The sequence below is a fragment of the uncultured Halopseudomonas sp. genome (assembly GCF_963977355.1).
Lineage (GTDB): Bacteria > Pseudomonadota > Gammaproteobacteria > Pseudomonadales > Pseudomonadaceae > Halopseudomonas.
The window spans coordinates 56,306-171,648 of sequence record NZ_CAXBOV010000002.1 but is presented as its reverse complement, the minus strand read 5'-3'; the positions used below and the strand labels follow the sequence as shown (position 1 = coordinate 171,648).

The following is a 115,343-nucleotide window of genomic DNA, read 5'->3' as shown; positions in this document are numbered from 1 at the left end:
GTACCTTTACCGTCACCCTGCCTATCACCCTGCATCAGCAGGAAGCCAGCTACGATTATCCCAGACGCTGCCGCATAGTGATCTGGAGCCGCGAAGGTCGCCTGCAAGGCCAAGTGCTTCTGGAGTTACTGCGTCACTGGAAGATCGACTGCTCCTTGCGAAAGTATTCAGACCAGACACAACCAGGCGAGCAGACCGGTGATGCGGACCTTTGGCTCCTGGATGATCCGGACCTGGCACGCTCTCTGGTCAATCAGCAGCCGAGCCTGCCCCGGCTCCTGGTCTGCCCCTATTCGGAGCAGATCAGCGTCGAGGCAAGTCAGGCGCTGGGGATCTGCGAACAGGTCGCCAGCCCTCCATCACGCGTGCGACTGGCGCGCGCGATTGATCGCTGCATGGGTATTACCAATCAGGAGCAGGAGACTCAATCCAGCCAGTCCCGGCCTACCGGACAGCGCATCCTGCTGGTGGAAGACAACAGCGTTAACCAGCTGGTAGCCCGCGGAATGCTCACCCGCCTGGGCTACGAGGTAGAGATCGCGGAACAGGGCGAAGCCGCCCTGGCCCGTCTGGAGCGAGAGGAATTCGATCTGGTATTGATGGACTGCAACATGCCGGTGATGGACGGCTATGAAACCAGCCGACGCATGCGCGCCGACCCGCGTTGGCAGTCCATCCCTATTATCGCCCTGACCGCCAATGCACTGCATGAGGACCGGCAACGCTGTGAGGAAGCCGGCATGAACGACTATCTGGCCAAACCGTTCAAGCGCGAAGATCTGCAAGCGCTGATGATCAAATGGTTGGAGCCTCCCGCGGTAGACTGATCTCTCAAGACAACCGCGGAACAGGCATCTCACTCAACCAAGCAGAGACTCGATATCCTTGGCCATGTCCGCAGGCGAAGTCGATGGCGCATAGCGGCCAATGATCTTGCCCTGACCATCAACCAGAAACTTGGTGAAGTTCCACTTGATGCCTTTGCTACCCAGCAGACCGGGTGCATCCGACTTGAGTTTCTTGAACAGCGGATGGGCATCGCTGCCATTGACCTCGACCTTGGCAAACATGGGGAAGCTGACGCCGTAGTGTGTCTCGCAGAATGCCGCAATCTGCTCTTCATCACCCGGCTCCTGCCCACCAAACTGATTACACGGAAACCCCGCAACCTGCAGACCCTTTTCATGGTAACTCTGCCATAGCGCCTCCAGCCCCTTGTATTGGGGCGTAAAGCCACATTTGCTGGCCGTATTGACCACCAGATAGGCCTTTGCATTCAGCTCGCCAAGGGTTATCTCTCGGTTATCGATAGTGGTAACGGGGATCTGCAGCACATTCTCGGATTGGTCAGGGCTCGATGTATCGGTCATGGTTGGCTCTCCTGTCAGAATTCTGGATGGCGTGCTCAGGTGCGGGGCTCGAGCCTGAGAGCAACGGAATTGATGCAGTAACGCAGGCCGGTAGGCGGTGGGCCGTCAGGAAACACATGTCCCAGGTGAGAATCGCAACGACTGCAGAGCACCTCGGTACGGTGCATGCCGTGACTGAAATCCTCCACCTCTGTTACCACTTCTTCACTCACGGGAGCGTAGTAGCTGGGCCATCCGCAGCCAGCGTCAAACTGGGTTTCGGTATCGAACAGCTCCGCATCACAGGCGATGCAGTGATAACGCCCCGGCGTAGTATTGGCATAATACGCGCCGGTAAACGGCCGTTCAGTACCCTTGAGCCTGCATACCTGATATTGCTCAGCGTCGAGTTGCTCGCGCCATGCCTGTTCGCTCTTGGTGATCTTGTTCATGTCTACTCCTCTGGAGGTCAATAACGGACTTTCCCAGTCAGGGCCGCACAACGTATGATGAGGGTTTTACGCCCATTCGCACAGCCCCAGGAAAGCACCATGCAGGTTAGCAAATCGCACAAGTTGGCCAATGTCTGTTACGACATCCGCGGGCCCGTTCTGCGCCACGCCAAGCGCCTTGAAGAAGAAGGCCACCGGATTCTCAAACTGAACATCGGCAATCCTGCACCGTTCGGCTTCGAGGCGCCGGAGGAAATCCTCCAGGACGTTATCCTCAACCTGTCTACTGCACAGGGTTACAGCGATTCCAAGGGCCTGTTTTCCGCGCGCAAGGCGGTGATGCATTACACCCAGACCAAGAATATCCCCAACGTGAACATTGAGGATATCTACCTGGGCAATGGTGTTTCAGAGCTTATCGTGATGGCGATGCAAGCGCTGCTCAATAATGGTGACGAAGTATTGATTCCGGCACCCGATTATCCGCTCTGGACCGCCGCGGTAAGCCTCTCGGGCGGCAAGGCAGTTCACTACCTGTGCGATGAGCAGGCGGACTGGTATCCGGACATAGATGACATTCGCAGCAAGATCACGCCCAATACCCGCGCGATCGTCGTCATTAACCCGAACAACCCGACCGGCGCGGTGTATTCCCGAGACATGCTCGAACAGCTGGCCCAGGTGGCGCGTGAAAACGATCTGATCATGTTCGCCGATGAGATCTACGACAAGATTCTCTATGACGGTGTTGAGCACGACTCCATAGCCGCGGTTGCTCCGGACCTGTTCTGTTTAACCTTCAATGGTCTTTCCAAGTCTTATCGTATCGCAGGGTTCCGCTCCGGCTGGCTGATTATCAGCGGTCCCAAGCACAAGGCCCAGAGCTACATCGAGGGTCTGGATATTCTGGCTTCCATGCGGTTGTGCGCCAACGTCCCGGCACAGCATGCGATCCAAACGGCACTGGGCGGCTACCAGAGCATCAACGATCTGATCCTGCCCGGCGGACGACTGCTGGAGCAGCGCGACATTGCCTGGGAACTACTCAACGAGATTCCTGGCGTCAGCTGCACCAAGCCTCAGGGCGCGCTTTATCTGTTCCCGAAACTGGATCCCAAGGTTTATCCGATCCACAACGATGAGAAGATGGTGCTGGATCTGCTCTTGCAGGAAAAGATCCTCGTCGTTCAAGGTACCGCCTTCAACTGGCCCTGGCCGGATCACTTCCGCATCGTCTCACTGCCCCGCAAGGACGATCTGGAAATGGCTATCGGGCGGATCGGCAAGTTCCTCAAGCATTATCGGCAGTAAAACGCCGCGAAGAGTGGAGACCCCTATGGCAGACCTGCATATCGATGACTTTTATCACGACGTCGCCGGCATTCTATTGGGGCTCTACAACAGTTTTCCTCGGCTAACTACACTGTTCGTCGCAGACCTGATTGGCGAGCATGAACCGGACGCCTTTGGCGTTCCGGCGCCACGCCATCTCGCCTGCTTCAGTGCGATGCTCTGGTTGGCAGACGAAGGCTTTCTACGATACTCCGACGTCATTCGTCAGGAAGCAATCGACCAGTGCTGTCTAACAGAGCGGGCCTTTGTATTGCTGAGCAGCCCGGCCGAGGAGATGCTTGACTCCAGCCTGCCAGCCAGCATAGCCCGTCAACGGGCAACATTGGCGCAGCAGCTACGCGATGCACGGGCAAGCGGCTCATCGATTCGTGTGGCAGAGGCCGCCCATCTTTGCTTCCTTCGATCGCCCGCAAAGGGCCCCATCAGAAATCCCGTCTAGCGCGGGAATCAGTGCTTTTTGTAGTAACACGATTTGCAACAGACGCCCTATTGAAAGCCGCCAGAAAACACCCATTATTATCGCTCTATTTTCTGGGTTATTGCCGTCGTGGGAAGACGAAGGCGAAAACCCGTTTGACCCTTTGAGGAGACTCCAGTTCATGATGCGCATTGTTCTTTTCCTGGCCACCAACATGGCTATTTTGCTGGTAGCCAGCGTTACGCTCAGCTTGCTGGGCATTGGCACAACGAACGCTGCCGGTGGCATCAATCTGACCGGGATGCTCATTTTTTGCGCCCTGTTCGGCTTTGGCGGCGCCTTTGTATCCCTGTTTCTATCCAAATGGATGGCCAAGCGCGGCACAGGCGCCCGTGTCATCGAAACGCCGCAGAATCGCCAGGAGCAGTGGCTGGTCGATACCGTCGCCGCGCTGGCCAAGCAGGCCAATATCGGCATGCCCGAAGTAGCTATTTTTCCGTCCCGTGCGCCAAACGCCTTTGCTACTGGCTGGAATCGCAACTCCTCTCTTGTAGCGGTTTCTGAGGGCATGCTGCAGCGTTTCAGCCCCAACGAAGTGAAGGCCGTGATGGCCCACGAAATCGGTCACGTGGCTAACGGAGACATGGTCACGCTGACGCTGATTCAGGGCGTGGTGAACACCTTCGTGATGTTCTTCGCACGCATCATCGGCAGCTTTGTGGATCGAGTCATCTTCAAGAACGAGAGCGGTCCCGGATTCGGCTATATCATTGCGACGATTTTTGCCGAGATCATCCTGGGCATTCTGGCCAGCACCATTGTGATGTGGTTTTCGCGTCAAAGGGAGTTCCGTGCCGACGCAGCAGCTGCCCAGTTGGCCGGCGCAGGAAACATGATCGCGGCGCTTGAGCACCTGCGTTCCGAGCAAGGCGTAGAGGTCGAGTTACCCGGAGAAATGACTGCATTTGGCATCAACGGTGGCCTGCGCAAGGGTCTGGCAGCTCTCTTCATGACTCACCCGCCGCTGGAAGAGCGTATCGCAGCGCTGAAAACCGCAGGCTTTCGCTAAAACAAGCGGCGGATTTCAAGCTCGAAAAGAGGTAGTAAAGCCCGCAGAGTTGATCAAGCTCTGCGGGCTTTTTTCTTTTGCAGCGTCAAGCATCGAGCCCTATTCAGCCCTCCAACTAGCCGGATAGAGCATCTCCTCCCGATACCCACTGAGTACTCGCCTCAGCCCAGTGAGCTCCTGATCCAGATCCGCGTCGCCGCTGTCGAGCAGAAAGGGTCTGCCGGCCAGGGTTTTGAGTTTTGTCTTGGTTGCGACAACCAGCAGGTTGTCCGTGCCTACGGCCCGAACAACGCGAGGTGATATTTGCTGATTTCCGCGCCCGAGAATATGCCCCTGACCGCCAATGGCAGTAACCAGGATGCGCCATTCGCCACCCTCTTCCAGCAACTTCCAGAGCTGTTTTTCGGTTGCATCCAAGGCAAGTAGTTGGCCGTCACGCAGCACATCCACACCGAGCAGAGTACCTTCCAGGCCCATTGCCTCCAGAAGGCCCAGACTGGTTGAGCCCGGACCCATGATCCAGCCGATCTGCGGGTCTTCTTCCTGAAGCCAGCCGGCGATATCGTCAAGTACCAGCGTTTCGGTCTCTCGGCCGCTCTGCTTTACCTGCTGAACAAATCGCCCTTCCTCTGGAATCGCCAGTTCACCGAAGTGCCGGGTGCGAACCTTACCCTGGCGAAAGGCATCCTCGTCAATATCGCGTACTTCCGCCTCACCCAGACGAACCAGCTCACCCCGGACTAACAAGGAAACAAGCTCACCCGCCGCGCGCGGATTGACCGCATAGACACCCGAATGAATCTTCACCCCCGCCGGTATGCCCAGCACCAGTTGACCAGCCTTGATGCTGCTGCAAATATCCCGAGCGGTCCCGTCGCCACCGGCGAACAACAATAAATCCACACCCTGACTGACCAGTTCGGCAGCTAGCCTACAGGTGTCCTGGGCGCAGGTACGCTGGGCATCCAGTTCTCCGACAACCTGATGCGTAAAGCCCAGCTCCGCTGCCAGGTCCGCACCCATAGGGCCGGGAGCAACAAGCAGCTCGATACGCTCGGCATAGGGCAGAACCACTTCGAGGGCCTTGCGTACACGCTCATTGGCCAGGGGCTTGACCCCCATCGCCAGCGCCTGTTCAGCCACGTCGTCGGAACCCTTGAGAGCAGCCTGGCCACCAAGCCCCGCCAGGGGATTGATGATCAAGCCAATACGAAAGCGCTGTCCGGTGATACCTGTCATGGAGTGTTGAACCCCGCTGCACGCAGGAGTGACTCTGTCGCCTCATGCCTCGTACCCACCAGATCTATAAGCGCCGCCTCCCGGCGCAAAGGGTAGCCCTTGCGCAGGGCATCAAATCCGGCGCGACGCTGGGCCGGACTCTCTGAGCTTTCAAGCATCTGGCGCATTCGAGCATCGTCGTCCCGCACGTCATAGACCCAGCGCAAAGCCCGTGCAAGTAACCAGTCGGCAGGCGTCTCCGGGGAGAACTGAATACTTGCCTTCCCCGCAGAGGGCGCGAGCGCCTGTAATGAGATACTGGCTGTGCGACCCAGGTAGTTACACAAAGCCTGGTAGATTTGTTCGGTACCGCGCAGCTTGCCGTCAAGGCTGTAGCCTGCAACATGCGGGGTTACCAGGGCGCACAGGCGCGCCAGGACTGGGTCCGCATCCGGCTCGTGCTCCCAGACATCCAGTGCCACCTGAAGATCCGGCCTCTCTGCCAACACGGTAGCCAAAGCCTGGTTGTCGATCACCGGGCCGCGGCTGCTGTTGATCAGCCAGGCACCCGCACGCAGTCCCTGCAAGCGGGACTGATCCAAGAGATGGAAAGTGGGATGTTCGCCCTCGCGGATAAGGGGCACATGGCAAGTGATCACATCAGCCTCGGCGATCAGCTCATCAAGCGTGTTCAGTCCCGTTTCACCCTGATCCGCTAGTGGTGGGTCACAGCGCAGACAGCGCACACCCAAAGCTTCCAGCGTACGCACCAGGCGGCCGCCAACCTGTCCAAGACCAACTACCCCTACTGTCCTGTTTTGCCAGTGTTCGCCACTGCGTTCTGCCAGGGTCAGCAGGCAACTGAGCACATACTCCACCACACCCCTTGCATTGCAACCAGGGGCACTGGCCACGGTGACGCCGGCCCGCTGCAGCCCGTGGAGATCAAGATGATCAGTACCGATCGTACAGGTACCAACAAAGCGCACCGGCGTTTCAGACAATAGCTGTGCTGTCACCTGTGTAACCGAGCGCACCAGCAATACGTCAGCGTCAGCCAACACAGCACGATCTATGTTTCTTCCAGGCATCCGGCTGATGGTGCCGAAAGTACCGAAAAAGGCATCAAGCAGAGGGATATTTTCGTCGGCGACAATTCGCATGCGTGCAGTCCATGATTTCGGGAGCAATATCAGGTGTTCTGGCAACGGCCAAAGATAACATGCAGCAGACCTGGGGCCGAGGGCTGAGCCTCAGCCATCTTCCCGCGGTGCGGGGGCATCATGCGCAAAGCTGCTGGCGAGAACGTAATCGGAGCTGCCGGCTTTGGCTCGATAAAGCGCCTTGTCGGCAATATTAAGCAGTTGTTCGGGGGCCAACGTGTTGCTCACGTCTGCGACGGCAACACCCAGACTGACTCCAACGGTTATGACCTGATTGCCAATCTCGACAGGCTGGGTCAGCACACTGACTACCTTTTCTGCCATTTGCCGAATATGGTTCTCAGTTGCGCCGGGCAGCAAGATGACAAACTCGTCGCCGCCCTGGCGCGCCACCGTATCGGTGCTGCGCAGGGTCGCCAGCAGCCGCTGGGCTACCGTTTTCAGGACCTGGTCGCCCACGGCATGGCCATGAGTATCGTTCAACGCTTTGAACTTGTTCAGATCAAGCATGAATAAGGCATAGGGCGTACCCATTCGAAGCCGCTCAGCCTCGGCGCGCTGCATGGCCAGGCCAAGCAGTCGTCGGTTTGCCAGACCGGTGAGACTATCCAGGTGAGCCATTCTGTTGAGTGGTCCGACCATGTTGCGAGTAACGTAATAAACAGCAAGCGCTGAAAGCAGAAGACCGATCACGAGCATGATCAGAATCACAGTCTCCATCTTTTTGTAGGAAACCAGCGCCTCCTCCAGCGATAGCCCAAGCACCATGACTAGCTCCGGTGCATCCTCGGCATCCAGTGGAATACTGAGCATCTGGAATCGGCCGGTTTGCGTCTCAAGTTGCCAGCCGCCAATAGCCTGTGCTTCCAGCTCAAGTTCTCTGAATACCGCATCGTTTAGAGTGCTCGAAAGACCACCCCACATGCCGTCTCTGGTGCGCGATAACACACTGACTTCAATTCCATTGAGCTCGCCGAGATCACTCAGCAATGTTTCATCCAGCAAGAAACCCATCGTTAACCAACCAGCCAGATCGGGCGACATTATTGGCGTACTGACCAACTGGTATATCTGGTCGTGGCCGACTGCAAGACGGGCGATCTGCGCCCCTTGACTGGCCCCAAGAAGCGCAGCGGCATCGACCTCTGTTGGAACAGGCCCGCCACCTGGTGCCAGAAGGGTGATCGGCTGATGGGCAAGGTCGCTGAGAATCATCAGGGAGGCATTCATCCGCTTGCCGTGATTGTCGAGCATCGAGCGTATGGTCGGCAGATCGCCGGAGGCAAGGGCCTCACGCAAACCGAAATCGCGGGCAATAACACTGGCTGCCTGATCCAGGCGATCGTGGCGCAAGGTGAGCAGACGATTGATCACCTGAGCGCCGATGCGCAGCTCATCGTCTAGCGTGGTAGCGGCAATGGTTCGATTGGATTGAACCACTACCCAGTAGCCACCAACCTGGATAAACATCAATAGCAGGATCAGGCAGGTGATGATCCTCCATTCATAGGAGCGGTAGTTCATTACTTCTCCTGAAAAAAGGAACCCGGCCTGGGAGATAGAAGAAACATTCTAGACAGTAGTGACGATCAACAACAGTTATTGTTGCTTCGCCCAGGCACCCCTCTACGCTCAAACCGCTTCCAGCTGGGGTCGGCGCAATGTCTGCCCGGGGCGATAATGTGCGAGCAGAGCGTTAACAAAGCGAGACGGGCGCTCTGCCAGCCCGCTGGCGAGGTATGCCAGCGCCTGCTGATGCACCTGACTCTGGAAGGGTATGGGGTCAGTTGGCTCACCACCCAGATTATCCAGACTGACGCTGAACCGGTGTCCCACAGCTTCGCAGAAAAGCTGCTCAAGGGCCTGGGGCTTGACCTCCACCTGCTCGAAGGCCCGCTGCTGTTCGGTGTTACGGCCATCGGGCGCGTACCAGTATCCAAAATCCGCGAGCAAACGGCGCTCAGCGCCGGCAACGCACCAGTGAGCAACCTCGTGCAACGCGCTACGGAAATAATCACGGGTAAAAAAGATCCGGTGCTGCGGATGCATGGCATCGGCTGGCACGTATTCAGGCTCTGCTGCACCACCCACCAGAATGGTGTTGTAGTCACTGGCAAAACAGGCTTCGAAGAGGCGGATCAGATCCTGGCAATCGTGTGTCATGGTCGGCTGGACAATGGTCGGCAAGTTGTTAGGATGGGGCGCTTTTCTTCGGACTAACCGGCTATGACCTCCAGCGAATCCGGCACCTACAGGCGCCGCAGTGTAACAGAATTGCGCTCCCTGATCTGGCTGGCGTTGCCGATCATCGCCGCCCAGATGTCGCATACACTGCTCGGTTTTGTCGACGCCGCGATGGCCGGACGAGTCAGCGCCGTCGATCTCGCAGCCGTGGCCCTGGGTAACGCGTTCTGGGTGCCCACCTTCCTGTTTCTCACCGGCGTGCTGATGATTGTTACTTCCAAGGTGGCGGCCGCCAACGGTAGTGGCCGTCTGAGTGACGCTGGCAGCCTGGTGCGTCAGGGCGCGTGGCTCGGCCTGACTATCGGCTGTCTTAGCGCCGTGTTTCTGAGCTCGGTTGAACCCATCATGCATTGGATGGAGGTCGAGCCCCAGCTGATCCCGATCACCGTCGACTATCTCATCGCTGTAGCTATCGGCTTCCCCGCTGTGGCGCTGTTCCAGGCCCTGCGCGGGTTAACCGACGGCATGTCACAAACCAAGCCCACCATGCTGATCGGCTTTCTGGGACTGGCACTGAACGTACCGGCCAACTATGTTCTGGTTTACGGGAAGCTGGGATTGCCGGCAATGGGCGCAGTGGGTTGCGGCGTCGCAACCGCCCTGGTGATGTGGTTCATGCTGGGCTGTATGGTGGTCTATCTCAAGCGCTCGGAGCTGTATCGCGTGACCGGCCTGTTCAGTCATTTCGAATGGCCCAGCTGGTCTGTGCAGCGCCACCTGCTGGGCCTGGGACTACCGATTGGCATGGCCCTGTTTGCCGAAACCAGCATGTTCTGTGTCATCGCCCTGCTGATCGGCGGTCTGGGAGCCATCGTTGTTGCCGGACACCAGATTGCCATGAATTTCTCATCCCTGACCTTCATGGTGCCCTTCAGTCTGGGGCTCGCAATAACCGTTCGGGTAGGCCACAACCTGGGCCTGAACGGCGCCCGGGCAGGTCTTTTTGCAGCCAAGATGGGGCTCGGGGTCGCCCTGTTTTTCGCGATCATTGCCGCCTCGATCATGCTTGGTCTGGCGCAATGGATACCCTTGATGTACACCGACAACCCCCAGGTTATCGCGTTGGCCACGCAGCTATTTTTCTACGCAGCGCTTTATCAGTTTTCTGATGCGATTCAGGTCGCGTGCGCAGGCGCCCTGCGTGGCTACCAGGACACGCGCCTGCCGATGGTGCTGACCATGACTGCCTATTGGGCGATCGGTCTACCGAGTAGTTACATACTGGGCCTGACCGACATGGTCGGCCCCGCCCGCGGCCCAGTCGGCTTTTGGCAGGGTCTGATTATCGGCCTCACGGCGGCCGCCATCTTTCTCTCACTACGCCTTTATTGGGTCAGCGCTGCGCGCAAGCGCCACCAACCCTGGGGCAGTGCCGGAAAACTTCGGTAACGGGTCGCTGCAATTGCGCCCGGCGCGGCGTGCCATACTCGCATCATCCCAATTCGAGGAACCTCGATGCGTAAGTTGCTGATACTCATTGGCATAAGCCTTCTGCTTGCCGGTTGCGAGCGCTCTCCGCCTGCCGCACGGCAAATGGACAATTATCTGGAGCGCCTGGGCCGTGTGCTGGATCAGGATCATCAGGAATACAACGTCGAGGAATTGAGCAAATATCGCTTGCCCGAGCGCCGCGAGAGGCTGATCGACATCGAGCCCATGCGTATCAGCCTGATCAAACTGCTGGTCGACACGCGGCGTTGCAAGCCGCTCCAGCAGAGAGTCAGTGAACGCAACAGCATTCTCGGCAAAGTCATGCCCTGGTCCCACCGTTTGGCATTCGAAGGTGAATTGATCCGCGCCATCGAGGACTGTGCGGTCATCCTTTCAGATGATCCCGACCGCGAGGATCTGATCGCTGAACTGGAACAGTTGGCGGCGGACAAGCGCGCCCAGTTACCGGCGGTGTTCTGGAATGCCTTGAATGCCAGCGAAGAGTTCGAGTATTACCTGAGGTTTGCCGCGGAGCCCTTGCCTGTTCAGGAGCAGGCCCTGGAGGATCGCCGCGGCGCCCTGGCACTTTCAGAACTGGCTGACACCGGTCTGGGTCTGCCCGATCAGCTCCCGCCCCCGCTGCCCGAACTGGAAGCTCACTTTCAGTCACTCCATCAGAGCGAGCGCAGCAGCCAACTGATCCATAGCCTGAGTCGAATGACCCACACATTGGAGCAAGCGACCAACATGCTCAGCAGCTCCGCAGCCCGCCAGCTATGCCCAATGGGCCAACCAACCTCGCGCTCGCGCATCCTGCTTAACGTATTCGTTTTATTCTACGCTGGAGAGATTCAGCCCTACATGGCGCAAATACAGCGCCTTGGCCAACCCTGGCAACAAAACATCTCGCAGTTGAAAGCAGTGCCGGCTATCCCCCCTGCCACCGCCAACTATCTGGGATCACTGGCCGGTGAGGATAATGCCTTGTGGCTGAGGTATCAGCGTCAGCTCACAGCTCACAGTGAAGCCTGGCAAGAGGTATTGGGCGCCTGCCAGATGCGGCCGGGCCAATCCGGATGGCAATCAACCGCTGAGGGCTGAGGTCTGCTTGCGAATCAGATACCGGAAAATACCTTCCGCCTCATCTGTTTCGACCAGTTCGTGACCAAGAAAGCTGCAGAACCTGGGAATATCACGCTGAGTTGAGGGATCCGTAGCAAGCACCTCAAGGAGATCACCAGCATTGATGTCGCGCACCGCGTTATGTAGCAACATGACCGGTTCGGGACACATCAGTCCGCGGGTATCGAGTTGTCTGGGGGAAATTACGTCGTTCATGATCAGCCTGCCGGATAAAAAACCATTATCCGCAAAAGCGCGGCCCCTTGCCAGCGACGCCGGGAGCGTCGAAACTATAGAGCCAAACATATGACAGAAGCGCCAACCAAGGTGCCATTGACACTCGTATCAAGGAATATTTGATGATCAAAGTACTGATCGAACGCGTAATTGCCGAAGGTCTCGAACAGCCTTACGAAGAAGCCGCCCGCAAAGTTATTCAACAGGCGATCCAGTCTCCCGGCTTTATTTCCGGCGAGTCATTCCGCGATCTGGAACGCCCGAACCATCGCATCGTCATGGTCACCTGGCAAAATCGCCACTCCTGGGAGCGTTGGGAAAACTCCCAGGCACGCTTCGACAGCATCAGCGCCTTCGCGCCCATGCTGGAGAAGGAAGAACGGGTAACCTTGCTGGAGCCTCTGTAATAGCTCAGCCTAAAGTCTGAATCTTGAAACTGCCCGCGTGCAAAACCCGCACGTGACAGGTGACTTCTTCACGATCGCTGTAGAGTTGCTTGCAGGCGATTGACGCCTTGATACCGGCAGCGTCCAGGTCGGCTTGCACATGCTCCATGCACTGCATGACTTCCTGGTAACGCTGCTTCATCGGCAGCTTGAAGTTGATGATCGCTTCCCGACACCAGCCGCGCCCGATCCAGCGACCCAACAGGGCACTGGAGCGTGCCGGCTTGTCAACGATATCGCAGACCATCCAATGCACTGTTTTCTTTGGCTTGAATAGATAGCCGTCAGCCTGCACATGCTCGACCTGACCACTGTCCATCAGACTGGGGGCCATGGGCCCGTTGTCCACTGCAATCACGTTCATGTGCCGGTTGACCAGTTGCCACGTCCAGCCACCGGGCGCAGCGCCCAGATCAACGGCGGTCATGCCCGGCGCCATGCGGCTATCCCATTCGTCACGCGGAACAAAATGATGCCAGGCTTCCTCAAGCTTGAGGGTAGACCGGCTAGGCGCATCGCGGGGTACTTTCAGGCGCGGAATACCCATCGGCCATGGCGCCGCATTGTTAGCCCAGGACCAGCCCACAAAGACTCGCTGGCCGCTTTCAAAGCACAGGTGCAGGCGCGGCGCATCAGTTTTGGCCGGGCGCACAAAACGGGTCTTGGTCAGCGCGGTTTCCAGTGGCCGTGACAGCTTCTTGGTCAGCGCTGCCATTGCCTTGCCGTCGTTGGTGTCGGCTGTTTCCAGCCAGACACAGGAAGCAATGGGCCCTTTCGAGCAGGCCGTAATAATAGGTGAAATACGATCTTCCACCGGTACATCCAGCCACTCGCCCAGGGCCCACTGGCGAGCAAAAATCAGCTCGCGGAAACGCAGTTTGGTCATCAGCCGTTCGGCGTCTCCTTCCTGAGGACAGACGAAGCGCACCAGCGCGGAGTTGTCCTTGGTAACCGCATAGCCAGCTATGCCCTTGGCACCCGATAGCTCCTGCATCTCAGCAGCCGTTTCGCCCTCGAATCCGGGACGGCAGTGCAACAACAACTCGCGCATGTAAGGCTCCAGCAAAATGACCGGCCGCCACTTTACAGGCTTCCCGGCAGCCTACGCCAGCTGCTTGGCCACTGTTTGCGACCGGGGGTCAGCCAAAGTTACCGGATCGCTCTCCCGCAACTGACGGGCCGCCTCAACCATCGCTTGCAGCGCAGCCTGTGTTTCAGGCCAGCCACGGGTCTTGAGTCCGCAATCGGGATTCACCCACAAGCGCTCAGCCGGTATGACCCGCGCCGCCTTGCGCAGTAGCCTTACCACTTCAGCCACTTCAGGAATCCGCGGCGAATGGATGTCATATACACCCGGCCCGATTGCATTGGGATAGGCATACCCGGAGAAAGCCTCAAGCAGCTCCATGTCCGAACGCGACGTCTCGATGGTGATCACATCTGCGTCCATGTCAGCAATGGAATCGAGAATGCCGTTGAACTCGCTGTAGCACATGTGGGTATGAATCTGGGTCGTATCCGCCACCCCGCTGGCGCTGAGTCGAAAGACCTCCGCAGCCCAGTTCAGATACCGTGGCTGGTCAGCAGCTCGCAGCGGCAAACCTTCACGAAACGCAGGCTCGTCGATCTGGATGATCGCGATACCCGCCCGCTCCAGGTCCACTACCTCGTCACGAATCGCCAATGCCAATTGCCGGGCGCTCAGTTCACGGCTGACATCCTCGCGGGGAAACGACCACATCAACATGGTCACCGGACCGGTCAACATACCCTTGACCGATTTGTCCGTCAGACTCTGGGCATAGCTGGCCCACTGCACAGTCATCGGCGCAGGCCGACTTATATCGCCATAGATAATCGGTGGCTTTACGCATCGTGAACCGTAGCTCTGCACCCATCCAAAGCGGGAAAAGGCATATCCGCTAAGTTGCTCGCCAAAATACTCGACCATGTCATTACGCTCTGCCTCGCCATGCACGAGCACATCCAGACCCAACGATTCCTGCTCGCGAATGACGCTGGCTATTTCTGCGCGCATATCGGCGGTGTATTGCTCTGCGTTGATACAGCCCTGCTTGAACGCCTGGCGGCTGACGCGAATATCGCTTGTCTGTGGAAAAGATCCAATAGTTGTCGTCGGCCAGGCCGGCAACGCCAACCGTTGCTGCTGCACGGCAGCCCGACCCTCGTATGGCGTGGCACGCTGGCTATGTTGGGCACCCACACGGCTGAGTCTCTCTCCTACTGAGGGGTTATGAATGCGCCGCGATGTTTGCCGCCCTCGCTGCACGGCCGCAGATTCCGCCAGGGCGTGACGAACATCCTCGGCGTCCGGAATATTCAGGGCCCGAGCCAGAAGCGCAAGCTCTGTTACCTTTTGCGAGGCAAACGCCATCCAGCTGAACAACTCATCATCCAGACTGTCCTCCCGCTGCAGATCAACAGGGCTATGCAGCAATGAACAACTTGGTGCAACCCAGAGTAGCTCCCCCCAACGCTCCTGCGCCTGGCGCAAAAGAGCTAGCGCGCCCTCCAGATCACAGCGCCAGATGTTGCGTCCGTTAACAACGCCCAAGGACAGCACCTTGTAGGTGGGTAACCGGTCGAGTAAATAGGGCAATTGTTCAGGCGCACGCACCAGGTCCACATGCAAGCCATCAACCGGCAAGCTGCAGGCCAGCCCCAGGTTATCTTCCAGACCGCCGAAGTAGGTAGTCAGCAACTTTTTCAGCGGGGCATATTGCAAGCGGTTATAGACGCTCTCGAATGCAGCTTTCCAATCCGCCGGCAGATCCAGCACCAGCGCTGGCTCATCTATCTGTACCCACTCGACACCTTGATCTGCCAGGCGGTTGAAAATTTCTACATACACTGGCAGCAGCGCCTCGAGCAGTTCCAGCTTGTCGAATGCCTCGCCCTTGGTCTTGCCCAGCCACAAATAACTGAGCGGTCCTAGTACCACCGGCTTGACCCGATGACCCAGCGCAATGGCTTCGTCGACCTCATCGAACAACTGAGTCCACTGCAGGCTGAAGGTCTGGCCGCAGATAAATTCCGGAACCAGGTAATGATAATTGGTATCAAACCACTTGGTCATCTCGCAGGCAAAGGTCTGCTTACCGCTGCCGCTAACGCCGCGGGCCATGCGAAACAGAGTATCCAGATCCGGTGGGGCATCAGTGGCAAAACGTTCCGGCACAGCACCCACCATCAGGCTGTGAGTAAGTACCTGGTCGTACCAGGCAAAGTCACCCGCCGGTAACAGTGCCAATCCCGCCTCACTCTGCAACTGCCAGTGCCGCGCCCTTAGTTCACGGCCGGTTTGAAGCAGTTCTTCCTGCTGTATCTGTCCAGACCAGAATGCCTCCAGGGCCTTTTTAAGTTCACGGTCTCGTCCGATACGAGGGAATCCCAGATTGTGTGCCAGTGCCATAACGCTCTCCATCATGTTCGATTCGTGGATGCTATGGTCTGCCTCGGCAGGAATTGAATCAAACTCATCCTGTTAATGCTAAACTTCGATTTCGCTCATGTTTGAGAATCAGCTTATGCTTGAAATACGCCACTTGCGCACACTGGCCACCTTGCGTGAAGCCGAAAGTCTGGTTGAGGCGGCAGAGCGCCTGCATCTGACCCAGTCCGCTCTCTCGCACCAGATAAAGGATCTGGAGGAGCGTCTGGGCCTACCCCTGTTTACGCGCAAGAGCAAACCGGTCCGCTTTACCAGCGCCGGGCTGCGGCTGCTCCGCCTGGCGGACAACGTACTGCCACAATTGCGCCAGGCCGAGCGCGACCTGCAACGCCTTGCCGGGGGCCAGGCCGGACGCCTGCATATGGCCATCGAATGTCATAGCTGCTTTCAATGGCTGATGCCTACCATCGATCAGTTCCGCAATGCCTGGCCGGAGGTAGAGGTGGATTTTGCCTCAGGTTTCTTTTTTGCCCCGCTGCCTGCACTGGCCCGAGGCGAACTGGACCTGGTCGTCACCTCCGACCCGCAGGATATTCCCGGTATAAGCTACGTACCGCTGTTTGCCTATGAGGCCATGCTGGCAATCAGCAACCAGCACCCGCTGATCAACCGCAACCACGTAGAAGCCGCGGACCTGAGTAATGAAACGCTGATCTGTTATCCGGTAGATCGTGATCGGCTGGACATATTCACCCAGTTCCTCGACCCCGCCGGGGTCGAGCCCGCGGCTATCCGTAACGCTGAACTCACCGTGATGATGATGCAGCTGGTCGCCTCGGGTCGGGGGGTCTGCTGTCTGCCCAACTGGGCAATGGCCGAATATCTGCAGCGGGGCTACGTTAGTGCCAGACCCCTGGGACAGGAAGGTTTGTTCGGCACCCTGTATGCCGCAGTGCGGGAAGACATGCTGGAAATGTCCTACCTGCAGGACTTTCTCCTGACTGCCAAGGACATCTCATTCGCCACACTGGAAGGCGTGAGTGCCAAGATAAGCAAAAGATCATGAGCGACATGTTCATTATGTCCAACGAAGAATCAATACTCGGCGGGTAGACGCCCGCGTAGCGAGTCGCTCCATCCCCTGAAAAGCTCTAGCCAGACGGTCGCCAAACCAAAACGGGGCCCTCGGGCCCCGTTTTTTATGACTCAATTCTAAAAAATGATTCATTCACCCGATTGGGCGAGTTTCAATCTCGTTACCGAGGCATACATTCGTCTGCGTCAGGGCACTGTTGTGGACACACAGTCTTTGGGCTCTGTAGGCAATACCAACAACAATAATATCCCACAGGTAACTCCATGAACGCATCCGCTGCTTTCAAACTAACCGGTCTGGCCCTCGGCCTAGTACTTTCTGCAACCGCCCTCGCCAGCAACCCATCACCTAGCCCTACGCCCACTCCGACGCCTGATCCAGGCACAGGTAGCGCATTCCCATCCGTATCCGATTTCAGTCGCTCCGGTTCCTTCTCGACCACCAGCGGCAACGCCGGCCCGAACTGCACTATCTACCGCCCGCGCACACTCGGTGAGCAAGGTCGTCGTCACCCGATCATTCTCTGGGGTAACGGCACCGGCGCCTCACCAAGCACCTATAGCGCACTGCTGACCCATTGGGCCAGTCAAGGTTTTGTCGTCGCTGCCGCACGCACCTCCAATGCCGGGTCCGGCGACGAGATGATCGACTGCCTCGATTACCTTGTGCAGGAAAACGGCCGCAGCAGCGGCACTTACGCCGGCAAACTGAACGTTAACCGTGTCGGTTCCGCGGGTCACTCCCAGGGTGGTGGTGGTTCCATCATGGCCGGTCGCGACGGCCGTATAACTGCAACCGCCCCGTTCCAGCCCTATACCATCGGTCTGGGTCACCGCAGCAGCTCGCAAAGCCAGCAAAATGGTCCGATGTTCCTGATGACCGGAAGCAGCGACACCATTGCCGTGCCCCGTAGCAACGCCCTGCCGGTCTTCAACAATGCCAACGTACCGGTTTTCTGGGGTGAGTTACGCGGTGCCAGCCACTTTGAGCCTGTGGGTAACGCGGGTGGATTCCGTGGGCCTTCAACCGCCTGGTTCCGCTTCCACCTGATGGGCGACAACAACGCCCAGAGCACGTTCTACGGCAGCAACTGCCGTCTGTGTGGTGACCGTAACTGGGAAGTCCGTCGCAAGGGCATTAACTGATAGCACAGTAACAGCAGCTGTTCAGAGGCCATTCCCCCCGGGGACTGGCCTTTTTTTTACCTGCCAACATTGATCTGAAAAACGGCCCAATGGGTAACAATATTTTTGTCTGTCTCAATTTTCACCCGAATAGGCGAGTGTTGAACAGGATTGCCGCGACTATATTCAAAGTCGCTGAGAGCCTGACATTAGGTAATAAGCCAAAGGCTCAGTGACCTTAACAAAAACAAACGGAAGAGAGATCACTATGAAAATGGCAACATTTAAAATGTCCAGCATTGCCGCTGCCCTATTGATGTCTACCAGCGTCATGGCCTACACCCCAACTCCGACGCCAACTCCACCACCCTCCGGCGGCGGTGGCGATTTCCCATCAGTTTCCGATTTCAGCCGCTCCGGCCCCTTTGCCACTACCAGCGGCAACGAAGGCCCGAGTTGCACAGTTTATCGTCCACGCACCCTGGGCGCTGAAGGACGTCGTCACCCGATCATCATCTGGGGTAATGGCACCGGCGCTTCACCTGGCACCTATGGCAGCCTGCTTAACCACTGGGCCAGTCATGGTTTCGTCGTCGCTGCGGCTCGCACCTCCAACGCCGGCTCCGGTGATCAGATGATCGACTGCCTCGATTATCTTGTGCAGCAAAATGGCCGTAGCTCAGGCACATACGCGGGCAAGCTCAACGTGAATAAAGTCGGTAGCACTGGCCACTCACAGGGCGGCGGCGGCTCCATTATGGCCGGTCGTGACGGTCGTGTGACCGTGACTGCTCCCTTCCAGCCTTACACCATTGGTCTGGGCCACCGCTCCAGCTCCCAGCGTCAGCAAAACGGACCCATGTTCCTGATGACCGGCGGTCGTGACTCTATCGCTTCACCAGGTCTGAACGCCGCACCGGTATTCCGTAATGCTAACGTTCCGGTATTCTGGGGTGAGCTCAACAGCGCCAGCCACTTCGAGCCTATCGGTAACGCTGGAGACTATCGCGGCCCTTCCACTGCATGGTTCCGCTTCCACCTGATGAACGATGGCAATGCCGAGAGCACCTTCTACGGCAGCCGTTGCGGCCTGTGTACTGACCGCGGCTGGGATGTGGAGCGCAAGGGCATCAATTGATCGGCCATTGCTGATCACAATGCACCTGGCACCATAAGCGCCAGCAAGCAGAAGCCGGTTACCCGAGGGTAACCGGCTTTTTTGCATCTGCGGTATGCTTTGGCATCGTTCATTCAAGGAAAACAACAATGTCAGAGAACCGACCTGTCGCTTTGATTACCGGTGCTGGGAGCGGCATTGGCCGCGCTACCGCCCTTGCCCTGCTTGATGCAGGTTACGCCGTGGTACTGGCTGGCCGACGCGAAGAACAGCTGAATGAGACTATCAAGGCTGCTGGTCCAATGGGCGACAATGCCCTTGCAGTAGTAACTGATGTTCGCAAACCGGAATCCGTTGAAGCGCTTTTTGCTTCTACCCGCGAGCGCTTTGGAAGGCTGGATGTGCTATTCAACAATGCCGGTACCGGCGCACCGCCAGTACCACTGGAAGACGTCAGTTTCGCCCACTGGCAGGCGACTATCGAGACCAACCTGACCGGCGCCTTTCTCTGTACCCAGCAAGCCTTCAAGATCATGAAGAGCCAACAACCGATGGGCGGTCGCATCATCAATAACGGCTCCATTTCCGCCCACGCTCCACGGCCCAATTCTGCACCCTATACCTCGACGAAACACGCCATGACCGGGCTGACTAAATCCACCTCGCTGGATGGCCGTCGTTACAACATTGCTTGCGGCCAGATTGACATCGGCAATGCGGCGACCGAGATGGCTGCGCCCATGCAGCGCGGCGTGCCACAGGCCAATGGTGAGATCGCTATTGAAGCGGTAATGGACGTGGAGCAGGTAGCACAGGCAGTGGTACAGATGGCCAGCTTGCCCTTGGAGAGCAATATCCAGTTCATGACCATCATGGCAACAAAGATGCCCTTTATCGGTCGAGGTTGAAGGTTGCCAGAAAAAGGCGAAAAAGTTGGTCATCCCGTTGATGGAGTAGTTATCAATTCATGGCTTGAATCAATTTATGGATCAGACCTGATTACATCTGAATAGGATAAAGAACCCGTTGCAAAGATGAAAATGTTGATGATTCATCATCGGGACACTTCTAATCTTGGTATCGTTATTGCTACTATGCATCTAGCCATACAATTTGCGGATTAGAAACCATGAGCAACCAACCGACACCTCTCTCGCTGGCATTGTCGCAGCGCAAGTCCGATGAACGCGCCACACCCATGACAGCCTTTCGCATGGCCCGCCGCTGGTGGTTGGAGGGTCGCCGACTGAACCTGTCGCTGCTCGCTGAGGAGCTGGGAGTGGGCCGCGCCACGCTGATGCGCTGGGTAGGCAACAAGGACCTGCTTATGGGGGAGATACTCTGGTCTGAATACAAACGCCTTTACGATGAGGCTATAGAGCAGGCTGAGGCAGATCCGAAACTCAAGGGTATTGATTTTCTGGCGCAGATCTATACCGATATCAACGTGGCGCTGATCAATGCCAAACCAATGCACGATTTCATGCGGGCCGAGCCGCAATGGGGTCTACAATTGCTGACTTCCAACGTATCGGGCCTGCAGAGCAGGTTGATCGAGACATGGCGCAAGCTGTTCGAGGATCAGATCCAGGCCGGATTGATCAACCCCGAAATGGACGCAGACAGCCTGGCCTACTTCATCATTCGCATCGGCGAGGGCGCTATATACTGCGACCTGATCTGCGGGCGAACTCCTGATCCTGAGCCAGCCAAAACTGCCTTTCGTCTATTGGTCAACGGCCACACCCGCTAGCCTCGCCGCAGTGGCCACTCCAGAATGAAGTCCGCCCCATTGAGGGCGGCAGACTCGCCGGCACGTGCCGTTCCGCCATGCCAGTACATCACCCGACGTACAATCGACAACCCCAGGCCATAGCCACCAGAAGCCCGGGTACGACTGTCGTCCAGACGCATAAAGGGCGTAAAGATCTTCTCGCGTGATTGCTCATCAATACCCGGACCGTCGTCTTCGACGCTGACCACACAGCGCCCGTAGACCACACGGCATGATACCCGCACGCGGCTACTGGCATGACGCATGGCATTGGTAATCAGATTACTGATTGCCCGGGTCAGGTAACGCTGCTCGGCCTCAACTGCGATCGCCCGCCCGTAACTGTTGTCTTCAACTTCGATAACCACTTCCTGATTCAGTGGCGCCAGCTCCTGCACCACTCGGTCAATCAGCGCAGGTACATCAAGCAGCACCATGCCGAGCGCTGGAGCGCCCTGCTCCAGGCGTGCGTAGGTCAGAATCTCATCAACCAACAGGTCAAGCTCACTAAGATCGGCATCCATCCCTTGCACATAATGGACAATGTCCTTGTCGTCCTTGGAGGTTTCTACCATCTCCAGACCAAACCGCAGCCGCGCTATAGGCGTGCGCAACTCATGGGACACCGCGCCAATCATCTCCTGCTGGATCTTCATAAGGCGTTGCAGATGGCTTGCCATATCGTTGAAGGCCCTGGCAACCCGGCCCACCGAGTCCTGACCCACGGCGTTCACCCGGGCGTCCAGGTTGCCATGGCTAAGCAGCATCGCTGCAGCTTCCAGAGTAATCAGACGCCGCTCCAGTTGCCGCACCAGCAAGTAGATCAACAAACCGCTTAGCGTCAGCACCAGCATGCCGGTTATGAGCAGCAGCTCCCTGGGGTAATCTTCCATCTGAAACAGCGGACCAAGGCGCAACACCCAATCGGTATCGGTCACCTTCATGTACAGCAACACCGAGTCGCCATCGGGACCCAATGTCATGACCGTATCAAATTCCTCGAGACGGCGACGCTGGTCGGCATCCAGATCAGCCTCGCGCATGCGGGTGAGCATTAGCGTATAGCCGAAGTCCTTGTCCCTGCGCAGGCGTTGCAGTCGCTCGGGCATATCCGATTCGGGATGACGTACCAATTCGTCAACCAGCAGAAACAGCGTCGCCCTGCCAAGTTGCTCGGTGATGCGCTGAATTTCGGTGGTCAATACCGTGTGTTCATCCACACGGCTGAACACTTTGACCTGGCTCTGCGCCGAGGGTTTGACCAGCACCCGACCACGACCCAGGTGCGCAAGCTGACGGGAGTCCAGCCCAAGCTGATCAATGGAACGTAACTGCAGCGGCACACCAATCAAGCGCGTCCAGGCCGCCAATGCCCGTAGCCGCTCGGTACCCTCCATCTGCGCCAGGTTGTCGGCCATCAGGCGAAAGGTGCCGGTAGCTATATCTTCCCGGTAGGTTTCCGCGCGGAACTCGTTCACCTGACGGATTCCCAACAATGCCAGTAGCGACACCACGATCAGAATCAGCAGCATGCCGCCGTATATGCGCAGGAAAATGGAGTTCACAGGGCGCCCAGGTCAGGGTTGTACGGCAACAAACAGATAGCCCTTGCTACGCACCGTCTTGATGATGCGCGGCAGCTCGGGATCATCGCCGATCTTGGGTCGAATGCGCGAGATGCGCACATCAATGGAACGATCCTGTCCGTCGTATTCAATGCCACGCAGGGCGTTGAAAATTTCCTCGCGACTGAGTGTACGCCCAGCATTACTGGCCAGTAACCACAACAGATCAAGCTCTGCCCCGGTCAAGTCGATCAGCTCATTACGCAGCCAGGCCTCACGCCGGGCGTTGTCGATTACCAGCGGGCCAAAGGTCAGACGGCTGACCGGCGCGTCGCTGGCGGGCTCGGCGTCGTGACTGCGGCGCAGCAAGGCTCTGATACGAGCAAGCAATACCTGGGGCCTGACCGGTTTGTTGACGTAATCGTCAGCCCCCAGCTCCAACCCACGAATATGATCTTCATCGTCACTGCGCGCTGTGAGCATCAACACCGGTCGTGCGTAACCGGCCCCCCGCAAGCGCTTGCAGATCGACAGGCCATCCTCACCCGGCAACATCAGGTCGAGTACTACCAGGTCAGGATTACCAGCCAGAATATGTTCCACCGCACCAGCACCATCGGTCAGCAGATCGACTTCCAGGCCCTGCGAGCGCAAAAATGCCTGAATCAGTTCAGCCAGCTTGAGATCGTCTTCGACTATGAGGATGCGTTCGTTATCAGTTGCCATGCGCCTGCCAACCCACCTGTCTACCTGCGGAAAGCAGCGATTGTAACAATCCCCCGGCAAAACACCTATCCGGCATCAGAGCGCGACGTCGGTCACAAACAGGAAACACTACATATAGTAGCGACACACGTTTTTTTTGAGTGAATCGGAGGTTAAATACTGCCTGAATACCCCGAATTTACTGGAAAAATGGGCAATACCCGGCAAACTGCCATGCCTTATATACACAAAAACAGGCTTGCACCCGCATAAATTACACACTATCTTGTGATCCAATAATTCAAACCCACTACATATGGGATCAGAGCTTTGTTCGCAGACGAAGTACAGCGAACAAGGTTCTGATCCTGAACAGCAGAACACTACATATTGTGTTATCGGCTTCGCCAAGGAGATCATCAATGCAGCCCACCATGCCGCCCGTCACCCCCAACACCGATTCGCACCAGGGCAGCACTTCCCACGGCGACCAGGATTCAGAATTACAGATGACCGCTCCCGGCCAGATGCGCGTCATAAAGCGCAACGGCAAGCTGGTCAGCTACACCGATGACAAGATCAAGGTCGCCATCACCAAAGCCTTTCTTGCAGTAGAGGGCGGACAAGCAGCCGCCTCAAGTCGTATCCATCAGACAGTGAATCAACTGGCTGAAACCATCACCGCCACCTTCAAGCGCCGGATGCCCTCCGGCGGCACCCTGCATATCGAAGAGATCCAGGACCAGGTAGAGCTGGCATTGATGCGCTCCGGTGAGCAGAAAGTCGCCCGCGCCTACGTGCTCTACCGTGAGGAGCATTCACGCCAGCGCCAGGCTCGTCAGCCGGTTGAGGCGCATCCGACCCTTAACATTACCCTTCCCGACGGCAGCCGCCAGCCCCTGGACCTGGGTCGATTGCACACCATCATCGACGAAGCCTGCGAAGGTTTGGCCGAAGTGGATGCCAAGCTGATCGAGCGCGAAACCCTGAAGAACCTGTACGACGGCGTCACCCAACAGGATGTGAATACTGCCCTGGTCATGACTGCGCGCACACTGGTCGAGCGCGAGCCGAACTACAGCCACGTCACTGCCCGCCTGCTGCTCGACAACCTGCGCACCGAGGCTCTGAGCTTTCTGGATGTGGCCGAAAGTGCCACCCACGGCGATATGGCCGAGATGTATGCCCGTGCCCTACCCGCCTATATCGATTTTGGCGTCGAGCATGAACTGCTCGACCCGCGCCTGAAGGAATTCGATCTGGAAGCACTTGGCCAAGCGCTGGATCACAGCCGCGACAAGCAGTTTTCCTATCTGGGTCTGCAGACCCTGTACGACCGTTACTTCATCCACAGTGATGGCGTGCGTTTCGAGCTACCGCAAATATTCTTTATGCGTGTTGCCATGGGCCTGGCCATCGAAGAAGCCGACCGCAACGCCCGCGCAGTGGAGTTCTACAAGCTGCTATCCAGCTTCGACTACATGGCTTCCACACCCACGCTATTCAACGCCGGCACCCTGCGTCCGCAATTGTCGAGCTGTTACCTGACCACCGTGCCTGACGAACTCTCCGGCATCTATCACGCCATTCACGACAACGCCATGCTGAGCAAATTTGCTGGCGGCCTGGGCAACGACTGGACCCCCGTGCGCGCTCTCGGCGCTTACATCAAGGGCACCAACGGCAAGAGCCAGGGCGTTGTGCCCTTTCTCAAGGTGGTCAACGACACGGCCGTGGCCGTCAACCAGGGTGGCAAGCGCAAGGGCGCGGTCTGCGCCTACCTAGAAACCTGGCATCTGGACATCGAGGAATTCCTCGAACTGCGCAAGAACACCGGTGACGACCGTCGCCGCACCCACGACATGAACACCGCGAACTGGATTCCCGACCTGTTCATGAAGCGTGTATTCGACGACGGCATGTGGACCCTGTTTTCCCCGTCCGACACGCCCGACCTGCACGACCTGACAGGCAAGGCCTTCGAGGAGCGTTACGAGTACTACGAGGCGCTGATCGAGTACGGCAAGCTCAAGCTGCACAAAACCATCAAGGCACGCGACCTGTGGCGCAAGATGCTCAGCATGCTGTTCGAAACAGGCCACCCATGGCTCACCTTCAAGGATGCATGCAATCTGCGGAGCCCGCAGCAGCATGCCGGCGTGGTCCACAGCTCCAACCTGTGCACCGAGATCACCCTGAACACCTCGGCCGACGAGATCGCCGTGTGCAACCTGGGCTCGATCAACCTGCCGCAGCACATCGTCGACGGCAAGCTGGATACCGCCAAGCTCGCCGCCACGGTAAAGACAGCCGTGCGCATGCTGGATAACGTCATCGATATCAATTACTACTCGGTGCCGCAGGCGCGCAATTCAAACCTCAAGCATCGCCCCGTGGGCCTGGGCATCATGGGCTTTCAGGATGCGCTTTACCTGCAGCACATCGCCTACGGTTCGGACGCGGCCGTCGAGTTCGCCGACAACTCCATGGAGGCGGTCAGCTACTACGCCATCCAGGCTTCCTGCGACCTGGCCGAGGAGCGCGGCAGCTACTCCAGCTTCCAGGGCTCCCTGTGGAGCCAGGGCATCCTTCCGTTGGACTCCCTGGACATTCTGACCGAGCAGCGCGGCGCCAAATACATTGAAGTCGACCGCAGCCAGACGCTGGACTGGGAGCCCTTGCGTCAGCGCGCCAAGCAAGGCATCCGCAACTCCAACATCATGGCCATCGCCCCGACCGCAACCATCGCAAACATTACCGGCGTTTCCCAGTCGATCGAGCCCACGTACCAGAACCTTTACGTCAAATCGAACCTCTCCGGCGAATTCACCGTGATCAACCCCTACCTAGTGCGCGACCTCAAGGCACGTAAGCTCTGGGATCCGGTCATGGTCAACGATCTGAAGTTCTATGACGGCTCAGTCCAGCAGATCGAACGCGTCCCAGCGGACCTGAAAGCCCTGTACGCCACCGCATTTGAAGTGGAAACCAAGTGGATCGTAGAAGCCGCCAGCCGCCGCCAGAAATGGATCGACCAGGCCCAATCGCTCAACCTCTATATTGCCGGTGCCTCGGGTAAAGCCTTGGATGTGACTTACCGCATGGCCTGGTATCGCGGCCTGAAAACCACCTACTATCTGCGCGCCCTCGCCGCCACCAGCACCGAGAAGTCGACAGTGGAAACCGGCAAGCTCAATGCGGTATCCAGTGGCGCTCCCGCTGGTTTGAGTGCCGCCGGCCCGGCCCCGGTTCCCAAGGCCTGCTCGATAGATGAGCCGGACTGTGAGGCGTGCCAGTGACTCCTGTTCCCGTCATTCCCGCGAACGCGGGAATCCATTTTGACCTTAGGGGTTTGGCACTGCGCACAGCGTATACAGCCCCACCCGAATGGATCCCCGCGTTCGCGAGGATGACGGAGCAATTAGCCAGCGTGGATGACGAATCGAGAAGCACGCATTACCCGAATCGTCATTCCCGAGAAGGCGGGAATCCAAGCGGACTAACGGCCCAACACCGGAACAAGACAACCGACACCGCAGCTACGATCCAGCGCCAAGCGCAAATCGAGCCGCAAACAAAGACAATTTGAAGCTTGAAGCCCGCCGCTTGAAGCTAAGACCAAAGGGAGCCAACCATGCTCAGCTGGGATGAACTAGACACACCAGAAACCACCAACACTCCGCCGCTGGGAGCGTCGTCCACCTCGACAGATGCGCCAGATTCGTACCTGGACCAACAAGCGGTCACCGCAGTCGACAATGCCCGCCACGTTGCCAGTGACGACTCCGCCGCCATCGCCCGAGCCAAGGCCGCACTCGACGCCCTCGACGTGCAGGAAGGTCTGGACGAGCTCGAAGGCTCCGCTGCCCGGGTCAGCGTCGACACCAAGCGCATGATCAACTGCCGCGCCGATCTCAATCAGCTCGTCCCATTCAAGTACGAGTGGGCCTGGCAGAAGTACCTGGACGGCTGCTCCAACCACTGGATGCCGCAAGAGGTCAACATGACCGCCGACATCGCCCTGTGGAAAAACCCCGAGGGCCTGACCGACGACGAGCGTCGCATCGTCAAACGCAACCTGGGCTTCTTCTCCACCGCCGATTCCCTGGTGGCCAACAATCTGGTGCTGGCCGTCTACCGCCTGATCACCAACCCCGAGTGCCGCCAGTACATTCTTCGCCAGGCCTTTGAAGAGGCGATCCACACCCACGCCTACCAGTACTGCATCGAGTCGCTGGGCATGGATGAAGGCGAGATCTTCAACATGTACCACGAGATACCCTCGGTCGCGAAAAAAGCCGCCTGGGGGCTCAAGTACACCAAGTCGATTTCCGATCCGACCTTTAATACCGGCACGGTCGAAACCGACAAGGAGTTGCTGCGCAACCTGATCGCCTACTACTGCGTTCTGGAAGGCGTTTTCTTTTATTGCGGGTTCACCCAGATCCTGTCCATGGGCCGTCGCAACAAGATGACTGGCGTGGCTGAACAGTTCCAGTACATCCTGCGCGACGAGTCCATGCACCTGAATTTCGGCATCGATGTGATCAACCAGATCAAGATCGAGAATCCGCATCTGTGGGATGCCAGTATGAAGGACGAAGCCACGCAGATGATCCTGCAAGGCACCCAGCTGGAAATCGAATACGCGCGCGACACCATGCCCCGCGGCGTGCTGGGTATGAACGCGGGAATGATGGAGGATTACCTCAAATTCATCGCCAACCGCCGCCTGACCCAGATCGGTCTAAAGGAAGAGTACCCGGGCACGGTCAACCCCTTCCCCTGGATGAGCGAAATAATGGATTTGAAGAAGGAGAAGAACTTCTTCGAAACGCGGGTTATCGAGTATCAGACCGGCGGAGCATTGAGCTGGGATTGACCATCTTCGCACTTGGCTGATGACACCCAAGATGACATAGCACCGGGCCATTCGGGCCGGTGCTATGAAACGCTTTCCGTAGGTTCCGAGTTGCTTTCTATTCACCGCGCTAGAGCTTCGCAAAACACTTTTACGAGCTTCAGAACTTAAACTGCCTGCCGATAACGGACCAATACACCCTATCAACGCTGAGGTATCCATGTTTGGATCACGTGTTCGCGATGCACTTGAACAAAGCCAACAACAACTGGCCATTCAAAACCAGATCGTGAATGCGATCAGCCATACCATGGCAATGATCGAGTTCTCCCCAACCGGGAAGATCCTCACAGCAAACCCGCTGTTTCTTCAGGTAGTCGGCTACAACTCGGAAGAAGTCCTGGGCAACCAACACAGCCTGTTTTGCACACCAGAGCTGGCGCGCAGCAACGAGTATCAGCGTTTCTGGCAACGACTTGCCCAGGGTGAGAGCTTCAGCGACAGATTCATGCGTCTGGCCAAGGGCGGTCGCCCGATATGGCTTGAGGCAAGCTATATCCCAGTTACGGACCAGCACGGTAAAGTCAGCAAGGTCATAAAAATCGCTACCGACATTACCCATGCAATGAAGGCCGAGCAGGAGCACAAAAGCCTGCTTAACGCCATCAATCGATCAATGGCGGTGATCGAGTTCACCCTGGATGGACACATTGTCGAAGCCAACGACAACTTCCTCAATACCATGGGCTATCGGCTCGACGACGTAAAAGGCAAACACCACCGAATCTTCTGTGATGCTGAAACCTTTGCCAGTACCGATTACCAGTTGGCCTGGCAGCGCCTGAACAAGGGCGAATACCTGTCCGACCGCTTCAAGCGCGTCACCCGTGACGGCCAGACAGTCTGGCTGCGGGCTACCTACAACCCCCTCTATGACAACAGCGGCAAGCTCTACGGCGTGGTGAAATTCGCCAGTGACATCACAAGCCAGGTTGAAAGTCGGCATGCCGAATCTGCTGCAGCCAAGCTGGCCTTCGACATCGCTGCGGAAACAGATGAAAGCGCTCGCCAGGGTACCGACACAGTTCAGGCCACGGTTGAGGTCGTGCGATCCATAGCATCAGAGCTGGAACAGGTATCAGGTCATATCAATGCCCTGGGCAACCAATCCGAGCGAATCAACAGCATCGTCCAGGTCATTCGTGGCATCGCCGAGCAAACCAACCTCTTGGCCCTCAACGCGGCTATCGAAGCTGCACGGGCCGGTGAACAGGGTCGCGGATTCGCTGTGGTGGCCGATGAAGTCCGAAATCTGGCAGCCCGCACCAGCCAGGCCACCCTAGAAATCAACGACGTGGTTCTGAAAAACATGGAGCTGGCTCAACACGCGGTGAGCGGCATGAGTGAAAGCAAAGCCAAATCTGAACAAGGGGTGCAATTGGCCAACAAGGCTGGCGAAGTCATGCTGAAGATTCGTGACGAGGCGCAGCGTGTGGTCGGTGCCATTGGCCAGTTTTCCGACGCCATTCAGGACTGACAGAAACTACTCACAAACTCGACAACCGGCGCGAACATCTCGCGCCGTGTCAGCTATTTCCTTACACAGGCAAATAGCACATTGCCCGATGCCCCGTCCCACGGAGAAATCGTCTCATAATCGTGCTCAAGCACATGCACTTCAAAGTACGGCTCCAAGAACGCAGTCAGCTCAGTAACAGTTACCGCCACCATTGCATGCTGATCGCGCCAGATCTGGCTCACGTTCGCAGCGGTTCTTTCAATTCGCAGTTTTAGCGACTGCTGCTCCCCTTCCCCCGAATAGTGCCAACCGGAACTGAAGTTCAGCTGACCGTCGGTGTCGCTGACCGTGTGCGACATATAGGAGTCATTGTCGATCCTGTCTTTGTCGACTGCGTTGAAGCAGAACAGGCCGCCGCTGACCAGGGCGCCGTGCACACTGGCGATGCACGCCTTGAGCCGCTCAATGCATGCGCTGTAATGGATGGAATACAGAAAACAGGTAATCAGATCCACCGGCTGCTCGACCGTAAAGCTGCACATATCCTGCAGAGAGAACTGTGCTTGCGGACAGCGAATCAGCGCCTGATCCAGCATGGGCTGATTGATGTCCAGGCCGCTACTCTGATAGCCCGCATCAAGCAGATGCCGTACATGTGGTCCGGTACCACAGGCCAGATCGAGGTGACTTTTACCACCATTGCCCAAAAGCTGCTGCAGCCTATGAGTACAGTGGCTTTGCGCCCGGTAATCGATATCTGCGCACATCAAATCGTAGTAAGCCGACAGGTCGGTATAGATGGCGTTGCTGGGCATGATGGCCTGATGCGAAAGTTGCGGTGGCGCATGATATATCGACGCGGCAAAATGCGCCCGACAATCCGAATGCAATTCGCCTTCGGATGGACCACGCCAGCACGTGCCGGGTGGTCTTCCCGTCAGCTAGCGCTCTAACCCTTTGTACCAGCCGCACTCGCGCGCCGGGCATGCAACTTTTTGTAGCTTTCGATAAGCCGCAGGTGACGATCCAGCCCGTCAAGCTGGGTATTGGTGGGCGTGAGCCCGAAAAAGCGCAGGCTGCCGTTGGTGGAACCAAGCGCGGCATCCATGCGCGCATCACCGAACATGCGACGGAAGTTGCGCTCAAAGTCGGCAAGCTCCAGCTCGTCATCCAGCAGCACCTCCAGCACCACGTTGACCGCCTGATAGAACAGACCGCGCTCGACCGTGTTGTCATTGAACTGCAGGAAGGTTTCGATCAGCTCCTTGGCCTCATCAAACTGCTCGAGAGCGAGGTAAATAAGCGCCTTCAACTCCAGAATCGTCAGTTGGCCCCAGACGGTATTGTCATCAAACTCGATGCCGATCAGCGTCTTGATGTCGGTGTAATCATCCAGCTCACTTTCTTCCAGCCGCTCGACCAGATCCTGCAGCTGGTCTTCATCCAGGCTGTGCAGGTTGAGAATGTCTTCGCGAAAGTACAACGCCTTGTTGGTGTTGTCCCAGATCAGATCGTCGACCGGGTATACCTCGGAATATCCCGGCACAAGGATGCGGCAAGCAGTGGCGCCCAGGTCGTCATAGACCGCCATGTACACTTCCTTGCCCAGCTCCTCGAGGATTCCAAACAGCGTGTCGGCTTCCTGGGCGGTGGAGTCTGCGCCCTCTCCAGAGAAGTCCCACTCGACAAACTCATAGTCAGACCGGGAGCTGAAAAAGCGCCAGGAGACCACACCACTGGAATCGATAAAGTGCTCGACAAAATTGTTCGGCTCGGTCACGGCCTGGCTCTCGAAGGTCGGCTGCGGCAGGTCGTTCAATCCTTCAAAACTGCGCCCCTGCAGCAGCTCGGTGAGGCTGCGCTCCAGGGCTACTTCAAGGCTCGGGTGCGCGCCAAAGGAGGCAAACACCCCTCCGGTGCGTGGGTTCATCAGGGTGACGCACATCACCGGGAATTCGCCACCCAGCGAGGCGTCCTTCACCAATATCGGGAAACCCTGCTCTTCCAGGCCCTGAATACCCGCCAGAATCGCGGGGTACTTGGCTATGACCTCCTGCGGCACATCGGGCAAGGCGATTTCGCCCTCGAGGATCTCGCGCTTGACCGCGCGTTCGAATATTTCCGACAGGCACTGCACCTGCGCCTCAACCAGAGTGTTACCCGCGCTCATGCCGTTACTGAGAAACAGGTTCTCGATCAGGTTGGAGGGGAAGTACACCGCTTCACCGTCGGACTGGCGCACATAGGGCAGCGCGCAGATACCGCGTGCAACATTGCCCGAGTTGGTGTCGATCAGGTGTGAGGCGCGCAGCTCGCCCTCCGGGTTATAGATCTCCAGACAGTAGTCATCAAGTAGCCCCTTGGGCAGCGCGTCCTTTGCGCCCGGCTTGAACCAGCGTTCGTTCGGATAATGAACAAACGCTGCGTTAGCAATGTCTTCACCCCAGAACTGATCGTTATAAAAGAAGTTGCAGTTCAGCCGCTCGATAAACTCGCCCAGCGCCGAGGCCAGCGCGGCTTCCTTGGTCGCGCCCTTGCCGTTGGTAAAACACAGCGGCGACTGGGCATCACGGATATGCAGCGACCAGACATTGGGCACGATATTGCGCCAGGAGGCGATCTCGATCTTCATGCCCAGGTCCGCGAGGATGCCCGACATATTGGCGATGGTCTGCTCCAGCGGCAGATCCTTGCCAAGAATACGCGTGCCCTCACCCTCTGTGCCTATGGGCATCAGCAGTGACTGGGCATCGGCGTCCAGATTTTCCACTTCCTCGATCACGAACTCAGGGCCGGTCTGCACCACCTTCTTGACCGTACAACGGTCGATGGAGCGCAGGATTCCCTGGCGGTCCTTGTCGGAAATATCCGCTGGCAGCTCGACCTGAATCTTGAATATCTGGTTGTAGCGGTTTTCCGGATCTACGATATTGTTCTGCGACAGGCGAATGTTGTCGGTGGGAATATTGCGAGTATTGCAGTACAGCTTTACAAAATAGGCTGCGCACAATGCAGAGGACGCCAGAAAGTAATCAAACGGCCCCGGCGCGGAGCCATCACCCTTGTAGCGGATAGGCTGGTCGGACACCACCGTGAAGTCATCGAACTTGGCTTCAAGCCGGAGGTTGTCGAGAAAGTTGACCTTGATTTCCATGGGGGCACCAGAATAACGAGCGGGACGAATTGGACGCCATTATCCGGCTTTTGAGCGGGAAGTCATGTGATCACCGCAACGGCCTTGCCTCACCAGCCATTGAAATCCGCTAGAACCACCCACCTGATCCTACGTAGCAAACGGCAACACCTGTCCATCTCCCGCCTGCATCAGACCCTGTATGCTCCAACGAAATAGCACTTGAGGGCATTGATCATGGAAAAAATGATAACCGCCAGAGCCACCGCGGCTCTGCAGAACCTGTTTATCGGTGACGCCCTGGCCATGCCGGCACACTGGTTCTATCGCGTCAGTGATATCGACAGCGCCTTTCCCGAGGGCGTCCGAACCTTTCATCCGGCGCCAGAATTCCATCCCTCCTCGATCATGTCCCTACACTCGACCAACGGTGGTGGACGCAAGACATCCAGCGGGCAGAGTCGACCCGAAGTGGTAGGCAATGTAATCCTCAAGGGTAAAGCCCAGTACTGGAACCGGCCCAACATGCATTATCACCAGGGCATGCAGGCCGGTGACAACACGCTCAATGCCCACTGCGTACTGGCGTTGATGGACGTCATGAACCGATCCAGCGGCCGCTATGATCGCGACGGCTTTCTGCAGGCGTATATCCACCTGATGACCGCGGACGAGCCCGCCCATCCGGATACCTACGCCGAATCCTACCATCGCGGCTTTTTCGCCAATCTCCAGGCCGGAAAACCACCGGAGAAATGCGCCGCCGTTACCCATGACACCCCTTCTGTCGGCGGACTGGTAACCATCGCACCGCTAGCGATCGGAGAGCGCCTGCGCGGCACCACACTGGAAGATACCCGGCGGCTATGCCGGGAGCACCTGGCACTGACGCACCCGGACCCTTCGCTGGCCGAGGTGTGTGACGCCTATGTCAATCTGATCGATGGGCTGCTATTTCGCGACAGTGATACCTCCGTGCAGGAGCTGCTCCTGAATGCAACGCGCGGCTTGCCACGGCGAGAACTCAGCAAGCTGGTCGATAGCCAACGCCCTGAACGCGAGATCGTCGGCAGAACCCTGTCGCCGGCCTGCTATATCAGCGATTCATGGCCTGCTGTACTGTTCTTTGCGTGTAAACACCAAAAGGACTCACTGCGAGCCCTGCAGGCCAACGCGGAAGTCGGCGGAGACAACGTCCACAGGGGTTCTGTACTGGGGGTGTTGCTGGGGCTTATCCACGGAGAGTCCGTAGCAGGCCTGTTCGACCAACTGACCGAACATACTCGAATCAAAGACGCCATCGAGCATCTTGTGGAGGGAACTTAATCATCGTCCCAGCGGATGGTAGAGCTCATCGAAAAATTGGTTTCATTCATTTCATCCACAATCTTGCTTAGACGTCGACGGCGCAGAAATGAAATCCCGTGTTGGGTTTGCCAGGATGTAGGAACCAGAGTTGCGCTGTTCTCATCGCTTTTGATTTTAAACTTGCGTCTTGCATTGACCGGTCGGGGTTCCGGTCCGTACAGGGCGATCAATTCGATGGTCAGACTCTCCAGTTCAATGTCCGCATCCGGAAGACTCCCTCGCATGGGGATGCCCGCCTCCCCCGTCAGCCGCTTGACCACCTCCTTGAAGGTGCCAATATGCATGAACTCCCCGGAAAGGAGCGGACCCTGGCGGGTGTTCTCGCGCAGATCCGGGGGTACTACCGAGACCATTTGCCGGTTGCCATTCTCGTCCTCGCGCTCCTCTGTAGGATCCTGCTCAAAATCCGTCACATCCATGATCACAGTCCCGCGCGAAGTTTTCAGCGTGGCGATGATGTACTCCACATATATAGCCTCCTGACTCATGTTGCTGATGATGCACAGTGCATCCAGGTTCTTCTTCCTGCCCCGATTAATAAGCATTCTCGGCGTACGCTGCCGACGAAAGCCAAAGTACAGAAGCTGGGCGTATATCACCCAGATGATCACGGTAAGGGCGCTAACGCCGGCATTAAAAAGGACCTGGTTGGCCAATATCCAATCAATCATGGGGCTGACGGGATCTCCTATGTAACAGATAAAACCAATTGCTTGCTCTCGTGCGCGTTGGACAACAAAGTTGCCAATTTGATGCAAAAAATGACCAAACTCTCGCCCCTGGACCGGTACTGCTCCACTGCCCACCAGCGTTGCTGGGAGCAGCGGCCCCTCTGCGAGGCGAAATCCGCAAATATCCCGCACAAAAACAGCCGGGCGAAAACCGGATACACTCCAGATAGTCCTAAAAACAAGAAGAGAATCCGATGACCATATCCCTCGCCGACCCATTAAGCCTTCCCTGCGGTGCCACCATTCCCAATCGCCTGTCCAAGGCCGCCATGACCGAAGGTCTGGCAACACCCGATGGTGTACCTACCCCAGAACTCGAGCGCCTCTACGGCCTGTGGAGCGATGGCGGTGCGGGCATGCTTTTGTCAGGTAACATCCAGATCGACCGCGATCACCTGGAGCGCCCAGGCAATGTTGTGATAGATCGCGAGCCCGACGCCGCCATGCAGGCAGCGCTGAGTAGCTGGGCAAAAGCCGCCACACGCAACGGCAACCACTTCTGGGCGCAGATCAGCCATGCCGGGCGGCAGACCATGAAGATGATCAACCCGCATCCCAAGGCGCCATCGCCGGTCAAACTGGGCCTGCCCGGTGGTCAGTTCGGCGAGCCAGTCGCGCTGGAAAAAGATGAGATCAGCGAGATCGTGCGCCGTTTCGCCCAGTGCGCCGTAGCAGTCAAAAACGCAGGTTTCACCGGGGTACAGATACACGCCGCACACGGGTACCTGCTGTCGCAGTTTCTCAGTCCGCGCAGTAACCAGCGCAGCGATGAATACGGCGGCTCACTGGAGAACCGCGCGCGCGTTCTAATGGATACTGTTGAAGCCGTACGCACCGCTGTTGGCCCGCAGTTCCCGGTATCAGTAAAGCTCAACAGTGCCGACTTCCAGAAAGGCGGCTTTGACTTCGACGACAGCCTCCAGGTAGTGGCGTGGCTGGAAAAGGCCGGGGTCGATCTGATCGAGATTTCCGGCGGCACCTATGAACAACCCAAGCTGCTCGGGGTCGAAGGTATTGAAGCGGCGGAGCCGCAGGCCGTGGCTCAGTCCACCCAGCAGCGCGAAGCCTATTTCGTGGATTTTGCGCTGGCCATGCGTGCCAAGGTGTCGGTACCACTGATGGTCACCGGTGGTTTCCGCAGGAAAGAGGTCATGCAGCAGGCTCTGGAAAGCGGCGGTGCCGATCTGATCGGCCTGGGTCGCCCCATGTGCGTCATGACCGACGCCCCCGCGCAGTTGCTCGCCGGTCTCGAAGAGCTGCCCCGTTATGAAAACCAGCTGGCCCTGTTCCCCAGCTGGCTGGCGTTTCTCGGCAAGCTCAAGGCTCTGAGAGCCATGGCCACCTTTGCGGTGCAATACTGGTACTACGCCCAGATCGACCGGCTGGGCCGCAGTGGCCAGGCCGAGCCTGATCTGTCCGTATTTCAGGCCAGCAAAGACATCGCCGCCTTGCAGAAAGTGTTGGTCAAGGGGCGCAAACGATAATCAGACCATCCATTTAAGGAGTCCCAGCGTGCAGACAATCACATTAGGCGGAGTAAGCGTACCGCGCATTGGCCAGGGCACCTGGCATATGGGCGAAGATGCAGCGCAGAGGCAAGCCGAGGTCAGGGCCCTGCGTGAAGGTCTGGATATGGGCATGACGCTGATTGATACCGCAGAGATGTATGCCGAAGGCGGTGCCGAGGAGATCGTCGCTGAAGCCATTCGTGGCCGCCGCGATGAGGTGTATCTGGTCAGCAAGGTTTATCCGCACAATGCCAGCACTACCGGCGTGCAGGCCGCATGCGAACGCAGCCTGCGCCGACTGGGGACAGACACGATTGATCTGTACCTGTTGCACTGGCGTGGGGAATATCCGCTGAGCGAGACAGTCGCCGCGTTCGAGCAATTGCGCGAGCAGGGCAAGATTCGCCGCTGGGGCGTGTCGAATTTTGACGAGGCCGATCTGGAAGAGCTGGCCAACCCCGATTGCGCAACCAATCAGGTGCTCTACAACCCCGAAGCAAGGGGTATCGAATACGATCTGATTGATTGGCAGGCGCAGCAGAATATGCCGCTCATGGCTTACTGCCCGATTGGCCAGGGTGGAGCACTGCTGCGCGATGCGACCTTGCAGCGTATTGCCGACAAGCACACGGCCACCACTGCCCAGGTAGCACTGGCATGGGTCATGCGCTATCCCGGCGTGATCGCCATTCCCAAGGCGGTGAACCTCGACCATCTCAGGCAGAATGCCGGCGCTGACACTCTCAGACTCGACGCCGATGATCTAGCCAGAATAGATGCTGCCTATCCGCCGCCTTCGCGCAAACAACCGTTGGAGATGATCTGATCAGGAGGGCTCCGCCGTGAACCATCGCATCACACGCAGACAAAGTCTCAAACTGATTGGCGCCACACTGGCCGCCATGGCGCTGCCATCAGCCTCAATTCTGGCCAGCGCGCCAGGACTGCGGCAAAAGACCTTCGCCGGTACTGATAAAAAGCTGCCGGTCATCGGCATGGGTACCTGGCGCAGCTTCAATATTGGCAACGATCCACAGCTGCTCGATGCCCGCACAGAGGTGGTGAAGGCTTTTTTCGAAGCCGGCGGTGGGCTGGTCGACTCCTCGCCCATGTACGGCTCGGCGCCTGATGTAATGGGCTATGCATTAGAGCAACTGGGCACCCCCGACAGCCTGTTCTCTGCGGAGAAGGTCTGGAGCCCGGCAGGAGGATCAGCCCGCGAGCAGGTGGCCGAGCTGCAAGACCGCTGGAGTGTCGGGCACTTTGATCTAGTGCAGGTACACAACCTTACCGACTGGCGCGCGCACCTGACAGACCTGCAGGCGATGAAAGCCGAGGGCAAGATCGGGTATGTGGGCATTACCACTTCCCACGGGCGGCGCCACCGTGATGTCGAGCAGATCATGACCTCGGAGGACATCGACTTTATTCAGCTCACCTACAATATTACCCACCGCGAAGCGGAAGAGCGGCTCCTGCCCCTGGCAGAGGAACGGAGCATTGGCGTGATCGCCAACCGACCCTACGATGGCGGGAGCCTGATCAAGGGTCTCAAGCGGCGTAACCAGCCCTTGCCCGATTGGGCAAAAGCGGAATGCGGCTGCGACACCTGGGCTGATTTTCTGCTGAAGTTTATTGTCAGCCACCCGGCTATTACCTGCGCCATCCCCGCGACCACGCAGATCGCGCACATGCACGAAAACATGCGCGCCGGCCACGCTCCCATGCCCTCACCCGATGCCCGACAACGGATGGTGAGCTATATAGCGTCGCTATGAACGACTGGACAAGCTACCAGCTGCAGGACTTCATTCCCTTCACCGCGGATGTCTACTTTCGACTACTCGAGCGCATGGGCGAGACCTTTTGGCCCCTGCACTTGCTGACACTGGCCATGGGAGCAGCTGCGCTGGTGTTGGCATTGCGTAACCGCACGCGGCTTGCGTGCCTGCTACCCGCACCCGTATTGGTCTTCGTGGCCATCGCTTTCTTTTTCCAGCGCTATGCCAATCTCAACTGGGCGGGGAGCTATGTCGGCTACGCCTTTATTGCCCAGGCCGTGTTGCTGGCATTGATTGCCCTCACCGGGCTCGGCCTGGATAAAGCAGCGCGTCGCACCAGCCCACCGATCATGATTGGCGTGGCGGTCAGCCTCTTCGGCCTGATCATTCTGCCGCTCTTGGCCCCCTTGACCGGGGGTTCCTGGTACCAGGCAGAAGTGTTCGGCATCCATGCCGACCCCACCGCCATTGCCACCCTGGGACTGGTGATCGTTCTGCTTCGCGGCCTGGCTCTTTGGGCCGCCGCCATCATCCCGATGCTCTGGGTATCGATCTCCGGCCTCACCGTGCATGCGCTTGACGCGTTCGGGGCCATGTCCTTGCACGCCAGCGCACTGTTTGTCGTATTGGCAATATCATTGATCAGTCTTATCTGGAAGAGTGTCGCCCCTGAGTCGGTCCGGTGAGCCAATAACTGGTAATCTGCGCGGCTGCCAAATGCCTGTGTCAGCAAGCCAAACTACGCGAGAATCAAGATGTCCCAGAATACCAACCGCCCCAACATGGTGATTACCGTGCTGTGTGGCACCCTCACATCCCTGGTGGTGATCGGTTTTGCCCGTCTGGCCTATGGCATCATCCTTCCAGCCATGCGCGCAGACCTGGGGCTGTCCTACCAGCAGGCCGGCATTCTCAGTACGGTGACCGCTCTGTGTTACGTCTGCTTTGTGCTGGCCGGTGGTTTGGCGGCGGCGCGCTGGGGTGCGAAGGCCTCGATCCTGTTTGGCATGCTCACAGTGTCGGTAGGTTTTGTCGGCCTGGCTCTGGCGACCCATTTCTGGCTGGTCCTCGGGCTCATGGGATTGCTGGGGTTCGGCACTGCCTTTGCATTTGCGCCCATGGTGGCACTGCTAGCCACCTGGTTTCCGGACAAACGCGGACTGGTCATCGGTTTCATGACCAGTGGCGTGGGGCTCAGCGCCCTGGTCACCGGCGTACTGGTGCCTTGGCTGTTCAGCGTATTCGGCGATCAGGGCTGGCGGGTAAGCTGGGGCGTGTTTGCCGCCACTGCCCTTATTGTAGCCAGCATGATCGGCCTGTTTGTACGCAACCCCCCGCGCACCAACAGCAGTAACACCGGCGTGCCTGCCGACGAGAAGTGGCGGATCTATCGCAATCCGCGGGTACTCATAGTGTCCTGCACCTACGGCATCATCGGCCTGGGTTACATCATCCAGGCCGTGTTCATGATCAGTTTCATGGTCGAAAGCGGGCACAGCGAGGCCGTTGCTGGCAGCTTCATGGCCATGACCGGGCTGCTATCGATTGCTGCGGGTCCTATCTGGGGCTGGATATCCGACTTCTGGGGTCGAGGCAACGCGCTTGGAGCATGCTTTTTTCTGGTTATTACGGCGATGGGCCTGCCGATTATCGATCAGACCCTGCCCTATTTCTTCTGCCATTTTCTAATAATGGGCCTATCCATCAACGGCCTGTTTGCGATGATCCAGACGAGTGCCACCGACCAGGTCGGCCCGCGCTATATTCCCATCGCCTTCAGCTTCTCCACTTTGTTCTTTGCGGTCGGCCAGTTCCTCGGCCCAGCCATCGCCGGTTGGCTGATCGAAACCACCGGGGGCTTTACAGCTGCTTTCAGCTTTACCTTCCTGGTTTTGTCTGTCGGCTTTGGTCTGACGCTGCTAATCCGCCGCTTCCCCAAGGAGTGGGCGGTCGGAGAACCTGAAACGATCTCAACGCCCTCTGCTGAGGTTCCGAACAGCACAAGCTGAACCCCGGCAGAGTGTTGCCAATGGTGTCTGCGGATCGTCGGGCTTGCAGTGGGCATGGCATAGTGTCAGCTGATTTTGACCGAGCCAAGGAGCCCCAGTGTCCACCAGCGTGCAAATGAGCGGCATTCACCTCACCTACCCCACCGAATCGGGGTCCGTCGCGGTGCTCAGCGATGCCTCGCTCACGGTTCCACCCGGTGAGTCACTGGCGATAACCGGCCCCTCGGGCAGCGGCAAGACCTCCCTTCTGCTGCTGCTTTCGGGGCTCGAACGCCCCAACCAGGGAGAGATCCTGGTGGGCAGTCAGCGTCTCGGCGACATGGATTCCAATGCGCTGGCCGACTGGCGCAGCGAGCACCTGGGTATCATTTTCCAGTCTTTCCATTTGCTGCCGGGCCTCAGTGCGCTGGGCAACGTCAGCCTGCCGCTGGAAATTGCCGGCCAGGCCAATGCCCGCGAACGCGCCACAACCATGCTGGAGGCCGTCGGGCTGAGTCACCGCTTGCAGCATTACCCCACGCAGCTCTCCGGTGGCGAGCAGCAGCGCGTGGCGATTGCCCGGGCATTGGTACATCAACCGAGTCTGCTGCTGGGCGACGAGCCCACCGGCAACCTGGATCAGCAAACCGGCGAAAAGGTGCTGTCGCTATTATTCGACCTGCACAGGCAAAGCAAATCCACGTTGATACTGGTCACCCACGACGAGCGGGTAGCCGAACGCTGCCAGCATCGGGTCAGAATGGATGCAGGGCGTTTGCATGCGCTCTGATACACCTACCAAACCGGCATGGATATTCAAGTTCGCGGTCGCTGACCTGAGCTCACGCCTCTCCGTACTCAAGGTCTTTCTCGCGTGTCTGATACTCGGCGTCACCCTGGTGGCAGCCACCGCCAGCCTTTACCGGGTGGTCGAGCAAAGCCTGCTGGCGGATACCCGCGCACTACTCGGCGGTGACGTTGAGCTGGATGCCAGCGAACCCCTGCCCGATGAGGTACAGGCGTGGATTCGTGCCAGCGGCCAGCTTTCATTAGTACGCGAGCTGGACACTATGGTAAGCGGCACCAGCGCAGACGGCGACATGAACTTCATGCGTGCCGCAATACTGATACCCGATGCTGCCTACCCCTTGTATGGCCAGTTACAGCTGATGCCAGACCAACCCTTGGCCGAGCTCACCGCCCAACAGAATGATGTCTGGGGTGCCGTTATTGATCCGCTCTTGGCCGAACGCCTGGGCCAGGGCATTGGCGACCAGATCGAGATTGGTGCTGCGAGTTTTCGCATCAGCGGACTGATCCAGACCCAGGCCGACCGCAGCCTGAATGCCAATTGGCGTGGCCTGCCGATCATGATTTCCGACGAGGCGCTGCAAGCCGCACAACTGCTGGGGCCAGGTGCGCGGGTGGACTACGAATACCGGGTACAGACCGACCGCGATCTGACCCTCTGGCTGGATGAATTCGAGCAGGCCTTTCCCGATACTCGCTGGGACACCACCACCTTTGCCGAGCGCAGTGAGCGGCTGGCCGAACGGCTGAACCAGATTGCCACCGCGCTGATCCTGATCGCCTTCACCACACTCTTTATTGGCGGCCTGGGCGTCGCTAACAGCATCCATGCCTACCTTGATGAAAAACTCGGCACCATTGCCACACTGCAAACCCTGGGCCTGCGGCGCAAACCACTGGTGGGTATCTACCTGCTGCAGATCGGCATACTCGGCAGCATTGCCGGCCTCGTTGGCGGCGCCGTCGGCCTGGGGCTTTCTACCCTGGCCCTGAGTCTGGCCGGCGACACCTTTGACGTGGCCGAAGCCAGCAGTGCAGGCCAGTGGTTGTCCCTGTGGATTCCGCCGCTGCTTCTGAGCTGGCTGTTCGCCGTGCTGACCGCTTACGTCTTTGCCCTACCGGCACTGGCAAAGGCCTTGGCCGCCTCACCCGCCGGGCTGTTTCGCGGCAAGGTACAGGCTGCCAGCCATGAGCCGCGTAGTTGGCGCATCGCCAGCTATGGTTTACTGGCTGTGTACATCGCGGCACTGCTGCTCTGGCTGCCCTCTTCGCAACTCGGGTTCCTGTTCCTGCTCGCCCTGGTGGTGCTCTGGGGTCTGCTGGAAGCCCTGATCAAAGGCCTGCAGTACACCGCCCGAGCATTGGAAAACAGCGGTTTTGCCGATCGCAACTTCGCCAGGCGTCTGGCCCTGGCCAACCTCCACCGCCCCGATTCACCGCTAAGGGCTACCCTGCTCTCCCTGGGTACAGCACTGACACTGGTAGTCGCCTGTACCCTGCTGGTCGGCACCCTGCTGCGCGCACTGGAATCCACCATACCCGCCGAAGCACCTGCCCTGATCCTTTATGAGGTGTTACCTGACCAGATCGAATCCCTGGAAACCGGCCTGCAGTCACTGGACCCGTCCAGCGAGATAGAACTGCTGCCCCTGGTACGCGGCCGCCTGGCAGCCATCAACCAACAACCCATCACCGAGGTGCTGGCAGACAACTCGCAAGCCAGACGCGAAGCCATGGGTGATGAATACAAACTCAGCTACCTTTCCGGCAACCCCGAAGACCTGGAGCTGGTATCTGGCAGCTGGTGGACAGCCCCTGCACCCGAAGGCCAGCCCGCCTTCATGGCCATGGAAGACCGCGAAGCCAACCAGCTGGGTCTGACCGTGGGCGACCAGATCGAGTTTATGGTCGAAGGCCAGACCATCCCCGTAGCGATCAAGGCGATCTACCGCCAGAAAGGCCTGCAAACCCGGTTCTGGTTTGAAGGCGTTCTGCAGGACGGCGCCCTGGATGACCTGATCGGCCGCTACGTAGGCGTGGTTTACCAAAGCGACCCCGCCGCCAAGGCATCCCAGCAATGGCTGGCGCGCAACATACCCAATGTCATCACCCTGCGCACAGCCGACTGGCTGGAAACCGCAGGCGACCTGCTCGGCAAGGCCACCGCCGGACTCGCCGCGGTTGCCCTCGTCAGCCTTACCGCCAGTCTGCTGGTGCTCTCTAGCGTGGTCAGCGTCAGCCGGCGGCGCCAGCTGTATGAGGCCAACCTGCTGCATATCCTCGGCGCCCGGCACCCGGCCATTCGCTCCGCCATGCTCTTGGAAACCGGTCTGCTGACCTTGCTATCAACCTTGTTTGCGACCGCCCTCGGCGCGCTGATTGCGCTGCCCCTGGCCGCCACCTTGCTGAAGCTGCCCGCAGGTGACCTGTGGTGGCTGGGCGCCCTGGTAGCGGCAGCAGTGAGTGCACTGGCGCTGCTGGGCGGGCTACTGCCAACGCTGCGGGCGTTGAAGCTGAATCAGGCAATGCTTTTGCGCGAGGGATAAAAAGGGCTCTTGTGCAACCAGCATGGCCGCTCCGCTGTGTTGACAGGCGAGCTGCACGGCCCTTAGCTTGATCTGCAACAGTAGGGAAAAGCACGGCAGCGTTATCACGATAAAAATAACAGGCTCGGAGAAAGCTCAATGAAGGTCACACCGCTGAACGCCCTGCTGGGTATCAGCCTGTCACTTGCAGGCGCGCTTGTATTCAGCCCGGCCAGCCTCGCTGACGGGGGTGGGGATGACAACGTCCTGCCAAACCTGCTGGTGATCGGCACGCCCGGCACCTCCAGCGGCAGCTTTGCGTCAACCAATGGCTGGGGCCCGATTCTGCAAAAGGACCTGGGCGTCAACGTGCGCGTCGTGCCCGAGGACAGCGAGGTCCAGCGTCACAAGCGCCTCACTGAGCGGCGCGATTTGACGCTGAGTTCCGTATCAACCGCTGAGCTGCGTTTCCAGCTTCAAGGCATTGGCCACTACGCGACCATGGCACCTGTGCCGCAGCGTGTGGTCTGGCACCATAACGACACCCCCTGGAGCTTCGTCGTATCCGGCGACTCAGACCTGCACACCATGGATGATCTCAAGCAGGATGGCCTGCGGATCGCTCAGGGGCAATTCTCCCCGCCCATGATTGCAGCCGTCAGGGATGGTCTGCCCGCCTACCTTGGCATGAGCAGAGAAGAAGGCGCCGCACACTTCACCTTTGTGCCCGCCAGCAGCTACGTCGAGAACTGCCGCACCGTGGTGGAAGGCCGCGCCGACGTGGCCTACTGCGCCTCGATCAGTTCAGTGATGGCCGAGATGGAAGGCGCACCCGGCGGCATTCGCTGGCTGCCCATGGATCTGGACAATACCGAGGCCTGGGCTGGCTTTCTCGAACACCGACCCATGGTCATGCCCGGCACCATCACCATGGGCGTCTCGTCTGCCAAAGGCGTCGACGGCCTGGCCTCCAACTTTCTCTACGCCGCCCCGGCAGATGCAGATGAAGCCTTCGCCTATCGCATGGCCAAATGGTTTCACCAATCCTACGACCGCTATAAGGGCTCGCACCCCCTGTCCACGCGCATGAGCCTGGAGGTATTCAGGGAATATCTGGATCGCTCACCGCTCCCTGTTCATGGGGGCACGGTGCGTTACCTCAGGGAAATAAACGTCTGGACCGAGGAAGACGAAAGGCGGAACCAGCAGGCTATCGAGAAAGTGGATAGCTGGATGGCCGCGCGAACGGCAGCCCTGGCCGAGGCTCAGGCAAGCGGGATCAAGCCAGACGCCAAGGACGAACAATTCATGGCCATTGTGCAGAAGCATACACAGGGGCTGGAAGGCTTCCGTACCCGTCTGTGACACCAGACGCATAATAAAAAGCTAAAGGGATTCCCATGAAAACCGACGTGATTACCGCGGAAGAAGCGGCACCGGGCAACGAGGTGACGCGGCTGGGTGAAGCCTACTCGTGGCAGAGCATTGCTTTTGTCGTACTGAGCGTATGTGGGCTGGTCTCCGGCATTGCCTATATATTCGGCTTCTCATGGGATGGCCGCCGGTTGCTCGAAGGGGAGTACTACTGGATCTTTATCGGCTTCTTCGGCGCCGCGGCCTTTCTCGCGCTACCAGCCAAATCCGGCCAATCAAAGGTACCCCTCTACGACATAGTGGCCGCCATTATCGTACTGGCCGCGAGCTTCTACTTCGCCAACAACGCCTGGGACATGGTCCAGGCCGGCTGGAGCAATCTGTACCTGGGCATTTTAATCTGGCTGTTGATGATGGAGCTGGCCCGGCGCAGCGGCGGCACCCCCTTCCTGCTGGTGGTGTTGCTGATCGGGCTCTATCCGCTGGTAGCAGACCACTTCCCAGGGCTTTCCATGGGGGTGCCCTACCGGTTCGATCATATGATCGAATCCTACGTCTTTCGCGCCGAAGGCATGATGGGCATCACCACCAAGATCGTCGCCGAGATCATCCTGGGCTTTCTGGTCTTCGCCGGCATATTGCTGGCGACCGGCGCCGGCGCCTTCTTTATTGACCTGGCCAATGCCGGCTTCGGCCGCTACCGCGGCGGCCCGGCAAAGGTGGCGGTGGTGGCCAGTGCCTTTATGGGCAGCCTGTCCGGTTCGATCTTCTCCAACATCGCCGGTACCGGTTCAATCACCATCCCGACCATGAAAAAAGCCGGTTACCCGGCCCATTACGCCGGCGCCATCGAAGCCTGCGCCTCGACCGGTGGCGTGGTCATGCCGCCGGTAATGGGCGCTATCGCCTTTGTAATGGCGATTACCATTGGCGTGGATTACGCCACCATCATGATCGCCGCCATCCTGCCGTCGCTGTTGTTCTACTTCGGCCTGCTGCTGCAGGTGGACGGTTATGCCGCTCGCACCGGCATCAAGGGCATGCCGGCAGAGGAGCTGCCCTCGACGCGCAAAGTGATGATGCGCGGCTGGCCATTCCTGTTTGTTATGGCGTTCCTGATGTGGGGGCTGCTGTACATGCGCTGGGAGTACTACACGCCGTGGTATGCCTGCATCCTGATGATCGGGCTGTCATTCCTGCGCAAGGAAACCCGCTTGACCCCCGCCCGGCTGTACAGCGCCATACGGCAGATCGGCGTACTCATCACCCAGACCGCCGCCATCATCCTGCCGATCGCCTTTGTAGTCGGTGCCCTGACCATTACTGGCGTCACCGGCTCGGTCACTTCAGGCCTGGTGGGCCTGGGCGGGCTGGCCATCGTCGCCTATATCTTCCTGGCGGTTACCCTGGCGCCGGCCATTATTGAGGTGGGCGGGCTCAACACCATCGCCGTGCACTTCTTTATCGTCTACTACGCCATGCTCTCGGTGATCACGCCGCCGGTCGGCGCGGCGGCCTTTCTGGCGGGTACCATTGCCGGTGCCAAGCCCATGCGCACCTCATTCACCGCCATGCGCCTGGGTGTGGTCATCTACTTCGTCCCGCTGTTTTTCCTGTTCCAGCCTGCCCTGCTGCTGCAAGGCGACCTGACACCGCTGCTTTACGTCCTGCCCTCGATTATCGTCGGCATCATGCTGATCTCGGGCGGCCTGGAGGGCTATCTCCTGGGCGCGGGATTGGTCAAATCCTGGCAGCGCCTGCCAATGATCGCCGCAGGCTTTGCGTTCAGCTTCCCGGGGCCGATGACGACGCTGATCGGTGGCCTGGCATCAGCCGTATTGATCGCACTGGTGTGGCGTCAAAACCGGGTCAAGCCAGGGATTGCATGACAACAAATCAGGAGGGCCGTCCGGCAAGCCAGTCGACCAACCTGTCAGGCAACATCGGCCTGCCTATTTGATATCCCTGCCCTGCATGGCAGCCCCAACTCTGCAATAGCTCGAGCGTCGCGGCGTCTTCTATGCCCTCGGCTACCACCCGGTAGCCAAGCCGGGACGCCAACTCGATGACCGCCTGCACCAGCGGTTTGTTTTTCTCATCGGTGTGCAACTCGTACATGAACGTCTGATCAATCTTGACCGTAGTCGCGGGCAGCTCCCGCAGGTAGGTCCAGTTACTGTAGCCGCTACCAAAATCGTCGATCGCGATCTTGATGCCCAACGTGCTGATCCTGTCCAATTGCTCGCGCACCGCCTGGGGTTTGTTTATCAGCGCCGTTTCAGTAAATTCCAGCTCCAGACTGGATGCGTTGATACGTCTGCGCTCAAGCAGCATGGCAAGCTCGTCGACAAAGGCGCTGCTTTCCAGGTCCGTAGCCGAAATATTGATCCCCACCTTGACGTTAAGCCCCTGGGATTGCCAGGCAGCAACCTGGCTGACCGCAGCATGCAGAACTCTCATGGTAATAGGGCCAATCAATGCGGTTTTCTCGGCCAGGGGGATGAATTCACCCGGTCCGATCGGACCAAGCACCGGGTGCGTCCAGCGCAACAGGGCCTAAACCGACTCGCATTGCCCTGAAGCCAGATCAATGCGCGGCTGATACACGAGATAAAGCTGGTCATCGGACTGCAGCGCCCCGGTCATGGCCGAGAGCAACATGAAGGCTCTCTGCTGGGCATCGTCCAGGCTTTTGTCGTACCACTGCCAGCCGATCTGGCGAACCCTCGCATCGTCGGAAGAACTGATGACCAGACGGAGCCAGTCCTGGTCTTTGGCCTGGTCGGGCTGGATAGGCACCACACCAATCCCTACCTGCAACTGTATCGGGATGCCGTTGCTGTTCACCGGCATGGCCAGGTCATCCAGGATGGACTGAAACAAAGAAGGCCCAACCTCGGCCTGAACTTCATCCAGAAGAAAGCCAAAGCGCGTCGGGCTTATTTTGTATAGGGTGCAACCGTGTGGTAACAGGGCTTGCAGCCGCTTTTTGATGGTCAGAATCAGATCGTCGGAGAACTTGTAGCCCAGCGCCTTGACGATATCGTTGAGAAACAGCGGCGGGATGACGTCCACAGCGGCCACAGTGCAGCCCTTGCCAGTACCGGCGGTCGAACGGACCTTCTGTTCCAGCATCACGCGATTGAATAGCCCCGTTTGCTGGTCGACGACGGCCGCATCGCGCAAGCTCAATATGCGCTGCATGACCAGCCCAGCCAGGTTCTGAAGCAATGTCAGCTCACGCGCGTCAAGCGCCGGTCGCGGCTGGCTATCGATAATGCACACGCTGCCCAGACCAAGGCCATCCGGAGTAGTCAGCGGTACGCCAGCATAGAAGCGCACGTTTGGCTCGTGGGTCACAAGGGGGTTGCTGGCAAACCGCGGATCGGACAGGGCATCGGGAACCTGAAAAGGCTCATCGGCAAGAATCGTGTAGGCGCAGAACGAGTCCATACGGGGCATCTCGCGCGTATCGACCCCAACGCTTGCACAAAAAAACTGACGCTTCTCTTCGACCGCAGAAATCAGCGCGATCGGGACCTGAAAGGAGGCCGCAGCCAACTCCACAATGCGCTCGAATACAGGATCCGAAGAGCATTCCAGAAGGGATAGCTCATTGATCCGTATAAGCCGTTGCGGCTCGTTGACTGGTACAGGAGGTCCTTGAGTCATAAGACACTCTATTCTCAAAAGCCGAAGTAGCATCGACGATTCGACAGGCATCCGAGCCGGGCCTGACAGTTTTTATAATAGTCTTCTCACAATAGAACAGTGGCAAATGGCCCTCAAGCAACAATCACTGTGTTTCCTGATGTTTTGGCGCAGTCTTGCTCACCGCGCCGCCTCTTTAATGGGCGGCTGCTGGCGAAGCTCAGCGTGATCAACCTGGTCAAAAAAACGCAGCTAGGAACTTGCCTCGCTCTGCGATGAACGTTAGGGTTTTTGAACAAGGAACATTCGCTGACAAAAGGACGTGCCATGAAGTACGCACCCAGACCAATCCGGAACTGTATCTGCCTGGTTATACTCGCGTCGATTGTTATTGGCCTCACGGGGTGCTCAATAAATGCCAGGCAGTTCGCCTGGTCAGCCTACGAAAATCGCGACCCCTCTGTAGACCAATGGGAAAGGCTCGACCCGAGCACCGACCGGACGCTGCTACTGGCCACCTATGCGTCCACCCACTACACCCGCTCGAATCAGCTCGCAAGTGACGCGGAGCTGATCTCCGGCGACACGCCGGTCCTTCTCGCCTGGATAGAATTCAGCAAAACGGACCAGTTGATTCCGCTCTACCGGTACGTCATCCAACCACTCAAGGCAATCACCGCACAGGAGCTACTGGCACAGGGCAAGTACATTTCCAATGCAACCCCGCGGATCAACAACCTGCCAGCCCGGACGCCAGCAAAAGTGACCAATGGTGCGGTCGTCACCGATTGGCAATATTGCTATGACTGCTTTACCACAATGCCGCTGGATGAACTCAACCCTGCCAGCATTGCTTACCTGCGCGAGCAGGTGCAGAAGACCATGGCAAGCAGGCCCCTGGACCGTCTGATTTTTATCAATACTCCCAAAGAGGCCCAGTACCTCAAATCCAGACCTTCAGTGACCGTATACACCGGCCCGGAAGCGATGCAGGAACAATCGCTGCTGGCCGAACAAGTCAGCGGTCTGACCAGCGATGTTGCCAACGCTAAAAGGTATGACGAACTGTACCGCCAATTTACCGAGGTCGAATACAAGCCCCTGACATTTGCCTATCAGGCCGCGAAAGCAGGATGTCCGACGAACAGGGCCAATACGCGGGAAATATCAGGCGACCGCCGCAGCATCGCAAACACCGTTATTCGAGTAAACACCCACTACATCGAATGCAACTCGAAGGTCCTGGAGAGCTACGACCCTGCACCCCTGGAAGCAAAATATGACTATCTCAGCACCCGCGAGGAAATGCTGTGGGAGCGTTCCAGCAAGACTGAACGTCATCAGGTTCGACGCCCCGAGAGAACGATCGATAATGTGATCGGAACAATCAATGACGCTATTGAAGGTCTCGAGTCCGCCTACGACAACCTGGAGCTCGCCGACAGGCTGGATGCACGTAACCGCGATCTGGAAGTCTTCGGTCAGCAGCAATGGAACAATACCCTCAACAGCATCCAGAGCCGCAATGAGTCCATCAAGGCGCAGCAACAGCAAATCCAGAAGATCATCCGCAACACCCAGCGGGAGCGGCATACAACGCCAGAGAAAAAGCAGTACGACCCAACCAGCCCCCGCCCTGGCCCCAGCCGCGCGGACGCGACACCCAGGACTGACACTGCCAGCACCGGCGATGCCACAAGCGTCGTTGTGGCCGCCCCTGCTGAAGAAAAACCGGCGCAAGCCGAGGAGAAACCCAACCGATATGTAGGCGCCGGGCGTGATTATCCGTTCACCGGTACATCAGGCCAGTTCTTCAACCGCGAGCTCGCGGTAGATCTTGCCCAGACACACCTCATGAACCAGGCATCTGAATTTTGTGGTGGTGGCCTGAAAACCGAGATTCGCTGGGCGGCCCAGTCGTACTGCAAACCATCAGCTTCCGAGGAAGGAAACTTCAAGTGCACCATCGACGGGATGGTCAATTGCTATGAAAACTTCTGCGACGAGCCCTACTGCGGTACGGAGCGGTAGGGCCACCGCATCAGCAGACGCGCCATTCATCAGTATTGTCGCGCCTGCCCAAACGCCCGCCGATCAATGTGCCAACGCCGCAAACGTGAATACAGCGAAGGCGGCTTGATGCCCAGCAGCGCCGCCGCGCCGTCCGCGCCGGAGACCTTGCCACCGGTCTGGCGCAGGGCATTGATGATATTCTCCCGTTCGCTCAGGCGCCTCTCCTGCTCGGTCATGACCAGCCCTTCGGGGGTGCTGTTCCCTGCTCCGGCGCGGTTGGCAGCAAACCCATCCAGCAGCGCGCCGCCGGCTTGGACCGGGCGTGACGGCAGCTCGATATGCAGCCTGCCCGCCGCCGAAAGGATCACGGCCCGCTCGATGATATTTTCAAGCTCGCGGATATTCCCCGGCCAATGGTAACTCTGCAGCTTTTCCAGGTCCGCGAGGGACAGTGCCATGGAGGGCTTCTTCAGTTTCTTGCAGGCCTGAGCGATAAGATGCGTGGCCAGGAGGGGAATATCCTCTGTGCGCTGACGTAGCGGCGCCGATTCAATGGGGAACACGTTCAGACGAAAGTACAGATCCTCACGGAACTGCCGTTGCTCCACCTCCTGGCGCAACTGCCGATTGGTAGCGGCAATGATGCGCACGTCGACTGAACGTGTGCGGGTATCGCCTACCCGCTCGAACTGCTGATCCTGCAATACGCGCAGCAGCTTGCCCTGCAGGTCCAGCGGCAACTCGCCGACCTCGTCGAGGAAAATGGTACCGCCGTCCGCCAGTTCAAAGCGCCCAGGACGATCTGCCGTTGCGCCGGTAAAAGCGCCGCGTATATGCCCGAAGAACTCACTCTCGAACAGCTCTCTTGGAATGGCCGCGCAGTTGACCCGGATCAACGGCCGCTGGCTGCGCGGGCTGCTCTCATGAATGGCCCGGGCGATCAGTTCCTTGCCGGTACCCGACTCGCCGGTGATCAACACCGGTGCATCGGTCGGCGCTACCAGCTTGATCTGGCGAATACAGTGTTTGATCGGCTGGCTGCGGCCAACGATCTGCCGGTAGTCATGCTCCGCACGAATCTCCTCCTGCAGATATGCATTCTCCATTTCCAGCCGCTCCTTCAGCGACTCAACCTCCGCCAGCGCCAGGCGCAGACGACGCTCCGCATCGCGCCGCTCGCTGACATCGCGAAACACCACCACGGCTCCGACCAGAACACCCTCATCGCGAATCGGCGTACTGGTGTACTCCACGGGAAATACGCTGCCGTCCTTGCGCCAGAAAACCTCATCGTCCACCACATGCACAACGCCATCATTGAATGCGGCATAGATCGGGCAACAGTGACTGGGATAGGGCGTGCCATCCTGATGTGTGTGGTGGAACACCGTGTGCGCGTCTCGGCCGATCAGTTCACCCGCATCCCAGCCGAGCATCTTCAATGCGGCAGGATTGACAAAGGTAGTCGCTCCCTCGGCATTAACGCCGTAAATCCCCTCCCCCGCGGCGCTAAGAATCAACTGGTTATAACGCTCGACTTCGCGAAAGGCACCCTCGATACGCTTCCATTCCAGCAACCCGCCCCGGTGCAGCCAGTGCAACTCCGTCTGTTCGCGCTGGGCCTGGATTTCGCTGGCGTCGAATATCAGCAGCAGCAATAACTGACGCTCGTTTTCCATGAAAGTCGACGCGTGAATTTCCACGGGTAGGCTGCCCTGATGCGCAGTACGCAGACTGATCTCTCCGCTGTAATAGCGCCCCTTGTCCTGGCATGCCTGGGTCAGACTGATCAGGCGCGGCAGATCATCGGCGAACAGCGCTGACATGGGCTGAGTCATCAGCGCGCTGCGCTCGCTTCCGAGCAAGGCCTCCAGCGCCGGATTGCAGTCCATCACGCGATCAATCAGAGGGTCGCAACAGAGCATCGCCGCACCGCTGGAAAGCGCTGCTTCGCGCCAGGCCGTGAGCTTATCGGGAGTCGATAGTGTCATCGCCGTTCACCTGATCAGTGTTCGATTAACTGTTCTCCCTCCACCTGCAAGGACCAGGCCTTTTTATGCAATTGCATATTTTTAACTGTGCAAATGCATGAATTATGCAAATGCATACTTCCAGCCTCACTAACTTACGCGTGTATCCCATTGATCCTTCTGAAAAATTTATCGAGACCCAAACTGGCATAGAGCTTGATACAGCACTAGCAGGACACCTCCGGGTGAACAGCCACAGCACCTCATTCGGGCAGCACGCCACGCCGTGCACCGGAATACGACTGGCAGGAGCCAAACATGACGATCAAGAGCCTGGGAAATCCCTATGACGGCGGCAAGGGCCTGACCCACGACGCCCAGTGTGAATGCGACAAGTGCAAGCACATCGCCCTGCCCGCCGGTCTGACGGCGCAGCACTCGGCAGTCGATAATCGCGCACCGGTCATGGCCACGCCCATGTCCAGTGAAGACATGATGGAGCGGGCCATCGAGAACGCTGTGGTGCGCGCGGTGTTCAACCAGAGCGACATGAGCCGCCGGCGCTTCATGCAACTGCTCGGCGGTGGCACCGTGGCCGCCGCCCTGGCCACCATCTTCCCGATGGCGCAAGCCAAGGCCGCGCTGATGGACAGCATGGGCCCGCTGGAAAAGACCAAGCTGAGCGTCGGCTTTGTGCCGATCACCTGCGCCACGCCAATCATCATGGCGCACCCGCTGGGCTTCTATTCCAAGTACGGCCTGAATGTCGATGTGATCAAGACCGCAGGCTGGGCCGTGGCGCGGGACAAGTCCCTGGCTGGCGAATATGACGCCGCCCACATGCTCACGCCGATGCCGCTGGCCATGTCCATGGGCGCCGGCTCCACCGCCGAGCCCTACATCATGCCCGCGGTGGAAAACATCAACGGCCAGGCCATCGTGTTGCACGTCAAGCACAAGGACAAGCGCGATCCCAAGCAATGGAAAGGCTTCCGTTTTGGTGTGCCCTTCGAATACTCCATGCACAACCTGCTACTACGATACTACGTGGCCGAGCATGGCCTGGACCCGGATCAGGACATCCAGATCCGCGTGGTACCACCGCCGGAGATGGTCGCCAACCTCAGCGCCGGCAACCTGGACGGCTACCTGTCGCCGGACCCGTTCAACCAGCGCGCCGTCTGGGAAAAGGTCGGCTTCATCCACCTGCTGACCAAGGACATCTGGGAAGGTCATCCCTGCTGCGCCTTTGCCTGCAGCCAGCGCTTCGCCACCGAAAACCCCAATACCTACGGCGCCCTGTTCCGCGCCATCGTCGATGCCACGCAGTATTCCCACCAGGCCGAGAACCGCAAGGAGATCGCCGCCGCCATCGCGCCGCGCAACTACCTCAACCAGCCGGTGGGGGTCATCGAGCAGGTCCTGACAGGGCGCTTTGCCGATGGCCTGGGCAACATCATCGACGAGCCCAGCCGTATCGACTTCGATCCCTTCCCCTGGCATTCGATGGCCGTATGGATCCTCACCCAGCTCAAGCGCTGGGGCTACATCGAGGGCGACGTCAATTACAAGCAGATCGCCGAACAGGTCTACCTCGCAACAGACGCCGGCAAGGTCATGGAAGAACTGGGCTACGCCGCGCCGGATATCACCTACCAGAACTACACCATCATGGGTAAGCAGTTCGACTACAACAAACCCGAGGAGTACGTCGACAGCTTTGCCATTCGGAAGCGCACATGAAACACACCATCAACAGCCTGCGCCCGGCCATCCTCACCGTCCTGATCCTGCTGGTACTGGGCGGTATCTGGGAGGCCGCCATCAACACCACCCAGAGCACGGGCGAACTGACCGAGTACGAGATGATGATGGGCGGTGGCCAGCCCAGTGCGGGCGTACCCGCGCCCTCACAGGTGCTGGCCCATGCCTGGACCGAGCTGAGCGACCCCTTCTATGACAACGGCCCGAACGACAAGGGCATCGGCATCCAGCTCGGCTACTCGATCGGCCGCGTGCTGGTAGGCTTTTTTCTGGCCGCGCTGATTGCCATTCCGCTGGGCTTCGTGATCGGCATGTCGCCGCTGATGTACAAGTCGCTCAACCCGTTTATCCAGGTACTACGACCGGTGTCACCACTGGCGTGGATGCCCCTGGCGCTCTACATCATCAAGGATTCGGAAACGTCGGCGATCTTCGTGATTTTTATCTGCTCGATCTGGCCCATGCTGCTCAATACAGCCTTCGGCGTCATGAATGTGCGCAAGGACTGGATCAACGTGGCGCGCACCCATGAGCTCAGCCAATGGCGCACCGCCTTTCAAGTGATTCTGCCGGCAGCGGCGCCGACCATTCTCACCGGCATGCGCATCTCCATCGGTATTGCCTGGCTGGTGATTGTCGCCGCAGAAATGCTCGTGGGCGGCACCGGCATCGGCTACTACATCTGGAACGAATGGAACAATCTGGATCTCACCAGCGTGGTGTTCTCCATCCTCATGATCGGCCTGATCGGCATGCTGCTCGACGCCGTCTTGTCACTCGCCGCGCGCCTCGTCGCCTGGCAGGAATAGGAACCCCCGATGACTGATAACCAAAGCACTCATACCGAAAGCACTGATCCCAACCGCAAGTTCCTGCAGGTCAACGGCCTGAAGAAAACCTTCCCCACCCCCGGGGGCGGCGATGTTGATGTGTTCGAGGAGGTCAACTTCAGCCTGGCAAAGGGCGAGTTCGTCTGCATCATTGGCCACTCCGGCTGCGGCAAGTCGACCATCCTCAATGCCCTCGCCGGGCTGGATACCCCTTCTGCCGGCACCATCATTCTCAATGGCAAGGAGGTCACCGGCCCGAGTCTGGAACGCGGCGTGGTATTCCAGAACTACAGCCTGATGCCCTGGCTTTCGGCGCTGAAGAACGTGATCTTTGGCGTGCGCGCCCGCTGGCCACAGTGGAGCAAGGCAGAGGTCGACGCCCATAGCCGCAAGTACCTGTCACTGGTCGGGCTGGATGAAGCCCTGCACCGCAAGCCCGCGCAGCTGTCCGGCGGCATGCGCCAGCGCGTCAGCATTGCCCGCGCCTTTGCCACCCAGCCATCGCTTCTGCTGCTGGATGAGCCCTTCGGTGCCCTGGATGCGCTGACCCGCGGCGTGATTCAGGACGAGCTGGTCAAGGTCTGGAGCGAGACCCGGCAAACCGTTTTCATGATCACCCACGACGTGGACGAAGCCATCCTGCTCGCCGACCGCATTTTTCTGATGAGCAATGGCCCCAATGCACGCATCGCCGAAATGGTTCAGGTGGATATCCCCCGGCCACGCCTGCGCACCACGATTTTTCAGGATCAGAAGTACTACCAGACGCGCAATTACCTGGTGGACTTTCTGATCAACCGATCCGGTGACGAGCACATCAGTGCGGACGACAACGTCCCCACCCGACTGCCCGATACCAAAACCCCAAGCAAATCACCCGAGCACGCCTGAAGGAGCACGACCATGAACTCAACGACCGCCACCATCATTGCCGCCAAGGAAAGCCTGGGCCTGTCCTGGGAAGACATCGGCGCCGCCCTGGAGATGTCTCCGGTGTGGACCACCTCCGCGTGTCTGGGCATGAACAGCATGCCCGCCGACAAGGCCAAACGCCTGTGCGAGCTGCTCAAGCTGGACGACGCGACCCAAATTGCCCTGCAGAAATGCCCAATGAAGACCTGGGACAAGGCCGTGCCCACCGACCCGGTCATCTACCGCTTTTACGAGATGATCGGCGTATACGGCGAGACCATCAAAAGCATCATCCACGAGAAGTTCGGCGACGGCATCATGAGCGCCATCGACTTCTCCATGGACATCGACAAGAAGGAAGACCCCAAGGGCGATCGCGTGGTGATCACCCTGAACGGCAAGTTCCTCCCTTACCGCACCTGGTAAGCCGACCCGGGGCTTCGGCCCCGGTCTTTCCACTCTGCCGAGCCCAATTATGGAACATAAACCACCCTTGCCGCCCTTCGATAGCGTGACCGCACAGATCAAGGTACAGATGGCCGAAGATGCCTGGAACAGCCGCGACCCAGCCCGCGTCGCCCTCGCCTACACCCCCGACTCCACCTGGCGCAATCGCAGCGAATTTCTCAGTGGGCGTAACGAAATTGAAGCCTTTCTGACCCGCAAATGGGAGAAGGAACGGGAGTACTGCCTGCGCAAGGAGCTGTGGGCCTACACCGACAACCGGATCTCCGTGCGCTTCGAGTACGAATGGCATGATGCCGACGGCCAGTGGTACCGCTCCCACGGCAACGAACAATGGGAGTTTGCACCCAACGGCCTGATGCAGCGCCGGGAGGCGAGCATCAACGATCTGCCGATTACTGAAAACGAGCGCCGCATATTTCCACGTCAAGCGGTATGAAAGCGGCGCCGATCCCAGACGCAGCAGGCTGGCTTACGACAGCTTGATGTTCATGGTAATCCGCGCCGTGAAGACCGTCTTGCCGTCGGTGTCCGTCACATCAACCGGCACGATCTTGTCGCCTTCGCTGCTCCAGTCGATCCCCTCTCCGCTGGCCCTGGCCGTCAGATCGGTTTTGGCCTTTGCCAGATACTCCACCGTCATTCCCTTCGGGATCCACCGCGCGCCTGTTGGAATCGAAACAGTGGTCATCACGCCCGCCGCCAGTTCAGCCGCATTGCACATGGCAATGGCATGGACAGTCCCCATGTGATTGGTCACCTCTTTGGCAAACGGGAACTGGACCACGCAGTGGTTGGTCTCCAGCTCGGAGATCAGCGGGTTGATCGTGCTGAAATAAGGGGCAGTCTGGCAGCTCATCTTGCTGAAGGCCTCAGGGCCGGCTGACTGAAACATGCTAAGCAACGGGTTCATACGCACTCCTTTGAATTAAACAGAACAATATTCGGTTAAAGAACATTATTCTGTAAAGCCTGGCATGTCAATGCTGTGCGTTACCAGGCGAACGGGGTACCATTCTTTCCTTTTGGAGCCTTGAGATGTCGGCAGCGGACTTGTTGGAACGCAGCTTCCCTGGACGGCGCGCGGAGCTGAAACGCAGCGTCCTGGGTGCGGCTTTGCGCTGTTTCAACAGCAACGGCATTGAAGCGACGACTATCGAAATGATCCGCCACGCGTGCGATACCAGCGTCGGCGCGATCTACCATCACTTTGGTAACAAGGAAGGTCTGGTCGCTGCGCTGTTCTTCGCCGCAATGAGTGACCAGGCAGATCTGCGTCAGCGCTATCTTGAGGCAGCGCAGACCCCGAGAGACATTGTGAACGCGTTGGTGTTCAGCTACGTCGACTGGGTTGATAGCCAGCCCGAATGGGCACGCTACCAATTCAACGCCCGTTTCGCTGTGTCCAACGGCCCCCACAAACAGGAGCTTGCGGACAGAAACCGGCTGCGCAACAAACAGGTTCAGGAATGGTTTTCGCGGCCAGGAGTGGGAGAGCTGCTGAAGCACTTTCCCCTTGAGGTGGTCCCGTCACTGATCATAGGATCGGCGGAAAGCTATTGCCGAGCCTGGCTGTCAGGCAGAGTAAAGCAAAGCCCAGGCACGCACCGGCAGATACTGGCCGATGCGGCCTGGCGCTCCCTCCAGAGCGCCTAACTCGCACAGAGGCATTCGCCCACTGTCGATACTGGCTGTATCGCCAGCACCCGTTAAACACGATGTTCAACAGTCCGCGTTGCGCCGCACTGCGTAGTAATTGGCATGCGGCCAGTCACTGAAGGCAATCATTCGCCCCGGCCAGGCCAACGCGGTGAACGGCCAGTCGTTTTCCAGCCACTGCATGACCTCCTGCATTACCGCCGCGCGCACTGGTTCCGGCTCTGTGGCAGCAGCCCAGAGATACGCCTCCGCGTCATGGGCCGGACTGGCCGTGGGGTAAAGATACAGGCAGCCCAGGCAGCGCTGTCGGTCGTTACTCAGCAGGCTGTACGCAAAGGATTGACCCTGCACAAACTCCCTTTCGTGCCAGGCCAGATCCAACCCGTCGTCCGCCTGAGTCAGGTCTGCTGGTGGCCAGGCATCTCCAGCACCAAACAGCCCCTGCAGTTGCTCACGGCTAGCCATCACCGCCGCATAATCCAGCGCCACCAAGTCTGGCGCTGCCGGCACCAAGATGCACTGCCGCCCGCTCCACTGCGCCGGCGCCTGGAAACCAATAGGAAGCCGAAGATGAAAACCTTCAAGCTCTTCTTTCTGAGCACCCGGTGTAACGATTGAACCAGACATCAGTGATAGTCCCTTATAAGCAGAAGGTGAGCGGCGCTTCCGCCGTATTCAAAGCCCCCGTAACTAGCATAGGATGGGCAGCAAATTCTGGTCGATAGACACCAGCCGATCCAAGGAGGCAACCCACTTGATTACGTTACATCATCTTAACCAGTCCCGTTCCAAACGCATCATCTGGATGCTTGAGGAGCTCGGTGTGGAATACAAGCTGGTCACCTACCAGCGTGACAGCGTGACCCGCCGCGCTCCCGCTGCACTCAAAGCCATCAACCCCCTGGGCCGCTCACCTGTTATCGAGGATGGCGATCTGGTGATATGTGAATCCGGCGCCATCATCGATTATCTGGTCAGCCGCTATGGCGCAGAGACCTTCGCGCCGCCGGCTAATACACCCGCGCACGCCCGCTACGTGCAATGGCTGCATTTTGCCGAGGGCACCGCTGCCTTCCCGCTGATCGCGCTGTATCTACTAAGCGCAGACGACAGCCAGAAATGCTTTCTGGGCGGATTCGCCCGCGAACAGATGAGCGACGTGCTCACGCTGGCGAATAACGAACTCGCCGACAAGACCTACCTTATGGGCGATCAGTTCACTGGCGCCGATGTACTGAATTCGTTTGTATTCGAGAAGATCAGTGAGACGCGTGGACTGGGGGAGTATCCGAATCTTGAGGCGTACATGAAGCGGATTTCGGAGCGTCCAGCGGCGCAGAAAGCTGAGACGTTGGAGCGGGAGTATGATGCGGAGATGTAGTTCTCCTGATATCAGCATCCGATTACAGCTTGCGTCTATTAAATAACAACAAACTTAGAAGGGATTGTTCATGAAAGCCACCACTGCCAGTGATGGAGGAAGCCAGGGCCACTTGTTCGGCTTCGGCTCCAAGGCGTACCGCAATTACGTGCTATTCGCGCTGACACTTATTTATATCTTGAATTTCGTCGACCGCGCGCTGCTAGCGGTCGTAGGGCCCGATCTGGTGCCTGACCTCGGGATCACCGACACTCAATTTGGTCTTCTTACTGGCTTCGGCTTCGCCTTGCTCTATACAGCCGTAGGCATACCCCTGGCGCGCTTTGCCGATGTCGCCAATCGCGTGTGGATCATGACCGTCTGCGTGGCCCTGTGGTCGTTGATGACAGCGCTTTGCGGCCTGGCGACGGAAGTCACCATTGGCTCCGTGACCATTGGTGCGTTCTGGATTCTGTTGATGTGCCGCGTAGGTGTAGGTATTGGCGAGGCAGGCTGCACGCCTCCGGCCAATTCCCTGATCGCGGACTATTTTATCCCGCGTGAAAGATCCCAGGCGCTGGGTTTCTACGCCATGGGCGTTACGCTCGGCACCATGTTCGCCAACCTGATCGGTGGCTGGGTTACCGACATGTTTGACTGGCGAACCGCCTTTTTTGTCGTCGGTTTGCCGGGTCTGCTGGTCGCGCTGGTATTCAAACTCACAGTCAAGGAGCCGCCGCGCGGCTACACCGATCCGCAACAAGCCGAGAAAAAACCGCGCGCCAGCCTGAGCGAGGCTATCAGCGAGCTGACGGGCAAGCCTGCTTTCTGGCTGATGACGGCCGGCGCCACCGTTGCCGCATTCTGCGGTTACGGTATTTCCTCGTTCCAGTCGCTCTTTCTGGTACGAACCTACGAAATCACCGCCGGTCAGGCGGCGATCTGGATCAACACGCCGGTAGCCCTGTCTTCGGCCATTGGCACCTTTGCCACCGGCTGGCTCGCGACCAGGATTTACAAGAAGCACCCGGGCGCTATCGCCTGGGTGCCGGCGGTGGGCCTGGCACTGTCGGTGCCCTTTTATATTTTCGCTTTCACAACCAATAATCTGCTCTATGCTGCAATCGGTCTGATCATCGGCGGCTTCGTGAAGTATGGCTATCTAGCGGCCCAGTACACGATCGGCCAGGGTGTGGTGAGCATGCGCGTACGCGCAATGGCCACTGCGGTGATGCTGCTTCTGGTCAACTTGATTGGCTACGGCTTCGGCCCGCTGTTCATTGGCGCAGTCTCCGACATCTTCTTCAAGTCCGGCATCGCCGAGCTAGGAGTCGCGGCTGGTGAGCTGGCGCGCAATCAGTGCCACCCCACGGTGATCGGCCAGCTGGATCAGACCCTGCAGAACGTCTGTGGCCAGGTTTACTCACAAAGCCTGCAAACCTCCATGGTGATAATGGCCTGCCTGTATGTTGCTAGCGCCCTGTTCTTCCTCCTGACCTGGACCCGACTGAGCAAGGATATGGTCGACAGAGAGGTTAAATAACCGGTCACTCCACAAGTGACTAAGCAGAGGGCGCATTGCGCCCTCTTTTTTTGTCCCTTTGCCGTTAAGCCTGATCACCCATCAGCGCATCCAGACGGGCCAGCAACCCGGCCTCATCAACGGCATCGCACTGTTCCGCCAACAGGAACTGCTCTGCATACTGACGGTAAACACCCGCGTGAATGAACAGATGCAGCAGATCGGCATCCACATGCTGCCGTTCAGCCATGCTGACCAGAATGTCCAGTGACGCCGAAAGTGACTTCGGTTCCTTGTAGGGACGGTCAGCGGCAGTGAGCGCTTCGAAAACATCGGCAATGGCCATGATCCGCTCTGGCACCCCCAGGTCCTCAGCCGTCAGTCGGCAGGGGTAGCCTCGACCGTCCAGCGTTTCATGGTGCGTCGCTGCCATCTTCGGCACCCCCTCCAGATGGCGCGGGAACGGCAAGGCTTCCAGCATGATCAAGGTCTGCACGATGTGATCATTGATCTTGAAGCGCTCCTCCGGCGTGAGGGTGCCGCGGCTGATGCGCAGGTTATACAACTCGCCCAGATGCATGGCGTGCTCGGGCAGGGTCATATCGAAGTCCCAGCGGTTGGCTGGATTATCTCGCTCCACGGGTGGTTTCCTGTCGCCCCAGGGATAAACATGCTCTGGACGGTCAGCCAGCAAGCATTCGTTGGCGGGCAGCTCCTGTGCGGGAAAATGGGCCATGCGCCCCTGCTCGGCCCGCGACAAACCCAGACGATTGTCAAAGTGGCGCGTCCAGCGCCGCTGCGCGATCTGCTCGAGCTCGGCCACCCGTTCATCCGACATCGACTCAGCGCCCATATTCGCCTGGGCGACGAGGGCAAACTCTGCCTGCAGGCGTTGCTGCTCTGCGCGGCAGGTCTCACGCAACTGCTCCGGATCACCTCCATTCAGCTCAGCGCGCAGGCACTCCAGCTCCGCATCGCGCCAGAGCACTTCGAATCGAGTCCGAATTTCATGGATGCGGTTATAGATGGTTTCCAGCTTGGTCGCCTTGTCGACAACGTATTCCGGGCTGGTGATCTTGCCACAATCATGCAGCCAGGACGCTAGATGAAACGCGTAGCGCTGGTCTTCGTTCATTGCAAAATCGGCCAGCACGCCAGACTGCGCCGCCTCCGCGTGCTGCAGCAGCATAGCCGCCAGTTGTGGCACCCGCTCACAGTGCCCGCCCGTGTACGGTGACTTGGCATCAATCGCATCGGCCAGCAAACGAATGATCGCATCCAGCAGCCGCTGCTGGCCGGCAAACAGCAGGCGCGTCTCAATAGCCACCGACAGCGTGCCGGACAGATCCCGCACAAAACGCTGCAAGCGCTGATGGAAATCGCTTTCCAGCTGAGTCGACAGCTCCACAACGAGAAAGCCAAGCAGCGCGCGGTAGCGGTCGTGCAAGGTCACCACAAGATAACTGTGGTTGGCATCCAGGCGCAGTAGCAGCTGCTCCTCGGGTTCATCGCGGAACGCATCATCCAGGTCGAAGGTGTCGGGATAATGGGTACCCTGAAAGCGACTACTGCAATCAAGCTGCGTGCCCGACTCGTTACATAGATACACGGCACCGCTGCGCCCTTCCGCCGTGGCCACCAGATGCTCCATCACATCGTCGAGCATCTGCTCCAGGTGCGGTTCATGACTCAACGCCAGGGTAATCTGCTGAAAATGATCAATCGCCGAGCCCATGCGCCCCATCAGAATACTCAGATGGTTGACCTCCCTGATCCGTGAGCGCACACGCGGAGGTTGGGTAAAGTCGAAATTACTGAAAGCCTGCACCTGGTCTGCCAGTTGGCTCAAGGGTTCACCCAGACGTCGCCCGAATGCCCAGCCGACGGGCAGAATGACCAGCATCAGGGCCAGCGCCCAGATTGCCTGATCAATCAGTATGGCTCGCGCACCGGCCAGCAATTCCCAGCCAGGAATGGCTATCAGGATATGTATGCCCGAATTGGCAAAGGAGACCAGTGGAAAACCGATCCCATACCAGGTCGCACCATTGAGGGTGAAGGTAATGGGCTCATTCTTGTCTTCGTCCAGGTTGAATCGATCCGCCAACTGATACAACGCCCCGTTGTTCAGTTCCGACAAGCTGGCAAGCCGAAAACTGCCGTCTTGCTGCTTGAGAATCTGCTCCAGATCCGGGTAGGCCAGCACGCGCTGACCGGCGTCTACCACGGCGACCTCGCTACGCGCCGTCATGCGCATATCTCCCAGCTCACTGGCCAGATCACTGAGGGCTGCGTCCAGGCCGATCACCGCGTTACCCGTCTTGCTCGGCAAAGCCATGGTCAGACCCACTTCACCCGTTGTAAAAAATACATAGGGTTCGGTCAGCACCAACTCATCGGTGCCGGTGGCCCGCTGGTACCAGACCCTGGTCCGCGGATCGAACTGGTAGTTAGGCACCGCCTGCTGCGAGAGCATTTTCAGATCGGCATCGTAGAACTGCCAGTGACCACTGATCTGGCGATCGGCCCCGTAATGCATGCTCTGCACCAGATAGGCGGACTGCTCGGGGATGGGATACTCCAATGTTGACCGGCGGCCTTCCAGCGGGCGTACCAACAGAAACTCACCGTTGGCATAGCCTACAAAAACGGCACTCAGGGTAGGATTGGCACTAAGCATCTCGACCAGCAGCGGCAACCGCGCCAGGCGCTGCTCAATGTCAGGTGCTGCGCCTAGTGGATCATGCGCCAGGGCGCGCAAGGTACTTTCCGCTGGACTGATCAGACGGCCAGCCCGTTCATCCATGATGACCGCCAGTTGCCGCGCCGAGTCCTCGGCTGCTGCCAGCAGAGCCGCACTGGTTCCACGATAGCCTTGCACCACGGTCACCAGCATGACGACCAGAAGGCTGAGAACAATACCGCCGGCCAACATCCATTGCACCGGCAAGCCGCTATTACGCACCTTTTTCATTCCTTGAATCATCCGATAGCGATATGGCTCCTTAACAATAGTCCAATTTGTAGCGACCAGTGGTTCAGATGTAGCTCATCACATATAAGAGCAAGCTGATGGTGGCAGGCCGGGGCTCGCGCTTGTGTTGAGACACTTGAAGTGTCGATAGCCCTAAGGCAGTCCTCCCCTACCCTTTCCAGACATTCCGGTATTCATCCTGTGAATCCGGTTTTTCTTCAGCCTGCATGATGTGTCCGCTTTATTGACAGCGCAGACGCATCGACCTTAGTTTGATTTGTAGTCATCAGGTAAAAACACAGCAGCGTCATCACGATAAGAATAAAAAGATCGGAGACAGCTCTAATGAAGACCAGATCGCTAAAGCATCTGTTGGGTGCAGGTGTGTCCCTCGCGGGTGTGCTTGCGCTTGGCGCTATCAGCTCAGCCCATGCGAATGAATATGCGCTGCCGAACCTGCTGGTAATCGGCACCCCCGGCACCTCCAGCGGCAGCTTTGCTTCCTCCAATGGCTGGGGGCCTCTGCTGCAGAAGGATCTGGACACTAACGTCCGCGTCGTGCCGGAGGACAGCGAAGTCCAACGTTATCGGCGCCTCACTGAACGTCGCGACCTGGCGCTGAGTTCGGTCTCCGCGGCTGAGCTGCGTTTCCAGACCCAGGGTATCGGTCACTACGCCACCATGGCGCCCGTACCCCAACGCGTTATCTGGCATCACAACGATACTCCGTGGGCTTTCGTCGTCTCCGGTGACTCTGATTTGCACACCATGGAAGACCTCAAGCAAAGCGGCCTCCGGGTTGCCCAGGGGCAGTTTTCGCCGCCCATGATTGCTGCCGTCAGGGATGGTCTGCCCGCCTACCTCGGTATGACTCCGGAAGAAGGCGCCGAGCATTTCAACTTCGTACCCGCCAGCAGTTATGTCGAGAACTGCCGCACCGTTGTTGAAGGCAGAGCCGATGTTGCCTACTGCGCCACCGTCAGTTCCGTGATGGCCGAGATGGAAGGCGCGCCCGGCGGCATCCGCTGGCTGCCCATGGATCTGGATAATACGCAGGCCTGGGCCAGCTTCCTCGAGCACCGGCCCATGGTCGTGCCCGGTACCATCAGCATGGGCGTCTCGTCAGCCAAAGGCATTGATGGTCTTGCCTCGAACTTCCTCTATGCCGCGCCCGCGGATGTCGACGACGCCTTCGCCTACACCCTGGCTAAATGGTTTCACCAGTCCTTCGATACCTACAAGGGCTCCCACCCCCTGTCCACGCGGATGAGCCTGGAGCTCTTCCGGGAGTATCTGGACCGCTCACCACTGCCGGTCCATGCAGGCACAGTGCGTTATCTCAAGGAGGTGGGCGCCTGGACCGAGCAAGACGACAAGTGGAACCAGCAAGCCATCGAGAAAACAGACAGCTGGATGGCCGCCCGACAAGCCGCACTGGACGAAGCCCAGGAACGCGGGATCAAGCCAGATGCGAACGACGAGCACTTTATGGCCATCGTGAAGAAACACAAGCAAGGGCTGGAAGGCTTTCGTACTCGTCTTTGATGCAATCAAAAGGTATCGCCATGAAAACTGACACGGTCATCGATGAGAGCACTGCAGCAGGTTCCGAGGTCACTCGGCTGGGTGCGGCGTACTCATGGCAGAGCATTGCCTTTGTGATCCTGAGCATCTGCGGACTGGTAACGGGGATCGCCTATATCTTCGGCTTTACCTGGGATGGTCGGCGCCTGCTGGAAGGTGAGTACTACTGGATCTTTATCGGTTTCTTCGCGGCGGCAGCCTTTCTGGCGTTACCGGCCAAAGCCGGACAATCGACCGTACCCATCTACGACATAATGGCCGCCGTCGTCGTGGTGGGGGTGAGTTTCTACTTTGCCAACAACGCCTGGGACATGGTCCAGGCCGGTTGGAGCCACCTGTACCTGGGCATCCTTGTCTGGCTATTGATGATGGAGCTGGCCCGGCGCAGCGGCGGTACGCCTTTCCTGCTGGTGGTCGTACTGATCGGACTGTATCCGCTGGTGGCGGATCATTTCCCTGGGCTCATCATGGGGGTGCCCTATGAGTTCGGTCACATGATCGAATCCTATGTCTTCCGCGCCGAAGGCATGATGGGCATCACCACCAAAATCGTCGCCGAGATCATTCTGGGGTTCCTGGTGTTCGCCGGCATATTATTGGCGACCGGCGCAGGCGCCTTCTTTATCGACCTGGCCAATGCCGGTTTCGGGCGTTATCGCGGCGGCCCGGCCAAGGTTGCCGTGGTGGCCAGCGCCTTTATGGGCAGCCTGTCCGGCTCGATCTTTTCCAACATCGCTGGCACGGGCTCCATCACCATCCCGACCATGAAAAAAGCCGGTTATCCAGCCCATTACGCAGGCGCTATCGAAGCCTGCGCCTCGACCGGGGGCGTGGTGATGCCGCCGGTGATGGGCGCAATCGCCTTCGTCATGGCGATTACCATTGGCGTGGACTACGCCACCATCATGATTGCCGCGATCCTGCCCTCGCTGCTGTTCTACTTCGGCCTGATCCTGCAGGTGGATGCCTATGCCGCGCGTACCGGTATGGAAGGCATGCCCGAAGAGGATCTGCCCTCCACGCGCAAGGTGCTGATGCGCGGCTGGCCCTTCCTGTTCGTCATGGCGTTTCTCATGTGGGGGCTGCTGTACATGCGTTGGGAGTACTACACGCCCTGGTATGCCTGCATCCTCATGATTGGCCTGTCGTTTCTGCGCAAGGAGACCCGCCTGACGCCCGCCCGGCTGTTCAACGCCATACGGCAGATCGGCGTACTCGTCACCCAGACCGCCGCCATCATCCTGCCGATTGCCTTTGTGGTCGGCGCCCTGACCATAACCGGCGTCACCGGCTCGGTCACCTCCGGGCTGGTGGGCTTGGGCGGCGACAACCTGTTCCTGGTGATTCTGTTTGGCATCATCGCCTGTTTCATCATGGGCATGGCGGGGCTGGCCATCGTCGCCTATATCTTCCTGGCGGTGACATTGGCCCCGGCAATCATTGAAGTCGGCGGGCTCAACACCATCGCCGTGCACTTCTTTATCGTCTACTACGCCATGCTCTCGGTGATCACCCCGCCGGTTGGCGCGGCGGCCTTTCTGGCCGGGACCATCGCCGGTGCCAAACCAATGAAAACCTCGTTTACCGCCATGCGCCTGGGTATTGTTATCTACTTTGTTCCACTGTTCTTTCTGTTTCAGCCAGCCCTGTTATTACAAGGCGATCTGACGCCGCTACTCTACGTCCTGCCCTCGATTATTGCTGGCATCATGCTGATCTCTGGTGGGCTGGAGGGCTATCTGTTGGGGGCGGGTCTGGTGAGGCCCTGGCAGCGTTTGCCGCTCATAGCAGCGGGCTTTGCATTCAGCTTCCCGGGACCCATGACTACCCTGATCGGTGGCGTGGCATCGGCCGCACTGGCCGCGATGGTATGGCATCAGAATCGGGCCAAGCCAGGGTTGGCATGACGACAGGGAAACCAGATTTAGAGCGCTGAAAGATGCGCTTGGAGGTAATGACTGCCTTTCAGCAATCAGGTGGGCTGCTTTGCCAGCCAATCGGTCAACATGTCGGGCAACATAGGCCTGGCAATATGGTACCCCTGACCCTCATGGCAGCCCCAGCTCCGCAGTAGCTCAAGCGTTGCAGCGTCCTCTATACCCTCGGCCACCACCCGATAGTCGAGACGGGAGGCGAGTTCGATAACCGCCTGGACCAGCGGCCTGTTCTTCTCATTGGTGTGCAGATCGCGCATGAAAGTCTGGTCAATCTTGACCGTAGTCGCAGGCAGATCCCGTAGATATGTCCAATTGCTATAGCCGCTACCAAAGTCATCAATTGCGATTTTGATACCCAGCTCACTGATCCGGTCGAGCTGCTCACGCACGGCCTGGGGTTTGTTGATCAATGCCGTTTCAGTGAATTCCAGCTCCAGGCTGGATGAGTTGATTCCCTTCTGGTCAATCAGCGCAGCAAGCTCGTTGGTAAAGTCACTGGTTTCCAGGTCAGTAGCCGATATATTGATTCCCACCTTGAGGTTGATCCCCTGGGACTGCCAGACAGAAGCCTGCGCGACTGCCGCATGCAGGACTCTCATGGTGATGGGGCCGATCAGGGCGGCTTTTTCTGCAAGGGGGATGAACTCAGCCGGCCCGACCGGACCGAATACGGGGTGCGTCCAGCGCAACAGGGCTTCGACTGACTCACAGCGACCTGAATTCAGGTCGATACGCGGCTGGTACACCAGAAAAAGCTGATTATCCGACTGCAGCGCCGCAGTCATGGCCGAGAGCAACAGAAATGCCCTTTGCTGTGCATCGTCCAGGCTCTTGTCATACCACTGCCAGCCTATCTGGCGATCCCGCGCATCGTCAGCAGAACTGATGACCAGCCGCAACCAGTCCTGGTCATTCGCTTGATCGCGATCGATAGGCAGAACCCCGACGCCTGCACACAGCTGTATCGGAATACCATTGCTGATCACCGGCAGGGCCAGGTCATCCAGAATGGACTGAAACAGAGAGGGCCCAGCCTCGGCCTGAGCTTCATCCAGAAGAAAGGCGAAACGCGTAGGGCTTACTTTGTACAAGGTGCATCCTTGCGGTAGCAGGGCTTGCAGACGTCTTTTAATGGTCAGAAGCAGTTCGTCGGAGAAACTGTAACCGAGCGCCTTGACTATGTCGTTCAGAAACAGCGGCGGGATGACGTCGACGGCGGCCACGGTGCAACCTTCTCCACTGCTGATTATCGAGCGGATCCGCTGTTCAAGCATCACCCGATTGAACAGCCCGGTCTGCTGATCGACGATAGCAGCATCACGCAAGGTCGATATGCGCTGCATGACCAGTCCGGCCAGACTCTGCAGCAGTGCCAGATCACGCCCGGAAAGCGCCGGTCTTGGCTCGGTGTCGATGATGCATACGCTGCCCAGACCCAGCCCGTCAGCGGTGGTCAGAGGCACACCAGCATAAAAACGTACGCATGGCTCACCGGTCACCAGTGGGTTATTGGCAAACCTTGGATCAGACAGAGCATCTAGAACCTGAAAGGGCTCGTCGTCGAGAATCGTGTAAGCGCAAAACGAATCCAGACGAGCCGTCTCGCGTATATCGAACCCAACGCTCGCATTAAAAAACTGGCTATTCTCGTCGACCGTGGAAATCAGCGCGATAGGTACCTGAAAAGCAGCCGCAGCCATCTCCACAACGCGCTCGAATATGGGATCCGAGAAGCTCTCCAGAAGAAATAGCTCCTTGATCCGTAACAGCCGTTGCGGCTCGTTGCCTGGGACAGGAGGTCCTTGAGTCATAAGACACTCTTTCTAGAGGCAGAAATAACGTCGACGGTCTGACACGAGTTCAAGTGCGACCATATATTTTTATAGAATAACTTGCTGACAATAGAACAATGGCCAATGGCCCTCAAGCAATAACCTTTGTGTTTCCTGAAATTTTGACCTGAAGCAACGTAACAATGTTTGCTTGCAAGCTGCCCTGCCTGACTAGAGCTTTCGTTGCATCAACCAGTGCTCCTTGCCCCAGGCATGGAAGCGCTCCATATATTCCCATCCCCGCTTGGCGTAGTAGTCACCTCGATCATGGGTATGCAAATACAGTCGCTCATGGCCCTTGGCTCTGGCTTGGGAGTAGACGCCCTCAATCAGCTGCTCGGCCAAGCCGCGCTGCCGTGCGTGCGGGGCAACGAGAACGCAGGCAAGCCAGGGCCCCAGGTCCGGACGCTCGGACAAGTCGTCTTTTGCGAGGGATGCACCACCTAAAAGCTCGCCATCCTGCAAGGCGATCAAGGTTTGCCATTCGCCATTGTTCTGGCCGTCCCGAAACTCTCGCTGCCAGTCAACCAGGGGTTGCTCGCTGTATTCGTACGCAAATTGTTGATGCACCCAGAGCGCAAAAGTATCGCTGTAATCCAGATGATCACGTAATAAAACTAACCGGAGCATGTGCGTTGCCTTGCATCTTTATCGGGGGGCGGGATCTTAGCAAATGACGACTCGGCGCGCCGGGGGCGTTTTGGGAGGGCTGGTCCTGTGGGCAAAAGACAGAACCTGACCCTCAACTTCTAAAGCGACTCACAACAAGAGAGTGACACTGGGCATATACAGGCTAGAATCAACCACAGCGGGCCTGCAATGGCTCGGTATTACATGCCCTTGGGCCTGGTCTCTCTCTAGGAGTTTTCATGAAGATTCGCTCTATAATCCTTGCTGCTGGTTTGGTTGGTTTTTCTGCAATGGCTTCCGCCTCCAGCTTTATTGGCACCACCAATGCGGTAGGCAACGTTCTGGTCGATATAGCTGAAGCCCTGGGTGACAGCACTGCATCTACATTTGGCTCGAACAAGGTCGTATTGGATGCCCGGGATGACGCTGCCAGCTTCGTCGGTAGTGACGGTCAAGTACGCGGCGTTAACCTGGAGGCGGCGCTGGGCCACATTCGTCACCAGATGCCTGAGCTCCAAGCCACTGATATGCAACTGGCAGAGGCTATTCTGGCCCTGTGATCGCAGTCCTGAACGCCCAGTCTTTTCAGGGCGCCATTCCCATTGCGTCTTGATATACGCCCCGCTCTTGAGCGGGGCGTAGCCGTGATCGCGATTGTCCTCTGTCTGGCATCGCTGATCTGGGCTGCTCCTGCTCATTCGGCCTTGAATGTGAAACTGGAGCAGGCCGAGCTTAGCCCTGAGCAGCGCCAGGCTAGCGAGCAGTTGCTTGAAGCAGCGCTCAAGGCCCTGCCCCCCCAGTTGGTTTCAGAACTCGACCGTGAGATCGTTCTACGCTGGTCTTCCAGACTGGCGCATAGCGTCATGGGACGGGCTCGCTATGATGGTCAAATACTCCTGAATCAGCGTTGGCTCGATGCGCTGGTGCAGGGGGAGGATCAAACCCTGCCCGCTGGACGGCAGCACGCCACCCTGCAACGGGAACTGCAAGCCACACTGGTACACGAGCTTGCGCATTTTTACGACCGAGGCCAGTTCTGGCCTGCGCACGAGCGTGGCTTGTTACGCACATGTGCCAGGCAACGCAGCAGTCTCGGCCCGGTTGGCCTGCCAGTGGAGTGCCAAGGCCAGTCCCAGCGACGCTTTACTCTGAGCGACGACCCCAGATTACTTGAGCTCGCCGGTTGGCCCGCACGTATAGGTGGCCGCGGCGAGGTAGAACAGCAGAATGATCAATACCTGCGCACGCCGGATGCCTATGAACTGAGCAACCCACGCGAGTTTGTTGCAGTCAATCTCGAGTATTTCCTGCTCGACCCGCAATACCGATGCCGACGGCCGGGGTTACACGACTATTTTTCCGAGCATTTTGGCTGGGCGCCAAGCGCCACAGCCGACTGTGCTCCGGGTTTGTCTTATCTCAATGGTGGGTTGGATGTAGACCAACCAGTGTTGGGGCAGCTCGACGAGGCGCGTATCTATCAGGTGCATTACCTGCTGGCCGAGCCAGAGGGAGCATTGGTCAGCCGCTGGGGTCACAGCATGCTTCGGGTTGTCATGTGCGCGCCTGGCAGGCCGTTGGGGCCAGAGTGTCTGATGGATATTGAGCATCACCTGGTGTTGTCGTTCCGCGCCTTCGTCGATGATCTGCAGATATCCAGCTGGGATGGGCTGACCGGCGTCTATCCGTCTCGGTTGTTCATGCTGCCGCTGAAACAGGTGGTGGATGAATACACCAAGGTCGAGTTCAGATCCTTGCAGTCGCTGCCACTGCGCTTGACCGCTGAGCAGCAGATCAGCCTGGTGCGTCGCGCCGCCGAGATGCACTGGAACTACGATGGCACCTACTACTTCGTCAGCAACAACTGTGCGGTAGAAACCCTGAAGCTGCTGCGCAGCGGTACCGACCGCCTCGATATTCGCGCTATGGAGACGGTCACGCCAACCGGGCTGAGAGCACTGCTCGGGCACGCTGACCTGCTCGACGAGTCGGTCCTGCAGGATCGTGCCCAAGCCATGCGTCAGGGCTACTATTTCGACTCTTACCGTGAGCGCTATCAGTTGATGTTCAACGCAGCGCGCGAGGGTTTGAATCTACCGCAGCAGAACGTAGAGGAGTGGCTGACGTTGACGCCGCAAAAGCGAAATGACTGGTTCGAGCAGGCCGACTACCGCGTAACGGCGGCCCTGCTGCTGCTTGAGCAAGCAGCTTTAAGACGCCAGATTGCCTTGATTCAGCATGAGCTCAAGGAGCGCTATGTATCCGTGCAGCGCATGGACGATGCCGCCCTGAATGAAACCGGTGAACTCCTGAGCCAGCTACTGCGCGAAAGCGGCTTTCTCAGCCGTCCCGCAGAACTGCTCAAGACTGGCTATGGCCTGCCGCAGCGCCAGGAAAGACAGCAGCTTAAGCAGCTCACTGAAGAGCGTCAGCAGGGACTACACGGACTATCGGTATTGGTGGATGAGCGCGCGCTTGAGATGATCAGCGCAGAGCATCGCAGGGCAGTGGAAGCAACCCAGCGCAATATCAGCGAACTGGGTGCGCGGCTGCGCCAGTTGCACCGCGAGTCTGGAAAGCTTGTACTGCCCTGAGCCAGACAAACCTTGAGTCTTGTCTGAAAAAGAGCTCGCCACCTTGGATTTAAATAGAGTCAGATAAGCATTAAGAGAAATGCTCATCTGACCCCGTTTTCCCGACACCAAAACCAGCCTGGTACGATCAATCAGTCTTCGCGCTGGAAGCCCCGAAAATCGGCAAACTCCCCGACGGTTGCTCGACGCGTGCGCAGCCCGTTGACGGGTGCCTCCCTGTCGGCACAACCCAGGGCAATGCCGCAATACAGCATTTCATTGGATGGCAGCTCGAAATGCTCATGCAAGGTATCACGCACCATGGCCCAGGCTTCCTGCATGCATGTCGCCAGGCCCATTTCCTCCGCGGCCAAAGCTAGCGACTGCATGAACATACCCATGTGCGCCCACTGACCGTGCCCCATCGCACGATCGATAACCATAAAAATGCCCACCGGAGCACCGAAAAACTCGAAATTGCGTGCGAGCGCCTGAAAGCGTTTAGCCTTGTCCTCGCGGGCAATACCCATAATTGCATACATGTCTTCGCCCATCTGGAATCGACGCGAGCGATAGGGCTCATGTAATCCTTCAGGATAAATCGGATAATCACCCGCCTCGCCCTGTGGATTTCGAGCTAAGGCAGCAGTCGCCCGTTTAGTTACCTCGGAACGCGCTTCGCCGCTCACAACGATTACCTTCCACGGCTGCACATTGCCGCCGGAGGGTGACCAACGCGCGGCATCCAGTAACGCCCTGACCGTGTCTTGCTCTACAGGAGAATCGAGAAACGCACGAGTGGAAATACGTTTTTTTAACAACTCAATAACTGACATGCGCTACTCCAATATCCAACACGACGGTTCGAAATGCCAAGCGCAAACTATCAGAATTTACCAGGTTGTGTCTTAGTCAGCGTAAATGGGGTCACGTAAAGGGTGTAGTGCTTTCCGGTCGGGTAAATGGCGGGTAAATGGGGTCAGATGAAAATTAAGAGAAATGCCCATCTGACCCCAATTTGTTTAGATCTTAAAAAACGACGGGGTTGTTCGCTGGGGCTCGCGGGTAGGCAGGTCCACGCCAGATTGACGAGATTATTCAAAGACAAAGCTTAGGCAAAAAACAAGACCTGACCCTCGGCTATTGCGCTCAGCTTCTTTGACCCTAAGCTTCTTTTCAATATCAGCGAACTGGGTACGCGGCTACGCCAGTTGCACCGCGAGTCTGGAAAGCTTGTGCTGCCCTGAGCCAGACAAACCTTGAGTCTTGCCTAAAAAAGGGCTCGCCACCTTGGACGTAAATGGGGTCAGATGAGCATTAAGAGAAATGCTCATCTGACCCCAATTTCTTCCAGCTTCCGATCTAAATTGAAAACGACTGATATTTGATCCTTTCCTGGCTGTACAGCTTTTGAGAAGTATTCAGATAACCTTCAACTTTATTCATAACCGCAATAACCTGTTCATGACGCAACTTAGAGATCGTTGAAATCCTATGACCATTGAAACCATTGATGGAGCCTCCAAGATGAAGACCTTCCTTCCCTGACAATATCCATCTATCATGGATCGGCATTTCGTTATTCAAAGATGGCACTCCGCAGAATATGAAATTGATAAACGGCATGGAATCAGAGCAAATATTAGTATCCCAGTATGAACGAAACACATCGCCTACATCAGCAGCCCCTCCTTCGCTTGTGATGCCGAGTGAACGTATTTTTGAATAATTCGTCAAAATGGTTATATTGAAGTTGGGATCTTTACTAATTGCTTCTGCGATAAAATCAAAAGCCTCTAGATCAAAATATGGGTCAATTACAGTCAGCTCGCTTTTCTCAAGACTTGAAACCCAAGATTGAACAAAACTCTTAACTTCCGCTATCTCTCCAGCACCGAACACAATCTGAGCGTTATTGATATCTGCCGAAGGAGCATCTTTTTCCTCATGAACACACAAATTATAGAAAAGAACAGCCCCATTTACAAGAGAGTTAAAAATAGGAATCATCTTTTGAGAGGTGGTTTTTTGGTTGCTGCATTGACGCCCGATAGCATGTATATAATAACTTAACAATGGGTAAGAATTATCAAAATCATAATACGCTGCATTGTCGACAAACTTTAAAAAGTTAGCTCTTTTTTCTGGAGCATGGTTTTCAGCATTAAGCTTCCCCAAAAGGCTCCAGGTAAGCGTTGGATATTTTGAAGACAAATTTTGATCTCTTATATCAATACTAGAAATATCGAATTCCTCACGCTCCAATTTTTCAGCTTTTTTCTTCTCTATATTTTTTTCAATTATTCGTTTCCGAGCTGGATCCCCATCTACTACCGCGGATAAACCAGCGGCAAAATCCTTGTCCATAGAATAGAGCGTATCAATTAAGCTCCGCCGCCTGTACTCATAATCTTCAGTATTTTCGGCAGTGGACATCAGGACCGCACGCCTGACGAAATCCTTTACAAAAGGCTTATCAAACTCAACCCCAATATTCACTAAATAATCGTATCGGGCTAGTTTCTCAATACCGCAAGTCAAAGAATCAGTAACACTAACAGCTTGTTTAAGTATCTGCTTCTTCAAAGCCAATAAACTTGAGGGCATAGCTTCGATAATTTGTCCAATAATAAAAACCTGATCTGAGCGGGAGGGGATTTGGGCAGTGCGTTTGATCAGTGCAATCCAATTAGTTTCAATTTTATTATTATTTAATTTCAGCTTGTACGCTTCGCAACAAATTATATAACCTTCATGTGTTATGAAATCCTGATGACCTAACCTTTCGCTCAATATGTGGTCGAGCATTGCCGACACTTCGTTCAACTGGGGTCGGGTGTATATTTGGCTGGCGTTAGCGCGCACTATAATATCTATTATTTTTTTTACACTCTCCCAGATTTTGCCATCTTCTTTAAGTGTTTTAGCTATAAAGATATGCTGCTCAAGTTCTTTAGATGATATTTTATACTTGTGATTCTTGACCGGATCAAACGGGTCTCCGGCGATACATTTATTCAGTAGAAATCGTTGTGTTGCGCGCAGAGATTCATCGTGAATTTCTGTGTCGTCCTGCAATACTTGGAGCTTTCTTACAAAAATCTCTTTACTGTAAAGAAACACTACGGGGGCTGACCAATAGAATCCCAACGAGAGCTCTCTTGAATATTGCTCGCCTAGTCTGTCTAAATCTGGCAAAAGATGTTCTTCTAGGACATTACTGAACTCATGCGACTTTCCGGAAAGAAAAAGGACTGAAGCCAGCCGAGACAGCTGTTTCAAACGCGGAATTGAGCCAGAGATAGAATTTATTATGCTTAGCAGTTGATTAAGCTGGTCCGAGGTGTCGAGTTTTTGGTCGCATATAAATTTGAACGCCCTAATCGCCAGATCTGAAGAATAGACCTGCGTATCAATAATGTTTTGGCTTCGGGTCGCGCTGATAGCATTAAGGTCCAAGGCAAGTTTTCGATATTCTTTTGCAATATCTGAGTAGTTGCTTAAGAGTAAATTGTGTATTGAATAAGCCATTTCAATTCTCAACCAATCCCCGTCTATACCCTTCCACGAATTTCTAAGATCCTGTTTAATACTGGTAACTTGCGCCTCACAATTAACGGAAGTTCTAGCTATAGCAAGTAATAATAACGAATTTAACTCGCAGAGCACGTAGTTATTTCTAATTTTATTTCTGAGCTTTATAAGTCGAACTATATCAGACTTACTCAAATCATCCATCGTGCTACAGTATTCAAGCAAAGCATAAACTGCTTCGTTCTGGAATGCTGGAGTTTTAATTTTCCTGGATTCCTGAGCCAATCGATCTATGCTTGCACTGGTTTTGGCTCTACAAACTCTTTTTATTACCAGCATCTGAGCAAGATCTCTGCGCGCACGAGTATTCAATTTGGCAGCCCAACTAAACGCATTATCTATAGATATCGCAGCCTCCCTGGAAAGCGCGTCTTTTATAGAATAGATATGATCACTAGACTCATTAATCAGTTTTTCGAAAATTTCGTTTTTTTGTTTAGTGGAGCATCCAATTTTCTTCAACGCTTCACTTTTTCTTTGCAATCCTGAAATGAGTGTCATTGCTGACAATTTAATTGACTCATCACCAATGTTGTTTTCTATAAAATCTGAAAGCTCAAGAACTCGGGAGGCATTGAGCGCAAACTTCTCTTCAAAAATTATTATGTTTGCAATCAATCGCACATAGTCAATAGTGGGACCCGTTTTCTTTATATCATGCAAGTGTGGCTCAATTTTACCTAAAATTATTTTACCTTCAACTTTACTCATATGCCTTAAAGACCTAAAAATATCAGCATAAAGCGAAGCTGTTGGGTGGTAGTCACTTGTGGATATTATGAGTGACAACACTTTCTCACATAATTTAAAAGCGCCAGCATCAGAAGGAAAAGCCTTTATCCAGTTCCTTAAAATATATATTGCATCGCCCGGCTCTTCAAACTTCTCAAGCCTAGAAATAATTTTCTCGGCTGGAGTACCTTTTTTAAACAAACTTAACATACTCAAAGCGTCGCGCTTTGTCTCCTCTAAACTCTCCATGTTTTCGACTAGCAAGTCGACTGACCCGTCGTCTTTTTTTATTGCTTCTATTGATAAACGAAAGAATGCATAATCTGCTTTATTACTTCCGCCCTTACTAAGTGGGTCGATATTATTTATAAGGTCCAAAGCCATTTCTGGAAACGCAGGGAACAACTCACTTGCGAGATCAGTGATTTGCTCAACACCTAAATGAACAGGATCAATTTTTTTGTAATCTTCTAGGACCCTACGTTCAATCTCAGGATCCACACTATCCATATTTTTTTTCTGATATGAAGCGATCGTCGCAAGGAGCTGCAGCCTTTCTTCAAGTATTTTGGAGGCGGACACAAGACCTACAGCTGATTCGTAGTCATCTTCCTTCAGGTAGCACAACAACTCACTACTGAGATGAGAGGGCGTTCTTAGTCCGGATAAGGCAGACTCTGCATGTGAAAGCCTTAACATCTCCGATTCCGAATTTAGCTCTTTTGCAGCGGTTCTACCAATTTTTATCTGTTTTATAGCTTCATTAATACTATGCGAGCTTCCAAACAAGGTTTTAATGTTATTATTGGACAACTGTGACAGAATTGCCGGATAATCGTTTAGTTTTTCGTGATATGACGTGATTTCGATAATTGTTGAAGAGTCGCTCGCGTTCAACTCGTAGTTAGACACTATTTTTTTTAGAGACACCTTTTCTAAATGGTTAAGCTTTGACTGCGCAAATAATTTAACCCCGTTTGAGGCAAATCGTACAGAGTCGTTTACGATTTCAAGAAATGCAATCTCTGCAACCACTTCCAGCACTTGCTCTTCACTTCTCTCTAGTATCTCAGCCGCTTGATTAGTCTTTAATGGGTGGACTGAAAAGGCAAGCAGCCCCATCAGCGTCTCATTCTTATCTAATATATCTTGACATCTATTCCATTCCGCTTCGAATAGATCAACATTAGGCGATCCAGAACTATATTCTTGCAGAATCTGTTCTGGAGGCATTCCATCTTGGACCAGTCTTCGTATTGTTTCCAGACTTGCAGGAATACCCTTAAACACCCCCATAATATCTCGAATTTGTTGCAAGCTTAGATCAGGTAGTAGTTCTGCGGCCTCGTGTTCATTAAACAATAATATTTCTATCTTTGTGAACTGTGTTTTTCTAAGACTTTTTTCTAGTATGTCGTTACCTGCAGAGAAAAGAAATCTTATAGAACTAGCAGCCAAAGGCATTAAGTCAATTATTGTTTTTACTATATATTGGTCTTGAGAAGGTATCTCGGTCAGCCCATCAATAACGATAAATGCTTTCGCTCCGCTCCTCTTTAGCGATGCGTCGAGATTATACATAAGCTTGCTTAGAGACTTTATTTCAACATCGTGATTAATATTTGCTTCATACCCATTTACATAAAAATATATCTGCCTATAGATATCCGTGATGATATTATCTTCGGCATATGACTGCTTATTAATCACATCTATAAATATGCCAATTGTTTTCTCTATATGCCTTTCAGCAAACTGGCTGAGTAGGGTTGACTTCCCCATCCCTTCATCACCGTTCACAATTACTATTTTTGAACCGGTTTCAAATTTAAGCTCGATTGTATCGAGCAAAGCACTCCGCTTCACCTCATGGCTAAGCTGAGCTTTCCTAAAACATGAAATTTCAAACGGATATATTAGTTGGCCTTCATTTTTCATATGACTTCCACTTCTGCATTGTATTGTGGTTCCCGCAATGGGATTCAGATGAGCATTTCTTCGCTCATCTAACTTCAACCGCTTACCGTCCCCTTGCAACCTGGATACCGGGAACAGCCCCAAAAAGCGTTACCCGCATTAACGCCACGCTTGGCCAGTCGCCTGACCATGGCTGCGCTGCACACTGGGCAAACCGGCTCCTGGTTGGCGACGGGCGTCATGGTCGGCACTACTAACGGCGGTTTTATTTCCACTGTTGCTGTTCTGGTAGTGCGTTGCTGCGCTATCCAGCCTTTAAGTCCAGCACCATCAATCAACTCAATATTCCGGCCGCTGGCGAAGGCTTTTGCTTCGCTGGTGAATTGGCCTGAGGTCACCACGTAGCCACCGGCCGCCCCCTCGGCGGCCATGGCCCCAAAGAACTCGCGTACTACGGGCACGCCCACCTTGAGCGAGCGCCAATGCTTGCACTGCACCAGGTATTTTTCCCCACCCTTGCGCAGAATCAGATCAATACCACCGTCCGCGCCTTTGCCGCCGGTTTCGGTGATGCTGTAGCCCTTTCGCCGAAAGGTCTCGCCTATCAGCAGCTCGAACTGCTGCCAACTGAGGCCATCAATGGTTTTGCCGGGCTGGGTAGCTGTTTTGACGTCGTTGAGGAGCTTTTTACGGCGCTGCCGGCCGAACACGGAGCCGATGGCGCCGAAAACACATAAGAGGGGGATAAGGTAGCGGCCGAACATGGCGAAGGTTTGCCATAGTTGGCTGAGCATCACGCCGGACATGTCGTGCATTTGTACACCGGCAGGCACAACGACGGGCCTGTTGGCCACGGGGTTCAGAATCCACCAACTAACGACGCCGATGAGCAGGCTCGCCCACCAGGGCAGACGGGACAGAACGACCACAACATCTTCGAATGATGAACTACGTTTGCGCGCCATCCATGGGCTCCTGAGCGTGGCTTAATGCCTTGTCTCAAAGGTAAACCTTCCTGTGCGCAAAAACCACCACGGCGTGACCTGAAAAGAGGCGATAACAGCTGGGAATAATTGACCGGTTCTGGGCAACCCTGGGCAGTCCCAGGTAATGGCAGTGGGCTTCCTAAATCGTCAGCTCGGGCATATGAACTTGAACGATTGCCGAACAACGGGGTCAGCTCTTGTGCCGGAAATTTGTACAAGCCCGCTCTAAAAGCGGGTGATCCGGCTATGAATCAAAAAAAGCCCGCGGCTGCAGTTCTGATCCGCCAGGCAAGATTTCCATTGGAGACTGACCATGAACATGAAAACCACCAAGAGCCCCCTATCGCGTTTTCGACTGCCCCAGCTGGCAGCCGTTGCGTTGGGTGGTCTGCTGTTAGCCGGTTGCGCGGGTAACCCCCCGACAGCTCAGTTCGCTCTGACCGAATCAGCCGTGAATAGCGCTGTAAGTGCTGAGGCTACCGAGTACTCTCCGGTGGAAATGCGTTCTGCACGTGAAAAGTTCAAGCAGGCCGAAATGGCAATGCAGGAAGAGAACTATGACGAAGCACGCGTACTCGCTGAGCAGGCCGAGTGGGATGCTCGCGTTGCCGAACGCAAGGCGCGGACAGCCAAGACGCAAAAGGCCCTGAAGGATGCCAACCAGGGGATAGAGGAGTTGCGCGAAGAAGGTATGCGCACCACCGAGTGATCAAGACGTCCCCTTCCCTATTGCCTTCAGCCAAGGATTACCTGTTATGAATAAATTAACGACTATCTCCACCGCACTCGCTGCGGCCATCGGCCTGTCTGCCTGCGCTTCGCAGCCCAACAGCAATCTGCAGCAGGCTGAGGCTCAATATGCCCAACTGCAAAGTGATCCCCGCGCCAGCCAGATGGCCGCACTTGAGACAGAAGATGCTGGTCAGGCTCTGGACAAGGCCAGCCAGGCCTACGAGAACGGTGACGAGGAGCGCGTGGACCAACTCTCTTACGTTGCCCAGCGCCGCATCGAGCTGGCTGAGCAGACTATCGCTTTGCGGTCTGCAGAGAAGGAGCTGGAGCAATCCGCTGCCAAGCGCGCTGAAGCTCAGCTGTCGGCACGTGAGCAACAACTGCAATCAAGCAAGCAGCAGCTTCAGCTGAGTAAGCAGGAGTTGGCGGCACGTGAGCAGCAGATTCGCAAGTTACAGAATGAGCTCGAGGCCAAGCAGACCGAGCGCGGTACGCTCGTTACCCTGGGTGACGTGCTGTTCGACGTCGACAAGTCCGAGCTCAAGCCTTCAGGCGTACGCGATGTGCAGAAGCTTGCCAGCTTCCTGAATGACAATCCCGAGCGTCAGCTTGTGGTTGAGGGCTATACCGACAGCACCGGCGCCGACTCCTACAACCAGCAACTGTCCCAGCGCCGCGCCGAGTCAGTGCAACGTGCTTTGGTTCGTGCTGGTGTTGACTCCAGGCGCATTCAGGTCGTCGGCTATGGCGAGCAATACCCTGTTGCCAGCAACGATTCGGCATCAAGCCGGTCGCAGAATCGTCGGGTAGAAGTAACCATTTCCGACGACGATCAGCGTGTAGCACCGCGCTCTTCGGTAGAGTAAAGCGCGACGGGGCACTTAGTTAGTGCCCCGTGCGTTTGCATTAGAGCCCGCCCCCTTGGCGGGCTCTTTTGTGTCTGGCTGGCCCGGTTATCTGTGTAGGTTCACTGGCCGGGAGTACCGTCGGGCGTTCCCGCGCGCTGGCTACTGCTACTGGTTGACCATGTAGTTAACAAACTGGTTCACATCCAACGAGCCCAGGCCTGTGGCGATATCGTAGCCGGGGCCTGCCGGATAGGATCCTTCTCCGGCGTAGCCATCCACAACGTCGTTGAGGACGTTGGAATTGCTGGGCCCTCCGTTTGTAGGCATCAGTGCGTAGAGGCTCTTCTGAAGCGGCTTGGAGGAGGTGTGGATCGAGGACAACATAGGCTTGTTAGCGGATTTCCTGAACTGATTGGCTATGGCAACCGCGCCCGTAAAGAATGCCGTCGGTACCGCGTTGCCGCCTACAACCAACCACCCTCCGGCTATCGATACATAGACCTGGGCTCCGCTGGACGGATCGGCGTTAAAAACCACGTCCGGCATCGACCGGAACGCAGTGGTGTTGGCATTCTGGACGGCTGGAATCATCTGGTAGCTGGGCATTCTTTCATAGACTGATATACCCGCCGATGAATCAACCCAGGCGGTCTCAAGCGAGAGTGCCGAACTGGATGACAAACTGGCTGACGTGCCCCCAACCGCGATGACGTCCGGAGAAGTGGCCGGAAAGGTCGGCGCAGCGCCGGTGCCCGAAGCCGTGATCCACGTAATTTGAGTATTGGCAAACAATTTAGCCGAGGAGCCTTCCGTAGGGAACTCAGGGGCGCCAAATGGCATCGAGACAATGTTTACACCCAAGCTGACGGCGGTTTGTATCGCGATTTTTATATCATTCTGATTGGTCGTTCTAGCTTCAATGACATAAACAGTCGCCCCCGGGCTCACGGCATTGACCATCTGAACAGCGAGATTACTCTGTATAGCCCAGTCGCTATTCATGCGGTTGCCGGCCTGGTTGATGATGTTCAAGGTGATCGGTGTCTGATTGAATTTCCTCGCCCAGGTATTCAGATCGGCCTGCAGGTTCGGGTAGTGGTACGCCGTGATGATGGCTATTTTGATTCCATATCCTCGAGGCTTGTTGTCCGGTGTAACAACGGAATTGACGTTGTAGGCGTCCAGGAACTGCTGCGGCGTCCATCCACTTGACGAAGCCGTGCTCGCCGAGCTCTGCAAGCTCATGGTCTGCCGAAAGCTTGAGCTCAGCACGGGAGCATCGTCAGTAGCCAGGACGAATGCGGGGCGAAAATCGTCCGCGGCAGGCACGAACTCGACGTCTTCCTGGGCAGGCGTGTCCGCGCTGCTGCTCCCGATTTTGCACCCGGACAACCCCATAGCCACGAGACAGACAGCCACCCACATACCGCGACGAACCCACATGGTTGATTGGTTCATTTTTATCCTTCTAGGAACAGAGATGCCTGAGAGGTTTGGAGAGGATAGATGCCGTTTGGCTCATTAGCTATTCCACCACGGAAGACACGCAAATAGATATCTCCTCCATGAAAAATATCTGCCTACCCCGTTAACCTCGGCATATTCGCGATCGCCGCCATTGCGTAAATGCTGATCGATGGGGTCAACAACCAAGTACCGGTTCTTTGTCATTGCTGGTGCACAAGTGAATAAAAAAGGCTGCCAAAACGGCAGCCTTTTTTACATTAACGCGTACTAGTGATTTATCAGACTGGCGTTGCCAACTCAGCCTCTGCGTCGACCAGCATGGCGAACTCTTCATCCGCTGACTTGGCCACCAGATGCTTGCGGCTGTAGCCGAAGTAGTAAGCTGCGCCAATGGCAAAGAGCACCATGGTGTAGAAGAAGGCACGCGGGTCAAAGGCATACACGCCGGTCAGAGCGACCAACGCCAGTACCAGGGCAATGCCAGAGGTCAGCATGCCACCGGGGGTCTTGTAGGGCCGCACGAGGTCCGGTTGCTTGATACGCAGCAGAATATGACTGAGCGCCATCAAGGCATAGGATACCGTCGCACCAACCACCGCCATAGCCAGCATGAGATCGCCCTCCCCGCTTAGTGAGGCCAGAAAGCCAAATACGCCCGGTATGATCAGCGCTCGGGCTGGCACTTTGCGAGAAGTCGTCAATGACAAGCTCTTGGGCAAATAACCCGCCCGCGACAGGGCAAAAACCAAACGGCTGTAGCCATAGATGATCGAGAAGAAGGAAGCCACTAACCCGGCCAGGCCCAATATGTTAACCAGCGTCGCAAGGCTGTTGTTACCCGTCGCATTCAAGGCATCGACCAGGGGCACGGCACTCTCACCCATCGCCTTGGCACCGGCTGCAGCCGGCACCAGCACCACCACCAGCAAGGCAGTGAACAGCAGAAAGACCATGGCACCGATGATACCTTTGGGTACGTCTTTAGCCGGATCCTTGGCTTCCTCAGCCGCCAGCGGTACGCCTTCTACCGCCAGAAACAACCACATGGCAAAGGGCAGTGCAGCCCACACGCCATACCAACCCAGCGGCAGCATGGTACTGGCGCCGGCGGCATCGGTGACGGCAATGTCAAACAGGTTGGCCACATCAAAGTGCATAACGAGCGCTATGCCAGTCGCAACAATGGCAAAAACTGCCAGACCGCTGATGATCATCATCACCTTAAGCGCCTCACCCACGCCTGCCAGATGAATGCCAACAAAGATCAGGTAGAAGACGGCATAAACCCAGGGTCCGTTGAAACCGAGCAGGGACTCCACCGCCGCGCCAATAAAAATGACGATAGCCGCCGGTGCCAGTGCGTACTCGATAAGAACAGCGAGACCCGTGATAAATCCACCGGTCGGACCCATGGCCTGACGGGCAAAGCTATAGCCACCGCCAGCCGTTGGAATCGCTGCCGACATTTCTGCCAGCGACAACACCAAAGTGAAGTACATCAACGCCATCAATACCGCTGCGATGGCGAAACCACCCCATCCCGCTTCGGCTATTCCAAAGTTCCAGCCGGCAAAATCGCCGGAAATAACATAGGACACGCCCAGTCCCGCCAGCAAAATCCAGCCTGCCGTCCCGCGCTTGAGTTGCCGTTTGGCAAGATATGCCTGGTTGTCTGTCGTCATGATGAATCCCCTACTTCTCAAGTTTAAAATCTGATGTGTTTTAAGTCGTTTTACTTGGGTGCAGTGGCTTGATCAGCAATCAGAAAATGACTGCTTTTGCCGTCTTGTTCTAAAACAGAATCCCTGGTGCGGTCCTTCAAATTCACGCCACTGAGCTGCAAACGTCGTGCTTCGTTCATCAGATAGACCACGCGGCGTGCTGCCTCGGCATAGGCCAGCCCTGCAGGTCGTACATTGGAAATGCAGTTACGTGCGGCATCGTTAAGACCTGAGCGAGGGTTCCAGGTCAGATACAGACCCAGACTGTCTGGCGAACTGAGACCCGGTCGCTCACCAATCAACAGCAGCACCATGCGCGCATTGATCAGCTCGCCTATGTCATCACCAATGGCCACGCGACCTTGCTCGACCACGGTGAGGGGTGCCAGGCTCCAGAGCTGTTGTTGGCTCTGCAGCAGCGGCAGCAGTTCAGCCAAAAACGGAGCGGCGTTCTGCTGAACCGCCAGTGAGGACAGGCCGTCCACAATGACGATGGCCAGATCGCTGGGCGTTGCATTGGCAGCAGCAGGCAAGGCCACCACCTGCTGACGTGAGGCGTCATCGAGCTTGCGGCCCAGATCGGGGCGTTGCAGGTAGGTCACCCGGTCAGTGGCCTGACTAAGCAGATGCAGCAATGGCGTGTCTGCGGACATGCCCTGTAGTGCCTGCAGCTCCGCGCGCAATGCACTTACATCCAGGGGAAAATGCACTGCGTCACGCGCTTGCGCATGGCTCAACTGAAAAGCCAGCAGTTCACTGGTCGGTAGGCTGATACCGGCGCGGCCCAGGCCTATGCGCGCATCGGTGAACTCACGCAGACGCCGCCAGGGGTTATCTATAACGTTACCCAGTTGCCGATGTGAGTGATCTGACTCGCTCATGAGCGACCTCCAGGCAGCGTCTTGAGCGCACGGGCAAAGGGCTCCGGCAGGCTCTCGTGGAGAATGTGATTGTCGGCATCACGCAGGATCTGCATGCGCACCAGCCATTGCTCGAACTCCGGCGCGGGACGCGCCCCGAGTACCCGGCGCACATAGAGCGCATCATGAAAGGACGTGGTCTGGTAATTGAGCATGATGTCGTCCGAGCCGGGGATGCCCATGACGAAGGAGCAGCCTGCTACGCCCAGCAGGGTCAGCAGGTTGTCCATATCATTCTGATCGGCCTCGGCGTGGTTGGTGTAACACACGTCACAGCCCATCGGCAGACCAAGCAATTTGCCGCAAAAGTGGTCTTCCAGTCCGGCGCGGGTGACTTCCTTGCCGTCAAACAGGTACTCGGGACCAATAAAGCCGACCACAGTATTGATCAGTAACGGGCTGAACTTGCGTGCGACCGCATAGGCGCGGGCCTCACAGGTTTGCTGATCGAGACCATGATGAGCGTTGGCTGATAGTGCACTACCCTGCCCGGTCTCAAAGTACATGACGTTATTGCCGACACTGCCACGCTTGAGACTCAAGGCGGCCTCCTGTGCTTCGGCCAGGGTATTGAGGTTGAAGCCGAAGCTGCTGTTGGTCGCCTCGGTACCGCCAATCGACTGGAAAACCAGATCCACCGGCGCTCCAGCCTCAATGCACTCGATGGTATTGGTCACGTGAGTCAGCACGCAGGACTGGGTAGGAATTTCGTACCTGTCGATCATATCGCCCATCAACCGCATCAGCTTGATGGCCTGGTCCACGTTGTCGGTAGCCGGATTGATGCCGATCACCGCGTCTCCGCTGCCATACAGCAGCCCGTCCAGAATACTGGCGGCGATGCCATTCACGTCATCGGTGGGATGATTGGGTTGCAGACGGGTAGACAAGTGTCCAGGCAGCCCGATGGTATTGCGAAAGGCGGTGGTCACCTGGCACTTTTTGGCAATCAGGATCAGATCCTGGTTGCGCATGATCTTGCTCACCGCGGCGGCCATCTCCGGGGTGATACCGGCTCGCAGAGAACGCAAAACCTCAGTGGTTGCGTGGTCACTCAGCAAAAAGTTACGAAAATCTCCGACAGTCAGGTGGGCAATTGGCGCGAACGCCAGTGCATCATGCTCGTCGATGATCAGGCGGGTGATCTCGTCCTGTTCATAGGGCACCAACGCCTCACTCAGAAAGGTCTTGAGTGGCACATCGGCGAGTGTCATCTGTGCCACGGCACGCTCTTCAGCAGACAGGGCAATCACACCGGCCAGGCGGTCACCAGAGCGTGACGGTGTAGCCTTGGCCATCAGGTCGGCCAGATCACGAAATTGATAGGTTTTACTACCCAGTACGTATCGGTATTTTTGGCTCATAGTCTTATCTCAGGCACGGATATTGCTGCTAAAATTCAGCAACGTCGCACAACGTCAGCAATTAATTACGCTTATGCTTGCGACGACCGTTCCAGCGGACTATCAAGTTTTGGCAAATCTGTTTTTCCTATTTAATTCAGTGCCTTGCAAAGTGGGCATAACACTTCCGCTGCATTTGATCTGCAAAGCAAGGGCAAAGACGCACAGCCATGCAACCACCTTCAGCACAGCATGCACCAGCAAGAAGCACCAGCGAGGCGCAGGATGCGGACGAGCATGCCCACAACCTGACCAATTGGCAGCAGGAATACGACCAATTGGGCGACGGGCGTTTCTATGGGCGCATAGACGAAGTCACGCTGGATGGCTTTCAGCTATTCAAGGAGCACACCAACCGCGCCCTTCGGCAACAGTGCAATGTCTGGAAGGATTCCGTGTGGCTGGGCATACCCGCTCAACCAGCGGACTGCAGGATCAACGGCCTGTCAGTGGACAGCAATCAACTGATGTGCCGCCCCGGTGATTGCGACTTTGAACTGATGACGCCAAACGCCTTTGACATCTTCGGCATCGTGGTGAAAGCAGATATTCTGCTTGGCGCCGCTGAGCGTGAAGGTCGCATGCTCGATCTCGCCAGTCTGGAGCAGTCGCCTCGTCTCGCTGTAGCTCAGCAGCAGTTGGATCAGCTGCGCTATCTACTGGAACAGATGGTCATTCACAACAAAAGTCTGAACGTCCAGATACAGCAGGATCTGGTAACCAACGCTCTGCTTGATCTGTTCACTGAAAACCGAACACATACCGACACCGCGCCGAGTTTTAACCACCGCAAACAGGTGGTCGACAAGGTCAAGGCGCATATTGCTGCCAACCCGGACACCCTGGTAACGGTGACTGACCTCTGCGAACTGGCGCATGTAAGCCGCCGCACCCTGCAATACAGCTTCGAAAGTATCCTGGGTATCAGCCCGCTGAAATTCCTGCGCACCGCGCGGCTCAATCAGGTGCGGCGCGCTTTGAGTATGCCGCAGCAGGACGGCTCGATTGCCGTCATAGCCGCCAGCTGGGGCTTTTGGCATCCGGGACAGTTCGCGCTGGATTACAAGGCGTTATTTGGAGAAAAGCCTTCGGAGACGGTGAAACGAGTGCGGCAGTAAAGCTGGCAGCTGGCTACTGAAGCAGGCGGCCAGCCCTGCTCTAGCCCATATGGGCTATAGATTGCAGCCCTCTTTTTAGTCTTAATCCCTTACTAGCATAGGGTCGTCCTCGACCAGCCATCATGCTGACCAAAATCAAAATAACAGAACGCAGATGGCACAATGTTAGACAGACTCCGGAATCCCCATGGGCGTTAAACGCGCTCTCGTCGTAGACGATTCACGCTCGGCGCGCCTGGTGCTCAAGCGCCAGCTGATCAAGCACGGCATCGCAGTGGACGAGGCCGCATCGGCTGAGGAAGCGCTTGAGTATCTGCTGCACGACAAGCCCCACGCTATCTTCATGGACCACATGATGCCCGGCATGGATGGTTTCGAGGCGGTGCGCATCATCAAGGCCAATCCGGCCACGGCACTGATTCCGATCATGATGTACACCTCCAAGGAAGGCGGCGAACTGTATCTGGGCCAGGCCCGTGCGCTTGGCGCCGTGGGCGTGTTGCCCAAGGAAGTGCAGTCCGTGGATCTTGTGGCCAAACTCAGATCATTGCATCTGCTCGATCCCACTCCGGACAACACAACCCAGCCCGCCCGCGATGCGCAACCTTTCAGCCCAGCCAGAGAAATCGCCGCGCTGGCGCGTGAAGCCACAGACGATCACATGATCGAACTGCTGCAAACGCACCTGGAGGCCCAGAGCAGGCGCCTGCATACCAGCATCCACTCGGCCATGAGCAGCTTACTGGAAGAGGTGCGTGAACCCGAGGCTCCCGCCCCACCCCGGCGCTGGCCGGCTGTTGTGGGCGGAATGGTGCTGGGCGCCGCATTGGTGCTAGGCGGCCAAAATCTGTTGCTCGTCGATGATACAGACTCAGCGGCTGCGACCCCGACGGTTGCTGGTGAGGCACGCACTGCCCCTGCACCAAGCCAACTGCTGCTCGCGGCCCTTGCACAGCAACGCAGTCGTGGCGACCAGGAACATGCGTCACTGCTCAAGGCGGTGGAGTGGTCACTGAATCGTGAAGGTCTTTTTCCTCCAGGAGCCATTCCCTTCGACGATCAGCGTCTGAACGCGATCAACGAACTGGTGCAGATGCTGCACCAGGGGGGCTTTCAGGGCAGCATTCATCTGACCGCCCATGCCGGCAGCTTCTGCATGATCGAAGACGAGCAGGGCAATCTGGTCCTGGCACCGGATTCTTTGCCAGTTGCTGCCTGCACCGGCTTTGCCAGTGAGGCCATCAGACTGCAACGCAGTGGCCAACTCAAGTCCGCCGCTTTCGCCAGCTTTGCCAGTCGCACTCCCTTGATCGAGGGCAGCCCAGTTCGGCTGGTAGTCAGCCTGGCAGACAGCAACAACCCGCGTAGCGACTATCCGATAGTCGACAGTTATCTTTTGGCAGGCGACTGGAACGCCATCGCCAGGCAAAACCAGCGAGTGGAAGTAGGCTTGCGGCCTTGAAAGCTGGGTGAGCATGGAGATATTACCGGTGGCAAAATGCTCATGAATCAGTCGCACAAACCGGGAGATCCTGCGCGCTAAAAACGACTTTTGCGAAGGGCGAGTCGTCCAGGGGGACTTGGTAACTCTTGCCTTCACTTGTGACCTCAAGTCCTCGGCTATCCTCGGAAAAAATGGCTTTTATGTTCTTGTTATTCAGTACACATGAACCTCTTCTTCCCGCGAAGTTGTTCTGCACAAACAGCTTGGGGCCAATATCTTCGTAGGAGATGTAAGTTGTAAATTTTCCGTCAGGCGATACCTCAGCAGAGTCAATCATTCGGGGCGACTCTAGAAGTCTTACGAGTGCACGGCTGCCCGGGGCCTGCCTGAACAAAACATATTTTCCATTGATGACCCTTACCTCAGCTCGATAGACCGGACTTACCGTGCTCGCGGTCATATCCAATGGCATCGCTGGTTGTGGCTTCGGATTATCCGGAGCTGCACAACCTGAGAGGGCCAGAACAACAATAGCTATTCCAACATGAGCCTTCATGGCATTTTCCTGGTAGTCGGTGGTAATGATGAGCTAGATGCACATTAAAGGTTCTGATCCTTTGCTGGTCTAGTAGAGATTCCTGTAAGGCACACAGAATACAACACATGACGCCGGTCACAGGCTGAGCAGCGTGTACTCGTGTGTGGATCTGTATTTGCGTTAAGCTGCCGCTCTTTATTGCCGATCGAACAGGATTTCAGGGCATGGCTTATTTGCCAGCACAACACGTTTTGCTTTTTCCGCATCGCCCCCTGCCCTGCGCAACTGGCCAGGCGCAATGAGCGCCCTGGCTCCCGGTCGCCTGTTGGCAGCGGCGCTGGCCTTCATACTCTGGGGTGGTTGGGCCCTACTGGCCAACTGGTCTGCCGGTCACCGCGAAGCATTGTTCGCCGGTCTGCTGCAGGGCTGTGCCAGCGCCATCATTACCCTGGTCATGGCCGTTTGCGTCAATGCCCTGTTCGTCCGCTTGCCCGGCCCCGTTCTACGTATCGCGGCGCCACCACTGCTGATCGTCTCAGTCAGTTTCAGCGCACTCTGGCTGGCACATACCGCCAATGCTACTCCAGCGCTCTGGACCACCATCTTGCCGCCCAGCGGCCTGGCTTTTGCCTATTGCCTGTATCTCACCTTTTCCCTGGCGCGCGATGCCGCCAGCTCGGAGCAGCAAGCCCATGACTGACTTAAATAACCGACGCCCCCTGAAAATTCGTGACCAGCAACTGACGCGCCGCTTCGCTGGCTGGCTGAGCCGCCGCAGCGTCACACCCAATCAGATCTCGGTTCTCAGTGTGGTGTTTGCCCTGGGCGGCTGCGCTGCGCTGGTGATGACCGGGCAGACGCTGGCGGGTGAGCGGTCAATGTGGTTTGTGGCCGCAGCCCTGCTGATTCAATTGCGCCTGCTGTGCAATCTGTTCGATGGCATGGTGGCGATGGAAGGCGGCAAGCAGACGCCGGCGGGTGAGCTGTTCAATGACGTGCCGGACCGTATTGCCGATCCACTGCTGATCGTGGCCTGCGGTTTCGCGCTGCCGGATTACCCCAGCGCCATGTGGCTGGCCTGGCTCGGCGCCCTGTTGGCGGTGATGACAGCCTACATTCGCGTTCTGGGCGTCTCCCTGGGGCTGCCGGCGGACTTTCGCGGACCCATGGCCAAACAGCAGCGCATGGCGCTGATTACCGTGGCCGCGGTGATTTCTGCCCTGGAGATTTTCTGGGGGCACTACGGCATGGTGCTCTGGATCAGCCTGATTTTGCTTGTGGTGGGTAGCGCGGTGACTGCGATGCGCCGCCTGATTGGCGCCTATATGCGCCTGCAACAACGTGGAGCCAACTGACATGGATCTCGGCCTAGCCTTTATGCTCGATCTCACCCCCAGTGCGCTGGTGGCCATGCTGGTGGTACTGGCCATGCTGGTGGTGGCCTCGATTACCCAGTGGCGTCTGCGCTCGCGTCTCAGCCCTGAAGCGCACCTGGAGCTCAAGCAACGCATCAACTCATGGTGGGTCATGGTCGCGGTGGTCTTTACGGCTCTGATGATCGGCCAGACAGCCTCGTTGATCTTCTTCGCGATATTGAGCTTTATCGCGCTGCGGGAAATCTTCTCGATTCTGCCGGTGCGCATCAGCGACCGTCGCCTGATCCTCGCGCTCTACCTGATGGTGCCGCTGCAGTACTACTGGATCGCGATTGACTGGTACCGCATGTTCATCGTCTTTATTCCGGTGTACCTGTTCCTGCTGATCCCCTTTGGCTTGCTGATGCTGGGCGAAACCAAGGGCTTTATACGTGCGGTGGGCTCCTATCAATGGGCGATCATGACCACGGTGTTTGCCATCAGCCACGTGGCTTACCTGCTTGTGCTGCCAGCAGACCAGAACGCCTCGGGCGGCGGCGTGGGGCTGGTGCTGTATCTGGTATTTCTTACCCAGTTCAACGATGTGGCGCAGTACATCTGGGGCAAGAAGTTTGGCGAGCGCAAGATCGTGCCGACCATCAGCCCCAACAAGACCTGGGCTGGCTTTCTGGGTGGCGTTGCCACCACCACGCTGCTCGGCGGTCTGCTGGCTCCCTGGCTGACGCCGCTGAGCTTCTGGCTGGGCCTGGGGGCCGGTTTGCTGATCGGCATCGCCGGCTTTGTTGGCGACCTGACCATCTCTGCGGTCAAGCGTGACCTGCGCATCAAGGACACCAGCCAGCTGATTCCCGGCCATGGCGGCATTCTCGATCGTATCGACAGCCTGATGTACACCGCGCCGCTGTTCTTCCACTTCCTCGTTTACACCAGCTACTGAGGCCACCATGTCGTTCTTTCAACGTCTGCCCAAGCGGCTATTTTTTCTACTGATAGTCAAACCGGTGGTCTATCTGCTGCTGGGCCTCAACATGTATTCCGCGCAGCGCCTACCTGTGCGCGGTCCGGCAATCCTCGCAGCCAACCACAACAGCCATCTTGATACCCTGGTGCTTATGGCACTCTACCCGCTCAGCCAGCTACACCGCGTGCGCCCCGTAGCGGCCGCGGACTACTTTCTGCGAAACCGCTTCACCAGTTGGCTGTCACTCAACGTGATCGGCATCATCCCGCTCGACCGGCAGAGCCAGGTCGACAAGGAGAAGGTGTTTGACCTGTGCCAACAAGCGCTCGCCAATGACGAGATACTGCTGCTATTCCCCGAAGGCAGCCGCGGCGAAGCCGAACAACTGCAGCCGCTGCGCAAAGGCATCTATCACCTCGCACGCAGCCACCCCGGCACGACCGTCACCCCCATCGCCATGCACGGCCTTGGTCGCGCTCTGCCCAAGGGCGAGTCCATGCTGGTGCCGTTCAACTGCGATGTGGCCATTGGTGAGGCCTTGCTGCCGGGTGAGGACAGCAATCTATTCATGCAGCAATTGCAGGCATCACTGGAGGAGCTGTTGGCTGCCTGTATTACCCGGCGTGACGAGCGTTGGGAGGATTGAGGGCTTGACTGCGACGTTGCGAGCAGACCCTCGACCTACAGGATTACCGGGTGATCGGAGTCGAGTCGCTATCTAGCTGACGTAACGTACTTCAATACCTCGACCACCTGTTCAGGCGTTTGCGCCCAGGCCATGGCCGCTGCATCTACTTCCTTCAGGGGGTGAATGATATCGGCATCATGCAGCGTTATGTAGGGCGTACCCATGGCGGCGCAGTAGCCTGCATCGAAGGCAGCGTTCCACTGCTTGTACTTGTCACCGAAGCGGATCACCGCCACATCACACTGTTCCAGCAGCGTCTTGGTACGAATACTGTTGACCTTGGCGGACTGGTGATCGCGCCAGAACGGCACCTCTGGCTTGCCCAGCATATCGCCAGCTGCGTCGCTGGATTCGTGGTGAGTGACAGGAGCGGTGAACTCCACTGGCAACCCGGCGGCCTCTGCCCCGGCTTGAACCTGATCACGCCAGTCGGTATGGATCTCACCGGATAAATAAACAGTCCAGATCATGCGGTACCTCTGTTGTTGTCGGAAAGTACGGGAGGATCACGTCCTCACTTGAATGCAGGTACAGGGTAACAAATTCAGTGCCCGGGATTATCAAGTCACCACACCTGGCTGTCACCAGCTTTAGCTCTGCGTTAACTCTGATTCAGGCTATGCTTTAACGTACTGCTACGTTTGACGATTTTGAACGGGTGATTTCTAAGGAAGGTTATGGATGTTTTCAGCTTTTTGCATTCGATGGTTGAACAGGGCGGCTCTGACCTGTATTTCAGCGTTGGCGCGCCCGTCAATTTAAAGCGCGACGGCGTGGTCGTGGCCCTGGAAGGTCCCGCGTTGGAAAACGGCGCGGTGAAGCAATTGGCCTATCAGCTGATGAACCAGAAACAGGTTTCCGAGTTCGAGCGCACCCTGGAAATGAATCTGGGTATCGGGGTCCCCGGCTCCGGGCGCTTTCGCATCAATGCTTTCTATCAGCGTGGCGAAGTTGCCATGGTGATACGCCATATAAACAGCGTGATACCCGGTATCGATGAGCTTGGCTTACCGCTGAAGCTTCGGGAATTGGTGGAGCTAGACCGTGGATTGGTGCTGGTAGTGGGCGCGGCCGGCTCGGGCAAATCAACAACCCTGGCGTCGATGATCGACTATCGCAATACGCATCAGACCGGCCACATTATCTGTATTGAAGACCCGGTTGAGTTCCTGCACCACCACAAGCTTTCGATTGTTAATCAGCGCGAGGTGGGCCTCGATACAGCCAGCTTCTCGGAGGCATTGCGCAACGTGCTGCGTGAGTCACCCGACGTCATCATGATTGGCGAGATCCGTGATCGCGACACCATGCAACACGCCCTGCACTACAGCGAAACCGGACACCTGGTATTGGCGACGTTGCATGCCACCAATACCGTCCAGGCTATCGAACGCATGATCAACATGTTCCCGAATGACAATCGTCAGCAGGTGCTGGGTGATATCTCCATGAACCTGGCCGCAGTTATTGGCCAGCGGCTGCTGCGCGGCAAGCATAAAAAGAGATTGCCCGCCGTGGAGCTGTTGCTGCGCACGCCATACATTGTCGATCTCATTTCCCGTGATGAGCTTGGGGAAATCCGCTCGGCCATGGCCCGTAGCCGCGAACAGGGCCTGCAGACATTTGATCAGCACCTGTTTGAGCTGCTGGAAGCTGACGCGATCAGCATGGAAGAAGCCTTGCACCACGCAGACTCACGTACCGATTTGCTGCTTAAAACCAAACTGGAGCGCGGCTTTGCCCAAGGTGACTCAGAACTTAAAGTGATGCGCGATGGCGAAATGTAACAGGGTCACCTGCTGCCTGAATCGCTCCCGGATGTTGCCTAACGTCCGCCGGGCTCGCAGATCTGGTCCCAGGCAAAATGCTTGACCGATAGCTCATCGCCCACGTGTAGCCGCACCTCCCTCGAACCTGCGCCCAGCGCGAGCTCACGGAATACACGACACTCGATCTCTGTCAGCCCTCCCTCGAGTTTTTCCAGAGGGTGCATAACCACGAGCGGGCTGGGGGCGATGAATTGTGCAGAATGCACTGCTCGTATGGCGTGGGTAAGCACCCTTTCGGCGTTACCGAAGTTGCTTACCAGCATCCGCGGATGGGCAAAGGGATTAGAGACGGTAAACCGGCTGTCCGATTTCAGGGCATAGGCCTCATCACCGATCGCCTTGACGGTTACCTTGCGCGGGTTGGAGGCATCCAGGGCGATGAAGGGCCGCTGATCAAACACCAGGCCGTTTTCCAGGTGGTGGACTTGCAGCCGCTCCTCGCTGATTCGCACGTAGAGGCTGCCTGAGAACAGCTTTCTTATCTTGTTGAGTATCATTACCTGTCTTCCTTTGAGGTCGTGCTCGGCGCCAGCCCCTTGCGTCTGATTAGAATCATCAGCGCCAGCATAGCCAGAATCCCATACTGCAGATAGCGCACAATCTGCGGGTTACGGCTGTAGAAACTCCCGCCGGAGGTAGCTGAGAATGGCATGGAGGCGACGATTTCCGATTGGGCGAAGGCCTGGGTGCGTGCGGTGATGCGTCCGTTGGGTGCAGAAACCACCGAGGGGCCGTTGTTGATCAGGTGGATCATCGGCAAGCGGTTTTCGACACCGCGCACCACGGACATGGACGCATGCTGAAATGGCTGGGCAGTCTCACCGAACCAGTTGTCCTGGGAGACGAAAAGCAGCACCTTGCCCGCCCCGTTGCTGCCCACTGATTCTGCGACAAAACTCGGGAACGCGGCTTCATAACAGATCTTGGGTAACAGACGCATGCCGTTGATTCTGAATTCCCTGTGTACGGTCCCTGGCTGCAGGGGGCGCACAAAGTCGCCGAAAAAGCGTCGCGTTACCCAGCTGATGCCCGGCAAGTGAAAGAAATCGGGTAAATACTCGCCCAGCGGCATGCGCAGCATCTTGCGATACACACCGGCCTGAGCGCCGCGGGCGTCCAGATGCACCAGGGAGTTGTAATCGGTGTAGTCGCCGTTGGTCCAGGCACGTTCCGAGTCATGCAGAATCAGGGGAATACCCAGGTCGTTGAGTACGGAGGCATAACTGTTGCGGACCGAGGGCTTGTCGAAGTAACCCTTGTAACGGGCTTCTGGCCAGATCACCAGTTGGGCACCGGCAGCGGCCAGACGCTCTGTAGCGGCTAGCTCGGGCGGATACTCGCGGCTGAACCCACTGGGCGGCTCCGGTATGGCGAGGGTGACCGCGTCGTTGGGCTGCACCAGGCCGATCTGGCGGGTATCCCATTCAAGCATTCGCGTGTCCCAGGCCTGCAAGCTGATGAATCCGTAGGCAAACCAGGCCAGCAATACGCTGGCTGCGAGCGCCATGCCCACCCGCTGGGAGCGTCCTCGGTCGATCAGCAAGGTGAATAGCAGGGCTCCGCTCAACATCATCAGCATGTCCATGCCCTGCACACCCAGGAGCGCCACGCCCTGCAGCCCCGGCAGAAATCGCGATTGCGCTTCAGCATAATAGGTGCCGACCAGCAGCGGGTAGATCTCCATGAGCACGACCATGCAAACCGGAAAGCTCAACAGATCCCAGCGCGGCAGGTGCCGTGAGACCCAGCGAAACAGCAGGCAGGAAAGGCCCGTGGCCAGGCCGGCATAGCACCAGAAGACCACGCCCAGCAGCACTGCGACGGGCAAGCTGAAACCGCGCAGATTGATGACGAAGTCGATGATCCAGTAGGTTGCAATCGCAAAGTACACGGCACCGGCCAGCCAACCAAGCAGCCAGGCGGCGCGTAAGGTCGTCCCGCGCAGGGCGAACAGTAGCGGCACAGCACCAAACCAGGCGGTCCAATACAGTCCCTGATCAAACCAGGGCGCCCCCAATAAAACCCCAGCCACCATCGCCAGAAATGCACGGCTACTTACACTCATGCGCAGAGTTGCGGAATCCGCTGCAGTCAGGCCTGCAGCAGAGGCGGGTTCATGCCGAAACATGCTAAATCTCCAGGGGCAAACTATTACAGGCCAGGTTTGGCTACAGACAGTTCAGGGAATGACGCTGGCAGGGCGCAGGCGCCCTGTTTTGCGCTGAGCAAGGCTCCCACACCGACATGCGATTTCCAACGACAATATCTCAAAGCTGTGATGTAAATCGCCAAATAAGTAGCCGTCGAGCTCCCGGTTTAGACACCCAAAGCAACGAGTTGACTCTTGGTGTAAACATCAACCTCGTCTATGGTATCCGTTGACCCGTCTTTTACGCATTCCGGTATCAGATACCAAGGAGACAAGTATGAGCACTGCAGCTACTAGCGGCGCTGAGATCCGTAGCGCATTGCAGGTCAATCCTGACCTGAAGAGCACTGCCGAGATCAAGCAGGAGATCCAGCGAAGGATTGATTTCATCAAGAGCACGGTTCGTAGTTCCGGTACCAGGGCGCTGGTACTCGGGATCAGTGGCGGCGTGGATTCCACTACCTGCGGCAGGCTCTGCCAGCTGGCTGTCGAGTCGCTGCGTGCCGATGACTATGAGGCCACTTTTTATGCCATGCGCCTGCCCTATAACATACAAGCCGATGAGCATGACGCACAGACAGCGCTGAGCTTCATCAAGCCGGATCAAATGCGCACCGTGGATATAAAGGGCGCCGTAGATGGCATGATGGCCTGCTTTACCGATGTGCAAGGTGAAGCTGCCAAGCATGACTTTGTGAAAGGCAACGTCAAGGCGCGAGCACGCATGATCGCTCAGTACACCCTGGCCAACTATGTCGGCGGCCTGGTAGTAGGAACAGACCATGCCGCCGAGGCGGTAATGGGCTTTTTTACCAAGTTCGGTGATGGTGCTTGCGATCTGACTCCCCTGGCCGGACTGACCAAGGGCCAGGTACGCAGTATCGGGGCGGCGTTAGGCGCACCAGCGCAGCTGGTCGGAAAGACTCCCACTGCGGATCTGGAAGAGCTGCAGCCCGGCAGGCCGGACGAAGAGGCCCACGGCGTTACCTATGAGCAGATTGATGCGTTTCTGCTGGGCGAGCCCGTAGACGAAGAAGCGGCGAGAATTATCACCAGGTACTATGATGCTACTGAACACAAGCGTCAGGTTCCTCTGGCCCCTTGACCACTTCAACAAGGTCTGCACGGATGACGATCTTGAATGCTACCGCTGTAATCTGTTCAGCCCTGCCACGCCGCCATTTGGCGGCCCTGCTCCCATTGCTGGCATGCTGGTCCGCGCTGGCGGAAGCCCAGTGCGAGAAAAGTGTGCGCTGGGACGATGACCCGCCGTTCAGTATGCAAATGCCTAACGGAGACATTTCGGGGATCAATGTTGAGATCAACCGAATAGTCCTGGAGCGTCTGGGCTGTGATGTCTCCATGCGCAAGCTGCCCTGGGCACGGGCACTCAGGGAGCTGGAACAGGGCCGGCTGGATATATTGCCTGATGCCTTTCGTCGACCCGAGCGGGAAAACTATGCATATTTCTCCGGCAAGGTGATACCTGTCTCGCATAACATTCTGTTTATGAGCGAGAAGGCCATTGCCAAGTGGCCAGTGTCGCGCCTGACAGACCTGATAAATACCGACTTTAGGCTGGGTGCTCAGATCAAGGTGTATTACGGACTGGATTTTCAGCAAGCCATGAGTGACCCCGGGTTCGCGGACCGGGTAACCATGGTAGCCAAACGGGAAAGCCTGTGGCGCATGCTTGATAGGGACCGAATTGACGGGGTGATTGCCGATGCACGGACCGGCGCTTACGAAATTCACAACCTGGGTCTGGGTGATAAGATCAAAGCGACCAATGTCATCGTCTCCAGCGACGCCGCTGAAGTTGCGTTCAGCAAAAGATCGAATGATCCCGGTTTTGTTGAGGCCTACACGGCCGCACTACAGCAACTGGTTGACGATGGCAGCTATGAACGGATTCTGCAGCGTTACACATCACCAGCAGACCTAACCAACCGAACTTCGCACCACTGAAAGCGGTACCGGGCGCGCCTCGCGTTGAGCCAGATATCGAGTGCAACTAACGCGCAGAAACGAGGCGAAGTTCACCACCTCCCCCCGCAACTCCATGATCTCGTCATATAACTTGGTGATCAGTTGATTGGTGGTCATGCCATCGACCTCGGCGATCTCCTGAAGGATCTGCCAGAACTGATTTTCCAGGCGTAAAGTGGTGACCACACCGCGTATGCGCAGAGAGCGGGAACGCGACTCATAAAGAATCGGATCGGCTTTGACGTAAAGTTCACACATGCGGCCACCACCTGTTTGTTGATTGTCCAGATTACAACGTTATCTTGGCGCCCAGCAGTTTGACGAACGCAGCCAGCCAGGCAGGATGCGACGGCCACGCGGGAGCCGTGACCAGATTGCCCTGAGTGTGGGCCTGATCCACCGGAATATCCATATACGTACCACCAGCCATTTTCACATCTGGGCCACAGGCCGGATAAGCGCTGCACTCGCGCCCCTTGAGAATGCCTGCTGCGGCAAGGATTTGCGCTCCGTGGCAAACCGCTGCGATGGGTTTCTGGGCCTTGTCGAACTGTTGCACAATCTCGATAACCCGGTCGTTGAGACGCAGATATTCCGGAGCCCGTCCACCGGGCACCACCAGGCCTACGTAATCGTCGACCTGTAATTGGTCAAAATCGTAGTTCAGCGCGAAATTATGGCCTGGTTTCTCGGTATAAGTCTGATCACCTTCAAAGTCATGAATCGCGGTACGCACCGTGTCACCTGATTTTTTATCCGGGCACACTGTGTGCACTTCATAACCGAGCATGGTCAGGGCCTGAAAAGGCACCATGGTTTCGTAGTCTTCGGTGTAATCACCGGCCAGCAGCAGTAATTTTTTGGCGGACATGTTTCGCTCTCCTCTATTGGTGAGACCAGCATGCACCTCTATGTCGGCCTGCGGGTAACAGGTGGCTACTACATCGGAAAAAGCATGGGACAGGCAACGCGAAAACTGTCATCCAGATTGACCGGCAGGATCAATGTACTGAACCTCAGTCTCTCCGACTCGCTGCACAGTCGCGCAATAGAGGCCTCATCATCCAGGCTGAGGTCGTCGTTGTGTGCCGGGTACTCGGCATGCAGCACCGGCTTGCCTGCCTCGATAAAGGGCGTCAGCTGGTCGCATTCGTTGTACTGGAAGCACTGCTCGTTGATGGAGAAGTCAAAGTAGTCGACCAGAGCCTCTACCTGTTCAAGGCTATTCTTCAGGGCCACACCCAAACCCCGCAAGCGTGCCTGATTGGCGATAAAACGATTGTAGGCCAACTGGTCTTCGCCGCTGATGTCAAAGCCGGTCTCCTCCAGATAGCCCTGTACGTTATCCGGCTCCACCGCGTCGCAACCCTTTGCAGCGGCTAGATCCAGGCGCTGCGTCATGATGTGCTGCACATTGGGCGAACGGATATCCAGCCAACGCTCGGCGGGCCATCCGTCCAGCGTTTTACCCAGTTCCTCGCTGGTGAATTGATCACGGTCGCGCCGATAGTCCTCCCAGGAGCCAGCTGAGAAGTAGCAGACCACGCGATGCCCCGAATCCTGCAGCGCGTTGATAGTGGATACGGGGGTGTCGAACAGGTCGATATTGTAAATGGTCACGTCGTAACTGGTGTTCAACTGGTGCTCGTCGTCGACGAACAACTGCCATTGCCATGAAGCGCCCACCGGTGGCTGATACCAGTCGCCCTGGGTAACCGGCGCCACTTCGACGGCCAACGGCGTACCACTGCCTGGCGAATAGGCCTTGGAACGCTCACATGCCGCCACGGCAAGAGCGCATCCAACCACAACCCACACCAGCCTCTGCATACGCTCTCCTTGCAATGGATTTCCGCCATCGCATCATCGGCTGTAGCGGTGCCTGCAGCCCTGGCAGACAGTGTAGATGAGATCAGGTACCAGGATTGCAGCCAGCTATTTGAATTTAATAGTAAAATAACATCATCGTGCTAGCGTGCCCGCCAGCACTGGCCGTATGATAGCCCGCATGAGCTCAACCCCCCCTCTTCCCCACGAAAAACTGCTGGATATGCTGCTGGACGTGGTCTGTGTGGTCGATATTGAGGGCCGTTTCCTTTCGGTCAGCGCGGCCAGTGAGCAGGTGTTTGGTTTTCGGCCCGAGGAAATGGTCGGTCGCACGGCCTTCGAGCTGATGCATCCAGAAGATAGGGAGGCAAGCCTGGCTGTTATTGAGCACATAAACTCGGGCAGCCCTTCTATCGATCATGAGAACCGTTATATCCACAAGGACGGCAGCATCGTGCATGTCATGTGGACGGCCCAGTGGCTCGAAAAAGAACAAGTGCGCGTCGGCGTGGCCCGCGATATCACAGCTCGCAAACGCGCTGACGCAGTGCAATCAGCGCTGTATAACGTTTCCGAGGCGGCCCACAGGGCCGCAGATTTGAACGAGCTTTACGCGCGTGTGCATGAGATTGTTGGTCAACTGATGTGTGCGGACAATTTTTTTGTGGCCTTGTACGATGCCACTAGCGATGAACTGAGCTTTCCGTATCACGTGGACCAGGTTGTCCCTCCTCCTCCCACACAGCCGCTTGAAGCTAATGAGCTGTGCAAACAGATGATTCGCACCGGCGAAGCTCTTTTGCTGACGCCCCAATCTACCTCCCCTCCACGCGACTGGCTGGGTGTACCCCTGATAGCCGGCAAGGCGACAATCGGCGCGCTAGTACTGCAAAATTATTCGGGGAAGCTGCGCTATACCCAGCATGACATGGAGCTTATCCAGTTCATGGCCAACCAGCTGGCCGATGCGATCGAGCGCAAACGAACGCAATCGCGGCTGGAGTATCTGGCTCAATATGATCAGTTGACCGAGCTTTCAAACCGGGCGCTTTTTCTGGACCACCTGGGCATTGCCGTTAAGCGATCACAGCGCGGCAGTTTGCGGCTGGCCGTGATGTATCTGGACATGGACAACTTCAAACTGGTCAATGACACCTTCGGCCATGGCATGGGTGACATGCTGCTGCGTGAAGTTGCCAAGCGGCTCTGCCTGTGTGTACGTGATTCCGATACGGTGGGGCGTCTGGGTGGGGACGAGTTTGCTATCTTGCTGGAGAATATCACCAAACAAGAAGATGCCGTGCTGGTCGCCGAGAAGGTGCTGGCGGCATTGAGCGAACCCTATCTTCTGGATGGCCAGACACTGATCAGTACGCCAAGCCTGGGCATTGCGGTCTATCCCGAACACAGCCGGGATGAACAACATCTGGTCAGGCTGGCCGATGAAGCCATGTATAGAGCCAAGCGCGCGGGTGGCCAGCGCTATTGCCTAGCGAGCTAGGCTACAGACACCTCCGGGCACCTTCATCATCCAATCCCGAACGGCCTGAATGGTCGGGTCGTCACGGCGACGCTCCGGGTACACCAGAAAGAATGGTTTGCCTTGCAGTTCCGGGCCAAACGGCTGCACCAGGCGCCCTTCGGCCAGCTCGTCTTCTATCAACTCGCGCCCCAGCAACGCCACGCCCTGACCGCTGACAGCGGCGGCAATAACATGGGTCTCGTCCGAGAACACCAATCCTGCGCCCACATCCAGCCCCGGAATCTGCGCCTCCTTCTGCCAGACATCCCAGTCCAGCGGGGTGCTTGCCATCCCCTGGGGTCGAAAATGAATCAGCGGGTGACGGGGCAACTGGTCAACATCGCGCAATCCTATATGGGGACTACAGGTGGGGATAAAGGTGTTATCCAACAGTTTCTCGGCCACCAGTCCCGGCCAGTGACCATCACCGTAACGAATCCCCATATCTGCTGTTACACCGTCCAGAGCGACGGCCTCATGGGTAGCATGGATACGTAAATCAATATCCGGATGGCTCTCGCGCAACAGGCAAACCCATGACAGCAGCCAGCGCGCCGCCACCGCCGGTGTAGTGGAGAGAGTAATAGGCCTGCGAGATGGCGCGGCGCTCAGACGTTCAACGGCGCCGCTGATGTCATCGAACGCAGACTCTAGCACCTGCTGCAGCTCTCGTCCCTGGCCGGTCAATTCAAGCTGCCGGGGTTTGCGCAAAAACAATGCGATACCCAGGGATTCCTCCAGCCCGCGGATCTGATGACTGATGGCCGTGGGTGTAACAGACAGTTCCAGGGCAGCCTGTTTGGCGCTTTCATGGCGCGCAGCCGCCTCAAAGGCTCGCAGAGCAGATAGTGAAGGAAGTTGGCGACGGGCCATGGGTGAATTCCTCTCATCTGTAGCCTGAAGAAAAGATCGTTTGTACCGCTTAACTGCGGTTCATAAGCTGATTCTGCAACCGCTTACAGATGACTTCAACTATTTTAAGGAGATCTACCATGCCCCATATTCTGCACATTGACGCCAGCGCCCGACCGGGAATCGCCGGCAGAATCGAACACGGCTCTCATAGTCGCAATCTCTCGCAATTTTTCGTCAGCCAATGGCAGGCCAGCAGGCCAGCAGATCCCGTCACCTATCGAGACATAGGCCAGAATCCGCCCTCCTTCATTACCCATGACTGGATCGCATCCTCCTTCACACCCGATGGGCAGCGGGAACCCTGGATGCTCGACACGCTGGCAGAGAGCGAACAACTGGTCGCGGAGCTAATAGCCGCTGACATCTTGGTCATCGGCACACCGCTGTACAACTTTGGCATGCCAGCCGCACTCAAGGCCTGGGTGGATCAGGTGGTGCGACCCGGCCGCACAGTCGGAATCGACGAAACCAACCCCATCGAGCCCTACATTCCGCTGCTCGCAGACCGGCCGAGGCACGCGGTCATTCTCACCGCCAGAGGCGGAGTGGGCTTTGAAGCAGGCGGACAAATGGCGCATATGAATCACCTGGAACCCAGCCTATTAACCGCATTGGGGTTTATCGGCATTACCCGTGTGCACTGCATCGCTGTGGAAGGACAGGAAGTCGGTGGCGAACTGCTGGCCACATCCGTTACCGAGGCGTTACGCAAGGTGAATGTTTTAGTCGATTCGTTACTGGCGACCGTTGAGGCAGTTGCTTTAGCAGAACCGGCCTGAAGGCACGGCGGCGAGCAGGCCTGGATAAACCGAATCCAAGCCTGCTGGCTGCGCCAAGATCGCTCAACTCCGGCGTTCTTTCGTCTTTATCTGGCGGAGCAACAGTGGACGCCCGAACAGAGCAATCAGGACCAGCAGCCCGAGGAAAACGAGCGCCAGCGGGTCGGTCTCCAACAAACGAAATACCAGTGCAATCGCGGTAGCGGTTCCGGCAAGGGCGCCAAATCCGGTCACCACTCGCCACCCCGCCTGCTGATGAAAGGCGAGACCGCAAACAATGGCAAAGGTGAGTAGAAATGCCAGACTGGCCGCTTCAACGAGCGTCGCAAGGCTGCCCAGCGTGGCGAGGATGGCTGCCCCCAAGCCCAGGCTGATGACCGCATAGTCAGGGATTCCCTTCGCATTCTTGTGCGTGAGAATGGCGGGTAATTCTCCGTCCTCGGCAACCCTGTGGGTCAGTCGTGCTGTGGCGAAAAGTGTGGCGTTGATGGCAGATCCGGTAGAAAACGCTGCTGCTATAGTGACGACAATGACGCCAACCACGCCAAACGCCTGCTGTCCGGCGATGGCCAGAGCGACCTCCTCATGCTCCACTACCTGGTCAGCACCAATCAGCATTGCCGTGCCAAGGGCCACTCCGATATACACAAGAATCACCACGACGATCGCAGACAGAACTGCGCGGGGCAGCGTTTTTTGTGGGTTCTCAATATCTTCGTAGTCGTATGTCAGCAGTTGAAAGCCTTCATAAGCCATGAACACCGCGGCAGCACCAAACAGCGCTGCACCAACGCCCGCATCGGGAACACCCCGGGAAAGCATGGGCGGATCCCACTGGGCCAGGCCCCAGCCGGCGAGCGCAACCAGCACCGCCAACTTGAACCACACGAGCACCACTTCAATGATCCCCGCCTCGCCTACTCCCCGCAGGTTCAACCCTACGAACAAAGCGATAATGGCCAGGCCGGCCACGCGTGGAAACCAGGTCTCAAGGCCAACGACATGCCCCAGGTACTGCCCGAAAGTGAAGGCATACACGGCATTGGTTAGCACATAACCAACAATCAACACCCACGCCAGACTGCCTGCCAGTCCCTTGGCGTTGATCTTACACAGGAAGGTATAGGCGCCAGCACCTTCACCGTAATGCGCGGTCAACTTCACATAGCTGTAACCCGCCGCCAGGGCAATCAGCCCCGCTGCAGCAAAGCTCAACCAAGCCAGCTCTCCTGCGATTCCGATCACCAGGCCTAGCGTCGAAAAAATCCCTCCACCGATCATGCCGCCAAGGGCCATCGACCAAGTCGCGTTGAAGCCAAGCTTTGTTGCAGGCTGGGTCATTGGTGATCGTCTACCTTGGGATGTAAAAAGGTGGACCCCGTTTAGAGGGTCAGGTCGGAGTCATAATTGGGGAGAGTGGTGTCGCGATACCTAAGCAGGCGTCTCGGAGTCCGGGGTGCAGACGTGGGCCAGAGGTTTTGTGTCGGATGGCTGTGAGACTAAAAGCTTGCGACCTTGCGCCGCAAGCTTTTATCGCTCATATCACGAGCTTTTCGGCGCCTTGGCGAACCGCAGGTAAGGCAGCTTGATATCGAGCTTGCCAAACTTTTCCTCAGCCTGCTGATCATTCAGCGACAAGGCGACGATCACGTCCTGCCCGGGCACCCAGTTGGCCGGTGTTGCGACTGAAGCGCCATCAGTAGTCTGGACGCAATCCAGCGCACGCAGGATTTCGGCAAAATTACGGCCGACAGCCATCGGGTAGGACATGGTCAGACGTACCTTCTTGTCCGGACCGATGATGAATACCGTCCTTACCGTAGCGCTGTGAGCTGGAGTGCGACCATCAGGCAGATAGGCATCAGCGGGCAGCATATCGTACAACTTGGACACATTGAGGGAGGTGTCATCGATGATCGGAAAGTCCGCCGGAGCGCCGGCAAACGACTCGATATCGCGCTTCCATTTCTTGTGCTCTTCCACGTTGTCCACGGACACGCCGAGTACCTTGGTATTACGTTTGGCAAATTCAGGTACTAGCTGCGCCACAGCACCAAATTCAGTGGTACATACGGGCGTAAAATCCTTGGGATGCGAGAACAGAATGGCATAGTTATCGCCGATCCATTCATGGAGCTTGAGCTCGCCGGCGGTGGAGTCCGCTGTAAAGTCGGGTGCAATATCGTTGATTCTAATAGACATTATTGTAATCCCTGGTTGATTTCCGGTTGACCTTGTCGACCGCAGATATCATGGCACGGTCATGCTTGCTCAGAATACAAGTCGACGCCCTGTAAGAGCCTAGCCCACTGCATCAGGGTTTCGTTGCAGTAAGCCTGTCATCGAAAGCTTACTCGCTGTGCAGAGCAGCGTCGACGGTTTAGAAGTCGCAGACTCGGAGGAAGCCGCGATGCCGCAACGCGAGATCCCCAAATACACCAACATCAGCGTTGTGGATGCAACCCCTTCCTTGTGCTGCTGGGCGGAGCAAGTGGGTAAAATGAGATATTGCTCACACACCGGAGACTCCATGAAAAATACAACACTGCACATAGCCCGTCGTTTTTGCGGCCCGCCCAATAGTGGCAATGGTGGCTACGTCTCTGGTCTCATTGCCCAGCATATGGAGCAGCCCTGCCAGGTCACACTGCATGCGCCACCGCCGCTGGATACCGATCTTCAGTTGCACCCCCATGAAGATGGACTTCAGCTGAAGTTTGGCGAGCAATTATTAGCCACTGCCCGGCCCTATACCTTTGACATGGCTATTCCTGCACCGCCGGCAATGCAGGATGCTGAAGAAGCTCAAAAGCGTTTTGTCGGCGTGCGCCATGATCTACCCGGCTGCTTTGTGTGCGGTACAAATCGCGATCCAGGGGATGGCTTGCGAATCTTTGCCGGCGGCGTATGCGAACATGAGGAGCAGGTTGCCGCACTCTGGAAGCCGGCAGCGGATCTGGCTGATGCACAGGGTAACGTGTCCAGCGAGTACCTCTGGGCGGCACTGGATTGCCCCGGTTTCTTTGCCGTGAAACCCGTGTCAGACATGGCCCTGCTCGGCCGCTACAGCGCACGCATCGAGCAATCAGTGCAGGCAGGGGAAACACTTATCGTTTCAGCCTGGGCAATCAAGCACGACGGCCGCAAGCACAATGCCGGCAGCGCCCTCTACCGCAGCAACGGCGAACGCGTGGCCTGCGCGGAGGCAACCTGGATCAGCCTAAAACGCTGAGTAAAAAAGCCCGGGCCACGACGAACAGTTCAGGCCCGCAAGGCTCGCGCCGCGCTAAGCAACGCCTGCTCGGTACCGGCCCAACCAATGCAGGCGTCAGTTACTGATACGCCGTACTTCAGATCGGCGCCCAACGGTTGGTTGCCATCAAACAGATGGCTTTCGAGCATGACACCACGCAGGCTTCGGTCACCGGCATTGCGCTGATCGATAACCGACGCCAGCACATCGGGCTGGCGCATCGGGTCCTTGTTGCTGTTCGCATGACTGCAATCGACAATTATCCGAGCTGCCAGGCCCTGCTTTTCAAGCGCTTGTCTTGCCATTGTGACGGCCTCAGGCTGATAGTTGGGGCCTGTAAGCCGCCGCGCAAAACGAGATGCGCGTCCGGGTTGCCCAGCGTATGGATCAAAGCTGACCGACCGTGGTCATCCATGCCGAAGTGTTGATGCGGATGCGCAGCTGACCGCATGGCGTCACAGGCAATGCTCAGGCTCCCGTCGGTACCGTTCTTGAAGCCAACCGGCAACGCCAGCCCACTCACCATCTCCCGGTGAATCTGCGATTCACTGGTGCGCGCTCCAATAGCGGCCCAACCCAACAGATCATCCAGGTAGCCGGCGGCCATGGGTTGCAGCAACTCGGTCGCGACCGGCAGACCCAGTTCGGCAACGCCTAGTATCAGACGCCGAGACAGGGCCAGACCTTCTGCCATGTCGCTGCTGTTATCCAGGTGCGGGTCATACATCAGCCCTTTCCAGCCCACGGTGGTGCGCGGCTTTTCCACGTAGGTGCGCATCACCAACAACAGTTGCTGGTTAACCTGGGGAGCCAGCTCAGCGAGCCTTTGCGCGTACTCCATCGCAGAGTCGGGGTCATGCAGGGAGCAGGGGCCGACAACAACCAGCAACCGGTCATCTTTACCATTGAGCACAGCGCGTATAGCCTCGCGCTGCTGATTGATCTGCCGGGCCAGTGCGGCGCTGCAGGGCAAGCGTCCGCGCAGTTGCGCGGGGGTTGGTAATGGGGTGGCATGGCGCCGAGTTGCAGTGCTGGCAGCATCGACCAAAGTCAGATCGCTGGGCGTGCTGGTGTGAAGCGTTGAAAGCGTGGCATTCATTATGGGTTCCTCGCGCGGCGTTGTGACGCCGCGGCTCTATCGGTGTCTGTGTGGCGTTCGGTCTGGATGGGGTGTGGCATCGCGAATCGCGCCGCTAAATCGCCAGTTTCGATAGGAAGCCGCGTAATAGGTGTTTGCATTCAACATGGTGTAACCCTCTTTTCAGTAGTGGAAAAACATCAACTATCAGCCAATAAAAAACCCCGGAGCGGGAGGCCGACCGGGGTTTGGAAACTGCTGGTGGCGACCCTTGAACCGGGCGCCTGCTGGGGTATCAGGCGCGCATGCGGCTAAACCAATACCCAAAATAAAAATATCCGACCACCGCTGACACACACGCAACGGCGTTGCCGGTGCTCAGGGCACAGCGGGCAGTTACGCGTTGTTCGTTCAGGAATGACATGGGAATCTCCATTGATTGAGCACGATCCTAGCCGATTGCCGACGGGGCGGCAAGGGTGTGCGCCGGTTCCTGTCGACAGCTGTATCTAAGGCGATGCCGCGGCACCGTGCATAATATGCAGCCAGGCAAAATCTCTCAGGAGCATTTATGGCAAGCGTCGATCCGGAGCTGCACCAACTCAACAAACAACTTATCTGGGACGGTTTCAAACAGTTGGCTCCGATCTCCGTATTCGTCGTTGCCTTTGGCGCGGCGTTCGGTCTGGCGGCGACCCAGGCTGGACTGAGCGACTCGATGATCCTGACCATGAGCGCGCTGGTCTTCGCCGGTGCCTCTCAGTTTGCGGCGCTGGATCTGTGGGGTCCGCAGGTGCCATTGTTCACCCTGCTGATCACGGTATTCGCGATCAATGCACGGCATCTTCTGATGGGTGCAACGCTGTATCCCTGGCTGAGCCGGCTACCAGCGGCCAAACGCTATGGCGTAATGCTGATTGCCTCCGATGCCAATTGGGCAATGTCGATGCAGGCCCTCACACGCGGGCAGCCGGGCCTGGGTTTGCTGTTTGGCGGCGGGCTGGCGCTGTGGTCGTTCTGGGTCTTCGGTACCTGGCTGGGAATGACTTTCGGCAACCTGATCAGCAATCCCAAGGCCCTGGGTCTGGACATGGTCATGGGCTGCTTTCTACTCGCCATGGTAGTGGGCGGCGAAAAGAACCTGCGCATGCTGGGCATCTGGACCGTGGCGGCGGGCTGCTCGCTAATGGCTTACTGGTACCTGCCTGAAAACAGCCACGTGATAGTGGGTGCCCTGGCCGGCGGCGTTGCGGGTTTAGCCTGGAGGGAGAAGCACCATGAACGTTGAAGCCACTGGATTATTTGCCCTGCTGATCATTCTGGCTATGGCCCTGGTGACTCTGACCACACGCTGGGGCGGTGTGTATGTGATGTCGTTCATACCGATTGGCTATCGGGTAAAGCAGTTCATCAACGCCGTGTCCGGCTCGGTACTGGTTGCGCTGCTGGCTCCGCTCGCGCTGGAGGGCGATACTGCTGCCCGCCTCGCTTTGCTTACAACCGCGGTGATGATGCTGGTGGTAAAAAAACCGCTGCCCGCCATCGCCGCCGGCATACTGATCGCCGCTTTAACCCGACAGATTGCCGCCTAGGGCAAAGCGCACAGCCTGCTCGGCATGGATTCGGGTGGTGTCAAACAAGGGCACCGTGGTGTCTGCGGCCTGAATCAGCAAGCCGATCTCGGTGCAGCCCAGAATCACGCCCTGCGCGCCGCGCCCGGCGAGGGAGGCGACTATATCGAGATAGGCTTTTTTCGACTCGGCCTTGATCTTGCCAAGGCACAGCTCGTCGTAGATCACTGCATGGATATGCTCGCGCTGCGACTCATCCGGCACCAGCACACGAATGCCTTGCCGTTCCAATCGGTCCCGATAGAAGTCCTGCTCCATGGTAAAGCGCGTACCAAGCAAACCCACCCTGCTGACTCCGGCGGACTTGAGCACGGTGGCGGTCGCATCAGCAATATGCAGCAGCGGAATACTGACTGCCTCCTCGATTTGGGTAGAGACCTTGTGCATGGTGTTGGTACAAAGCACCATGAAGTCGGCGCCAGCGGCTTCCAGTGCTTTGGCCGCACGAACCAGAATCCTGGCCGTGGCGTCCCAGTCACCCTGGTGCTGCAGATTTTCAATCTCGGCAAAGTCCACGCTGTAGAGCACCAGCTTAGCCGAGTGCAATCCGCCCAACTGATCCCTGATGCCCTGATTGATCAGTTGATAATACGTCTGGCTGGATTCCCAGCTCATGCCGCCAATCAAGCCTATGGTGTGCATATGCAACCTCCCTGTAGTTCGTGATGAGGCCCAGTTTACCGACAGCGCCAGCGCTCGCAAGGAACCTATGCGCGCTTGTCTTGCCCAATAAAGTAGACCCAGGTCCAGAAGGAGAGGCAAATGTCATTGGAACCCGTCATACCAGAATCAGCCACTAGCGAGCCTGTGAATCCCGGTTCACCGGTAACAGAAAAAGCAGAATCAAACAGTTCGGACGAGAAAGCCAAGGCGACTGTTTACCGGATGGTGATGAAAAAGCACCTATGCCCCTTCGGCTTGAAGTCGGTCGATATGCTTGAGCGTGCAGGCTACAACGTCGAAGACAACCCGCTGACCACCCGTGAAGAGATCGATGCATTCAAGGCGCGGCATGATGTGGACACCACGCCGCAAGTATTTATCGGCAAAAAGCGCATCGGTGGTTATGAGGATCTTCGCCGCCACCTGGGCAAGAAAGTGAAGGCCCCGGACGAAACCAGCTACCAGCCGGTCCTCGCGGTCTTTGGGGTGTCGGCGTTGCTGGCCCTGGCGGTGGGCTGGATGCTTGGCGGGGTGTTTACTATCCGCACCGCCGAACTGTTCATCGCGTTCAGCATGTCCATTCTGGCGCTATTAAAGCTGCAGGATGTGGAAAGCTTCTCGACCATGTTTCTCAATTACGACCTGCTCGCCCAGCGCAAGGTGCCCTACTCCTATCTTTACCCATTTGGTGAGCTGCTTGCGGGCGTATTGATGATAGCCGGCGCGCTATTGTGGGTGGCGATTCCTGTAGCGCTATTTATCGGTACCATCGGTGCGGTGTCTGTATTCAAGGCTGTGTATATTGATCGCCGTGAGCTTAAATGCGCCTGCGTGGGTGGCAGCAGTAACGTGCCGCTTGGCTTCGTTTCACTCACCGAAAACCTGATGATGATGGGAATGGGTGTATGGATGCTGAGGTACTATTTTGGCTGATTTGTTTGTTTGATATGCCCATCCTTGGCATCGACTGGCTCGGCCCCTCGGCCGAGTCTTGAAACAATTACACACGAACAATCCCCTTTTTATTGCAGCCTGCACATCCGTGCAGCCTGCTGGCGGGTATAGCCTGTTGGAAAGACACAGTGATGGAGCAAGAAACGGAGCATGGAAGACAGCAACTTCGATTATGAAGGCACCCTGGAAGCCTGCGCGGGCGGGGACCATGCCGCCTTCAAGCGGTTGTATAAACAGGAAGCCGGCCAGCTACTGGGGCTGGCGATAACGATTCTGGGACGACGCGATCAGGCGGAGGACTGTGTGCACGATGCACTGGTCAAGGTCTGGAGCAACGCGCATCGCTTCGATCGCAGTCTGGGCCAGGGTCGTGCCTGGATCTACAGCATCATGCGATACCGCGCCCTCAACCAGCTGCGCGGACGCGGACGGCTGGTCCAGACCGACGATAGCTTTATCGAGCAGATGGCCGACGACAGTCCACAGGCTGAGGAGCACGCCAGCAATCAATCGGAGGGTCAGCAGTTGCGCCGATGTCTTGGTCAACTGGAGCGCCCCAGGCGTCACCCGATTCTTTTGGCTTTCTACCGGGGACTGACCCACGAACAGATTGCCAGCCGACTGACCACGCCGCTGGGCACCATCAAGGGACGTATCCGCGCGGGACTTCGCGCATTGCAGGAGTGTTTGCAGGTATGATTCCACACAAACTTGAGCCGCGTCGGGCGCTGATCGGCGAGTATGTGCTGGGCCTGCTTGACGAGCCTCAGGCCAGTGAAGTGCGTGATCTTATCGAGAATGACCGTGAGACGGCGCGCATGGCCCTGGAATGGGAGCGGCACCTCCTTGACCTGACCGATGAGCTCCCGCCGCAACCTCCCTCGCCATACCTATGGGAACGGATTCAACAGACTCTCGGCTGGTCGGCAGACACGCAAACCACCCACCCCCAGGGACTTGCCCGCTGGTGGCAGAGTCTGGGTGTGTGGCGTCTGACCAGCGGCGCGTTGGCTCTGCTGGTCTTGCTCACCTGGCTACCCGGCGTGATGAAGATCGGCGCGCCAGGCCCAAGCTATACCGCCGTGTTGCAACAGCCAGGCGAAAGCGCCCAGCCAGGCTGGGTAGTAACCATCAACGAGGACGGCGCACTGAACCTCAAGTCACTTGTCGAGGATCAGATACCGGATGATCGCAGCGTGCAATTCTGGACGCTCATTGATCCTAAAGATGGGCCCCGTTCATTGGGTCTGATCGAGCCCGGCCAGGAAACCACATTGAGCGCCGAACAGATCGGCGCGGTGCAAGCGGGCCAGCTGTTTGAGCTCACATTGGAGCCCGCTGGTGGCTCGCCGTTGGATCGACCTACCGGCCCAGTGCTGTACATCGGTCGGGCGGTGCTTATCGCCAGCAATTGAGCCATCGAAAAATTTATTTTCGATTGGCGACATCCAGAACCGGTCCTCGGGGGTATTAACTGGCAGGTGGCTTGAAAAGCCCCTTGCCAGGTGGGATCAACCCACCACTCCACGAATGCGAGGAACCACAAATGAATACTTTCAACAAACTGATCCTGACGACTTCTCTGACTTTGGCCGCCGGCACCGCCAGCGCTGCCCAACTGCTGGCCCTGGGTGCAGACGGCATGTTGCACAAGGTAGACACCGACACGCTCAGCGTAAGTGCCAGCATGGCCGTTGAGGGTGCAAGCGACCTGCGCGGCATTGATGTGCGTCCAGCAAACGGCACTCTGTATGCCCTGAGTGGCGCTACCCAGCTCTATACACTGGACATGGCGACGGGCAAGGCCACCGCTGGTGCCCAGCTGCAGATGGAGCTTCCCGGAGATGAGCACGCCGTTGTTGATTTCAATCCGGTCGCTGACCGTCTGCGACTGCTTGCGGCTGACGGCACGAATTTCCGCGTGAACGTAGAGACTGGCGAAGTAGCAGTTGATGGCACTGTCGCCTACGCCAGCGATTTTGCGAGCATGGACATGATGGAAAAAGTCGTCGCGGGCGCCTACACCAATTCCTATGCAGGCACCGAGAAAACCGAACTTTACACCGTGGATCTCTCAAGCGGCATGCTGATGCTGCAAAACCCACCAAATGATGGCGTACAACAGCCCGTTGGTGAATTGGCCAAAAACCTGGACGCTGCCGCAATGGATATCGTCAGTGACGGCATGGGCGGCAACACCGCTTACGTACTAACCGGCAAGACACTGCACACCGTGGATCTGAAGACCGGAGCGCCGACTCCACTGGGTGATGTTGAAGGGCTGCCAGAAGGTATTATCGATATTGCCGTACTGCCTGCCATGTAAGCAGTAGCACTCTCTGCCAGGGGAGTCTGAGCGCCAGCTCAGGCTCCCTTTTTGTGGACAGATACCCGACTCAGACGCTCTGTGTCAGCAAGTGGTCTACGAACCGTGGAGCGCTTGTTGCGTCCTTGGATCCACGCCAGGTGACAAAAAGATCCTTGAGCAACCCGGTACCGGCTACCGGAATCGCCCGCAGACTGCCGGCGCGAGCTTCTTCTTCCACGGCCGAAGCCATGACCAGCGACACCCCCAATCCGGCTTTTACTGCCTGCTTGACTGCTTCGGTGCTACCTAACTGCCTGGAGACGGTCGGCATGGGTCCCCCCTCGAAAAATCGATTCAACAGACGACCGGTACCCGTTCCTGGTTCGCCGCCCAACAGCGAAAGCTGAGAGAGCTGCTCACGGTTGATGGCCGTCTCGCCTGCCAGGGGATGATCCGGGGGAACAATCAACACCAGGGGCTCGCGCCGCCAGGGTGCCGACACTAATCCTGGACCAGGCTCACTCCACTCCATCACTGCCACATCGATTTCCCCACGCCGCAGTTTCTCCGAAATGTTCGGATTATGATCGATGAGAAGTTCGTAGCCGTTTGCGTTGCTGTTATTTTCAAATGACCGCAGGACCGGTTGTAACAGGTAGATACCGATATTGGAGCTAGCACCTACCCGCAATGTGTTGCGTACTACTGCCGCCCTGGCCTGCTCTTCCAGCCGCAGGAGACTTTCAGCGTAGGGCAGTAGCGCCCTGGCAGCAGCCGTGGGTGTACATTCACGCCGCCCCCGGGTAATCAGGGTAACCCCCAACTCCTCCTCCAGCCGCTGGATATGCTGGGAAACCGACGGCTGCGAAATACCCAGCACTTGTGCCGCCGTCTGGAAGCCCCGATGACTGATCACAGCCAGAAGACTCTGTAACCACAACAGATTCAGCATGCAGCACGCCCCTGGTTGTCAGCAGGCACCGGGGCATTGGCCGCATCCGGCGGCGTCTCACCCGCCAAGGCCGCCAGTATATTGTGTGCTGCACGCAACTCGATCGCTTTACGCACTCCGCGAACAGCGGAGCCGATGTGCGCCGTAAACAGGGTGCGGGGGTGGTCCAGCAGGGCCGGATCAATCTTCCTGGGACGGCCTTGGCGGGCCCAGTCCTCCATTTCGAATACATCCGCTGCGTAGCCAGCCAGATGGCCTGCTTGCAACGCAGCCAGCACCGCTTGCTCACTGACCACCGAGCCCCGGCAGGGATTGATAAGAAAGGCACCGGGCCTCATGGAGTTCAGCGCATCGGCATCAATGGTATGCAGTGTCTGTTCGTTGAGAGCCAGAGCCAGAATCACCACGTCGGATTCGCCAAGCAGCTCAGCCATGGACCTTCTGGACAGTGTCATAGCCGCCTCTTCTGAAGCCGGCAGG

The 115,343-nt window shown here is 57.2% G+C and carries 100 protein-coding genes and 1 pseudogene (2 of these 101 running past the window's edge); 58 read left to right on the top strand and 43 right to left on the bottom strand.

The annotated features are described in order from the left end of the window. A protein-coding gene (locus AAC076_RS01800) for an ATP-binding protein (protein WP_339842640.1) crosses the window boundary here: on the top strand, window positions 1-827 show its final stretch. Its footprint begins 1,525 nt before the window's first position; 827 of the gene's 2,352 nt are visible here — the last part of the coding sequence; the start codon falls outside the window, past its left edge; the stop codon is at window positions 825-827. A gap of 33 nt (window positions 828-860) precedes the next feature. On the opposite strand, the gene AAC076_RS01795 is transcribed toward AAC076_RS01800, so the two are convergent. Beyond that, window positions 861-1,370 (bottom strand): glutathione peroxidase, encoded by a 510-nt coding sequence (locus tag AAC076_RS01795; protein ID WP_339842639.1) that lies wholly within the window; start codon window positions 1,368-1,370, stop codon window positions 861-863. A gap of 35 nt (window positions 1,371-1,405) precedes the next feature. Continuing rightward, a complete protein-coding gene (gene msrB / locus AAC076_RS01790; protein ID WP_339842638.1) occupies window positions 1,406-1,801 on the bottom strand; it encodes a peptide-methionine (R)-S-oxide reductase MsrB in 396 nt (131 codons plus the stop codon). A 99-nt stretch (window positions 1,802-1,900) separates the two neighbouring features. Between msrB and AAC076_RS01785 the strand changes: the two genes are divergently transcribed. The 3 genes from AAC076_RS01785 to htpX all read left to right on the top strand — a co-directional run bounded on the left by AAC076_RS01785 (window position 1,901) and on the right by htpX (window position 4,641). Beyond that, complete coding sequence (locus AAC076_RS01785; protein WP_339842637.1) at window positions 1,901-3,112, top strand: pyridoxal phosphate-dependent aminotransferase; 1,212 nt, start codon at window positions 1,901-1,903, stop codon at window positions 3,110-3,112. A gap of 25 nt (window positions 3,113-3,137) precedes the next feature. Beyond that, window positions 3,138-3,593 carry a hypothetical protein gene (locus tag AAC076_RS01780; protein ID WP_339842636.1) on the top strand — a complete coding sequence of 152 codons (456 nt, stop codon included), beginning with the start codon at window positions 3,138-3,140 and terminating at the stop codon, window positions 3,591-3,593. Between the two features lie 160 nt (window positions 3,594-3,753). Continuing rightward, the gene (gene htpX / locus AAC076_RS01775) at window positions 3,754-4,641 is read left to right on the top strand and encodes a protease HtpX (protein ID WP_339842635.1); all 888 of its coding nucleotides are present in this window, start codon (window positions 3,754-3,756) and stop codon (window positions 4,639-4,641) included. 99 nt (window positions 4,642-4,740) lie between these two features. Here htpX and AAC076_RS01770 read toward each other — a convergent pair whose 3' ends face one another. The 4 genes from AAC076_RS01770 to AAC076_RS01755 all read right to left on the bottom strand — a co-directional run bounded on the left by AAC076_RS01770 (window position 4,741) and on the right by AAC076_RS01755 (window position 9,185). Beyond that, window positions 4,741-5,880 carry an ATP-NAD kinase family protein gene (locus AAC076_RS01770; RefSeq protein WP_339842634.1) on the bottom strand — a complete coding sequence of 380 codons (1,140 nt, stop codon included), beginning with the start codon at window positions 5,878-5,880 and terminating at the stop codon, window positions 4,741-4,743. After that, window positions 5,877-7,022 (bottom strand): 4-phosphoerythronate dehydrogenase PdxB, encoded by a 1,146-nt coding sequence (pdxB, locus tag AAC076_RS01765; protein WP_339842633.1) that lies wholly within the window; start codon window positions 7,020-7,022, stop codon window positions 5,877-5,879. Before pdxB ends, AAC076_RS01770 begins: the two co-directional genes overlap by 4 nt. 90 nt (window positions 7,023-7,112) lie before the next feature. Next, on the bottom strand, window positions 7,113-8,546 hold the full coding sequence (locus AAC076_RS01760; RefSeq protein WP_339842632.1) for a diguanylate cyclase: 1,434 nt from the start codon (window positions 8,544-8,546) through the stop codon (window positions 7,113-7,115). Between the two features lie 108 nt (window positions 8,547-8,654). Continuing rightward, window positions 8,655-9,185: an elongation factor P hydroxylase gene (locus AAC076_RS01755; RefSeq protein WP_339842631.1), complete on the bottom strand. Its 531-nt coding sequence runs from the start codon at window positions 9,183-9,185 to the stop codon at window positions 8,655-8,657. Window positions 9,186-9,248: 63 nt separating this feature from the next. On the opposite strand from AAC076_RS01755, the gene AAC076_RS01750 reads away from it, so the two are divergent. Together AAC076_RS01750 and AAC076_RS01745 are read left to right on the top strand one after the other, a co-directional pair. Further along, window positions 9,249-10,655: an MATE family efflux transporter gene (locus AAC076_RS01750; protein ID WP_339842630.1), complete on the top strand. Its 1,407-nt coding sequence runs from the start codon at window positions 9,249-9,251 to the stop codon at window positions 10,653-10,655. A gap of 66 nt (window positions 10,656-10,721) precedes the next feature. Next, window positions 10,722-11,798 (top strand): DUF3080 family protein, encoded by a 1,077-nt coding sequence (locus AAC076_RS01745; protein WP_339842629.1) that lies wholly within the window; start codon window positions 10,722-10,724, stop codon window positions 11,796-11,798. Here AAC076_RS01745 and tusA read toward each other — a convergent pair. Further along, window positions 11,781-12,035 carry a sulfurtransferase TusA gene (gene tusA, locus AAC076_RS01740; RefSeq protein WP_339842628.1) on the bottom strand — a complete coding sequence of 85 codons (255 nt, stop codon included), beginning with the start codon at window positions 12,033-12,035 and terminating at the stop codon, window positions 11,781-11,783. The genes AAC076_RS01745 and tusA overlap by 18 nt on opposite strands. 143 nt (window positions 12,036-12,178) lie before the next feature. On the opposite strand from tusA, the gene AAC076_RS01735 reads away from it, so the two are divergent. Next, complete coding sequence (locus AAC076_RS01735) at window positions 12,179-12,463, top strand: antibiotic biosynthesis monooxygenase (protein WP_339842627.1); 285 nt, start codon at window positions 12,179-12,181, stop codon at window positions 12,461-12,463. 4 nt (window positions 12,464-12,467) lie between these two features. Here AAC076_RS01735 and rlmM read toward each other — a convergent pair whose 3' ends face one another. Continuing rightward, entirely contained in the window at window positions 12,468-13,553 is a 1,086-nt protein-coding gene (gene rlmM, locus AAC076_RS01730) for a 23S rRNA (cytidine(2498)-2'-O)-methyltransferase RlmM (RefSeq protein ID WP_339842626.1), read from the bottom strand. A 51-nt stretch (window positions 13,554-13,604) separates the two neighbouring features. Next, window positions 13,605-15,935, bottom strand: a complete 2,331-nt coding sequence (metE, locus tag AAC076_RS01725) for a 5-methyltetrahydropteroyltriglutamate--homocysteine S-methyltransferase (RefSeq protein WP_339842625.1) — start codon at window positions 15,933-15,935, stop codon at window positions 13,605-13,607. A 115-nt stretch (window positions 15,936-16,050) separates the two neighbouring features. Between metE and AAC076_RS01720 the strand changes: the two genes are divergently transcribed. From AAC076_RS01720 to AAC076_RS01700, 5 genes are all read left to right on the top strand, one after another. Beyond that, window positions 16,051-16,980, top strand: coding sequence for a LysR family transcriptional regulator (locus tag AAC076_RS01720; protein WP_339842650.1), 930 nt, complete (start codon window positions 16,051-16,053; stop codon window positions 16,978-16,980). A gap of 293 nt (window positions 16,981-17,273) precedes the next feature. Continuing rightward, window positions 17,274-18,155 carry an alpha/beta hydrolase gene (locus AAC076_RS01715; protein WP_339842624.1) on the top strand — a complete coding sequence of 294 codons (882 nt, stop codon included), beginning with the start codon at window positions 17,274-17,276 and terminating at the stop codon, window positions 18,153-18,155. A gap of 253 nt (window positions 18,156-18,408) precedes the next feature. Next, entirely contained in the window at window positions 18,409-19,272 is an 864-nt protein-coding gene (locus AAC076_RS01710) for an alpha/beta hydrolase (protein WP_339842649.1), read from the top strand. Between the two features lie 128 nt (window positions 19,273-19,400). After that, window positions 19,401-20,159 (top strand): SDR family oxidoreductase, encoded by a 759-nt coding sequence (locus AAC076_RS01705; RefSeq protein WP_339842623.1) that lies wholly within the window; start codon window positions 19,401-19,403, stop codon window positions 20,157-20,159. A gap of 221 nt (window positions 20,160-20,380) precedes the next feature. Next, a complete protein-coding gene (locus AAC076_RS01700) occupies window positions 20,381-21,004 on the top strand; it encodes a QsdR family transcriptional regulator (RefSeq protein ID WP_339842622.1) in 624 nt (207 codons plus the stop codon). Here AAC076_RS01700 and AAC076_RS01695 read toward each other — a convergent pair. Continuing rightward, window positions 21,001-22,590, bottom strand: coding sequence for an ATP-binding protein (locus AAC076_RS01695; protein ID WP_339842621.1), 1,590 nt, complete (start codon window positions 22,588-22,590; stop codon window positions 21,001-21,003). The genes AAC076_RS01700 and AAC076_RS01695 overlap by 4 nt on opposite strands. 12 nt (window positions 22,591-22,602) lie before the next feature. Continuing rightward, window positions 22,603-23,316 (bottom strand): response regulator transcription factor, encoded by a 714-nt coding sequence (locus tag AAC076_RS01690; protein ID WP_339842620.1) that lies wholly within the window; start codon window positions 23,314-23,316, stop codon window positions 22,603-22,605. A gap of 413 nt (window positions 23,317-23,729) precedes the next feature. Between AAC076_RS01690 and AAC076_RS01685 the strand changes: the two genes are divergently transcribed. The 3 genes from AAC076_RS01685 to AAC076_RS01675 all read left to right on the top strand — a co-directional run bounded on the left by AAC076_RS01685 (window position 23,730) and on the right by AAC076_RS01675 (window position 29,693). After that, on the top strand, window positions 23,730-26,594 hold the full coding sequence (locus tag AAC076_RS01685; RefSeq protein WP_339842648.1) for a ribonucleoside-diphosphate reductase subunit alpha: 2,865 nt from the start codon (window positions 23,730-23,732) through the stop codon (window positions 26,592-26,594). 335 nt (window positions 26,595-26,929) lie between these two features. Then, the gene (locus AAC076_RS01680; protein WP_339842619.1) at window positions 26,930-28,177 is read left to right on the top strand and encodes a ribonucleotide-diphosphate reductase subunit beta; all 1,248 of its coding nucleotides are present in this window, start codon (window positions 26,930-26,932) and stop codon (window positions 28,175-28,177) included. A 199-nt stretch (window positions 28,178-28,376) separates the two neighbouring features. Continuing rightward, window positions 28,377-29,693 (top strand): PAS domain-containing methyl-accepting chemotaxis protein, encoded by a 1,317-nt coding sequence (locus tag AAC076_RS01675; RefSeq protein WP_339842618.1) that lies wholly within the window; start codon window positions 28,377-28,379, stop codon window positions 29,691-29,693. A gap of 53 nt (window positions 29,694-29,746) precedes the next feature. On the opposite strand, the gene AAC076_RS01670 is transcribed toward AAC076_RS01675, so the two are convergent. Both AAC076_RS01670 and AAC076_RS01665 read right to left on the bottom strand, forming a co-directional pair. After that, complete coding sequence (locus tag AAC076_RS01670; RefSeq protein ID WP_339842617.1) at window positions 29,747-30,490, bottom strand: class I SAM-dependent methyltransferase; 744 nt, start codon at window positions 30,488-30,490, stop codon at window positions 29,747-29,749. 134 nt (window positions 30,491-30,624) lie between these two features. After that, a complete protein-coding gene (locus AAC076_RS01665; RefSeq protein WP_339842616.1) occupies window positions 30,625-32,829 on the bottom strand; it encodes an OsmC domain/YcaO domain-containing protein in 2,205 nt (734 codons plus the stop codon). 216 nt (window positions 32,830-33,045) lie between these two features. Here AAC076_RS01665 and AAC076_RS01660 point away from each other — a divergent pair, with 216 nt between their 5' ends. Beyond that, on the top strand, window positions 33,046-34,134 hold the full coding sequence (locus AAC076_RS01660; RefSeq protein ID WP_339842615.1) for an ADP-ribosylglycohydrolase family protein: 1,089 nt from the start codon (window positions 33,046-33,048) through the stop codon (window positions 34,132-34,134). Here AAC076_RS01660 and AAC076_RS01655 read toward each other — a convergent pair. Next, window positions 34,131-34,847, bottom strand: a complete 717-nt coding sequence (locus AAC076_RS01655) for a hypothetical protein (RefSeq protein ID WP_339842614.1) — start codon at window positions 34,845-34,847, stop codon at window positions 34,131-34,133. The two genes, AAC076_RS01660 and AAC076_RS01655, sit on opposite strands and share 4 nt — an antisense overlap. Before the next feature lie 254 nt (window positions 34,848-35,101). Here AAC076_RS01655 and AAC076_RS01650 point away from each other — a divergent pair, with 254 nt between their 5' ends. The 9 genes from AAC076_RS01650 to AAC076_RS01610 all read left to right on the top strand — a co-directional run bounded on the left by AAC076_RS01650 (window position 35,102) and on the right by AAC076_RS01610 (window position 46,782). Next, on the top strand, window positions 35,102-36,391 hold the full coding sequence (locus AAC076_RS01650) for an NADH:flavin oxidoreductase/NADH oxidase family protein (RefSeq protein WP_339842613.1): 1,290 nt from the start codon (window positions 35,102-35,104) through the stop codon (window positions 36,389-36,391). A gap of 28 nt (window positions 36,392-36,419) precedes the next feature. Continuing rightward, complete coding sequence (locus AAC076_RS01645; RefSeq protein WP_339842612.1) at window positions 36,420-37,241, top strand: aldo/keto reductase; 822 nt, start codon at window positions 36,420-36,422, stop codon at window positions 37,239-37,241. Between the two features lie 16 nt (window positions 37,242-37,257). After that, window positions 37,258-38,193 carry an aldo/keto reductase gene (locus tag AAC076_RS01640; RefSeq protein WP_339842611.1) on the top strand — a complete coding sequence of 312 codons (936 nt, stop codon included), beginning with the start codon at window positions 37,258-37,260 and terminating at the stop codon, window positions 38,191-38,193. Beyond that, on the top strand, window positions 38,190-38,882 hold the full coding sequence (locus AAC076_RS01635; RefSeq protein ID WP_339842610.1) for a DUF6064 family protein: 693 nt from the start codon (window positions 38,190-38,192) through the stop codon (window positions 38,880-38,882). Before AAC076_RS01640 ends, AAC076_RS01635 begins: the two co-directional genes overlap by 4 nt. Before the next feature lie 69 nt (window positions 38,883-38,951). After that, the gene (locus tag AAC076_RS01630; RefSeq protein ID WP_339842609.1) at window positions 38,952-40,205 is read left to right on the top strand and encodes an MFS transporter; all 1,254 of its coding nucleotides are present in this window, start codon (window positions 38,952-38,954) and stop codon (window positions 40,203-40,205) included. A gap of 115 nt (window positions 40,206-40,320) precedes the next feature. Beyond that, window positions 40,321-40,974, top strand: a complete 654-nt coding sequence (locus AAC076_RS01625; protein WP_339842647.1) for an ABC transporter ATP-binding protein — start codon at window positions 40,321-40,323, stop codon at window positions 40,972-40,974. Next, window positions 40,964-43,540, top strand: coding sequence for an FtsX-like permease family protein (locus AAC076_RS01620; RefSeq protein WP_339842608.1), 2,577 nt, complete (start codon window positions 40,964-40,966; stop codon window positions 43,538-43,540). The genes AAC076_RS01625 and AAC076_RS01620 overlap by 11 nt, the downstream gene beginning before the upstream one ends. 138 nt (window positions 43,541-43,678) lie before the next feature. Further along, window positions 43,679-44,884 (top strand): TAXI family TRAP transporter solute-binding subunit, encoded by a 1,206-nt coding sequence (locus AAC076_RS01615; protein ID WP_339842607.1) that lies wholly within the window; start codon window positions 43,679-43,681, stop codon window positions 44,882-44,884. A 35-nt stretch (window positions 44,885-44,919) separates the two neighbouring features. Then, window positions 44,920-46,782, top strand: coding sequence for a TRAP transporter fused permease subunit (locus tag AAC076_RS01610; protein ID WP_339842606.1), 1,863 nt, complete (start codon window positions 44,920-44,922; stop codon window positions 46,780-46,782). A 7-nt stretch (window positions 46,783-46,789) separates the two neighbouring features. Here AAC076_RS01610 and AAC076_RS01605 read toward each other — a convergent pair whose 3' ends face one another. Beyond that, the gene (locus AAC076_RS01605; RefSeq protein ID WP_339842605.1) at window positions 46,790-47,443 is read right to left on the bottom strand and encodes an EAL domain-containing protein; all 654 of its coding nucleotides are present in this window, start codon (window positions 47,441-47,443) and stop codon (window positions 46,790-46,792) included. 6 nt (window positions 47,444-47,449) lie between these two features. Then, window positions 47,450-48,565: a GAF domain-containing protein gene (locus AAC076_RS01600; RefSeq protein WP_339842604.1), complete on the bottom strand. Its 1,116-nt coding sequence runs from the start codon at window positions 48,563-48,565 to the stop codon at window positions 47,450-47,452. 306 nt (window positions 48,566-48,871) lie between these two features. Here AAC076_RS01600 and AAC076_RS01595 point away from each other — a divergent pair, with 306 nt between their 5' ends. Continuing rightward, window positions 48,872-50,575: a hypothetical protein gene (locus AAC076_RS01595; protein WP_339842603.1), complete on the top strand. Its 1,704-nt coding sequence runs from the start codon at window positions 48,872-48,874 to the stop codon at window positions 50,573-50,575. A gap of 29 nt (window positions 50,576-50,604) precedes the next feature. Here the strand turns inward: AAC076_RS01595 and AAC076_RS01590 are convergent, their stop codons facing one another. After that, on the bottom strand, window positions 50,605-52,548 hold the full coding sequence (locus AAC076_RS01590) for a sigma 54-interacting transcriptional regulator (RefSeq protein WP_339842602.1): 1,944 nt from the start codon (window positions 52,546-52,548) through the stop codon (window positions 50,605-50,607). 297 nt (window positions 52,549-52,845) lie between these two features. Between AAC076_RS01590 and AAC076_RS01585 the strand changes: the two genes are divergently transcribed. From AAC076_RS01585 to AAC076_RS01565, 5 genes are read left to right on the top strand one after another with little or no spacing between them, the layout of a single operon-like run. Next, the gene (locus AAC076_RS01585; RefSeq protein ID WP_339842601.1) at window positions 52,846-54,270 is read left to right on the top strand and encodes an ABC transporter substrate-binding protein; all 1,425 of its coding nucleotides are present in this window, start codon (window positions 52,846-52,848) and stop codon (window positions 54,268-54,270) included. Beyond that, a complete protein-coding gene (gene ntrB / locus AAC076_RS01580) occupies window positions 54,267-55,100 on the top strand; it encodes a nitrate ABC transporter permease (protein ID WP_339842600.1) in 834 nt (277 codons plus the stop codon). The genes AAC076_RS01585 and ntrB overlap by 4 nt, the downstream gene beginning before the upstream one ends. A 9-nt stretch (window positions 55,101-55,109) precedes the next feature. Beyond that, window positions 55,110-56,012, top strand: coding sequence for an ABC transporter ATP-binding protein (locus AAC076_RS01575; RefSeq protein WP_339842599.1), 903 nt, complete (start codon window positions 55,110-55,112; stop codon window positions 56,010-56,012). Between the two features lie 12 nt (window positions 56,013-56,024). Continuing rightward, window positions 56,025-56,459, top strand: a complete 435-nt coding sequence (gene cynS, locus AAC076_RS01570; RefSeq protein ID WP_339842598.1) for a cyanase — start codon at window positions 56,025-56,027, stop codon at window positions 56,457-56,459. 49 nt (window positions 56,460-56,508) lie between these two features. Continuing rightward, on the top strand, window positions 56,509-56,937 hold the full coding sequence (locus AAC076_RS01565; protein WP_339842597.1) for a nuclear transport factor 2 family protein: 429 nt from the start codon (window positions 56,509-56,511) through the stop codon (window positions 56,935-56,937). Window positions 56,938-56,970: 33 nt separating this feature from the next. On the opposite strand, the gene AAC076_RS01560 is transcribed toward AAC076_RS01565, so the two are convergent. Beyond that, window positions 56,971-57,411: a hotdog fold domain-containing protein gene (locus tag AAC076_RS01560; RefSeq protein ID WP_339842596.1), complete on the bottom strand. Its 441-nt coding sequence runs from the start codon at window positions 57,409-57,411 to the stop codon at window positions 56,971-56,973. Between the two features lie 125 nt (window positions 57,412-57,536). On the opposite strand from AAC076_RS01560, the gene AAC076_RS01555 reads away from it, so the two are divergent. Continuing rightward, window positions 57,537-58,154 (top strand): TetR/AcrR family transcriptional regulator, encoded by a 618-nt coding sequence (locus AAC076_RS01555; protein WP_339842595.1) that lies wholly within the window; start codon window positions 57,537-57,539, stop codon window positions 58,152-58,154. 66 nt (window positions 58,155-58,220) lie between these two features. Here AAC076_RS01555 and AAC076_RS01550 read toward each other — a convergent pair whose 3' ends face one another. Next, entirely contained in the window at window positions 58,221-58,784 is a 564-nt protein-coding gene (locus AAC076_RS01550; RefSeq protein ID WP_339842594.1) for a hypothetical protein, read from the bottom strand. A 127-nt stretch (window positions 58,785-58,911) separates the two neighbouring features. Between AAC076_RS01550 and AAC076_RS01545 the strand changes: the two genes are divergently transcribed. Both AAC076_RS01545 and AAC076_RS01540 read left to right on the top strand, forming a co-directional pair. Further along, entirely contained in the window at window positions 58,912-59,538 is a 627-nt protein-coding gene (locus AAC076_RS01545) for a glutathione S-transferase family protein (protein WP_339842593.1), read from the top strand. Window positions 59,539-59,608: 70 nt separating this feature from the next. Next, on the top strand, window positions 59,609-61,060 hold the full coding sequence (locus AAC076_RS01540) for an MFS transporter (protein ID WP_339842592.1): 1,452 nt from the start codon (window positions 59,609-59,611) through the stop codon (window positions 61,058-61,060). A gap of 64 nt (window positions 61,061-61,124) precedes the next feature. Here the strand turns inward: AAC076_RS01540 and AAC076_RS01535 are convergent, their stop codons facing one another. Next, window positions 61,125-64,013, bottom strand: a complete 2,889-nt coding sequence (locus tag AAC076_RS01535; protein WP_339842591.1) for an HD domain-containing phosphohydrolase — start codon at window positions 64,011-64,013, stop codon at window positions 61,125-61,127. A gap of 345 nt (window positions 64,014-64,358) precedes the next feature. Here AAC076_RS01535 and AAC076_RS01530 point away from each other — a divergent pair, with 345 nt between their 5' ends. Beyond that, complete coding sequence (locus AAC076_RS01530; protein WP_339842590.1) at window positions 64,359-65,558, top strand: TAXI family TRAP transporter solute-binding subunit; 1,200 nt, start codon at window positions 64,359-64,361, stop codon at window positions 65,556-65,558. A 20-nt stretch (window positions 65,559-65,578) separates the two neighbouring features. Further along, entirely contained in the window at window positions 65,579-67,504 is a 1,926-nt protein-coding gene (locus AAC076_RS01525; RefSeq protein WP_339842589.1) for a TRAP transporter fused permease subunit, read from the top strand. A gap of 65 nt (window positions 67,505-67,569) precedes the next feature. Here the strand turns inward: AAC076_RS01525 and AAC076_RS01520 are convergent, their stop codons facing one another. Together AAC076_RS01520 and AAC076_RS01515 are read right to left on the bottom strand one after the other, a co-directional pair. Then, the gene (locus tag AAC076_RS01520) at window positions 67,570-69,345 is read right to left on the bottom strand and encodes a GGDEF and EAL domain-containing protein (RefSeq protein WP_339842588.1); all 1,776 of its coding nucleotides are present in this window, start codon (window positions 69,343-69,345) and stop codon (window positions 67,570-67,572) included. Between the two features lie 192 nt (window positions 69,346-69,537). Next, window positions 69,538-69,996, bottom strand: a complete 459-nt coding sequence (locus AAC076_RS01515; RefSeq protein ID WP_339842587.1) for a GNAT family N-acetyltransferase — start codon at window positions 69,994-69,996, stop codon at window positions 69,538-69,540. Between the two features lie 239 nt (window positions 69,997-70,235). Between AAC076_RS01515 and AAC076_RS01510 the strand changes: the two genes are divergently transcribed. Both AAC076_RS01510 and AAC076_RS01505 read left to right on the top strand, forming a co-directional pair. Continuing rightward, a complete protein-coding gene (locus tag AAC076_RS01510; protein WP_339842586.1) occupies window positions 70,236-70,556 on the top strand; it encodes a DUF2388 domain-containing protein in 321 nt (106 codons plus the stop codon). A gap of 84 nt (window positions 70,557-70,640) precedes the next feature. After that, a complete protein-coding gene (locus tag AAC076_RS01505; protein ID WP_339842646.1) occupies window positions 70,641-72,590 on the top strand; it encodes a DUF4105 domain-containing protein in 1,950 nt (649 codons plus the stop codon). Between the two features lie 131 nt (window positions 72,591-72,721). Here the strand turns inward: AAC076_RS01505 and AAC076_RS01500 are convergent, their stop codons facing one another. From AAC076_RS01500 to AAC076_RS01490, 3 genes are all read right to left on the bottom strand, one after another. Continuing rightward, window positions 72,722-73,405, bottom strand: a complete 684-nt coding sequence (locus AAC076_RS01500) for a nitroreductase (protein WP_339842585.1) — start codon at window positions 73,403-73,405, stop codon at window positions 72,722-72,724. A gap of 526 nt (window positions 73,406-73,931) precedes the next feature. Continuing rightward, a complete protein-coding gene (locus AAC076_RS01495) occupies window positions 73,932-78,833 on the bottom strand; it encodes a hypothetical protein (RefSeq protein WP_339842584.1) in 4,902 nt (1,633 codons plus the stop codon). Window positions 78,834-78,907: 74 nt separating this feature from the next. Then, window positions 78,908-79,777 (bottom strand): restriction endonuclease, encoded by an 870-nt coding sequence (locus tag AAC076_RS01490; protein ID WP_339842583.1) that lies wholly within the window; start codon window positions 79,775-79,777, stop codon window positions 78,908-78,910. 334 nt (window positions 79,778-80,111) lie between these two features. Here AAC076_RS01490 and AAC076_RS01485 point away from each other — a divergent pair, with 334 nt between their 5' ends. Next, window positions 80,112-80,507 (top strand): DUF4398 domain-containing protein, encoded by a 396-nt coding sequence (locus AAC076_RS01485; RefSeq protein WP_339842582.1) that lies wholly within the window; start codon window positions 80,112-80,114, stop codon window positions 80,505-80,507. A gap of 46 nt (window positions 80,508-80,553) precedes the next feature. Beyond that, window positions 80,554-81,396, top strand: coding sequence for an OmpA family protein (locus tag AAC076_RS01480; protein ID WP_339842581.1), 843 nt, complete (start codon window positions 80,554-80,556; stop codon window positions 81,394-81,396). Window positions 81,397-81,543: 147 nt separating this feature from the next. Here the strand turns inward: AAC076_RS01480 and AAC076_RS01475 are convergent, their stop codons facing one another. The 4 genes from AAC076_RS01475 to AAC076_RS01460 all read right to left on the bottom strand — a co-directional run bounded on the left by AAC076_RS01475 (window position 81,544) and on the right by AAC076_RS01460 (window position 86,850). Continuing rightward, on the bottom strand, window positions 81,544-82,836 hold the full coding sequence (locus tag AAC076_RS01475) for a hypothetical protein (protein WP_339842580.1): 1,293 nt from the start codon (window positions 82,834-82,836) through the stop codon (window positions 81,544-81,546). A 287-nt stretch (window positions 82,837-83,123) separates the two neighbouring features. After that, a complete protein-coding gene (gene eat, locus AAC076_RS01470; protein WP_339842579.1) occupies window positions 83,124-84,527 on the bottom strand; it encodes an ethanolamine permease in 1,404 nt (467 codons plus the stop codon). Window positions 84,528-84,577: 50 nt separating this feature from the next. Then, complete coding sequence (gene eutC, locus AAC076_RS01465; RefSeq protein WP_339842578.1) at window positions 84,578-85,447, bottom strand: ethanolamine ammonia-lyase subunit EutC; 870 nt, start codon at window positions 85,445-85,447, stop codon at window positions 84,578-84,580. After that, window positions 85,444-86,850, bottom strand: a complete 1,407-nt coding sequence (locus tag AAC076_RS01460; protein ID WP_339842577.1) for an ethanolamine ammonia-lyase subunit EutB — start codon at window positions 86,848-86,850, stop codon at window positions 85,444-85,446. The genes eutC and AAC076_RS01460 overlap by 4 nt, the downstream gene beginning before the upstream one ends. Before the next feature lie 209 nt (window positions 86,851-87,059). On the opposite strand from AAC076_RS01460, the gene AAC076_RS01455 reads away from it, so the two are divergent. After that, window positions 87,060-88,007 (top strand): helix-turn-helix domain-containing protein, encoded by a 948-nt coding sequence (locus tag AAC076_RS01455; RefSeq protein WP_339842576.1) that lies wholly within the window; start codon window positions 87,060-87,062, stop codon window positions 88,005-88,007. Between the two features lie 187 nt (window positions 88,008-88,194). After that, window positions 88,195-89,469 (top strand): response regulator, encoded by a 1,275-nt coding sequence (locus tag AAC076_RS01450; RefSeq protein ID WP_339842575.1) that lies wholly within the window; start codon window positions 88,195-88,197, stop codon window positions 89,467-89,469. A 40-nt stretch (window positions 89,470-89,509) separates the two neighbouring features. Here AAC076_RS01450 and AAC076_RS01445 read toward each other — a convergent pair whose 3' ends face one another. Continuing rightward, a complete protein-coding gene (locus tag AAC076_RS01445) occupies window positions 89,510-90,007 on the bottom strand; it encodes a hypothetical protein (protein ID WP_339842574.1) in 498 nt (165 codons plus the stop codon). Window positions 90,008-90,287: 280 nt separating this feature from the next. Here AAC076_RS01445 and AAC076_RS01440 point away from each other — a divergent pair, with 280 nt between their 5' ends. From AAC076_RS01440 to AAC076_RS01425, 4 genes are read left to right on the top strand one after another with little or no spacing between them, the layout of a single operon-like run. Continuing rightward, window positions 90,288-90,689: a hypothetical protein gene (locus AAC076_RS01440; RefSeq protein ID WP_339842573.1), complete on the top strand. Its 402-nt coding sequence runs from the start codon at window positions 90,288-90,290 to the stop codon at window positions 90,687-90,689. Continuing rightward, on the top strand, window positions 90,682-91,344 hold the full coding sequence (locus tag AAC076_RS01435; RefSeq protein WP_339842572.1) for a CDP-alcohol phosphatidyltransferase family protein: 663 nt from the start codon (window positions 90,682-90,684) through the stop codon (window positions 91,342-91,344). The genes AAC076_RS01440 and AAC076_RS01435 overlap by 8 nt, the downstream gene beginning before the upstream one ends. Before the next feature lies 1 nt (window position 91,345). After that, window positions 91,346-92,302 (top strand): phosphatidate cytidylyltransferase, encoded by a 957-nt coding sequence (locus AAC076_RS01430; protein WP_339842571.1) that lies wholly within the window; start codon window positions 91,346-91,348, stop codon window positions 92,300-92,302. A gap of 7 nt (window positions 92,303-92,309) precedes the next feature. Beyond that, window positions 92,310-92,972 (top strand): lysophospholipid acyltransferase family protein, encoded by a 663-nt coding sequence (locus AAC076_RS01425; RefSeq protein WP_339842570.1) that lies wholly within the window; start codon window positions 92,310-92,312, stop codon window positions 92,970-92,972. A gap of 68 nt (window positions 92,973-93,040) precedes the next feature. On the opposite strand, the gene AAC076_RS01420 is transcribed toward AAC076_RS01425, so the two are convergent. Further along, window positions 93,041-93,484, bottom strand: coding sequence for a YtoQ family protein (locus AAC076_RS01420; protein ID WP_339842568.1), 444 nt, complete (start codon window positions 93,482-93,484; stop codon window positions 93,041-93,043). Between the two features lie 207 nt (window positions 93,485-93,691). Between AAC076_RS01420 and AAC076_RS01415 the strand changes: the two genes are divergently transcribed. Further along, the gene (locus tag AAC076_RS01415) at window positions 93,692-94,801 is read left to right on the top strand and encodes a PilT/PilU family type 4a pilus ATPase (RefSeq protein ID WP_339842567.1); all 1,110 of its coding nucleotides are present in this window, start codon (window positions 93,692-93,694) and stop codon (window positions 94,799-94,801) included. 38 nt (window positions 94,802-94,839) lie between these two features. Here the strand turns inward: AAC076_RS01415 and AAC076_RS01410 are convergent, their stop codons facing one another. Together AAC076_RS01410 and lnt are read right to left on the bottom strand one after the other, a co-directional pair. Next, window positions 94,840-95,340: a rod shape-determining protein gene (locus AAC076_RS01410; RefSeq protein ID WP_339842566.1), complete on the bottom strand. Its 501-nt coding sequence runs from the start codon at window positions 95,338-95,340 to the stop codon at window positions 94,840-94,842. After that, the gene (gene lnt / locus AAC076_RS01405) at window positions 95,340-96,971 is read right to left on the bottom strand and encodes an apolipoprotein N-acyltransferase (protein WP_339842565.1); all 1,632 of its coding nucleotides are present in this window, start codon (window positions 96,969-96,971) and stop codon (window positions 95,340-95,342) included. Before lnt ends, AAC076_RS01410 begins: the two co-directional genes overlap by 1 nt. A 298-nt stretch (window positions 96,972-97,269) precedes the next feature. Between lnt and nadE the strand changes: the two genes are divergently transcribed. Continuing rightward, complete coding sequence (nadE, locus tag AAC076_RS01400) at window positions 97,270-98,097, top strand: ammonia-dependent NAD(+) synthetase (RefSeq protein WP_339842564.1); 828 nt, start codon at window positions 97,270-97,272, stop codon at window positions 98,095-98,097. A gap of 23 nt (window positions 98,098-98,120) precedes the next feature. Beyond that, window positions 98,121-98,960: a transporter substrate-binding domain-containing protein gene (locus AAC076_RS01395; protein WP_339842563.1), complete on the top strand. Its 840-nt coding sequence runs from the start codon at window positions 98,121-98,123 to the stop codon at window positions 98,958-98,960. Here the strand turns inward: AAC076_RS01395 and AAC076_RS01390 are convergent. From AAC076_RS01390 to AAC076_RS01380, 3 genes are all read right to left on the bottom strand, one after another. Beyond that, the gene (locus AAC076_RS01390) at window positions 98,934-99,239 is read right to left on the bottom strand and encodes a ribbon-helix-helix domain-containing protein (RefSeq protein ID WP_339842562.1); all 306 of its coding nucleotides are present in this window, start codon (window positions 99,237-99,239) and stop codon (window positions 98,934-98,936) included. The two genes, AAC076_RS01395 and AAC076_RS01390, sit on opposite strands and share 27 nt — an antisense overlap. 31 nt (window positions 99,240-99,270) lie before the next feature. Then, a complete protein-coding gene (locus AAC076_RS01385; protein WP_339842561.1) occupies window positions 99,271-99,852 on the bottom strand; it encodes a DJ-1/PfpI family protein in 582 nt (193 codons plus the stop codon). A 68-nt stretch (window positions 99,853-99,920) separates the two neighbouring features. Then, a complete protein-coding gene (locus AAC076_RS01380) occupies window positions 99,921-100,811 on the bottom strand; it encodes an endo alpha-1,4 polygalactosaminidase (protein ID WP_339842560.1) in 891 nt (296 codons plus the stop codon). Window positions 100,812-100,989: 178 nt separating this feature from the next. Here AAC076_RS01380 and AAC076_RS01375 point away from each other — a divergent pair, with 178 nt between their 5' ends. After that, entirely contained in the window at window positions 100,990-102,309 is a 1,320-nt protein-coding gene (locus tag AAC076_RS01375; RefSeq protein WP_339842558.1) for a diguanylate cyclase, read from the top strand. Here AAC076_RS01375 and AAC076_RS01370 read toward each other — a convergent pair. Continuing rightward, window positions 102,298-103,203, bottom strand: a complete 906-nt coding sequence (locus AAC076_RS01370) for a LysR substrate-binding domain-containing protein (RefSeq protein ID WP_339842557.1) — start codon at window positions 103,201-103,203, stop codon at window positions 102,298-102,300. The genes AAC076_RS01375 and AAC076_RS01370 overlap by 12 nt on opposite strands. Before the next feature lie 119 nt (window positions 103,204-103,322). On the opposite strand from AAC076_RS01370, the gene AAC076_RS01365 reads away from it, so the two are divergent. Continuing rightward, entirely contained in the window at window positions 103,323-104,024 is a 702-nt protein-coding gene (locus AAC076_RS01365) for an NAD(P)H-dependent oxidoreductase (protein WP_339842556.1), read from the top strand. 63 nt (window positions 104,025-104,087) lie between these two features. Here the strand turns inward: AAC076_RS01365 and AAC076_RS01360 are convergent, their stop codons facing one another. Beyond that, the gene (locus AAC076_RS01360) at window positions 104,088-105,365 is read right to left on the bottom strand and encodes an APC family permease (protein ID WP_339842555.1); all 1,278 of its coding nucleotides are present in this window, start codon (window positions 105,363-105,365) and stop codon (window positions 104,088-104,090) included. A gap of 201 nt (window positions 105,366-105,566) precedes the next feature. Further along, on the bottom strand, window positions 105,567-106,226 hold the full coding sequence (locus AAC076_RS01355; protein ID WP_339842554.1) for a peroxiredoxin: 660 nt from the start codon (window positions 106,224-106,226) through the stop codon (window positions 105,567-105,569). A gap of 328 nt (window positions 106,227-106,554) precedes the next feature. Between AAC076_RS01355 and AAC076_RS01350 the strand changes: the two genes are divergently transcribed. Then, a complete protein-coding gene (locus AAC076_RS01350) occupies window positions 106,555-107,256 on the top strand; it encodes a hypothetical protein (RefSeq protein ID WP_339842553.1) in 702 nt (233 codons plus the stop codon). Window positions 107,257-107,285: 29 nt separating this feature from the next. Here the strand turns inward: AAC076_RS01350 and AAC076_RS01345 are convergent. Further along, a pseudogene (locus tag AAC076_RS01345) lies at window positions 107,286-108,376 on the bottom strand (3-deoxy-7-phosphoheptulonate synthase). 550 nt (window positions 108,377-108,926) lie between these two features. On the opposite strand from AAC076_RS01345, the gene AAC076_RS01340 reads away from it, so the two are divergent. Together AAC076_RS01340 and AAC076_RS01335 are read left to right on the top strand one after the other, a co-directional pair. Further along, window positions 108,927-109,643 carry an AzlC family ABC transporter permease gene (locus AAC076_RS01340; protein WP_339842552.1) on the top strand — a complete coding sequence of 239 codons (717 nt, stop codon included), beginning with the start codon at window positions 108,927-108,929 and terminating at the stop codon, window positions 109,641-109,643. Then, window positions 109,633-109,947: an AzlD domain-containing protein gene (locus AAC076_RS01335; protein WP_339842551.1), complete on the top strand. Its 315-nt coding sequence runs from the start codon at window positions 109,633-109,635 to the stop codon at window positions 109,945-109,947. The genes AAC076_RS01340 and AAC076_RS01335 overlap by 11 nt, the downstream gene beginning before the upstream one ends. On the opposite strand, the gene AAC076_RS01330 is transcribed toward AAC076_RS01335, so the two are convergent. Beyond that, the gene (locus AAC076_RS01330; protein ID WP_339842549.1) at window positions 109,924-110,628 is read right to left on the bottom strand and encodes an aspartate/glutamate racemase family protein; all 705 of its coding nucleotides are present in this window, start codon (window positions 110,626-110,628) and stop codon (window positions 109,924-109,926) included. The two genes, AAC076_RS01335 and AAC076_RS01330, sit on opposite strands and share 24 nt — an antisense overlap. A gap of 120 nt (window positions 110,629-110,748) precedes the next feature. Between AAC076_RS01330 and AAC076_RS01325 the strand changes: the two genes are divergently transcribed. From AAC076_RS01325 to AAC076_RS01310, 4 genes are all read left to right on the top strand, one after another. Further along, window positions 110,749-111,582 carry a MauE/DoxX family redox-associated membrane protein gene (locus AAC076_RS01325; protein ID WP_339842548.1) on the top strand — a complete coding sequence of 278 codons (834 nt, stop codon included), beginning with the start codon at window positions 110,749-110,751 and terminating at the stop codon, window positions 111,580-111,582. Between the two features lie 171 nt (window positions 111,583-111,753). Further along, on the top strand, window positions 111,754-112,302 hold the full coding sequence (locus AAC076_RS01320; RefSeq protein WP_339842547.1) for a sigma-70 family RNA polymerase sigma factor: 549 nt from the start codon (window positions 111,754-111,756) through the stop codon (window positions 112,300-112,302). After that, window positions 112,299-113,018 carry an anti-sigma factor gene (locus AAC076_RS01315; protein WP_339842546.1) on the top strand — a complete coding sequence of 240 codons (720 nt, stop codon included), beginning with the start codon at window positions 112,299-112,301 and terminating at the stop codon, window positions 113,016-113,018. Before AAC076_RS01320 ends, AAC076_RS01315 begins: the two co-directional genes overlap by 4 nt. 131 nt (window positions 113,019-113,149) lie before the next feature. Next, entirely contained in the window at window positions 113,150-113,929 is a 780-nt protein-coding gene (locus AAC076_RS01310; protein ID WP_339842545.1) for a DUF4394 domain-containing protein, read from the top strand. 70 nt (window positions 113,930-113,999) lie between these two features. Here AAC076_RS01310 and AAC076_RS01305 read toward each other — a convergent pair whose 3' ends face one another. After that, window positions 114,000-114,863 (bottom strand): LysR family transcriptional regulator, encoded by an 864-nt coding sequence (locus tag AAC076_RS01305; RefSeq protein ID WP_339842544.1) that lies wholly within the window; start codon window positions 114,861-114,863, stop codon window positions 114,000-114,002. Next, window positions 114,857-115,343, bottom strand: partial view of a phosphonate dehydrogenase gene (locus AAC076_RS01300; RefSeq protein ID WP_339842543.1) — the 3' portion only. The gene runs 533 nt beyond the window's last position; 487 of the gene's 1,020 nt are visible here — the last part of the coding sequence; the start codon falls outside the window, past its right edge — the gene reads right to left on this strand; the stop codon is at window positions 114,857-114,859. Before AAC076_RS01300 ends, AAC076_RS01305 begins: the two co-directional genes overlap by 7 nt.

Coding starts and splice junctions, on each gene's coding strand:
- AAC076_RS01750 (WP_339842630.1), top strand. CDS start 9,249: ATGACCTCCAGCGAATCCGGCACCTACAGGCGCCGCAGTGTAACAGAA.
- nadE (WP_339842564.1), top strand. CDS start 97,270: ATGAGCACTGCAGCTACTAGCGGCGCTGAGATCCGTAGCGCATTGCAG.
- AAC076_RS01325 (WP_339842548.1), top strand. CDS start 110,749: ATGTCATTGGAACCCGTCATACCAGAATCAGCCACTAGCGAGCCTGTG.
- ntrB (WP_339842600.1), top strand. CDS start 54,267: ATGAAACACACCATCAACAGCCTGCGCCCGGCCATCCTCACCGTCCTG.
- AAC076_RS01770 (WP_339842634.1), bottom strand. CDS start 5,880: ATGACAGGTATCACCGGACAGCGCTTTCGTATTGGCTTGATCATCAAT.
- pdxB (WP_339842633.1), bottom strand. CDS start 7,022: ATGCGAATTGTCGCCGACGAAAATATCCCTCTGCTTGATGCCTTTTTC.
- AAC076_RS01380 (WP_339842560.1), bottom strand. CDS start 100,811: ATGCAGAGGCTGGTGTGGGTTGTGGTTGGATGCGCTCTTGCCGTGGCG.
- AAC076_RS01705 (WP_339842623.1), top strand. CDS start 19,401: ATGTCAGAGAACCGACCTGTCGCTTTGATTACCGGTGCTGGGAGCGGC.
- AAC076_RS01585 (WP_339842601.1), top strand. CDS start 52,846: ATGACGATCAAGAGCCTGGGAAATCCCTATGACGGCGGCAAGGGCCTG.
- eat (WP_339842579.1), bottom strand. CDS start 84,527: ATGACGACAGACAACCAGGCATATCTTGCCAAACGGCAACTCAAGCGC.
- AAC076_RS01485 (WP_339842582.1), top strand. CDS start 80,112: ATGAACATGAAAACCACCAAGAGCCCCCTATCGCGTTTTCGACTGCCC.
- AAC076_RS01620 (WP_339842608.1), top strand. CDS start 40,964: ATGCGCTCTGATACACCTACCAAACCGGCATGGATATTCAAGTTCGCG.
- AAC076_RS01590 (WP_339842602.1), bottom strand. CDS start 52,548: ATGACACTATCGACTCCCGATAAGCTCACGGCCTGGCGCGAAGCAGCG.
- AAC076_RS01595 (WP_339842603.1), top strand. CDS start 48,872: ATGAAGTACGCACCCAGACCAATCCGGAACTGTATCTGCCTGGTTATA.
- AAC076_RS01710 (WP_339842649.1), top strand. CDS start 18,409: ATGGCAACATTTAAAATGTCCAGCATTGCCGCTGCCCTATTGATGTCT.
- AAC076_RS01450 (WP_339842575.1), top strand. CDS start 88,195: ATGGGCGTTAAACGCGCTCTCGTCGTAGACGATTCACGCTCGGCGCGC.
- AAC076_RS01455 (WP_339842576.1), top strand. CDS start 87,060: ATGCAACCACCTTCAGCACAGCATGCACCAGCAAGAAGCACCAGCGAG.
- AAC076_RS01625 (WP_339842647.1), top strand. CDS start 40,321: ATGAGCGGCATTCACCTCACCTACCCCACCGAATCGGGGTCCGTCGCG.
- AAC076_RS01735 (WP_339842627.1), top strand. CDS start 12,179: ATGATCAAAGTACTGATCGAACGCGTAATTGCCGAAGGTCTCGAACAG.
- AAC076_RS01610 (WP_339842606.1), top strand. CDS start 44,920: ATGAAAACCGACGTGATTACCGCGGAAGAAGCGGCACCGGGCAACGAG.
- AAC076_RS01635 (WP_339842610.1), top strand. CDS start 38,190: ATGAACGACTGGACAAGCTACCAGCTGCAGGACTTCATTCCCTTCACC.
- rlmM (WP_339842626.1), bottom strand. CDS start 13,553: ATGCGCGAGTTGTTGTTGCACTGCCGTCCCGGATTCGAGGGCGAAACG.
- AAC076_RS01600 (WP_339842604.1), bottom strand. CDS start 48,565: ATGACTCAAGGACCTCCTGTACCAGTCAACGAGCCGCAACGGCTTATA.
- AAC076_RS01330 (WP_339842549.1), bottom strand. CDS start 110,628: ATGCACACCATAGGCTTGATTGGCGGCATGAGCTGGGAATCCAGCCAG.
- AAC076_RS01305 (WP_339842544.1), bottom strand. CDS start 114,863: ATGCTGAATCTGTTGTGGTTACAGAGTCTTCTGGCTGTGATCAGTCAT.
- AAC076_RS01500 (WP_339842585.1), bottom strand. CDS start 73,405: ATGTCAGTTATTGAGTTGTTAAAAAAACGTATTTCCACTCGTGCGTTT.
- metE (WP_339842625.1), bottom strand. CDS start 15,935: ATGGCACTGGCACACAATCTGGGATTCCCTCGTATCGGACGAGACCGT.
- AAC076_RS01525 (WP_339842589.1), top strand. CDS start 65,579: ATGAAAACTGACACGGTCATCGATGAGAGCACTGCAGCAGGTTCCGAG.
- AAC076_RS01370 (WP_339842557.1), bottom strand. CDS start 103,203: ATGGCCCGTCGCCAACTTCCTTCACTATCTGCTCTGCGAGCCTTTGAG.
- AAC076_RS01420 (WP_339842568.1), bottom strand. CDS start 93,484: ATGATCTGGACTGTTTATTTATCCGGTGAGATCCATACCGACTGGCGT.
- AAC076_RS01660 (WP_339842615.1), top strand. CDS start 33,046: ATGGAAAAAATGATAACCGCCAGAGCCACCGCGGCTCTGCAGAACCTG.
- AAC076_RS01425 (WP_339842570.1), top strand. CDS start 92,310: ATGTCGTTCTTTCAACGTCTGCCCAAGCGGCTATTTTTTCTACTGATA.
- AAC076_RS01335 (WP_339842551.1), top strand. CDS start 109,633: ATGAACGTTGAAGCCACTGGATTATTTGCCCTGCTGATCATTCTGGCT.
- cynS (WP_339842598.1), top strand. CDS start 56,025: ATGAACTCAACGACCGCCACCATCATTGCCGCCAAGGAAAGCCTGGGC.
- AAC076_RS01630 (WP_339842609.1), top strand. CDS start 38,952: ATGTCCCAGAATACCAACCGCCCCAACATGGTGATTACCGTGCTGTGT.
- AAC076_RS01755 (WP_339842631.1), bottom strand. CDS start 9,185: ATGACACACGATTGCCAGGATCTGATCCGCCTCTTCGAAGCCTGTTTT.
- AAC076_RS01785 (WP_339842637.1), top strand. CDS start 1,901: ATGCAGGTTAGCAAATCGCACAAGTTGGCCAATGTCTGTTACGACATC.
- AAC076_RS01535 (WP_339842591.1), bottom strand. CDS start 64,013: ATGAAAAAGGTGCGTAATAGCGGCTTGCCGGTGCAATGGATGTTGGCC.
- AAC076_RS01665 (WP_339842616.1), bottom strand. CDS start 32,829: ATGGAAATCAAGGTCAACTTTCTCGACAACCTCCGGCTTGAAGCCAAG.
- AAC076_RS01430 (WP_339842571.1), top strand. CDS start 91,346: ATGGATCTCGGCCTAGCCTTTATGCTCGATCTCACCCCCAGTGCGCTG.
- AAC076_RS01440 (WP_339842573.1), top strand. CDS start 90,288: ATGAGCGCCCTGGCTCCCGGTCGCCTGTTGGCAGCGGCGCTGGCCTTC.
- AAC076_RS01700 (WP_339842622.1), top strand. CDS start 20,381: ATGAGCAACCAACCGACACCTCTCTCGCTGGCATTGTCGCAGCGCAAG.
- AAC076_RS01680 (WP_339842619.1), top strand. CDS start 26,930: ATGCTCAGCTGGGATGAACTAGACACACCAGAAACCACCAACACTCCG.
- AAC076_RS01650 (WP_339842613.1), top strand. CDS start 35,102: ATGACCATATCCCTCGCCGACCCATTAAGCCTTCCCTGCGGTGCCACC.
- AAC076_RS01350 (WP_339842553.1), top strand. CDS start 106,555: ATGAAAAATACAACACTGCACATAGCCCGTCGTTTTTGCGGCCCGCCC.
- AAC076_RS01760 (WP_339842632.1), bottom strand. CDS start 8,546: ATGAACTACCGCTCCTATGAATGGAGGATCATCACCTGCCTGATCCTG.
- AAC076_RS01445 (WP_339842574.1), bottom strand. CDS start 90,007: ATGAAGGCTCATGTTGGAATAGCTATTGTTGTTCTGGCCCTCTCAGGT.
- msrB (WP_339842638.1), bottom strand. CDS start 1,801: ATGAACAAGATCACCAAGAGCGAACAGGCATGGCGCGAGCAACTCGAC.
- htpX (WP_339842635.1), top strand. CDS start 3,754: ATGATGCGCATTGTTCTTTTCCTGGCCACCAACATGGCTATTTTGCTG.
- AAC076_RS01685 (WP_339842648.1), top strand. CDS start 23,730: ATGCCGCCCGTCACCCCCAACACCGATTCGCACCAGGGCAGCACTTCC.
- AAC076_RS01780 (WP_339842636.1), top strand. CDS start 3,138: ATGGCAGACCTGCATATCGATGACTTTTATCACGACGTCGCCGGCATT.
- AAC076_RS01655 (WP_339842614.1), bottom strand. CDS start 34,847: ATGATTGATTGGATATTGGCCAACCAGGTCCTTTTTAATGCCGGCGTT.
- AAC076_RS01575 (WP_339842599.1), top strand. CDS start 55,110: ATGACTGATAACCAAAGCACTCATACCGAAAGCACTGATCCCAACCGC.
- AAC076_RS01520 (WP_339842588.1), bottom strand. CDS start 69,345: ATGACTCAAGGACCTCCTGTCCCAGGCAACGAGCCGCAACGGCTGTTA.
- AAC076_RS01745 (WP_339842629.1), top strand. CDS start 10,722: ATGCGTAAGTTGCTGATACTCATTGGCATAAGCCTTCTGCTTGCCGGT.
- AAC076_RS01460 (WP_339842577.1), bottom strand. CDS start 86,850: ATGAGCCAAAAATACCGATACGTACTGGGTAGTAAAACCTATCAATTT.
- lnt (WP_339842565.1), bottom strand. CDS start 96,971: ATGTTTCGGCATGAACCCGCCTCTGCTGCAGGCCTGACTGCAGCGGAT.
- AAC076_RS01435 (WP_339842572.1), top strand. CDS start 90,682: ATGACTGACTTAAATAACCGACGCCCCCTGAAAATTCGTGACCAGCAA.
- AAC076_RS01375 (WP_339842558.1), top strand. CDS start 100,990: ATGAGCTCAACCCCCCCTCTTCCCCACGAAAAACTGCTGGATATGCTG.
- AAC076_RS01495 (WP_339842584.1), bottom strand. CDS start 78,833: ATGAAAAATGAAGGCCAACTAATATATCCGTTTGAAATTTCATGTTTT.
- AAC076_RS01415 (WP_339842567.1), top strand. CDS start 93,692: ATGGATGTTTTCAGCTTTTTGCATTCGATGGTTGAACAGGGCGGCTCT.
- AAC076_RS01675 (WP_339842618.1), top strand. CDS start 28,377: ATGTTTGGATCACGTGTTCGCGATGCACTTGAACAAAGCCAACAACAA.
- AAC076_RS01715 (WP_339842624.1), top strand. CDS start 17,274: ATGAACGCATCCGCTGCTTTCAAACTAACCGGTCTGGCCCTCGGCCTA.
- AAC076_RS01540 (WP_339842592.1), top strand. CDS start 59,609: ATGAAAGCCACCACTGCCAGTGATGGAGGAAGCCAGGGCCACTTGTTC.
- AAC076_RS01395 (WP_339842563.1), top strand. CDS start 98,121: ATGACGATCTTGAATGCTACCGCTGTAATCTGTTCAGCCCTGCCACGC.
- tusA (WP_339842628.1), bottom strand. CDS start 12,035: ATGAACGACGTAATTTCCCCCAGACAACTCGATACCCGCGGACTGATG.
- AAC076_RS01365 (WP_339842556.1), top strand. CDS start 103,323: ATGCCCCATATTCTGCACATTGACGCCAGCGCCCGACCGGGAATCGCC.
- AAC076_RS01355 (WP_339842554.1), bottom strand. CDS start 106,226: ATGTCTATTAGAATCAACGATATTGCACCCGACTTTACAGCGGACTCC.
- eutC (WP_339842578.1), bottom strand. CDS start 85,447: ATGAGCGAGTCAGATCACTCACATCGGCAACTGGGTAACGTTATAGAT.
- AAC076_RS01360 (WP_339842555.1), bottom strand. CDS start 105,365: ATGACCCAGCCTGCAACAAAGCTTGGCTTCAACGCGACTTGGTCGATG.
- AAC076_RS01310 (WP_339842545.1), top strand. CDS start 113,150: ATGAATACTTTCAACAAACTGATCCTGACGACTTCTCTGACTTTGGCC.
- AAC076_RS01555 (WP_339842595.1), top strand. CDS start 57,537: ATGTCGGCAGCGGACTTGTTGGAACGCAGCTTCCCTGGACGGCGCGCG.
- AAC076_RS01515 (WP_339842587.1), bottom strand. CDS start 69,996: ATGCTCCGGTTAGTTTTATTACGTGATCATCTGGATTACAGCGATACT.
- AAC076_RS01510 (WP_339842586.1), top strand. CDS start 70,236: ATGAAGATTCGCTCTATAATCCTTGCTGCTGGTTTGGTTGGTTTTTCT.
- AAC076_RS01550 (WP_339842594.1), bottom strand. CDS start 58,784: ATGTCTGGTTCAATCGTTACACCGGGTGCTCAGAAAGAAGAGCTTGAA.
- AAC076_RS01410 (WP_339842566.1), bottom strand. CDS start 95,340: ATGATACTCAACAAGATAAGAAAGCTGTTCTCAGGCAGCCTCTACGTG.
- AAC076_RS01315 (WP_339842546.1), top strand. CDS start 112,299: ATGATTCCACACAAACTTGAGCCGCGTCGGGCGCTGATCGGCGAGTAT.
- AAC076_RS01615 (WP_339842607.1), top strand. CDS start 43,679: ATGAAGGTCACACCGCTGAACGCCCTGCTGGGTATCAGCCTGTCACTT.
- AAC076_RS01720 (WP_339842650.1), top strand. CDS start 16,051: ATGCTTGAAATACGCCACTTGCGCACACTGGCCACCTTGCGTGAAGCC.
- AAC076_RS01795 (WP_339842639.1), bottom strand. CDS start 1,370: ATGACCGATACATCGAGCCCTGACCAATCCGAGAATGTGCTGCAGATC.
- AAC076_RS01480 (WP_339842581.1), top strand. CDS start 80,554: ATGAATAAATTAACGACTATCTCCACCGCACTCGCTGCGGCCATCGGC.
- AAC076_RS01490 (WP_339842583.1), bottom strand. CDS start 79,777: ATGGCGCGCAAACGTAGTTCATCATTCGAAGATGTTGTGGTCGTTCTG.
- AAC076_RS01390 (WP_339842562.1), bottom strand. CDS start 99,239: ATGTGTGAACTTTACGTCAAAGCCGATCCGATTCTTTATGAGTCGCGT.
- AAC076_RS01530 (WP_339842590.1), top strand. CDS start 64,359: ATGAAGACCAGATCGCTAAAGCATCTGTTGGGTGCAGGTGTGTCCCTC.
- AAC076_RS01475 (WP_339842580.1), bottom strand. CDS start 82,836: ATGAACCAATCAACCATGTGGGTTCGTCGCGGTATGTGGGTGGCTGTC.
- AAC076_RS01385 (WP_339842561.1), bottom strand. CDS start 99,852: ATGTCCGCCAAAAAATTACTGCTGCTGGCCGGTGATTACACCGAAGAC.
- AAC076_RS01690 (WP_339842620.1), bottom strand. CDS start 23,316: ATGGCAACTGATAACGAACGCATCCTCATAGTCGAAGACGATCTCAAG.
- AAC076_RS01565 (WP_339842597.1), top strand. CDS start 56,509: ATGGAACATAAACCACCCTTGCCGCCCTTCGATAGCGTGACCGCACAG.
- AAC076_RS01320 (WP_339842547.1), top strand. CDS start 111,754: ATGGAAGACAGCAACTTCGATTATGAAGGCACCCTGGAAGCCTGCGCG.
- AAC076_RS01340 (WP_339842552.1), top strand. CDS start 108,927: ATGGCAAGCGTCGATCCGGAGCTGCACCAACTCAACAAACAACTTATC.
- AAC076_RS01560 (WP_339842596.1), bottom strand. CDS start 57,411: ATGAACCCGTTGCTTAGCATGTTTCAGTCAGCCGGCCCTGAGGCCTTC.
- AAC076_RS01670 (WP_339842617.1), bottom strand. CDS start 30,490: ATGCCCAGCAACGCCATCTATACCGACCTGTCGGCTTACTACGATTTG.